Origin of the sequence: Halobacillus litoralis, from assembly GCF_020524085.2 — a bacterium.
Taxonomy (GTDB): domain Bacteria; phylum Bacillota; class Bacilli; order Bacillales; family Halobacillaceae; genus Halobacillus; species Halobacillus litoralis_E.
Map to the genome: position 1 here is coordinate 1,354,518 of NZ_CP129016.1, position 115,343 is coordinate 1,469,860.

At 45.2% G+C, this 115,343-nt stretch carries 117 protein-coding genes and 9 pseudogenes (2 of these 126 cut by a window edge); 102 read left to right on the plus strand and 24 right to left on the minus strand.

Annotated features, from left to right (window positions below; genetic code table 11):
* The 3 genes in view from meaB to icmF are tightly spaced (at most 15 nt apart) and all read left to right on the plus strand, a layout consistent with a single transcriptional unit that may run on beyond the window.
* On the plus strand, positions 1 to 441 hold the 3' portion of the coding sequence (gene meaB / locus LC065_RS06905) for a methylmalonyl Co-A mutase-associated GTPase MeaB (protein ID WP_226592761.1). The gene continues 498 nt to the left of window position 1, outside the view; the window shows 441 of its 939 coding nt (coding positions 499–939); its start codon lies beyond the left edge, outside the window; it ends in the stop codon at positions 439 to 441.
* A gap of 2 nt (positions 442 to 443) precedes the next feature.
* The gene (locus tag LC065_RS06910) at positions 444 to 1,070 is read left to right on the plus strand and encodes a TetR/AcrR family transcriptional regulator (RefSeq protein ID WP_226592760.1); all 627 of its coding nucleotides are present in this window, start codon (positions 444 to 446) and stop codon (positions 1,068 to 1,070) included.
* Positions 1,071 to 1,085: 15 nt separating this feature from the next.
* Complete coding sequence (gene icmF / locus LC065_RS06915) at positions 1,086 to 4,331, plus strand: fused isobutyryl-CoA mutase/GTPase IcmF (RefSeq protein WP_226592758.1); 3,246 nt, start codon at positions 1,086 to 1,088, stop codon at positions 4,329 to 4,331.
* 154 nt (positions 4,332 to 4,485) lie between these two features.
* Here the strand turns inward: icmF and LC065_RS06920 are convergent, their stop codons facing one another.
* Positions 4,486 to 4,800, minus strand: coding sequence for a hypothetical protein (locus LC065_RS06920; protein ID WP_226592756.1), 315 nt, complete (start codon positions 4,798 to 4,800; stop codon positions 4,486 to 4,488).
* A gap of 251 nt (positions 4,801 to 5,051) precedes the next feature.
* On the opposite strand from LC065_RS06920, the gene rpoE reads away from it, so the two are divergent.
* From rpoE to LC065_RS07170, 51 genes and pseudogenes are all read left to right on the plus strand, one after another.
* Complete coding sequence (gene rpoE, locus LC065_RS06925) at positions 5,052 to 5,597, plus strand: DNA-directed RNA polymerase subunit delta (RefSeq protein ID WP_226592754.1); 546 nt, start codon at positions 5,052 to 5,054, stop codon at positions 5,595 to 5,597.
* Between the two features lie 313 nt (positions 5,598 to 5,910).
* Positions 5,911 to 7,515 carry a CTP synthase gene (locus LC065_RS06930; protein ID WP_226592751.1) on the plus strand — a complete coding sequence of 535 codons (1,605 nt, stop codon included), beginning with the start codon at positions 5,911 to 5,913 and terminating at the stop codon, positions 7,513 to 7,515.
* A 636-nt stretch (positions 7,516 to 8,151) separates the two neighbouring features.
* Positions 8,152 to 8,523, plus strand: a complete 372-nt coding sequence (locus LC065_RS06935; protein ID WP_306163845.1) for a response regulator — start codon at positions 8,152 to 8,154, stop codon at positions 8,521 to 8,523.
* 158 nt (positions 8,524 to 8,681) lie between these two features.
* Complete coding sequence (gene fba, locus LC065_RS06940) at positions 8,682 to 9,545, plus strand: class II fructose-1,6-bisphosphate aldolase (RefSeq protein WP_075037173.1); 864 nt, start codon at positions 8,682 to 8,684, stop codon at positions 9,543 to 9,545.
* Between the two features lie 121 nt (positions 9,546 to 9,666).
* Positions 9,667 to 10,308: a fructose-6-phosphate aldolase gene (gene fsa, locus LC065_RS06945; RefSeq protein WP_226592747.1), complete on the plus strand. Its 642-nt coding sequence runs from the start codon at positions 9,667 to 9,669 to the stop codon at positions 10,306 to 10,308.
* A gap of 67 nt (positions 10,309 to 10,375) precedes the next feature.
* Positions 10,376 to 11,663, plus strand: a pseudogene (locus LC065_RS06950) (UDP-N-acetylglucosamine 1-carboxyvinyltransferase).
* 57 nt (positions 11,664 to 11,720) lie between these two features.
* Complete coding sequence (gene glpX, locus LC065_RS06955; RefSeq protein ID WP_306163846.1) at positions 11,721 to 12,689, plus strand: class II fructose-bisphosphatase; 969 nt, start codon at positions 11,721 to 11,723, stop codon at positions 12,687 to 12,689.
* A 462-nt stretch (positions 12,690 to 13,151) separates the two neighbouring features.
* Complete coding sequence (rho, locus tag LC065_RS06960; RefSeq protein WP_226592741.1) at positions 13,152 to 14,438, plus strand: transcription termination factor Rho; 1,287 nt, start codon at positions 13,152 to 13,154, stop codon at positions 14,436 to 14,438.
* Positions 14,439 to 14,599: 161 nt separating this feature from the next.
* On the plus strand, positions 14,600 to 14,845 hold the full coding sequence (locus LC065_RS06965; protein ID WP_008632303.1) for a type B 50S ribosomal protein L31: 246 nt from the start codon (positions 14,600 to 14,602) through the stop codon (positions 14,843 to 14,845).
* 292 nt (positions 14,846 to 15,137) lie between these two features.
* The gene (locus LC065_RS06970; RefSeq protein ID WP_226592740.1) at positions 15,138 to 15,761 is read left to right on the plus strand and encodes a thymidine kinase; all 624 of its coding nucleotides are present in this window, start codon (positions 15,138 to 15,140) and stop codon (positions 15,759 to 15,761) included.
* Between the two features lie 787 nt (positions 15,762 to 16,548).
* On the plus strand, positions 16,549 to 17,235 hold the full coding sequence (locus tag LC065_RS06975; RefSeq protein ID WP_226592738.1) for a Na-translocating system protein MpsC family protein: 687 nt from the start codon (positions 16,549 to 16,551) through the stop codon (positions 17,233 to 17,235).
* 15 nt (positions 17,236 to 17,250) lie between these two features.
* On the plus strand, positions 17,251 to 17,538 hold the full coding sequence (locus LC065_RS06980) for a four-helix bundle copper-binding protein (protein WP_226592736.1): 288 nt from the start codon (positions 17,251 to 17,253) through the stop codon (positions 17,536 to 17,538).
* A gap of 717 nt (positions 17,539 to 18,255) precedes the next feature.
* Positions 18,256 to 18,657 carry an LptM family lipoprotein gene (locus tag LC065_RS06985; RefSeq protein WP_226592734.1) on the plus strand — a complete coding sequence of 134 codons (402 nt, stop codon included), beginning with the start codon at positions 18,256 to 18,258 and terminating at the stop codon, positions 18,655 to 18,657.
* A gap of 200 nt (positions 18,658 to 18,857) precedes the next feature.
* Positions 18,858 to 19,929, plus strand: a pseudogene (gene prfA, locus LC065_RS06990) (peptide chain release factor 1).
* 1 nt (position 19,930) lies between these two features.
* Positions 19,931 to 20,800 carry a peptide chain release factor N(5)-glutamine methyltransferase gene (prmC, locus tag LC065_RS06995; RefSeq protein WP_226592832.1) on the plus strand — a complete coding sequence of 290 codons (870 nt, stop codon included), beginning with the start codon at positions 19,931 to 19,933 and terminating at the stop codon, positions 20,798 to 20,800.
* 80 nt (positions 20,801 to 20,880) lie between these two features.
* Positions 20,881 to 21,477, plus strand: a complete 597-nt coding sequence (spoIIR, locus tag LC065_RS07000) for a stage II sporulation protein R (RefSeq protein ID WP_226592732.1) — start codon at positions 20,881 to 20,883, stop codon at positions 21,475 to 21,477.
* A 54-nt stretch (positions 21,478 to 21,531) separates the two neighbouring features.
* Positions 21,532 to 21,843 (plus strand): hypothetical protein, encoded by a 312-nt coding sequence (locus LC065_RS07005; RefSeq protein ID WP_226592730.1) that lies wholly within the window; start codon positions 21,532 to 21,534, stop codon positions 21,841 to 21,843.
* A 223-nt stretch (positions 21,844 to 22,066) separates the two neighbouring features.
* Positions 22,067 to 23,107: an L-threonylcarbamoyladenylate synthase gene (locus LC065_RS07010; RefSeq protein WP_226592728.1), complete on the plus strand. Its 1,041-nt coding sequence runs from the start codon at positions 22,067 to 22,069 to the stop codon at positions 23,105 to 23,107.
* Between the two features lie 69 nt (positions 23,108 to 23,176).
* Entirely contained in the window at positions 23,177 to 23,704 is a 528-nt protein-coding gene (locus LC065_RS07015) for a manganese efflux pump MntP (RefSeq protein ID WP_226592830.1), read from the plus strand.
* A 71-nt stretch (positions 23,705 to 23,775) separates the two neighbouring features.
* A complete protein-coding gene (locus LC065_RS07020; RefSeq protein ID WP_226592726.1) occupies positions 23,776 to 24,384 on the plus strand; it encodes a low molecular weight protein arginine phosphatase in 609 nt (202 codons plus the stop codon).
* A gap of 382 nt (positions 24,385 to 24,766) precedes the next feature.
* On the plus strand, positions 24,767 to 25,207 hold the full coding sequence (gene rpiB, locus LC065_RS07025; protein WP_226592724.1) for a ribose 5-phosphate isomerase B: 441 nt from the start codon (positions 24,767 to 24,769) through the stop codon (positions 25,205 to 25,207).
* A gap of 155 nt (positions 25,208 to 25,362) precedes the next feature.
* The gene (locus LC065_RS07030) at positions 25,363 to 25,926 is read left to right on the plus strand and encodes a TIGR01440 family protein (protein WP_226592828.1); all 564 of its coding nucleotides are present in this window, start codon (positions 25,363 to 25,365) and stop codon (positions 25,924 to 25,926) included.
* Between the two features lie 23 nt (positions 25,927 to 25,949).
* The gene (gene glyA, locus LC065_RS07035) at positions 25,950 to 27,206 is read left to right on the plus strand and encodes a serine hydroxymethyltransferase (protein ID WP_226592722.1); all 1,257 of its coding nucleotides are present in this window, start codon (positions 25,950 to 25,952) and stop codon (positions 27,204 to 27,206) included.
* Positions 27,207 to 27,555: 349 nt separating this feature from the next.
* A complete protein-coding gene (upp, locus tag LC065_RS07040; RefSeq protein WP_146817609.1) occupies positions 27,556 to 28,188 on the plus strand; it encodes a uracil phosphoribosyltransferase in 633 nt (210 codons plus the stop codon).
* Between the two features lie 30 nt (positions 28,189 to 28,218).
* The gene (gene wecB / locus LC065_RS07045) at positions 28,219 to 29,367 is read left to right on the plus strand and encodes a non-hydrolyzing UDP-N-acetylglucosamine 2-epimerase (RefSeq protein WP_226592720.1); all 1,149 of its coding nucleotides are present in this window, start codon (positions 28,219 to 28,221) and stop codon (positions 29,365 to 29,367) included.
* A gap of 660 nt (positions 29,368 to 30,027) precedes the next feature.
* Positions 30,028 to 30,957 (plus strand): annotated as a pseudogene (locus LC065_RS20435) (S8 family serine peptidase); the annotation flags it as partial.
* A 100-nt stretch (positions 30,958 to 31,057) separates the two neighbouring features.
* Entirely contained in the window at positions 31,058 to 31,177 is a 120-nt protein-coding gene (locus LC065_RS20440) for a S8 family serine peptidase (protein WP_371933416.1), read from the plus strand.
* Positions 31,143 to 31,601: a hypothetical protein gene (locus LC065_RS07055; RefSeq protein ID WP_306163848.1), complete on the plus strand. Its 459-nt coding sequence runs from the start codon at positions 31,143 to 31,145 to the stop codon at positions 31,599 to 31,601. The genes LC065_RS20440 and LC065_RS07055 overlap by 35 nt, the downstream gene beginning before the upstream one ends.
* 54 nt (positions 31,602 to 31,655) lie before the next feature.
* Positions 31,656 to 31,862 (plus strand): hypothetical protein, encoded by a 207-nt coding sequence (locus LC065_RS07060; RefSeq protein WP_306163849.1) that lies wholly within the window; start codon positions 31,656 to 31,658, stop codon positions 31,860 to 31,862.
* A 332-nt stretch (positions 31,863 to 32,194) separates the two neighbouring features.
* The gene (locus LC065_RS07065; RefSeq protein ID WP_226592717.1) at positions 32,195 to 32,413 is read left to right on the plus strand and encodes an AtpZ/AtpI family protein; all 219 of its coding nucleotides are present in this window, start codon (positions 32,195 to 32,197) and stop codon (positions 32,411 to 32,413) included.
* Position 32,414: 1 nt separating this feature from the next.
* The gene (locus LC065_RS07070) at positions 32,415 to 32,795 is read left to right on the plus strand and encodes an ATP synthase subunit I (protein WP_226592715.1); all 381 of its coding nucleotides are present in this window, start codon (positions 32,415 to 32,417) and stop codon (positions 32,793 to 32,795) included.
* A 24-nt stretch (positions 32,796 to 32,819) separates the two neighbouring features.
* On the plus strand, positions 32,820 to 33,542 hold the full coding sequence (gene atpB, locus LC065_RS07075; RefSeq protein ID WP_226592713.1) for a F0F1 ATP synthase subunit A: 723 nt from the start codon (positions 32,820 to 32,822) through the stop codon (positions 33,540 to 33,542).
* A 39-nt stretch (positions 33,543 to 33,581) separates the two neighbouring features.
* On the plus strand, positions 33,582 to 33,794 hold the full coding sequence (gene atpE, locus LC065_RS07080) for a F0F1 ATP synthase subunit C (RefSeq protein ID WP_226592711.1): 213 nt from the start codon (positions 33,582 to 33,584) through the stop codon (positions 33,792 to 33,794).
* Positions 33,795 to 33,960: 166 nt separating this feature from the next.
* Positions 33,961 to 34,485, plus strand: coding sequence for a F0F1 ATP synthase subunit B (locus tag LC065_RS07085; protein ID WP_226592709.1), 525 nt, complete (start codon positions 33,961 to 33,963; stop codon positions 34,483 to 34,485).
* Positions 34,482 to 35,027: a F0F1 ATP synthase subunit delta gene (locus tag LC065_RS07090; RefSeq protein WP_226592707.1), complete on the plus strand. Its 546-nt coding sequence runs from the start codon at positions 34,482 to 34,484 to the stop codon at positions 35,025 to 35,027. The genes LC065_RS07085 and LC065_RS07090 overlap by 4 nt, the downstream gene beginning before the upstream one ends.
* A gap of 15 nt (positions 35,028 to 35,042) precedes the next feature.
* On the plus strand, positions 35,043 to 36,551 hold the full coding sequence (atpA, locus tag LC065_RS07095) for a F0F1 ATP synthase subunit alpha (RefSeq protein WP_226581409.1): 1,509 nt from the start codon (positions 35,043 to 35,045) through the stop codon (positions 36,549 to 36,551).
* Positions 36,552 to 36,584: 33 nt separating this feature from the next.
* Complete coding sequence (locus LC065_RS07100) at positions 36,585 to 37,448, plus strand: F0F1 ATP synthase subunit gamma (RefSeq protein ID WP_226592705.1); 864 nt, start codon at positions 36,585 to 36,587, stop codon at positions 37,446 to 37,448.
* A gap of 40 nt (positions 37,449 to 37,488) precedes the next feature.
* Positions 37,489 to 38,901 carry a F0F1 ATP synthase subunit beta gene (gene atpD / locus LC065_RS07105; RefSeq protein WP_226592703.1) on the plus strand — a complete coding sequence of 471 codons (1,413 nt, stop codon included), beginning with the start codon at positions 37,489 to 37,491 and terminating at the stop codon, positions 38,899 to 38,901.
* Between the two features lie 72 nt (positions 38,902 to 38,973).
* Positions 38,974 to 39,378, plus strand: coding sequence for a F0F1 ATP synthase subunit epsilon (locus LC065_RS07110; protein ID WP_226592701.1), 405 nt, complete (start codon positions 38,974 to 38,976; stop codon positions 39,376 to 39,378).
* A gap of 204 nt (positions 39,379 to 39,582) precedes the next feature.
* Positions 39,583 to 39,816, plus strand: a complete 234-nt coding sequence (locus LC065_RS07115) for a DUF1146 family protein (protein ID WP_146817589.1) — start codon at positions 39,583 to 39,585, stop codon at positions 39,814 to 39,816.
* 102 nt (positions 39,817 to 39,918) lie between these two features.
* A complete protein-coding gene (locus LC065_RS07120; RefSeq protein WP_226592699.1) occupies positions 39,919 to 40,626 on the plus strand; it encodes a YwmB family TATA-box binding protein in 708 nt (235 codons plus the stop codon).
* Between the two features lie 34 nt (positions 40,627 to 40,660).
* A pseudogene (gene murA, locus LC065_RS07125) lies at positions 40,661 to 41,972 on the plus strand (UDP-N-acetylglucosamine 1-carboxyvinyltransferase).
* A 133-nt stretch (positions 41,973 to 42,105) separates the two neighbouring features.
* On the plus strand, positions 42,106 to 43,131 hold the full coding sequence (gene spoIID, locus LC065_RS07130; RefSeq protein WP_306163945.1) for a stage II sporulation protein D: 1,026 nt from the start codon (positions 42,106 to 42,108) through the stop codon (positions 43,129 to 43,131).
* A gap of 375 nt (positions 43,132 to 43,506) precedes the next feature.
* Positions 43,507 to 44,427, plus strand: coding sequence for a stage II sporulation protein SpoIIQ (locus LC065_RS07135; protein ID WP_264187850.1), 921 nt, complete (start codon positions 43,507 to 43,509; stop codon positions 44,425 to 44,427).
* Between the two features lie 343 nt (positions 44,428 to 44,770).
* Complete coding sequence (spoIIID, locus tag LC065_RS07140) at positions 44,771 to 45,052, plus strand: sporulation transcriptional regulator SpoIIID (protein WP_306163850.1); 282 nt, start codon at positions 44,771 to 44,773, stop codon at positions 45,050 to 45,052.
* A gap of 255 nt (positions 45,053 to 45,307) precedes the next feature.
* Entirely contained in the window at positions 45,308 to 46,306 is a 999-nt protein-coding gene (locus tag LC065_RS07145; protein WP_226592693.1) for a rod shape-determining protein, read from the plus strand.
* Between the two features lie 31 nt (positions 46,307 to 46,337).
* Positions 46,338 to 47,162, plus strand: a complete 825-nt coding sequence (locus LC065_RS07150; RefSeq protein WP_226592691.1) for a flagellar hook-basal body protein — start codon at positions 46,338 to 46,340, stop codon at positions 47,160 to 47,162.
* Between the two features lie 17 nt (positions 47,163 to 47,179).
* The gene (locus LC065_RS07155; RefSeq protein ID WP_226592689.1) at positions 47,180 to 48,001 is read left to right on the plus strand and encodes a flagellar hook-basal body protein; all 822 of its coding nucleotides are present in this window, start codon (positions 47,180 to 47,182) and stop codon (positions 47,999 to 48,001) included.
* A 21-nt stretch (positions 48,002 to 48,022) separates the two neighbouring features.
* Positions 48,023 to 48,358 carry a DNA-directed RNA polymerase subunit beta gene (locus tag LC065_RS07160; RefSeq protein WP_226592688.1) on the plus strand — a complete coding sequence of 112 codons (336 nt, stop codon included), beginning with the start codon at positions 48,023 to 48,025 and terminating at the stop codon, positions 48,356 to 48,358.
* 320 nt (positions 48,359 to 48,678) lie between these two features.
* On the plus strand, positions 48,679 to 50,010 hold the full coding sequence (locus LC065_RS07165; RefSeq protein WP_226592686.1) for an FAD-dependent oxidoreductase: 1,332 nt from the start codon (positions 48,679 to 48,681) through the stop codon (positions 50,008 to 50,010).
* Positions 50,007 to 51,101, plus strand: coding sequence for a class I SAM-dependent methyltransferase (locus LC065_RS07170; protein WP_226592684.1), 1,095 nt, complete (start codon positions 50,007 to 50,009; stop codon positions 51,099 to 51,101). The genes LC065_RS07165 and LC065_RS07170 overlap by 4 nt, the downstream gene beginning before the upstream one ends.
* Positions 51,102 to 51,145: 44 nt before the next feature.
* Here LC065_RS07170 and LC065_RS07175 read toward each other — a convergent pair whose 3' ends face one another.
* The gene (locus tag LC065_RS07175) at positions 51,146 to 51,292 is read right to left on the minus strand and encodes a lmo0937 family membrane protein (RefSeq protein ID WP_226592682.1); all 147 of its coding nucleotides are present in this window, start codon (positions 51,290 to 51,292) and stop codon (positions 51,146 to 51,148) included.
* A 145-nt stretch (positions 51,293 to 51,437) separates the two neighbouring features.
* Between LC065_RS07175 and fabZ the strand changes: the two genes are divergently transcribed.
* The gene (gene fabZ / locus LC065_RS07180; RefSeq protein WP_306163851.1) at positions 51,438 to 51,860 is read left to right on the plus strand and encodes a 3-hydroxyacyl-ACP dehydratase FabZ; all 423 of its coding nucleotides are present in this window, start codon (positions 51,438 to 51,440) and stop codon (positions 51,858 to 51,860) included.
* Between the two features lie 695 nt (positions 51,861 to 52,555).
* Positions 52,556 to 52,852 (plus strand): hypothetical protein, encoded by a 297-nt coding sequence (locus tag LC065_RS07185; RefSeq protein ID WP_226592679.1) that lies wholly within the window; start codon positions 52,556 to 52,558, stop codon positions 52,850 to 52,852.
* Positions 52,853 to 53,089: 237 nt separating this feature from the next.
* Here the strand turns inward: LC065_RS07185 and LC065_RS07190 are convergent, their stop codons facing one another.
* Positions 53,090 to 53,269: a YjfB family protein gene (locus LC065_RS07190; RefSeq protein ID WP_226592677.1), complete on the minus strand. Its 180-nt coding sequence runs from the start codon at positions 53,267 to 53,269 to the stop codon at positions 53,090 to 53,092.
* 210 nt (positions 53,270 to 53,479) lie between these two features.
* On the opposite strand from LC065_RS07190, the gene LC065_RS07195 reads away from it, so the two are divergent.
* The 3 genes and pseudogenes from LC065_RS07195 (at position 53,480) to LC065_RS07205 (ending at position 58,880) form a co-directional block, all read left to right on the plus strand.
* Complete coding sequence (locus LC065_RS07195; protein ID WP_226592674.1) at positions 53,480 to 54,100, plus strand: hypothetical protein; 621 nt, start codon at positions 53,480 to 53,482, stop codon at positions 54,098 to 54,100.
* Positions 54,101 to 54,464: 364 nt separating this feature from the next.
* Entirely contained in the window at positions 54,465 to 55,799 is a 1,335-nt protein-coding gene (locus LC065_RS07200) for an efflux RND transporter periplasmic adaptor subunit (RefSeq protein WP_226592673.1), read from the plus strand.
* Positions 55,799 to 58,880, plus strand: a pseudogene (locus LC065_RS07205) (efflux RND transporter permease subunit). The gene LC065_RS07200 and the pseudogene LC065_RS07205 overlap by 1 nt, the downstream one beginning before the upstream one ends.
* A gap of 171 nt (positions 58,881 to 59,051) precedes the next feature.
* Here LC065_RS07205 and LC065_RS07210 read toward each other — a convergent pair.
* Together LC065_RS07210 and LC065_RS07215 are read right to left on the minus strand one after the other, a co-directional pair.
* Positions 59,052 to 59,399, minus strand: a complete 348-nt coding sequence (locus LC065_RS07210) for a PilZ domain-containing protein (RefSeq protein WP_306163852.1) — start codon at positions 59,397 to 59,399, stop codon at positions 59,052 to 59,054.
* A gap of 90 nt (positions 59,400 to 59,489) precedes the next feature.
* A complete protein-coding gene (locus LC065_RS07215; protein WP_226592667.1) occupies positions 59,490 to 60,212 on the minus strand; it encodes a CBS domain-containing protein in 723 nt (240 codons plus the stop codon).
* An 882-nt stretch (positions 60,213 to 61,094) separates the two neighbouring features.
* Between LC065_RS07215 and LC065_RS07220 the strand changes: the two genes are divergently transcribed.
* Positions 61,095 to 61,424, plus strand: coding sequence for a helix-turn-helix domain-containing protein (locus tag LC065_RS07220; RefSeq protein ID WP_089652036.1), 330 nt, complete (start codon positions 61,095 to 61,097; stop codon positions 61,422 to 61,424).
* A 17-nt stretch (positions 61,425 to 61,441) separates the two neighbouring features.
* Here the strand turns inward: LC065_RS07220 and LC065_RS07225 are convergent, their stop codons facing one another.
* Positions 61,442 to 61,975, minus strand: a complete 534-nt coding sequence (locus LC065_RS07225; RefSeq protein WP_226592665.1) for a phosphatase PAP2 family protein — start codon at positions 61,973 to 61,975, stop codon at positions 61,442 to 61,444.
* Positions 61,976 to 62,026: 51 nt separating this feature from the next.
* Complete coding sequence (locus LC065_RS07230) at positions 62,027 to 62,791, minus strand: sugar phosphate isomerase/epimerase family protein (RefSeq protein WP_226592663.1); 765 nt, start codon at positions 62,789 to 62,791, stop codon at positions 62,027 to 62,029.
* 212 nt (positions 62,792 to 63,003) lie between these two features.
* Between LC065_RS07230 and LC065_RS07235 the strand changes: the two genes are divergently transcribed.
* The 3 genes from LC065_RS07235 to LC065_RS07245 are packed head-to-tail and all read left to right on the plus strand — an operon-like array spanning position 63,004 to position 63,751.
* The gene (locus tag LC065_RS07235; RefSeq protein ID WP_226592661.1) at positions 63,004 to 63,201 is read left to right on the plus strand and encodes a hypothetical protein; all 198 of its coding nucleotides are present in this window, start codon (positions 63,004 to 63,006) and stop codon (positions 63,199 to 63,201) included.
* 36 nt (positions 63,202 to 63,237) lie between these two features.
* Entirely contained in the window at positions 63,238 to 63,483 is a 246-nt protein-coding gene (locus LC065_RS07240) for a hypothetical protein (RefSeq protein WP_226592660.1), read from the plus strand.
* Positions 63,484 to 63,493: 10 nt separating this feature from the next.
* Positions 63,494 to 63,751 (plus strand): hypothetical protein, encoded by a 258-nt coding sequence (locus LC065_RS07245; RefSeq protein ID WP_226592658.1) that lies wholly within the window; start codon positions 63,494 to 63,496, stop codon positions 63,749 to 63,751.
* Here LC065_RS07245 and LC065_RS07250 read toward each other — a convergent pair.
* From LC065_RS07250 to LC065_RS07260, 3 genes are read right to left on the minus strand one after another with little or no spacing between them, the layout of a single operon-like run.
* The gene (locus LC065_RS07250; protein ID WP_226592657.1) at positions 63,736 to 64,026 is read right to left on the minus strand and encodes a hypothetical protein; all 291 of its coding nucleotides are present in this window, start codon (positions 64,024 to 64,026) and stop codon (positions 63,736 to 63,738) included. The genes LC065_RS07245 and LC065_RS07250 overlap by 16 nt on opposite strands.
* A gap of 1 nt (position 64,027) precedes the next feature.
* The gene (locus LC065_RS07255) at positions 64,028 to 64,351 is read right to left on the minus strand and encodes a hypothetical protein (protein ID WP_226592655.1); all 324 of its coding nucleotides are present in this window, start codon (positions 64,349 to 64,351) and stop codon (positions 64,028 to 64,030) included.
* Between the two features lie 5 nt (positions 64,352 to 64,356).
* A complete protein-coding gene (locus LC065_RS07260) occupies positions 64,357 to 64,554 on the minus strand; it encodes a hypothetical protein (RefSeq protein WP_226592654.1) in 198 nt (65 codons plus the stop codon).
* 43 nt (positions 64,555 to 64,597) lie between these two features.
* Here LC065_RS07260 and LC065_RS07265 point away from each other — a divergent pair, with 43 nt between their 5' ends.
* Positions 64,598 to 65,014, plus strand: coding sequence for a hypothetical protein (locus LC065_RS07265; protein ID WP_226592652.1), 417 nt, complete (start codon positions 64,598 to 64,600; stop codon positions 65,012 to 65,014).
* Here the strand turns inward: LC065_RS07265 and LC065_RS07270 are convergent.
* Positions 65,008 to 65,445, minus strand: coding sequence for an Hsp20/alpha crystallin family protein (locus tag LC065_RS07270; RefSeq protein WP_226592651.1), 438 nt, complete (start codon positions 65,443 to 65,445; stop codon positions 65,008 to 65,010). The genes LC065_RS07265 and LC065_RS07270 overlap by 7 nt on opposite strands.
* Positions 65,446 to 65,808: 363 nt before the next feature.
* On the opposite strand from LC065_RS07270, the gene LC065_RS07275 reads away from it, so the two are divergent.
* From LC065_RS07275 to LC065_RS07345, 15 genes and pseudogenes are all read left to right on the plus strand, one after another.
* On the plus strand, positions 65,809 to 67,116 hold the full coding sequence (locus LC065_RS07275) for an ABC transporter substrate-binding protein (RefSeq protein ID WP_226592649.1): 1,308 nt from the start codon (positions 65,809 to 65,811) through the stop codon (positions 67,114 to 67,116).
* 177 nt (positions 67,117 to 67,293) lie between these two features.
* Positions 67,294 to 68,154: a carbohydrate ABC transporter permease gene (locus tag LC065_RS07280; RefSeq protein WP_226592648.1), complete on the plus strand. Its 861-nt coding sequence runs from the start codon at positions 67,294 to 67,296 to the stop codon at positions 68,152 to 68,154.
* Complete coding sequence (locus tag LC065_RS07285) at positions 68,154 to 68,978, plus strand: carbohydrate ABC transporter permease (protein WP_160910985.1); 825 nt, start codon at positions 68,154 to 68,156, stop codon at positions 68,976 to 68,978. Before LC065_RS07280 ends, LC065_RS07285 begins: the two co-directional genes overlap by 1 nt.
* A 58-nt stretch (positions 68,979 to 69,036) precedes the next feature.
* A complete protein-coding gene (locus LC065_RS07290) occupies positions 69,037 to 70,083 on the plus strand; it encodes a LacI family DNA-binding transcriptional regulator (protein ID WP_264187874.1) in 1,047 nt (348 codons plus the stop codon).
* A 50-nt stretch (positions 70,084 to 70,133) separates the two neighbouring features.
* Positions 70,134 to 70,856 (plus strand): ThuA domain-containing protein, encoded by a 723-nt coding sequence (locus LC065_RS07295; protein WP_160910989.1) that lies wholly within the window; start codon positions 70,134 to 70,136, stop codon positions 70,854 to 70,856.
* A gap of 13 nt (positions 70,857 to 70,869) precedes the next feature.
* Positions 70,870 to 71,910, plus strand: a complete 1,041-nt coding sequence (locus tag LC065_RS07300) for a Gfo/Idh/MocA family protein (RefSeq protein WP_226592644.1) — start codon at positions 70,870 to 70,872, stop codon at positions 71,908 to 71,910.
* Positions 71,907 to 72,944: a Gfo/Idh/MocA family protein gene (locus tag LC065_RS07305; RefSeq protein WP_306163853.1), complete on the plus strand. Its 1,038-nt coding sequence runs from the start codon at positions 71,907 to 71,909 to the stop codon at positions 72,942 to 72,944. Before LC065_RS07300 ends, LC065_RS07305 begins: the two co-directional genes overlap by 4 nt.
* 22 nt (positions 72,945 to 72,966) lie before the next feature.
* Positions 72,967 to 73,935 (plus strand): sugar phosphate isomerase/epimerase family protein, encoded by a 969-nt coding sequence (locus LC065_RS07310; protein ID WP_160910995.1) that lies wholly within the window; start codon positions 72,967 to 72,969, stop codon positions 73,933 to 73,935.
* Between the two features lie 62 nt (positions 73,936 to 73,997).
* The gene (locus LC065_RS07315) at positions 73,998 to 74,675 is read left to right on the plus strand and encodes a YesL family protein (protein WP_306163854.1); all 678 of its coding nucleotides are present in this window, start codon (positions 73,998 to 74,000) and stop codon (positions 74,673 to 74,675) included.
* A gap of 119 nt (positions 74,676 to 74,794) precedes the next feature.
* Positions 74,795 to 75,233 (plus strand): annotated as a pseudogene (gene hutP / locus LC065_RS07320) (hut operon transcriptional regulator HutP).
* A gap of 119 nt (positions 75,234 to 75,352) precedes the next feature.
* Positions 75,353 to 76,894, plus strand: coding sequence for a histidine ammonia-lyase (gene hutH / locus LC065_RS07325; RefSeq protein WP_226592824.1), 1,542 nt, complete (start codon positions 75,353 to 75,355; stop codon positions 76,892 to 76,894).
* Positions 76,878 to 78,542: a urocanate hydratase gene (gene hutU, locus LC065_RS07330; protein ID WP_306163855.1), complete on the plus strand. Its 1,665-nt coding sequence runs from the start codon at positions 76,878 to 76,880 to the stop codon at positions 78,540 to 78,542. Before hutH ends, hutU begins: the two co-directional genes overlap by 17 nt.
* Positions 78,542 to 79,823 (plus strand): annotated as a pseudogene (gene hutI, locus LC065_RS07335) (imidazolonepropionase). The gene hutU and the pseudogene hutI overlap by 1 nt, the downstream one beginning before the upstream one ends.
* Positions 79,786 to 80,724, plus strand: coding sequence for a formimidoylglutamase (gene hutG, locus LC065_RS07340; protein ID WP_226592634.1), 939 nt, complete (start codon positions 79,786 to 79,788; stop codon positions 80,722 to 80,724). Before hutI ends, hutG begins: the two are co-directional and overlap by 38 nt.
* 156 nt (positions 80,725 to 80,880) lie before the next feature.
* Positions 80,881 to 81,294: a hypothetical protein gene (locus tag LC065_RS07345; RefSeq protein WP_226592632.1), complete on the plus strand. Its 414-nt coding sequence runs from the start codon at positions 80,881 to 80,883 to the stop codon at positions 81,292 to 81,294.
* Between the two features lie 60 nt (positions 81,295 to 81,354).
* On the opposite strand, the gene LC065_RS07350 is transcribed toward LC065_RS07345, so the two are convergent.
* Positions 81,355 to 82,290 carry an LCP family glycopolymer transferase gene (locus tag LC065_RS07350; RefSeq protein WP_226592631.1) on the minus strand — a complete coding sequence of 312 codons (936 nt, stop codon included), beginning with the start codon at positions 82,288 to 82,290 and terminating at the stop codon, positions 81,355 to 81,357.
* A gap of 225 nt (positions 82,291 to 82,515) precedes the next feature.
* Here LC065_RS07350 and LC065_RS07355 point away from each other — a divergent pair, with 225 nt between their 5' ends.
* Positions 82,516 to 82,887 carry a hypothetical protein gene (locus LC065_RS07355; RefSeq protein WP_226592629.1) on the plus strand — a complete coding sequence of 124 codons (372 nt, stop codon included), beginning with the start codon at positions 82,516 to 82,518 and terminating at the stop codon, positions 82,885 to 82,887.
* A 45-nt stretch (positions 82,888 to 82,932) separates the two neighbouring features.
* On the opposite strand, the gene LC065_RS07360 is transcribed toward LC065_RS07355, so the two are convergent.
* Positions 82,933 to 84,144, minus strand: a complete 1,212-nt coding sequence (locus LC065_RS07360; protein ID WP_226592628.1) for an ROK family transcriptional regulator — start codon at positions 84,142 to 84,144, stop codon at positions 82,933 to 82,935.
* 249 nt (positions 84,145 to 84,393) lie between these two features.
* On the opposite strand from LC065_RS07360, the gene LC065_RS07365 reads away from it, so the two are divergent.
* The 9 genes from LC065_RS07365 to LC065_RS07405 all read left to right on the plus strand — a co-directional run bounded on the left by LC065_RS07365 (position 84,394) and on the right by LC065_RS07405 (position 97,114).
* Positions 84,394 to 85,707 (plus strand): ABC transporter substrate-binding protein, encoded by a 1,314-nt coding sequence (locus tag LC065_RS07365; RefSeq protein WP_226592626.1) that lies wholly within the window; start codon positions 84,394 to 84,396, stop codon positions 85,705 to 85,707.
* A 767-nt stretch (positions 85,708 to 86,474) separates the two neighbouring features.
* Complete coding sequence (locus LC065_RS07370) at positions 86,475 to 87,440, plus strand: carbohydrate ABC transporter permease (RefSeq protein ID WP_306163856.1); 966 nt, start codon at positions 86,475 to 86,477, stop codon at positions 87,438 to 87,440.
* A complete protein-coding gene (locus LC065_RS07375) occupies positions 87,437 to 88,267 on the plus strand; it encodes a carbohydrate ABC transporter permease (protein WP_226592622.1) in 831 nt (276 codons plus the stop codon). The genes LC065_RS07370 and LC065_RS07375 overlap by 4 nt, the downstream gene beginning before the upstream one ends.
* A 15-nt stretch (positions 88,268 to 88,282) precedes the next feature.
* Positions 88,283 to 90,499 carry an alpha-galactosidase gene (locus LC065_RS07380; RefSeq protein ID WP_306163857.1) on the plus strand — a complete coding sequence of 739 codons (2,217 nt, stop codon included), beginning with the start codon at positions 88,283 to 88,285 and terminating at the stop codon, positions 90,497 to 90,499.
* Between the two features lie 17 nt (positions 90,500 to 90,516).
* Positions 90,517 to 91,689 (plus strand): galactokinase, encoded by a 1,173-nt coding sequence (locus LC065_RS07385; RefSeq protein ID WP_226592618.1) that lies wholly within the window; start codon positions 90,517 to 90,519, stop codon positions 91,687 to 91,689.
* On the plus strand, positions 91,686 to 92,675 hold the full coding sequence (gene galE, locus LC065_RS07390; protein ID WP_226592617.1) for a UDP-glucose 4-epimerase GalE: 990 nt from the start codon (positions 91,686 to 91,688) through the stop codon (positions 92,673 to 92,675). The genes LC065_RS07385 and galE overlap by 4 nt, the downstream gene beginning before the upstream one ends.
* A 15-nt stretch (positions 92,676 to 92,690) precedes the next feature.
* The gene (gene galT, locus LC065_RS07395) at positions 92,691 to 94,196 is read left to right on the plus strand and encodes a UDP-glucose--hexose-1-phosphate uridylyltransferase (protein ID WP_226592615.1); all 1,506 of its coding nucleotides are present in this window, start codon (positions 92,691 to 92,693) and stop codon (positions 94,194 to 94,196) included.
* A gap of 14 nt (positions 94,197 to 94,210) precedes the next feature.
* Complete coding sequence (locus LC065_RS07400) at positions 94,211 to 95,161, plus strand: aldose epimerase family protein (RefSeq protein WP_306163858.1); 951 nt, start codon at positions 94,211 to 94,213, stop codon at positions 95,159 to 95,161.
* On the plus strand, positions 95,162 to 97,114 hold the full coding sequence (locus LC065_RS07405; RefSeq protein WP_226592611.1) for a beta-galactosidase: 1,953 nt from the start codon (positions 95,162 to 95,164) through the stop codon (positions 97,112 to 97,114).
* Positions 97,115 to 97,351: 237 nt separating this feature from the next.
* Here the strand turns inward: LC065_RS07405 and LC065_RS07410 are convergent, their stop codons facing one another.
* The 4 genes and pseudogenes from LC065_RS07410 to LC065_RS07420 form a co-directional block, all read right to left on the minus strand.
* A complete protein-coding gene (locus LC065_RS07410) occupies positions 97,352 to 98,329 on the minus strand; it encodes an LVIVD repeat-containing protein (protein ID WP_371933418.1) in 978 nt (325 codons plus the stop codon).
* A gap of 41 nt (positions 98,330 to 98,370) precedes the next feature.
* Positions 98,371 to 98,724: a hypothetical protein gene (locus LC065_RS20445; RefSeq protein WP_371933419.1), complete on the minus strand. Its 354-nt coding sequence runs from the start codon at positions 98,722 to 98,724 to the stop codon at positions 98,371 to 98,373.
* Positions 98,725 to 98,972: 248 nt separating this feature from the next.
* A pseudogene (locus LC065_RS07415) lies at positions 98,973 to 100,395 on the minus strand (hypothetical protein).
* Between the two features lie 140 nt (positions 100,396 to 100,535).
* Positions 100,536 to 101,258 (minus strand): DsbA family oxidoreductase, encoded by a 723-nt coding sequence (locus LC065_RS07420; protein ID WP_226592605.1) that lies wholly within the window; start codon positions 101,256 to 101,258, stop codon positions 100,536 to 100,538.
* A 115-nt stretch (positions 101,259 to 101,373) separates the two neighbouring features.
* Between LC065_RS07420 and LC065_RS07425 the strand changes: the two genes are divergently transcribed.
* From LC065_RS07425 to LC065_RS07445, 5 genes and pseudogenes are all read left to right on the plus strand, one after another.
* On the plus strand, positions 101,374 to 101,745 hold the full coding sequence (locus LC065_RS07425) for a cbb3-type cytochrome c oxidase subunit I (protein WP_226592603.1): 372 nt from the start codon (positions 101,374 to 101,376) through the stop codon (positions 101,743 to 101,745).
* 47 nt (positions 101,746 to 101,792) lie between these two features.
* Positions 101,793 to 102,614: a peptidoglycan-binding protein gene (locus LC065_RS07430; protein WP_226592601.1), complete on the plus strand. Its 822-nt coding sequence runs from the start codon at positions 101,793 to 101,795 to the stop codon at positions 102,612 to 102,614.
* Between the two features lie 235 nt (positions 102,615 to 102,849).
* Entirely contained in the window at positions 102,850 to 103,035 is a 186-nt protein-coding gene (locus LC065_RS07435) for a hypothetical protein (protein WP_089651995.1), read from the plus strand.
* Positions 103,036 to 103,056: 21 nt separating this feature from the next.
* Positions 103,057 to 103,353 (plus strand): DUF4212 domain-containing protein, encoded by a 297-nt coding sequence (locus LC065_RS07440; protein ID WP_226592599.1) that lies wholly within the window; start codon positions 103,057 to 103,059, stop codon positions 103,351 to 103,353.
* 15 nt (positions 103,354 to 103,368) lie between these two features.
* A pseudogene (locus tag LC065_RS07445) lies at positions 103,369 to 105,032 on the plus strand (sodium:solute symporter family protein).
* Between the two features lie 69 nt (positions 105,033 to 105,101).
* Here LC065_RS07445 and LC065_RS07450 read toward each other — a convergent pair.
* Together LC065_RS07450 and LC065_RS07455 are read right to left on the minus strand one after the other, a co-directional pair.
* Entirely contained in the window at positions 105,102 to 106,583 is a 1,482-nt protein-coding gene (locus LC065_RS07450) for a gluconokinase (RefSeq protein WP_226592596.1), read from the minus strand.
* A 14-nt stretch (positions 106,584 to 106,597) separates the two neighbouring features.
* A complete protein-coding gene (locus LC065_RS07455; protein WP_226592593.1) occupies positions 106,598 to 107,455 on the minus strand; it encodes a MurR/RpiR family transcriptional regulator in 858 nt (285 codons plus the stop codon).
* A 350-nt stretch (positions 107,456 to 107,805) separates the two neighbouring features.
* Between LC065_RS07455 and LC065_RS07460 the strand changes: the two genes are divergently transcribed.
* The 6 genes from LC065_RS07460 to LC065_RS20450 all read left to right on the plus strand — a co-directional run bounded on the left by LC065_RS07460 (position 107,806) and on the right by LC065_RS20450 (position 112,187).
* Positions 107,806 to 108,855 (plus strand): TRAP transporter substrate-binding protein, encoded by a 1,050-nt coding sequence (locus LC065_RS07460; RefSeq protein WP_226592591.1) that lies wholly within the window; start codon positions 107,806 to 107,808, stop codon positions 108,853 to 108,855.
* 75 nt (positions 108,856 to 108,930) lie between these two features.
* Positions 108,931 to 109,470 (plus strand): TRAP transporter small permease, encoded by a 540-nt coding sequence (locus tag LC065_RS07465; protein WP_160911046.1) that lies wholly within the window; start codon positions 108,931 to 108,933, stop codon positions 109,468 to 109,470.
* A complete protein-coding gene (locus tag LC065_RS07470) occupies positions 109,467 to 110,747 on the plus strand; it encodes a TRAP transporter large permease (RefSeq protein WP_226592589.1) in 1,281 nt (426 codons plus the stop codon). The genes LC065_RS07465 and LC065_RS07470 overlap by 4 nt, the downstream gene beginning before the upstream one ends.
* 264 nt (positions 110,748 to 111,011) lie before the next feature.
* A complete protein-coding gene (locus LC065_RS07475) occupies positions 111,012 to 111,908 on the plus strand; it encodes an AEC family transporter (RefSeq protein ID WP_226592587.1) in 897 nt (298 codons plus the stop codon).
* A gap of 14 nt (positions 111,909 to 111,922) precedes the next feature.
* Positions 111,923 to 112,063 (plus strand): hypothetical protein, encoded by a 141-nt coding sequence (locus LC065_RS07480; RefSeq protein ID WP_306163859.1) that lies wholly within the window; start codon positions 111,923 to 111,925, stop codon positions 112,061 to 112,063.
* A gap of 19 nt (positions 112,064 to 112,082) precedes the next feature.
* Entirely contained in the window at positions 112,083 to 112,187 is a 105-nt protein-coding gene (locus tag LC065_RS20450; protein ID WP_371933420.1) for an HPr family phosphocarrier protein, read from the plus strand.
* Between the two features lie 23 nt (positions 112,188 to 112,210).
* Here LC065_RS20450 and LC065_RS07485 read toward each other — a convergent pair whose 3' ends face one another.
* The 4 genes from LC065_RS07485 to LC065_RS07500 form a co-directional block, all read right to left on the minus strand.
* The gene (locus tag LC065_RS07485) at positions 112,211 to 112,795 is read right to left on the minus strand and encodes a transposase (RefSeq protein ID WP_226592584.1); all 585 of its coding nucleotides are present in this window, start codon (positions 112,793 to 112,795) and stop codon (positions 112,211 to 112,213) included.
* Positions 112,796 to 112,976: 181 nt separating this feature from the next.
* Positions 112,977 to 113,174, minus strand: a complete 198-nt coding sequence (locus LC065_RS07490) for a hypothetical protein (RefSeq protein WP_226592581.1) — start codon at positions 113,172 to 113,174, stop codon at positions 112,977 to 112,979.
* A gap of 35 nt (positions 113,175 to 113,209) precedes the next feature.
* Complete coding sequence (locus LC065_RS07495; RefSeq protein WP_226592579.1) at positions 113,210 to 113,494, minus strand: hypothetical protein; 285 nt, start codon at positions 113,492 to 113,494, stop codon at positions 113,210 to 113,212.
* A 45-nt stretch (positions 113,495 to 113,539) separates the two neighbouring features.
* Positions 113,540 to 114,016 (minus strand): sigma-70 family RNA polymerase sigma factor, encoded by a 477-nt coding sequence (locus LC065_RS07500; RefSeq protein WP_226592577.1) that lies wholly within the window; start codon positions 114,014 to 114,016, stop codon positions 113,540 to 113,542.
* 163 nt (positions 114,017 to 114,179) lie between these two features.
* Here LC065_RS07500 and LC065_RS07505 point away from each other — a divergent pair, with 163 nt between their 5' ends.
* Entirely contained in the window at positions 114,180 to 114,674 is a 495-nt protein-coding gene (locus tag LC065_RS07505) for a sigma-70 family RNA polymerase sigma factor (RefSeq protein ID WP_226592574.1), read from the plus strand.
* Between the two features lie 32 nt (positions 114,675 to 114,706).
* On the opposite strand, the gene LC065_RS07510 is transcribed toward LC065_RS07505, so the two are convergent.
* Positions 114,707 to 115,087 carry a hypothetical protein gene (locus LC065_RS07510; protein ID WP_226592573.1) on the minus strand — a complete coding sequence of 127 codons (381 nt, stop codon included), beginning with the start codon at positions 115,085 to 115,087 and terminating at the stop codon, positions 114,707 to 114,709.
* 159 nt (positions 115,088 to 115,246) lie between these two features.
* On the opposite strand from LC065_RS07510, the gene LC065_RS07515 reads away from it, so the two are divergent.
* A protein-coding gene (locus LC065_RS07515) for a VanZ family protein (RefSeq protein WP_226592571.1) crosses the window boundary here: on the plus strand, positions 115,247 to 115,343 show its 5' portion. Its footprint extends 398 nt past the window's final position; 97 of the gene's 495 nt are visible here — the first part of the coding sequence; its start codon is at positions 115,247 to 115,249; its stop codon lies beyond the right edge, outside the window.

Genomic DNA, 115,343 nt, shown 5'->3' on the forward strand with positions numbered 1-115,343 from the left:
CCGAATAGTGGAGACGTCCTGCAAATTTTCAAAGCAGGGATTATGGAAATTGCTGATCTGTTCATCATCAACAAAGCAGACTTACCGGGAGTAAGAAAACTAAAATCCACACTAGAAGAATACATGATGATCGTGCAGCCGGAAGGATGGGAACCGCCGATAGTTCAAACGATCTCCACCGAAGCGAAAGGGATGGCGGAACTCTACGAAAGTATGAAAAGCCACCGTGAGTTTTTGTATGACACGAACAAAGGGGCGGAGCGTCGAAAACAGCAGCTCCAGCTGGAAGTGTACGATTTGATCCGGGAAGAAATTTGGCGGGAAGTCAAAGGTGAGATTGAAAAAGATACACAGAAGCTTGAAGCTTTTCAAAACCCGGATGCGGATCCTTATGAACTAGCCAGATCCTGGTTTCGTGAATGGGTAAGGAAGGGGGAGTGAATTTGGCTGAAAAACAAGTACCTTCAACCATTAAAGATGAAGCGCTTGTATCCAAGCGTAGGAATCAGATGATCAAGGGCGCGGTCACTTTATTCATAGAAAAAGGGTTCCATAAGACGACGACCCGTGAAATCGCCAAGGCTTCCGGGTTCAGTATCGGAACCCTTTATGAATACATTCGAAAGAAAGAGGATGTTCTGTTTCTCGTCTGTGACTCCATTTACCAGCGAGTCAAAGAGCGGATGGAAGAAGCAATCGATCCTCATCAGACGAGTGTACAAAGTTTGACCCATGCGATTCGCTCCTACTTTCAATTGATGGATGATATGCAGGATGAAGTCCTCGTCATGTATCAGGAAGTCAAGTCCCTGCCGCGCGATGCTCAGGATTACGTGTTGCAAAAGGAGCGCGATATGGTGGCGATGCTCGAACAAGTCATCGTTAACAGTCTTCCTGGAGAGCACCCGGAGGAAGAAATCAAGCTGATCGCCAACAATATTTTTGTTCAGGGGCAGATGTGGGGATTCCGCCGCTGGATTCTTCAGCGAACGTTCACGATCGAAAGCTACACAGATACGCAAATTCAGTTGTTGTTGAAAGGTCTCGATAAAGAAGAAACACTTCAATAGAAAGGATGATCGGATATGGAACAACCGACAGTCTATAAGCCGAAAAACCCTGTCCGTTTCGTGACGGCCTCGAGTCTCTTTGACGGCCATGATGCATCGATTAATATTATGAGACGAATTCTACAGGCGACAGGGGCAGAGGTGATTCACCTCGGCCATAACCGCTCCGTAGAGGAAGTGGTCAATGCGGCAATCCAGGAAGATGCTCAAGGGATCGCGATTTCATCGTACCAGGGAGGACATGTAGAATACTTTAAGTACATGGTCGATCTGCTGGAACAGAAGGGCGCCGGCCACATCCGTGTTTACGGTGGAGGGGGAGGAGTCATCATCCCTCGTGAAATTAAAGAGCTTCATGAGTACGGGGTAGCCCGCGTATTTTCACCGGAAGATGGCCGTACATTAGGGCTTCAGGGCATGATCAACTTAATGATCGAAGAGTGTGATTTTCTACCACCTCTTGATGTGGAAAAAGGAGTCGAAGGCCTCTCATCCGGAGACCATCAATCCATTGCTCGTTTCATTACTTATGTTGAGAATACGCCGAAGAAAGAAAGGGAAGCCGTTGCCGCATTTGAGAGTGCTGTTGAAAAAATACAGGAAAAAACGATTCCCGTTCTTGGAATTACAGGTACAGGGGGAGCGGGAAAGAGCTCACTTACAGATGAGTTGATCCGCCGCTTCGTCAATGAAATTCCTGATAAAAAAATCGCCATCCTATCTGTTGATCCTACGAAAAAGAAAACAGGAGGGGCCTTACTTGGCGACCGGATCCGTATGAACGCCATTTTCAACCCGCGTGTATACATGCGTTCTTTGGCAACCAGAGAAGCCCGTTCCGAACTTTCAACAGCCGTTGAAGAAGCGATCCAAGTCGTTAAGGCGTCTGGTGTCGATTTTATCATCGTTGAAACGAGTGGGATCGGACAGGGAGATGCGGCGATCACCGATGTGACCGATTTATCGATGTATGTCATGACAGCGGAATTCGGTGCACCATCACAGCTTGAGAAGATCGATATGATCGACTTTGCTGATTTTATTGTCATCAATAAATTTGAACAAAAAGGATCAGAAGACGCTTTTAATCAAGTGAAAAAGCAGTACCAGCGCAGCCATATGCTTTTCCATGAAGATGACAGCAAGTTCCCGGTTTATGGGACGATTGCAAGTCAGTTCAATGACCCGGGAACCAATACGCTGTTTGCGGCAATTGTCGATCAGCTGAACGAAAGATTTTCATGGGAGGATGAAACCTCTTTTTCCGGCCTGGAAAAGGTAGAAAAGCAGAACGTCATCATTCCGAATGAGCGTAAGCAGTATTTGCGTGATATTGCACTGGCGGTCCGCAATTACCATAATGAAACAGAAGACCAGGCAGAGAAAGCGCGTAAACTCTATCAGCTGAAAGGTACGGTTGAGCTCGTAGAGGATGAAGCAACAAAAGAAAGCCTTCAGCGCTTGATCGAAGATTATGAACGTCATCTTTCTCCTGATGCAAAAGAGAAGCTGGAGGACTGGGATGCGCTTCATGAACGATATAGCGGAGATACGTACACATTTAAAGTGCGCGACAAGGAAATCACGATGGATATTACGACGGAGAGTCTGAGCGGGACGAAGGTTCCGAAAGTTGCGCTTCCGAAATACACCGACTGGGGCGACCGTCTGTCATGGCTTCTACGTGAAAATGTTCCGGGTGCTTTTCCTTTTACCGCAGGAGTATTTCCGTTCAAGCGGAAAGGGGAAGATCCAAAGCGTCAGTTTGCAGGAGAAGGAACGCCTGAACGGACCAACCGCCGCTTCCACTATTTATCAGAAGGTGACGAAGCGAAACGCCTAAGTACAGCTTTCGACTCTGTTACTTTATATGGAGAAGACCCGGATGAACGCCCGGATATTTACGGGAAAGTCGGAGAAAGCGGCGTTAACATTTGTACATTGGAAGATATGAAAAAACTGTACGACGGCTTTGACCTCGTCGACCCGTCTACATCCGTTTCAATGACGATCAATGGTCCAGCGCCCATCATTCTTGCCATGTTCTTTAATACCGCAATCGACCAGCAGCTTGAAAAGTTTAAGGAAGAAAACGGTCGTGAGCCGAATGCCGACGAAGCGGCGTCCATTAAATCCCAGACGATCAATGTAGTCCGAGGCACGGTCCAGGCAGATATTCTAAAAGAAGATCAAGGACAGAACACATGCATCTTCTCTACGGAATTCGCGCTACGTATGATGGGAGATATTCAGCAGTATTTCATCGAAAACGAAGTGCGCAATTATTATTCCGTGTCCATTTCCGGGTATCATATCGCAGAAGCAGGAGCGAACCCGATTACACAGCTTGCCTTCACACTGGCCAATGGATTCACCTATGTGGAGTACTACTTGAGCAGAGGAATGGACATCAACAAGTTCGCACCAAACTTGTCGTTCTTCTTCTCCAACGGTCTGGATCCGGAATATACCGTCCTCGGACGAGTGGCCCGCAGGATTTGGGCGGTCGTCATGCGTGATAAATACGGAGCGAATGAACGAAGCCAGAAGTTGAAGTATCACATTCAAACGTCCGGCCGCTCCCTGCACGCACAAGAGATTGACTTCAACGATATCCGTACAACATTGCAGGCGCTGATTGCCATCCAGGATAACTGTAATTCCCTGCATACGAATTCCTATGATGAAGCGATCACAACACCGACAGAGGAATCGGTTCGAAGAGCGATGGCCATTCAAATGATCATCAGCAAAGAGTTCGGCCTGACGAAAAACGAAAACTCCCTGCAAGGATCCTATATCATTAGAGAACTGACCGACCTTGTTGAAGAAGCCGTGCTGCAAGAGTTTGAACGTATCAATGACCGCGGCGGAGTTCTCGGTGCGATGGAACGCCAGTATCAACGAGGAAAAATCCAGGAAGAGTCCCTTTATTATGAAGGGAAAAAGCACTCTGGTGAACTTCCGATCATTGGTGTGAACACGTACTTGAACCCGAATCCACCTTCCGAAGAGGAAATCGACTCCATGGAACTTGCACGTGCGTCTAAAGAAGAAAAAGAGCACCAGATTACAGAATTACGCAACTTCCAAACGTCCCATGAGAGTGAAGCCGGGGAAGCATTGAATCGTTTGAAACAAGCGGCCTCAGGTGGAGGAAACATTTTTGAAGAATTAATGGAAACCGTCAAAGTCGCGAGCCTCGGTCAAATTACGAACGCGCTTTATGAAGTTGGCGGTCAGTACAGAAGGAATATGTAGCGGTTGCTAATATATTGGGCGAATCGCTAATATATGGAGGGAAGTCGCTAAAATAATGATGAAACCTGCTAATATATAGTAGAAAGTCGCTAATATATTGTCTACACCTGCTAATAAAAAAACAGCCCTCGCTAACTTAGCGAGGGCCATTCTATTAGTGACCGCCGACCTGGTCATCGTCATGGGCCTGGTTCACTTCGGTTACATAAGGTTTTTTCATTCCATACCATTCATAAGTAAGGTTATACGTTTCGCCTTCTTTTAACAGCATCCATGTACTCGTATCTTTGACGTGGATTTTCTTGTCATCCACTTCTACAAAATAACCTTCATCATTATGAGTTTTCGATGTGATTTCTGCTTCTTCTTTATGTTCCTCATGGATCATACCGAAGTTTGTAAATAACCATATGCCTATGACTAAGGCGGCGATCATGGAGGCCACCCAGTTAAAAGGATGATTTTGCACAGTTCGTCTCTCCTTCTTTCGATCAATTCTATCTTTATTTTAAAATAAAACAGCTGGAACACCAACCTATATGTCTAACCTCTATTTTATATCGAAAGTTTAAATTCATGTAGGTTTGTCTAGAAAAGGTAAGGAAGACTCTATTTGATTTTTGTAAGGCCAACTCATATAATGGATGGTATGATTAAATGTGATTCGTATGCCCATGAGGTCACTTATTCTATTTTGTTTATATAAAGGAGTGCTGGACCGTGAGCTTAAAAGAAATGAGCCGAGAGCAAATTGAAGAAATTTCCATGATTGTACTGGCTACTAAAATCCTAGAAGAAGAACGAGAAGCGATTGACTTTAATGAAATCTTCAAGCGCATCGCAGACATGAAAGGTTTTACTGATGCACAGAGAGAACAATACATCGCCCAGTTCTATACGGACATGAATATCGACGGTCAATTCATGACAATCGGAACAAACCGTTGGGGCTTGAAGAAGTGGTACCCGGTAGAGCAAATGGAAGAGGAGATTGCCAATCTTCCACAAAAACGTAAAAAGAAAAAGAAGAAGAAGAAGAAGCCTTCCAAACTGCTTGAAGATGAGTTGGGTGTATCCGAATTCGATGATGCAGAAGAGGACGAGCTTGAAGATGATCTTGAGCTGACAGATGAAGATTTAGATCTTGATGATGACGATGACTTCGAAGGTGATTATGAAGATGATGACCTGGATGAAGAAGAGGAAGAAATCGTAGAAGATGACATCAGCTTCATTGGAGATGACGACGAAGAAGAAGATAAATAAGGTGGTTGACTTTTAAAAGTCAAATCAGTAGAATCTTATTTGGGCTCTTTAATTTCCTTAAACGAAATTTCCAAACGCTCCCCGAGAGAGGGGAGCGTTTTTTGTTTTTTATATACGATCACGAGAGGCGCCTTGGTTATGGCTAAGGCGCCTGTGCTTTTGTATCATTCAGAGCGTCCAAGCTCTCTTACGGGCATGAAGTTTCGCCATGGAGGTCTTCTTGGACGCTTGTGCATTTATGTAATTGCCCCTTATCAAATCGCAAGGATTAGTGAATAACTAAATAAGACAAATAGAGAAAGAGGGATTCAACGTGGCAACAAAATACATTTTCGTAACTGGCGGTGTCGTATCATCTTTAGGAAAAGGAATTACGGCAGCATCTTTAGGTCGTTTGTTAAAAAATCGAGGCATGAAAGTAACGATCCAAAAATTCGATCCTTACATTAACGTAGACCCGGGGACAATGAGTCCTTATCAACATGGTGAAGTTTTCGTAACCGATGATGGGGCAGAGACAGACCTTGACCTTGGTCACTATGAGCGTTTCATTGATATCAACCTGAATAAATTCAGCAACGTGACGACAGGAAAAGTTTATTCCAACGTCATCAAAAAAGAGCGTCGTGGAGATTATTTGGGAGGAACGGTCCAAGTGATCCCTCATATTACGAATGAAATCAAAGAACGTGTCTTCCGTGCTGGTCACGAAACAAACGCAGATGTCGTCATCACGGAAATCGGTGGTACAGTCGGGGACATCGAATCCCTTCCATTCCTTGAAGCAATTCGTCAAATCAAGAGTGACATCGGTCGTGAGCATGTGATGTACCTGCACTGTACGCTTGTTCCTTATTTGAATGCAGCAGGTGAAATGAAGACAAAGCCGACACAGCACAGTGTTAAGGAACTTCGCTCACTAGGTATCCAGCCTGATGTCATCGTGCTTCGTACAGAAATGGCGATTTCTGAAGATATGAAAGAGAAAATTGCTCTGTTCTGTGACATTAATAAAGATGCGGTTATTGAAGCACGTGATGCCGACACCCTATACAATGTACCGATCACTTTGCAGGAACAAAAGTTGGATGAGCTGACTTGTCAGCACTTCGGTTTAGATTTGCCACCGGCTGATATGACAGAGTGGAACAAATTGATTGACCAAGTGAAAAACCTTCAGCACAAAACAACCATTGCACTTGTCGGTAAGTATGTAGAGCTTCCGGATGCTTACATTTCCGTAGTAGAAGCATTGAAGCACGCCGGCTACAGCTACGATTCCGATGTAGATGTAAAATGGGTGAACTCTGAAAACCTGAATGCCCAGAATGTTGCAGATGAACTGCAGGGTGTAGACGGGATTCTTGTTCCTGGAGGTTTTGGTGACCGAGGAATCGAAGGTAAAATCGATGCGATTCGTTATGCACGTGAAAACCATGTGCCTTTCCTTGGAATCTGCCTTGGTATGCAGCTGGCAACCGTCGAATTTGCCCGTAACGTCCTTGGTCTAAAAGGAGCGCACTCAGCAGAAATCGATCCTTCCACGGAGCACCCGATCATCGACCTTCTTCCAGAACAAAAAGAAGTGTCTGACCTTGGAGGCACCCTTCGTCTTGGTATCTATCCATCCCGCCTGCAACCAGGCACCAAAGCGATAGAAGCTTACGGCGAAGAAGTTGTATACGAGCGTCACCGTCACCGCTTCGAATTTAACAACCATTATCGTGAACAAATGGAAGCGGCTGGATTCAAATTCTCCGGTACAAGCCCGGACGGCCGCCTTGTTGAAATCGTCGAGGTGGAAGATCACCCATGGTTCGTAGCCAGCCAGTTCCACCCAGAATTCAAATCACGCCCGACCCGCCCGCAGGAACTATTCCACGGCTTTGTCGGTGCAGCAATGAAAACCAATCAATAATCAATAAAAGAGAGCCAATGTCCCTGAAAGGGATATTGGCTCTTTTTAGAGTTCTTTAAGTATATGGAAGAGTTGTGGGAAATCCAGTTCCTAGATGTTTCCGGGGTTCGTTGCCTCGGGGGAGCGCCAAGGGTGGCTGGGAAGCTACTCGCTTTCCTGTGGGGGAGTGGCGAGCTTCCTCGGGCTAACGCCCTGCGGGATCTCGCCTATCTCCTTTCTCCCACGGGAGTCTCGCAGCTTCCCAACCACCCCATTCGATTTAGGGGAAAAACGAACCTCTTCAATGTGGGAGGGTGCTTTCCGCTAGCGTGTTATAAGTATAAAGCTCTTATTATCTGGATTTTCGCATGCAGAATAGCGTCCTTGGGAGTTGATTCTCCTCCAATATCTATGTGCATAACAGTAGATTATTCCGTAAGTGGTTTCGAGATACTTATATTCCCCGCAGCCCTATCCACTCAACAAAAGTCTCGAAACGGAGTCTTCCCCATAGTGGAAAGAGAAATTTTTACAGAAATTTTGACAAACAGAACGTACGTGCGCAGGAATACGTCATTCCTATATAGAAAATACATGGATAGAGAGATAGTAAGAGGAATTTATACTAAAAAGAGGATAGAAGGGAAGGTAGAAAGCATGGCAAATCGAATCCTTATCGTGGACGACCAGCTAGGAATACGACTCCTGTTAGAGGAAATCCTCAAAACAGAGGGATACGAAACCGTTAGCGCTAAAACTGGCCGTGAAGCATGTGACCTTGTGGAAGAACAGGACATGGATCTTATTATTATGGATTATAATCTTCCTGTCATGCACGGCAAAGATGTGTTGCTCTACTTAGAAGAAATGCACTTTGGTTCACCCGTCATCATCATTACAGGGGCTTCCAAGGAGTCAATTGAGAAGGAAGCGGATTTTCCTTTTGTAACAGATATCATAACTAAGCCATTCGACATCCATAAATTGAAAGAAATGGTTAATGGAACCCTTGTTCACAGCCGTTCATGACTTTTTTCTTGATGTAAGCGCTATATAATCCTCCTGCTGTTGCACCATAGAAAGGGTATTGGTATTCTATTACTGTAACCAAACTTACATGGTGTGTTTTCGTATGGAAACAGACTTGTAAATACAATGCAGTACGCTAACTAAAGGAGGATTCTTTCATGCCACTAGTATCAATGAAAGAAATGCTAGAAAAAGCTAAGGAAGAACGCTACGGCGTAGGTCAGTTCAACCTTAATAACTTAGAATATGCTCAAGCGATTCTTCAGGCTGCTGAAGAAGAGCAGTCTCCAGTAATCCTGGGTGTATCTGAAGGTGCAGGACGTTACATGGGCGGCTTCAACGTTGTTGTCGACATGGTTAAAGCACTTATGAAGTCTTATGGTACAACAGTACCTGTTGCGATTCACTTGGACCATGGTTCAAGCTTTGAAAAATGTGCAGAAGCGATCCACGCTGGATTCACTTCTGTAATGATTGATGCTTCCCACGATCCACTTGAAGAGAACATTGCAGTTACTCGTAAGGTTGTTGAGCTTGCACACATCCACGGTGTATCTGTTGAAGCAGAGCTTGGCCGTGTAGGTGGACAAGAAGATGACATCATCGTTGACGATGCTGAAGCTGCATACGCCATCCCTTCTGAGTGTAAGCAACTGGTTGACGAAACAAACGTTGACGTATTTGCACCAGCACTTGGTTCTGTACACGGACCTTACAAAGGTGAGCCGAACCTTGGCTTTGACCGCATGGAAGAAATCATGGGACTTGTTGACAAGCCACTTGTTCTTCACGGTGGTACAGGCATCCCGACAGCTGATATCAAGAAAGCTATTTCTTTCGGTACAGCTAAGATTAACGTAAACACTGAGAACCAAATGGCACAAGGTAAAGCGGTTCGTCAGGTTCTTGCTGAACAGCCTGAACAGTACGATCCACGTAAATATCTTGGACCTGGTCGTGATGCGATCAAGGAAACAGTTATTGGCAAGATGCGTGAATTCGGATCTTCTCAAAAAGCGTAAAAATAGTTTGGAGGAAGCCGCTACATTGTAGCGGTTTCCTTTTCATAATGTATGAAAACGCCATCATTCGACCTTTTTCATCAACTTGGAGCAAAAAAATGAAGCGAAGAGGAGTGGGGATATGAAATTTTTCATTGATACGGCAAACATAGAAGATATTCGGGAAGCAAATGCATTGGGGCTCTTAGCGGGTGTAACGACAAATCCGAGCCTTGTCGCGAAAGAAGGAGTTTCTTTTCACGACCGTCTGAAAGAAATCACAGATGAAGTGGATGGTTCTGTCAGTGCAGAGGTGATCTCTGAAGATTCGGAAGGGATGATTCAAGAAGGTAAGGAGCTTGCTGCCATTGCACCGAACATTACAGTGAAAGTGCCGATGACGCTGGAGGGGCTGAAAGCGGTGAAGGCTTTCAGTGATTTGAACATCAAAACAAATGTAACCTTGATTTTCTCAGCCAACCAGGCGTTGATGGCAGCTCGTGCCGGTGCTTCCTACGTATCACCATTCCTTGGGAGGCTTGATGATATTGGGCATAACGGGATGGAACTCGTGGCACAGATTTCAGAAATCTTTGACCGTCATGCCATTGATACAGAAATCATTGCAGCATCTGTCCGCCACCCTGTTCACGTAACAGAAGCTGCTATACACGGGGCACACATTGCTACGATTCCTTTCAAAGTTCTGAGCCAGATTGTTAAACATCCATTGACGGATCAGGGGATTGAAAAATTCTTGAATGACTGGAATAATCAAAAATAGTCGTGTGCTTTGGAAAATATTGCACATACTAAAATCATAATCTTCACCTTAAAGCGAGGAGTTTCACATGCATAAACTATTAGTGGAAGGCGGAAGACCATTACGTGGCCAGGTCCGGGTGAGCGGTGCAAAAAACAGTGCTGTAGCCTTGCTGCCAGCAGCAATTTTGGCAGAAACCCCTGTGACCATTGAAGGTCTTCCGGACATTTCTGATGTCGGGATCTTGTCGGACTTGTTGGAAGAGATCGGTGGCTCGGTGCGTAAAGATGGAAGAACCGTACATATCGATCCCTCTGAAATGGTCGACATGCCCTTGCCGAATGGGAAAGTTAAAAAACTGAGAGCTTCCTATTATTTTATGGGAGCGATGCTTGGCCGTTTTAATAAGGCTGTTATCGGCCTGCCTGGTGGCTGTCATTTAGGGCCAAGACCGATTGACCAGCACATTAAAGGGTTTGAAGCTCCTTGGTGCTAAAGTGACAAATGAACAAGGAGCGATTTACCTTCGTGCCAGAGAACTTAAAGGTGCCCGTATTTATTTAGACGTCGTCAGTGTAGGAGCTACGATCAATATCATGCTGGCTGCCGTCCGTGCAAAAGGGAAGACGGTCATCGAAAATGCAGCGAAGGAACCTGAAATCATTGATGTGGCCACCCTGTTGACAAGTATGGGGGCAAAGATCAAAGGTGCAGGAACAGACGTCATCCGTATTGAAGGTGTAGATACACTAAAAGGATGTCTTCATACGATTATCCCGGACCGGATTGAAGCAGGCACGTACACGATTATGGCTGCTGCACAAGGTGAGGAGATGATCATTGATAACGTCATTCCGCAACACTTAGAGTCGCTTTTGGCGAAGTTGAGAGAGATGGGAGTCACCATCGAAGAGAATGATGAGCAGCTGTACATCAAACCAGGGAAAGACTTGCGGAGCGTTGACATAAAAACACTCGTTTATCCAGGTTTTCCAACAGATTTACAGCAGCCGTTTACTTCCTTGCTCACACAGACCCAAGGCACAGGTGTCGTTACAGATACCATCTATCAGGCCCGTTTCAAGCATGTCGATGAATTGAGGCGTATGAATGCTTCCATCAAAGTAGAAGGTGGTTCTGCTATTGTGACAGGTCCTTCTAAGTTGCAGGGGGCGAAAGTGAAAGCGACAGACCTCCGTGCAGGTGCAGCTCTGGTCATAGCTGGATTGATGGCTGAAGGTGTCACCGAGATTACAGGTGTCGATCACATTGAACGAGGGTATGAAAACATTACGAACAAGCTGATCGACTTAGGTGCAAAAGTCTGGTATGAGGAAATGTCAGACGAAGAAATCGAGCAATTCCAAAATTCATAGGTTCATGATTTCCATGGGGAGATGAGGAAAAATCTTTGATTGATTGGGGAGATCACCATGGAAAGAAGTCTATCGATGGAATTAGTAAGAGTCACAGAAGCAGCAGCATTGTCATCGGCGCGTTGGATGGGAAGAGGTAAGAAAGAGGAAGCTGATGATGCGGCAACCTCAGCCATGCGCGATGTTTTTGATACGATCCCGATGAAAGGGACAGTCGTGATCGGAGAAGGGGAAATGGATGAAGCGCCAATGCTTTATATTGGTGAAAAACTTGGCAATGGATACGGAGCGAGAGTGGATGTGGCTGTCGATCCACTCGAAGGGACGAATATCGTGGCTCAAGGTACATGGAATGCCTTGGCTGTCATTGCTATCGCTGATCATAAGCAGCTTTTACATGCCCCTGACATGTATATGAATAAAATAGCCGTAGGTCCGGAGGCTGTAGGAAAAGTGGATATCAACGCTTCCGTTGCTGAAAACCTGCAAGCCGTCGCTGAGGCTAAAAAGAAAGATGTGGAAGATGTCGTTGCCGTCGTCTTGAATCGCGAACGCCACCAGGGGATCATTGAGGAGATCCGTGAGGCTGGCGCAAGAATCAAGCTGATCCCTGACGGTGATGTCGCCGCAGCCATCAATACAGCCTTTGATCATACAGGGGTAGATATTCTATTTGGAATAGGCGGCGCGCCTGAGGGAGTGCTCGCAGCTGTCGGTCTGAAATGTCTTGGAGGCGAAATCCGGGGCAAACTCCTTCCTGCCAATGACGAGGAACGTTTACGTTGTGAACAGATGGGGATTGAAGATGTCGATAAAACCCTTTACATGGAAGACTTCTGTGGAGGGGATGACGCGATTTTCGCAGCTACCGGTGTTACCGATGGGGAACTCCTCAAAGGCGTGCAATTTAAAGGACAGAAAGCCACGACTCAAACGTTAGTGATGAGAGCTAAATCAGGTACGGTCCGCTTCATTGACGGCGACCACAGCCTGAAGAAAAAGCCAAACTTAGTCATGAAACCATAATGGAAACATCCTTCAACAAAGAGAGAGGAAGCTGTAGCAAAACCAGCTTCCTCTTCATCTACAATAGCCCACCTTCATAAACATTTCATAAATTAACATTGAAACTCTAGAAAGACAGGAGTACAATAAAGATTGTTTGATTAGGATAGAAGATAATGACACACGTCCCCTTATGCTTCTATTTATTGACTTCACTTAAACTTCTTCTCATTCTTCTAACAAAAAAGTTCTGCTGAAGGAATGTTTTCCTTTGTAAGGGAGCGGATCTTCTATTAATGCAGGACCATTCAATAAATCCTTTAGAGAAGTTTTTAATTCTATATGTAAAAAGGATGTCATGCCTGAGGGGTTTTTAGCCTTTCCTTCTTTGGGGATGTGAAAAACATCATGTCTTACAAAGGTTTGTATTCGTTCGTCTGCATGACTTCAAAATAAAGAAAACTAATAAAAAGTGGTGATTACGTGGCGGATTTAACAATCTCCAATTTAGAAACAATGACATTGAAAGGGCTCTATGCCAAAGCTAGACAATATAAAGTCTCTTACTATGCAAAACTAACAAAGCGCGAATTGATTTTTGCGATTTTAAAAGCACAGGCTGAAAAAGATGGTTTTCTCTTCATGGACGGTATCCTTGAGATTATACCTTCAGAAGGATTCGGGTTTTTACGACCGATCAATTATTCTCCTAGTGCAGAGGATATCTACATTTCTGCATCACAAATCCGTCGTTTTGATTTAAGAAACGGGGACAAGGTATCCGGTAAGGTGCGTCCACCGAAAGAGAACGAACGTTACTATGGTCTTTTACATGTAGACGCGGTAAACGGTGAGGATCCAGACTCTGCAAAGGAAAGGGTACACTTTCCTGCATTGACTCCATTGTATCCGGATCGTCAAATGAAGCTTGAAACGGACACGAAAAAGCTTTCCACACGAATCATGGATTTAATGTCGCCTGTTGGATACGGCCAGCGTGGTCTGATTGTCGCTCCACCAAAAGCGGGGAAGACGATGCTTTTAAAGCAAATGGCCAACAGCATCTCTACGAATCACCCCGACGCGAAGCTCATCATCTTGCTTGTTGATGAACGTCCGGAAGAGGTAACTGATATTGAGCGCTCGGTTGCGCCGGATGTGGATGTTGTCAGCTCAACGTTCGATGAAGTACCTGAAAACCACATCAAGGTTTCTGAACTAGTGTTGGAAAGAGCCATGCGCCTGGTTGAGCATAAACGTGACGTCATTGTTCTTATGGACAGCATCACTCGTTTAGCTCGTGCGTATAACTTGGTTATCCCTCCAAGTGGTCGTACATTGTCAGGAGGAATCGATCCGGCTGCCTTCCACCGTCCGAAACGATTCTTCGGTGCTGCGCGTAACATTGAAGAGGGCGGGAGCTTGACGATTCTTGCCACGGCTCTTGTTGATACAGGCTCGCGCATGGATGATGTCATTTATGAGGAATTCAAGGGAACAGGGAACATGGAGCTGCATCTTGACCGCAGCCTTGCCGAGCGCCGGATCTTCCCTGCCATTGATATTCTTCGTTCAGGAACAAGAAAAGAAGAGTTGCTTCTGCCGCAAACCCACCTTGATAAAATCTGGGCCATTCGTAAATCCATGTCTGATTCGCAGGACTTCACAGACAGGTTCCTGCGCCGCTTGAGAGCATCGAAAAATAATGAAGAGTTTTTCGATCTTATGGATAAAGATATGAAAGGAAAAGCAACAACCGCCCGTCGTTAAAAAGGTTTCACGGTTTCTTGAAACTGGATGTTGCATCAGGGGGGAGCCCCTGTTATAATCATTCTATGTGAGTTTCAGTACAAGGTGTTATCACGAACCTTCGACGGCTCTTACAATAACTCTGTTTCCAAAGGATTCAGGGCAAAAAGGAGTGGAAGAACATGAAAGCAGGAATTCATCCAGAATACCGTAAAGTTGTATTCCTAGACACAAGTTCTAATTTTAAGTTTCTAACAGGGTCTACTAAGACTTCTGAAGAAACAATCGAGTGGGAAGATGGAAACACGTATCCATTGATCCGCGTAGAGATTAGTTCTGCGTCTCACCCGTTCTACACAGGTAAGCAGAAAGCTGACAAAGCTGGCGGCCGTGTGGATCGCTTCAAGAAGAAATATAACCTTTCATAATTATGATACCCCCTCTCCTGAGGGGGGCTTCATCATTTTGAACAAAAACAGGCAAATTGTCTCAGATGTTTGCCTGTTTTTTTGTCAAAAAATAGGGGTATAAAAGTCTTTGAGAGAAAGACGCTATACTCTGCAAAGGACTTATCAATAAGGGGAGCTGTCCTTGGTGATCAAAGCCGCCGGTAAATCGGCGTCATCAAGGGAGCTCTTTTTTGTTGAAATAAAGGGGAGGATACCGGATGATCCCCCCATATTTGAAGCTTGATTGAGTGAGAAGGGAGCGACCGTAGACGTGTATGTAATGAAACAAAGTGGATGGGTCGAACTCATCTGCGGAAGTATGTTCAGCGGAAAATCAGAGGAGTTGATCCGTCGTGTCAGACGCGCGACTTTCGGTAATTTGACAGTCCGTGTCTATAAACCTGCGATTGATGACCGGTACAAAGAAGATGCAGTTGTATCTCATAATGGCACTTCTGTGATGGCTCGTCCTGTAAAAAGCTCGTTGGACATCCTTCAACATGTGACGGATGAAGTGGATGTCGTAGGAATTGATGAATTGCAGTTTTTTGACGAGAATATCGTAGAGGTCGTAGAGTGTTTGGCAGACAAAGGCATACGCGTCATCGTCGCTGGACTGGATACTGACTTCAGGGGTGAACCTTTTGGCAAAATGCCGGAAATGATGGCACTGAGTGAAAGTGTCACCAAATTAAACGCCATCTGCCCTGTTTGTGGTTCACCGGCCAGCCGTACTCAACGCTTGATCGATGGAGCGCCCGCTTCCTATGATGACCCAATCATCCTGGTTGGTGCATCGGAATCATACGAACCGCGTTGCCGCCATCATCACGCAGTACCTAACAAGCCCAGGCAACAGGAAGTAAAAAAGGTTTACGCTGAAAAAACAACATAAACCACTACTCAGACAGCTGATCCCCAGCTGTCTTTTTCTTTTTCACTATTCTAAATAGAAGCTCCCGTTTGTTGAAGGCTCAGTTGCGAGATGCTTTCGGGTTTCGTTTGCCATAATGGGATTTAGGGGTGGCTGGGAAGCTACTCGCTTTCCTGTGGGGCGCGCCGAGCTTCCTCGGACTGCGTCCTGCGGGATCTCGCCTATCTCCTTCTCCCACGGGAGTCTCGCAGCTTCCCAACCACCCCAATCAATGTATGTGAGAAACGAAGCCCTTTACCAAGTTGGGTTGTCTTCCGTTATTCCGATTGTTAAAGACATAAAACGCTCTGTATCAAGATTTCAGAATTCTAATACCTGAGCATAGGATTTTTATCCTTATACTCCCATCAAACTAAATAGCTGTTTTTTTAGGGAAGTGGTTTCGAGACGGCGATATAGAGAAGGGGCGGAGGGGAATGGCGAGACTCCTGCGGGAAAAACGTGCTTGGTGAGACCCCACAGGACGCAGTCCGAGGAGGCTCAAAAGAATAGAGGAAGTTCGATTAAGTTCGGCACGTCCTGTGCCAACATCGAACGACCCCACCTCGTGTGGGGCCCCGCGGAAAGCGAGCTATTCCCCGCAGCCCCCATCCACTCAACAAAAGTCTCGAAACTGAGTCTTCCACAATCCTGCCAGTTAGTGGAATGAATGTGCTGTCTTATTTACTCGATGTGCTCGGTTCCGTTTAAAAAACGGTGTTATGTGATACTTTAAGTGTAGATAAACGTTTGGTCTGGGGGGATAGGAATGGAGAAACGATCCATTCAATCAGAAATGTCGAGCTATATTGGGAAGTTGTTGCGTGACCACTTCGGAAAAGGACCCTCCTCTGTATTCGTCTCTATTGAAGGGAAATTCCTTACCATTTATTTGAAAGATTTTCTTGCGCCAATGGAACGGGTTTTAGTTGGGCAGAAAAATGATAAAAAAGTGGAAGAAACACGAGACCTCATGATGAGAGAATTGATTCCTGATATAAAAGCAACGTTTCGCGCCAGTGCGGGAATATATGTCGACAATCTATATTATGACTGGTCTTTAACTAGACAAACCGGTGTACTCATCGGAGTGATTACTACAGATAACCCTGAAGACGATGAAGGATTAAAGTCTTATGAACACAAAGACGCTGTACATGAAGAAGTGGAAGAACTGAGCAGGAAAGCAGAAAAAACACCTGCTTCTATTCGATCATTTTTGCTGAATGAACGGACATTACTGATAGAGCGGAATGGAATATTGGTAGCTATTGAAAAGGAAATGATCCAAGCAGGATACGAGCAGCCTTTAAAAATTTCCAAACGGAGGCTGGAAAAACGTCTTTTGAATCATGCCTCTTTTGAAACGATTCTTGGGGCAAGCGTAGAAGATGCCTTTGTAGACTGGGATTTCAATAAAGACCGTAGTTATATGGTCCTGATATTGAAACCATAGAGAGGGGGATATAGAATGGTCGGCGAAAAGAACAGCAAGCTGCTGGAGAAGACATTATTGCTTGAAGAATGCATGAATGCCTATAAGTACGCTGTAGAAACTGTACAGAAAAACAGCCCGCTTATGGATGAAATGGCTGCTTCATGTGCGGAGGTTTGCAAAAAGGCGGCAAAAGAATGCTTAACGCTTGGGGTAATGGAAAACGATAAAATATACCTCATGTGTTTAGAGTATGTCTATTTGTGTGAGGAGCTTGAAGGGAATCAAAGGATTAGACAAGAAGACATGAAGAAATCAGTTTAATCCCGACTGTTTTCATATCGTCCATTCTGTACTATAATAGTGATTGGGATGAAACGAAAACGTTTGATCCTTACTGGTGCTTAACTATTGAACGAAGATAACATTTTTATATATTATTCGGTAACATTGATCTGGACAATAGAGCTAGACAAAAGCCGAAAAGTATCTTTCTTTCTACAAGTGGATACTTTTCGGCTTTTTTGTGTTTTTCGAGCTGATTATGCTCAACGAAAGGAGTATGCGCTCTGTATCGTATAGTTGGATTAGATAGCCACCGTATCGTTATTGAGTTTAGAAAAGATAACAAGGATTTGGTTTTTGAAAATTATTCAGATGCTGAAGAGTACCTGAAAATAATCAAAGAAGAAAACATTATTCCTAAAAAATATCATTTACTCATCCAAGAGTAAGCCATCAAACCAAGCGGCCCCTCCCGCTTGGTTTTTTTACGCTTCATTCACTAACGCTCCCTTTACTTAAAGACTTATTTTCGAGACTTTTGTGTGAGTTTAGGGGCTCCGGGAAAAGGTTCGCTTTCCATGGGAGTCTCACCGCGCTTCCGCGGAAAGCGAGTTATTCCCCGCAGCCCCAATATCCACTCAACAAAAGCCTAGAAATCAAGTCCTACACAATCCTGGCACTATGTTGAATAACTAATGGGGCATAAGTGGAGTGGTTTCGGAGACAATAACAGTAAAAAGAGAAGAGGTGCTAGAGATGAAACGATTTTTACTTGTGGCTGGAATGGCCGTTGTTTTATTAAGTGCGTGCGGGTTGCAGGGGGACAAATATCAAGGTATGACAAGCCGTGATGATATAGAGAACATGGGCTACAATAATGAAGTGACTCGCGGACAGGAGAGTCCACGTTCCATGAACAAAGTCGGACATACATGGGGGCTGAAACAGGATAGGGAGAATATGAAAGCAGCAGCCCAGCAACTTTCCGGAGTCGAAGTGAAAAGGATTGCGCTTGAAGCTAACCAAGCGTGGGTAACGGTACACATCAAAGGGGATGAGGATCTTTCCAAAGAGGAAAGATCCGACTGGGAAGCTCAAATCCAAGAAGCTGTTTACCAGGCCGTTCCCCGGTATGACATTCATGTAAAGATTAAATAACCTCCTTATATACGGGGAAATGACTAGAGGTCTGCGGGAGATCCGTAGGAGAAAGTTGTTTCCCTTTTCCTACTTTAAGAATAACCTGTGGAGTGGAAGCGAATTCGTGAGGTCATCTTCTTGAGGAATGGGTTGAGCGGTTGTATCCATGACTTCTCTATAATATAATTAGAATGTTATGGAGAAAGAGGTGCATACCATTGATCGAACGTTTACAAACATTAGAAGATCGTTATGAAAAGTTAAACGAATTACTTAGTGATCCTGAAATTATTTCTGATACGAATAAACTGCGTGAGTATTCCAAAGAACAATCCGGGCTGCAGGAAACAGTGACTGCTTATCGTGAGTATAAAGAAGTGGCAGAGCAATTGGATGATGCGAAGGCGATGCTCGACGACAAAATGGATGCGGATATGGTGGAAATGGTCAAAGAAGAAATTCATGAACTGTCCACCCGCAAACAAGACCTTGAAGAACGCTTGAAAGTTCTTATGCTGCCGAAAGACCCGAATGATGATAAGAACGTCATCATGGAAGTGCGTGGCGCAGCAGGTGGAGATGAAGCCGCTCTATTTGCGGGAGATTTGTACCGTATGTACGCACGCTATGCAGAGGCCCAAGGGTGGAAAACGGAAGTCATTGAAGCGAATGCAAGTGACGTGGGTGGTTACAAGGAAATCATCTTTATGGTGTCGGGAAACATGGCTTATTCCAAGCTGAAGTTCGAAAACGGCGCTCACCGCGTCCAGCGTGTACCTGAAACGGAATCAGGTGGGCGTATTCATACTTCTACCGCGACTGTCGTTGTCATGCCTGAAGCGGAAGAGGTCGAAGTGGAGCTGCATGATAAGGATATTCGTGTTGATACCTTCGCTTCAAGTGGACCGGGAGGACAGAGTGTGAACACCACCATGTCTGCTGTACGTCTGACTCACGAACCGACGGGAACCGTTGTATCCTGCCAGGATGAAAAATCTCAAATCAAAAACAAGGAGAAGGCGATGAAAGTTCTTCGCGCCCGTGTTTATGATAAGTTTCAGCAGGAAGCTCAGGCAGAATACGATGAAAACCGTAAGTCAGCTGTAGGTACAGGGGACCGTTCCGAGCGTATCCGTACGTACAACTTCCCACAGACACGTGTGACGGATCACCGTATTGGTCTAACGTTACAAAAGCTTGATCAGATTCTCCAGGGGAAATATGGATGAAATCATTGATGCTCTCTTGATTGAAGAGCAGACGAAAAAAATGGAGCAGATTGGTGAATAGTATGCAGCCTACTTTTACGTCGATTCGGGAAGCCCGCCGCTGGGCTTCTCTTTTTTTACAACAACATCAACGGGAACCGAGGATAGCTGATTTATTACTGGAACATTTTTTGAATTGGACACCGTCCCAACTTCTTGCTTTTGACGATGAACCGTTACCTGTGGAAGTGGAAAACCGGTTCGTTCAAGCAGTCCAGCAACATGCGGACACAGGAGTGCCTCTCCAGCATCTTACAGGCGTCGGTCATTTTTATGGACGGGAATTTCAAGTCAATGAAGACGTCCTGATTCCAAGGCCTGAAACCGAAGAGCTGGTTCTTGGCGTTATGGATTATGTCCGTCAGAAAAACTTAAAAGCTCCCAGGATTGTTGACCTTGGTACAGGGAGCGGTGTTATTGCGATCACGCTTGCGATTGAACTTCCGAGTAGTGATGTAAGCGGTGTGGATTTATCTGAAGAAGCTCTTGGAATAGCAGAAACCAATGCCTCGCAGCATGGCGCAGATGTTCAATTTTACCAAGGGAACTTTCTAGAATCGCTGCTTGATCAGCCATTCGACATTATTGTTTCCAACCCTCCGTATATTGCTTTTTCCGAAAAAGAAAAAATGGAGGATACGGTGGTGGATTTCGATCCAGAGATGGCTTTATTTGCTGAAGAAGAAGGGCTGGCTGCTTATAAAACCATCCTTACCCAAACTTCTAATATGAAACAAAGGCCGAAATGCCTCGCTTTTGAAATTGGTCATGAGCAAGGGGTATCGGTATCAGCGCTTATCCACGAGATGATGCCGGAATTCCATACAGAGGTGCGGAAGGATATAAATGGGAAAGATCGCATGGTCTTTGCCTTTTCCAATGAACCAAAATAGAAGATTGATAGATTTATGGTTTAAAGTCTATGCTCCCTGTCCATACTAGCGACTAGTAGAGGGACAGGGAGGAAAAGAAAATGAAAAACAGTTGGCTCTTATTCTTATCTTTATCTATTATTATTGCGGTCCTCCCGTGGGGACAACAAACGAAAGCACAGCCTGAATTTCAGGTAATCCCGGATGAAGCCATCCGTCTTCGTATATTAGCGGATAGTAATGACCAGGCGGATCAAAAAGTCAAACGTATGGTTAGAGACGAGGTCAATGCTGAAATTACGGAATGGGTAGCTGAATTGACTTCGATCGAAGCAGCGCGGGAATTGATTCAAAGTCGTCTGCCTGAGCTTCAGGAAATTGTAGGGCAAACCCTTGATAAGGAAGGGATCCAACAGAATTATACGGTCGATTACGATTCTAGTGTTCAATTTCCGACAAAACTATATGGTTCCTTTGTCTATCCGGCTGGAGAATATGAAGCGATTCTCATTACATTGGGAGAAGGAAAAGGGGATAACTGGTGGTGTGTCTTATTCCCGCCTTTATGTTTCCTTGATTTCTCTAATGGTACGAGTGTAGCAGAAGCAGAAGAAGTGACGGAAGAAGAAGTAGAAAAAGAAGAGGAAGAAGAAGTGCAGTTCTTTGTCGTGAAAATATGGGAAAGCATCTTTTCCTAGCATAGAATCCACACCCCTTTTCATAGAGTAGAACAAAGGGGTGTGGATTCTATTATGTATATCGAACAAGTAGAGGATGAGCTGTATCAATTGAAGAAAGCCGACCAGCCGATCGGATCGTTCCGGCTGATCCAACTATCCAAGGGAGCTGGCAAGCTTGAACAGCTTCAAGTAAAAGATCATATTTCTCCCGGTAGAATTTTAGAGGTGTTTGAAGTGATCCAAACCTATGTGGGAAAAGTAGGGTTAAAAGAGCTGCATGTGGAAAGCCATTCCGATACACTTGACTTTCTTTTGCAACACCAACAGTTCAAGAAAAAGGATGTCGAAAAAAGACTGTGGATTTATGAAGTTAATCACAGTTAATTGTGCATAAGTTGCTTAGTTATTCACAAAAGGGGTATTGTTTGTTAATAACTTGTGAATAAAAAAATTCCATACTCAAATTTACTAACGGATTCTTTGGATATGTGGGTAAAATTGTGGATAACTTGAGGACATCTTGTGAATAATGTCTAAATTTGCGATATTTTGTAGAATTAATCATAATAGACAGTGACAGCAGATACGGAATAAAGGGGTACGTACGATGAGTATGGAAACGAAATGGTGGAAACAAAGGAAGAACTCAAAAGATATGGATGCTCATGTCCAAGAAGCTTCGGCTCTACTTAGGGAAAAACAGGTGGTCGCTTTTCCGACGGAAACAGTCTACGGTTTAGGTGCGGATGCAACGGAAAAAGAGGCGGTCCAGCGGATTTTTGAGGCCAAAGGCCGACCAGCAGATAATCCTTTAATTGTTCATGTGGCAGATGAGGATCAAGTGAGTCAGTTAGTATCTGAGATTTCCCCTGTGGCACGGAAACTGATGGATGAATTCTGGCCCGGACCGTTGACTCTTGTTCTCAAGAGTAATGGGACAGCCGCTGAAAATGTGACGGCGGGATTATCCACAATTGGAATTCGAATGCCGGATCACCCCCTTGCTCTTTCCTTACTCCGTAAAACCGGAAAACCATTAGCCGCGCCAAGCGCAAATCGATCTGGAAGACCAAGTCCTACAACGGCCGATCACGTCTATCAGGATTTGGATGGAAAAATTGCCGGCATCTTGGACGGGGGTCCGACAGGTGTCGGAGTGGAATCAACCGTTGTGGACTGCACGACTGAAATCCCTATCATTTTAAGGCCGGGCGGGGTAACAAAGGAAGATTTAGAAAAAATTCTCCCGCAAGTAATGATGGATCCCGCTCTGGCGGATGAAGAACAGAAACCTAAATCTCCGGGAATGAAATACACGCACTACGCGCCGGAAGCACCGCTCTGGCTGGTGGATGGCAATGATGCTTTCTTTTCCGATCAACTTCATCAATTGAAGAAAGATGGAAACCGCGTCGGAGTGATTGCAAGTGATGAACTAGCTGAAAAACTCAGCCACAATTCTCTTATACGTTGTGGTTCAAGATCCCAGCTTAATCAAGTAGCAGAAAAACTTTATGGAGCCTTAAGAGAATTCAAAAAGTCTGATGTAGACCTGATTCTATGTGAAACTTTTCCTGAAGAAGGTGTAGGAGCGGCTATTATGAACCGATTGAATAAAGCCGCTGTCAAAAGAATACAAACCTACTGACATACGCCCCTTCTCTCATGCATACGATGATATAGCATGTCCGGGGAGGGGAAGTTTCAGTTGGAGCATATGACATCACTCATCTTGTTATCGATCGCTTTAGGTCTGGACGCATTCTCTGTTTCATTAGGAATGGGGTTGCAAGCGGTAAGGTTAAGGCACGCTTTTTTTACTGGGATTGTCATCGGAGTTTTTCATATGGTCATGCCTGGATTAGGAATCTTACTTGGAAAATGGCTGTCAGATAGTGCAGCGGAATGGGCCGAATTATCAGGAGGAGTTATGTTGTTTGGCTTAGGCGCTTATGCGGTCTTTGCTTCGTTCACTGAAAAACACTCGGTTTCATACCGAATGACTGGTATCGGGGTGTGGTTATTCGCATTAAGCGTAAGCATTGACAGCTTTCCGGTTGGATTTAGTTTAGGCTTAAGGGAAGCGGAAGTGTTTATCTCTGTCCTTTCCTTCGGTTTATTCAGTATGGTGCTGACATGGACAGGCTTCATTATCGGCCGTCGAGCAGGAGGATTACTTGGAACATACAGTGAACTTCTTGGAGGAAGTATATTGTGTGCTTTAGGGTTGAATGCCATTTTTTGACAGATTTTTCGTCTGATCTGTACCTATGGTACTATAGAGAAAATGGACTATCGATGAGGGGAAGATTGGCTATGAATATATTATTTGTCTGTACAGGAAATACATGCCGAAGCCCAATGGCTGAAGCATTGCTTAAATCGAAGCTTGAAGAAGGAAATGTTCAATCCGCAGGAATTTTCGCGGGCAAAGGAGAACCTCTGGCAAAGAATTCGGATCTCGTTCTTCGGGAAATCGATTTGGAATTAAACCATAAAACAAGGCCTATCGATCCGGATCTTCTGGAATGGTCAGACCTTGTGCTCACCATGACCGACCGTCATAAACAAACCCTCGCACTCCAATACCCAGACTATCAAGAAAAATACTATACGCTTAAAGAGTATGTCCTCATTGATGAAAATCAATGGCAACACTTAAAGAACCTTTATGCAGCCTTCGAAGAGAAACGTCTGTCCATCATCAATGAATATAAAGGCAAGATGGATGATCAGGAACTGGAACAAAAATTGTTCGATGAACTTGAGAACGAAATAAAAGAAATCGACCAGCGAGAGAAAGAGCTTCCAGATTTGAATATCATAGACCCTTTCGGTGGGAATATCACCATTTATCGGAATACCCGTGATGAATTAAATCACTACATTGAACGTCTCGTAGAGAAACTTCGCGACGAGGAATAACACGGATCTTTCACACTTGCCATCCTCGTCGTCTCACTGTTTTTATGACATCATCTATACATATCCCAAAAATCCCAGAGACTCCTCTGGGGTTTTTTATATTCTCCTATTCCAGAAAAGCTCCCTATTCTTGAAGACTCAGTTTCGAGACTTTTGTTGAGTGGGTGGGGCTGCGGCTCATCACTCGCCCACGGAAAGCGAACCTTTTCCCGGAGCCCCTAAACTCCAATGAAAGTCTCGAAATCAAGTCTTACACAATCCTGCCAAATACTTTAATAAAATAGAAGGGTGGGTAGATGGAAAGAGTGGGGTGGAGAGCATTGACAGGGGAGAGGGAAACTGTCACGATAAGATTGATATTAGAAGACGGGAGTGTCTATAGATGAAAGTGATCCTTGCCTCCGACCATGGCGGAGTAAACTTACGAAAAGAAGTAGCAGACGTTTTGAATGAACTTGAAGTAGAATTCGAAGACATCGGGTGTGATTGTGAAGATTCCGTCGATTATCCAGACTACGCAATCCCTGCAGCAGAACGTGTAGCAAACGGAGAATTTGATAAAGCGATCCTCATCTGTGGAACCGGAATCGGTATGTCGATCTCCGCTAATAAAGTGAAGGGAATTCGTGCCGCGTTGGTGCATGACCTTTTCACTGCTAAAGTCACTCGTGAACATAACGACTCGAACGTATTATGCATGGGCGAACGCGTCATCGGACCAGGTTTAGCGCGTGAAATTGCGAGAACATGGGTGTCTACAGACTTCGAAGCAGGTCGTCACGAAAGACGTGTGAGTAAGATTGCCGAATACGAAAATAAGTAATACAATGGGATATAGAAAAGCTGAAGCTTTTTAATAGCTGATGCTGACAATTGAAGGAGGAGCCTGATGCTTCTCCTTTTTTTGTAAAATAAGCCGCTTATAGGGTGTTTACCCTATATATGCTCACACATAGAGGGGGTAGAGAAGTGAAGGATGTGAAGAAGATTCAAAGGGATGTTCGTTCTGTTGTTGATCAGCTTATGGAAACGGGCAGCCTTCAACCGGGTGTTTTTGTTATTGGTTGTTCAACAAGTGAGATTGCAGGGGAAAAAATCGGTACTTCAGGAAGTGAAGCTATTGCTGAAGTGGTTTTCAGTGAGCTGCAACATCTTGCGGAGCGCGCCGGCGTTCATCTCGCTTTCCAGTGCTGTGAACATTTGAATCGTTCGTTAGTTGTCGACCGTTCAGTGATGGAACAGGAGCGTTTGACAGAAGTTTCTGCCGTTCCTGTTCCCACTGCGGGTGGATCAATGGCCTCCTTTGCTTATAAGCATATGAAAGATCCCGTACTTGTGGAGAGGATAGAAGCCAAGGGTGGACTGGATATTGGTGACACACTCATCGGGATGCATTTGAAGCGTATAGCCGTTCCGCTTCGTGTGGCTCAAAAAAATATCGGCCACGCACACATTACGGCAGCGAAAACTCGACCTCCTCTCATTGGTGGGGCACGTGCGGTTTATGTAAGTCAAGAAGAAGCAGGTTCTTGTGATCATTAGGAATGGAAAGGGGAAGCTAGACCATGAATCATGTAAAATCAGCAGATGCAGAAATTTTTGCAGCCGTCCAGGATGAAAGACAACGCCAACAGGATAATATTGAATTAATTGCTTCAGAAAACTTCGTTTCAGAAGCGGTTATGGAAGCGATGGGTTCTGTGCTTACGAATAAATATGCGGAAGGCTATCCAGGTCGTCGTTACTATGGTGGTTGTGAACACGTAGACGTTGTTGAAAACTTAGCGCGCGACCGCGCGAAACAACTCTTTGGAGCCGATCATGCTAATGTTCAGCCGCACTCTGGTGCACAAGCGAACATGGCCGTTTATTTCACCGTGCTTGACCATGGGGATACAGTCCTTGGGATGAATTTGAATCACGGCGGTCATTTGACCCATGGCAGCCCCGTCAACTTCAGCGGTAAATTGTACAATTTTGAAGAGTACGGTGTGGACGAGAAAGATGAAACGATTGATTATGAAGCGGTACTTCAGAAAGCTAAAGAAGTGCAACCTAAAATGATCGTAGCTGGTGCCAGTGCCTACCCAAGAGAAATCGATTTTGCTAAATTCCGTGAAATCGCTGATGAGGTCGGAGCTTATCTCATGGTCGATATGGCACATATCGCAGGGCTGGTTGCTACAGGTCTACACCCGAATCCTGTACCTCACGCTCATTTTGTTACGACAACGACCCATAAAACATTGCGTGGACCTCGTGGTGGAATGATCCTTTGTGAAGAATCTTTCGCTAAGAAGATCGACAAGACTGTGTTCCCAGGAATGCAAGGCGGTCCTTTAATGCATATCATTGCAGCTAAAGCTGTGTCCTTTAAGGAAGCTTTGCAACCAGAATTTAAAGCATATTCCCGACAAATCATCGCCAATGCGAAGCAGCTAGGCGAATCCCTTGTTGAAAAAGGGGTAGACCTTGTTTCTGGTGGAACAGACAACCACTTACTCTTACTTGACTTACGCAGCAAAGGCTTGACCGGCAAAGTTATCGAAAAAGCTTTAGATGAAATCGGTATTACGACAAACAAAAATGCCATCCCGTTCGACCCTGAAAGCCCATTTGTCACAAGCGGAATCCGTATTGGTACAGCGGCTGTTACAAGCCGTGGCTTCAAGGAAGCGGAAATGGAAGAAATTGCAGATCTGATTGCCTTCACTCTAGACCATCATGAGGATGAAGCAAAAATGAAAGAAGCGGAAAAGCGTGTACGCGAATTAACGTCCCGCTTCCCGTTATATCAGACACTCAACTTTTCTTCCATTTAATAAATGGAATTCACCAAGAGCCACTAGATGAATCTAGTGGCTCTTATTAAAGAATCTGGCAGGGTTGCAAAAAGCTTGATTTTGAGACTTTTGTGGCGGTTAAGGAGCTCCGGGAAAAGGTTCGCTTTCCTTGGGCGATTGATGAGCCTCCTCGAGGTAACGCTCTGCGGGGTCTCATCCTACTACGCACTTCCCCGCAGCTCCCATCCACTTAACAAAAGTCTCGAAACTGAGTCTTCAACAAAAGGGAACATTTTTGTAATAATTCGTAATACGATCATAGGTTGCGGAGAGGTTTCTTTTTCTGTACAATTTAAAGGATGTAAATTTTCAGAAGGAGTGAATGGCAATGGCAAACGTTTATGTACTGGATCACCCATTGATTCAACATAAGTTGACGTACATACGTAAAAAAGAGACAGGGACAAAAGACTTCCGTGAATTAGTAGATGAAGTAGCAGCACTTATGGCCTTTGAGATCACCCGAGATCTTCCACTAGAAGAAGTGTCTATCGATACACCAGTCGTACAGGATGCGAAGGCAAAAGTACTGACAGGTAAGAAGATCGGACTTGTTCCTATTCTAAGAGCCGGGCTTGGTATGGTGGATGGGATTATCCAATTGATTCCAGCTGCGAAAATCGGACATGTCGGACTTTACCGAGATCCAGAAACATTGCAGCCCGTCGAATATTATGTGAAACTTCCAAGTGATATCGAAGAACGTGAACTGATTGTCATCGATCCGATGCTTGCGACAGGCGGATCAGCCAATGAAGCAATCCACTCCTTGAAGAAACGTGGAGCACGACAAATTCGTTTGATGTGCCTGGTAGCTGCCCCTGAAGGTGTGGAAGCTGTTCAGAAAGAACACCCTGATGTGGACATCTATCTTGCGGCTCTTGATGAGAAACTGAACGAAAAAGGATATATCGTACCAGGTTTAGGAGATGCCGGAGACCGTTTGTACGGAACCAAATAAAACCACTTCCTCATTAAAGGAGGAGCATTCATGACAGAACGCATAAAAGTAATGACGATATTTGGGACAAGACCGGAAGCTATAAAAATGGCCCCGCTCGTCCTTGAATTAAAAAAACGTGCGGCACAGTTTGAACCAATCGTTGCAGTAACCGCTCAGCACAGAGAGATGCTGGACCAGGTGTTGAATATTTTTGATATCGAACCAGATTTTGATCTTGATATCATGAAAGCCCGCCAGTCACTTGCTCAGGTAACCACTCGTGCTTTAGAAGGTTTGGATGAAGTGATGAAAGAAACAAAACCGGATGTGGTCCTTGTCCATGGAGATACGACGACAACATTCGCCGCTTCTCTGGCTGCCTACTACAACCAGATTCCTGTGGGGCATGTGGAAGCAGGATTGCGTACATGGAACAAGTACTCTCCGTTCCCTGAAGAAATGAATCGTCAGCTGACAGGTGTCATGGCAGACCTTCATTTTGCACCGACGAATAAATCAAGAGACAATCTTCTTGCTGAAAATAAGTCGGAGGACAATATCTTTGTTACCGGGAATACAGCTATTGATGCTTTACAGACGACGGTAGCAGAAGACTATGCGTCTGAAGTGCTTGATGAAGTAGGGGATAAACGCCTTGTTCTGATGACAGCACACCGTCGTGAAAACCTAGGAAACAACATGAAGCAAATGTTCCGCGCGATCAAGCGTCTTGTTCAGGAGCATGACGATATTCAAGTTGTCTATCCGGTTCACTTAAATCCGGTGGTCAAAGAGACAGCCGATGAAATTTTAGGAAATGACGATCGAATCAAGCTGATCGAGCCTCTTGATGTCATCGATTTCCACAATTTCGCTTCAAGAGCACATCTCATTTTGACAGATTCAGGCGGCGTCCAAGAAGAAGCTCCTTCTTTGGGGGTTCCTGTCCTTGTCCTTCGTGACACGACAGAACGCCCGGAGGGAATTGAGGCTGGTACATTGAAACTTGCAGGAACAGAAGAGGATCATATTTTCCACCTCGCTCATGAGTTATTATCTGATGACAATAAACATGAAGCGATGGCTAAAGCCTCCAATCCATATGGAGATGGACAAGCTTCTGCCCGCATTGCAGAGGCGATCCGTTACTTCTTCAAACATCGCGACGACAAACCAGCACCATTCGAAATCGAATAAGTATCATTCAAAAGGACGAGGGTCATTAAGACTCTCGTCCTTTTGTTATACAAGATTTTCTTCCCATGAAATAAAGCTCCCATTACTTGAGGGCTTAGTTTGGAGACTCCCGTGGGAGAGAGGGATAGTCGGGATCCCGCAGGGTTTAATTCTGAGGAAACTCGCGAGGTCACCACAGGAAAGCGAATAGCATCCCAATTCAATTCAGAAACGAACCCTGATGGTATCGAGATCAAGTCTTACATGATCCTGCCAGTATATTAAAGATAATTGTTGGGTTCCGCATAAACGTCTAGCTATGACAAATGCTATGGAAAAAAGGAGCACACACTTATGCGTTATGGAATGATCTTTTTTTCATGTTTGTTTTTATTGACCGGATTCAGTGCTCCTGAACCGAACGAGGAAGTAACGATCATTGTGGAATTGGAGGAGTCACCCGAGAGTTTCTTAAAGGAAATAGAAAGAAGGCTTCCAAGGGTTGAAGTAGTGACGAGTTACGATACTATTTTTTATGGTGTCGCCATAAAAGGAACAGCAAAAGAATTGGATAAAGTGGCGAGAATGGAAGCAGTCAAAAACCAGTATCCCGTGCATACTTACGAAGCATTGGAAGTGGGAGAGGGCGTGTCTTTTTCCACTGAAATGATCAGAAAACAAATGCACCATCCGCAAACAGGGGAGGGTGTGAAGGTCGGAATTATTGATACAGGAATCGATTATAACCATCCTGATCTGAAAGAGAATTATAAGGGAGGTTATGACACGGTTGACTTTGACGATGACCCTATGGAAACCGAAGAAGAGGGCGCGACTATCCATGGGACGCATGTAGCAGGTGTAGTCGGAGCAGATGGAGAAATGAAGGGGATTGCACCAGATGCTGACCTTTATGCGTACCGGGCGTTAGGGCCTGGAGGGGTAGGGTCGTCTGTGCAAGTGATTGCAGCTATAGAAGAGGCTGTGAAAGATGAAATGGATGTCATTAACCTTTCTTTAGGAAATGACGTGAATGGTCCCGATTGGCCAACGACTCATGCCGTGAATAAAGCGATAGAGTTAGGCGTTGTGGTGGTTGTAGCTGCAGGGAATTCTGGTCCCGCTGAATGGACCATAGGGTCTCCAGCTACATCTTCAGACGCCATCACGGTAGGAGCTTCTGCTTTATCTATGAAAGCTCCCGTCCTGAAAGTCCCGGGTGAAAGGGAGAAGGTTTTGATCCAAACGATGTCTGGATCTGTTCCGTGGGAGTTATCAAAAAAATATCCGGTCACCTATGCAGGGACAGGGGAAGAAGACTTTGGGAATGTACGTGGGAATATCGTTTTATTTGAAAGAGGAGGCCTCCCCTTTAGTCATAAAGCTTTAAAAGCTTATCAAAAAGGTGCGGTAGCTGTCTTGATCTACAACAATGAGGAAGGCAATTTCCAAGGTGGATTAGATGGGGTGAAACTGCCAATTCCTGTAGCTTCTCTTTCAAACAAAGCGGGACGTTGGTTAAAAGAAAAAGTGATTCAACCAAATCAATGGGTGGAAACATTGGATCTCTCCTTAGGTGACCAAGTAGCACCTTTCAGTTCAAGGGGACCAGTCACGACGAATTGGGAGATCAAACCTGATATTCTTGCTCCTGGGAGTCGATATATACAGTACAGTACCAGGTGGGTACCAATCTTTACAAGGAACGAGTATGGCTGCCCCTCATGTAGCCGGTATGGCAGCCTTGATCAAGGAAGCTCATCCGGATTGGGAGTCCTGCAGAAGTCAAACAGGCGTTGACAAGTACAGCGGATTTGATACTGACTGGTGAGGAACCTTTTCCACCCACAGAGCAAGGGGCTGGTTATGTAGATATTGATGAAGCATTGAATCCAGCACTACTTATCGAGCAGAGCTCTTTATCATTCGGAAAAATTGAGGAGCGGCTTTATCGAAAACGATTGCCTTTAACAGTTAGGAATTTAAAGGACGAACCTGTTACGATTTCCATTGAAACACCTGCAATGAAAAGTGGAGTTACTTGGACGGTGCCAATGTCTGTAGAAATTGCACCCGGACACTCGAAAGAACTTCCTGTTGAACTCCGGGTTTCTGCTGCTTTTGTAGATGATGGTGTGCATGAAGGTTTTCTGAAACTGCAAGAGGGAAACAAAGTTTATGCCATTCCTTACGTGTATGTGAAAGAAACGTCCAGTTATGAAGTTGTATCAGGGTTTGAGATGGAAACGTCCTAGCAAAACGATCAGAAAGCTACTTATCGTTTTCACTTAGCTGAAGAAGTGGATGAAATGAGAATTGATCTATACAGGGCAGGTACGATGTTGACGGCTGGTACTCTATTAGATGTGAAAGATTTGCAACCTGGACTTGTGGAAGGTGAAGTGGAGATTGACGAAATGAATTTAGATGGGAGTTATCTTGCAATCGTAACCGTTGGAATAGATAAAAAAGAATCCATCTACCCGTTCCCTATATATATAGAAGGAAATGGGTGAAACGCTGCGCTTGAAAGGCGCAGCGTTATTAAATGAGCAGACTCTAAAAGAAGGAGGGGAGGTCATATATAGGAAATGGATGTCTTATCGACCTATTAGAAAGTAGAGATAAATTTTGTATTGTGTTCCATATATTTGGAGATGGTGAGAACGTTAAGGAAATGTGACGAAAATGTGATCGAAATTTGTCTTTCATTTGTACTTTTGCTCACAAACTCATTGACATCAAACCACCCCTATTGTATTCTTACATAGGATAGAATGATAAGGTTTTCATAGAAGGTTATTTACAGGATTTCTACATCTCCTACCCTAAAAGTGAGAGTGTAAAAATGAAACGTTCTAAGTTGCCATTTCATGCTATGGCGCTCACCAGCGCGATCATTTCTCAATTAGCCGGCGGCCCTTTAGCTGGTGTTTTTATTGGGAAATGGATCGATGGCCTACTATCTACCACACCTACATTCCTGATTATTGGACTTTTCCTCGGTTTAGGGGCAGGTACATATGGGACTATTCATTTAGTACGCACGTACTCGGGAGACGATTAACATGGAAGACTATCAACAGATGATATCCCGTCAAAGAAAATGGATGTTCTACCTTTTAGCATTTCTCGTTCTAGGATGGGGGCTTACACCTTGGAAAACGGTTTTTTTAGGCCTTTTATTAGGAACCACGTTAAGCTTTTACAATCTATGGACGATGCAAAGAAAAATATCCAAATTGGGCGAACATTCCACGGTCACATCAAAATCTAAGCAACGAAAACCAAATATTGGTACGTTTACACGATTAGCCACAGGCGCATTAGCAGCCGTTATAGCACTTCAATTCGAAGAACATTTCCACATTATTTCAGTAGTATTGGGCTTAATGACAGCCTACTTTGTCATTTTAATAGACTACCTGTTTAAACATGAAACAGAATAGCACGATGGAAGAGAGGTGAACAGAATGAATCACAAAGCACCAATGTTGGAGGATGCGTTTGGTCTTGAATGGCTAGACTTCAACCTGTCCAACGTTTTAATGATGCTGATTGCTTCAGTCATCGTTTTTATTGTTGCTGTAGCTGCAACGCGAAGTTTAGAACGGCGTCCAAAGGGTTTTCAAAACTTTATGGAATGGCTTATTGACTTTGTAAAAGGTATTATTGGTTCAAACATGGACTGGAATGTAGGGAGGCTTTTTCTACCATTAGGATTAACTCTCTTCACGTATATCTTTGTCTCTAACATGCTGGGGGTAGTCACGATTTTCGCGCCACATCACGTTCTTTGGTGGAAATCACCGACATCCGATCCAGGCATCACCTTAACCCTTGCTGTTATGGTTGTCGTTCTCACCAATTATTACGGTGTGAAGATGAGAGGTGCCAATGAAGTTGGAAAAGACTTCATGCGACCACTTCCATTCTTGCTCCCATTCAAAATTATTGAGGAGTTTTCTAACACGTTAACCCTAGGACTTCGACTATACGGGAATATTTACGCAGGGGAAATTCTGCTGGGATTACTAGCAGGAATTGCTTCAGCTGGTTTCCTAGGTTTCTTGGGGGGAGTAATTCCTATGTTAGCGTGGCAGGCATTCAGTACATTCGTAGGCTTTATCCAAGCGTTCATTTTTACTATGTTGACAATGGTTTATATGTCTCACAAAGTGAGTTCTGACCATTAATAAATAACAAATTTAAATACATTCGAGGAGGAATTTAACATGGGTCTGATTGCAGCAGCAATTGCAGTAGGTCTTGCAGCAGTAGGTGCAGGTATTGGTAACGGTTTAATCGTAGGTAGAACAGTAGAAGGTATTGCACGTCAACCGGAATTACGAGGTACGCTTCAAACAACAATGTTCATTGGTGTAGCCCTAGTAGAGGCACTTCCAATCATTGGTGTCGTAATTGCATTTATCGTAATGGGTCAATAAACACATGTGAGAGTGATGGCGAAGCGATGAATTTCTTCGCCATCTTCTATACATCAGCCAAATACTATTTACCCATTTCTTGAGAATTAAAACTTCGACTTAAACTTTTAAGCCGGGTTTTTGTTATGTAGAGCCCCTCTAGGGGGTGTTGAAAGGAGTGAGCAAGGTGCAAACTTTTACTAATATGTTCATTCTTGGTGCTGAAGGCGGACTTAATATCGGTGATATGCTAGTTCAGCTGTTTCTTTTCATCGTTCTCTTAGCGTTGCTTAAGAAATTCGCCTGGGGACCTTTCATGAATATGATGAAAGAACGTGAAGATTATATCTCAAATGAGATAGACACAGCTGAAAAGAGCCGTGAAGAAGCTCAAAGAATGCAACGTGAAGCTTCAGAAGAGTTGAAAAAGACAAGACAAGATGCGCAAAAGATTATAGAGGATGCACGTAAAACAGCTTCTCAACAGGAGCAATCCATCATTGAATCTGCTCGTACGGAAGCAGAACGAATGAAAGATAATGCAAAACAAGAAATTGTTCAAGAGAAAGAAAAAGCAATCCAGTCACTTAAAGATCAGGTTGCTTCCATGTCTGTGATGATTGCGTCCAAAGTAATTGAGAAAGAGCTATCTAAAGAGGATCAAGACCACCTCATCCAACAATACATTAGCGAAGCGGGAGAAGAACGATGAGTGAAACAGTCGTTGCGAAGCGCTATGCACAAGCCCTTTTTCAACTTGCTCAGGAACGAAAGAAAGTCGAACAAATCGGTGAAGAATTAAGAACAGTAAGAGAAGTCCTTCGTGGAAATCCTTCTGTGTACACATTTTTAAAGCATCCGAAGATTACAACAGAAGATAAAAAACGTGTATTTTCCAATTCGTTTCAGGGTATGACAACTGAGGTGTTGAACACGTTGAATCTCATTGTAGATCGTCATAGAGAAGACTTGATTATAGATATGATCAGTGAATTTTTGACTAAAATCGATAATCAAAAAGGCATTGCTGAAGCAACCGTTTACTCTGTGCGTGAGCTTTCGGATGACGAAAAGCAGCAAATTTCCAAAACATTTGCTCCAAAGGTAGAAAAGCAGTCCTTGAACATTACAAACATAATTGATTCATCATTGCTTGGCGGAATTCGCGTCAAGATTGGGAATCGAATTTTCGATGGTTCAGTAAGCGGTAAATTACACCGCATGGAACGTGAACTAGTATCGAATAAAAGATGATAGGGGTGAAATAGCATGAGCATCAAAGCTGAAGAAATCAGTGCGCTGATTAAACAGCAAATTGAAAACTATGAGACTGAAATAGAAGTCAAAGATGTTGGTACAGTTATCGAAGTAGGTGACGGTATCGCACGTGCTCATGGTCTTGACAATGTCATGGCTGGAGAGCTTGTTGAATTTTCAAATGGTGTTATGGGCCTTGCACAAAACCTAGAGGAAAATAACGTAGGTCTTGTTATCCTTGGACCATATACAGATATTAAAGAAGGCGACGAAGTTCGTCGTACAGGACGCATCATGCAAGTTCCTGTAGGGGAAGAAATGTTGGGGAGAGTCGTTAACCCACTTGGACAACCGGTCGATGGCCGTGGGCCAATTGAAACGACAAGAACACGCCCGATTGAATCACCTGCCCCAGGTGTTATGGATCGTAAATCCGTAGATGAACCACTACAAACAGGTATCAAAGCGATTGATGCGCTTGTACCAATTGGCCGTGGACAACGTGAATTAATCATCGGTGACCGTCAAACGGGTAAAACATCTGTGGCCATCGATGCTATTTTGAACCAGCACGACCAGGATATGATTTGTATCTACGTCGCCATTGGTCAAAAAGAATCTACCGTTCGTGGAACAGTAGAAACTTTACGCCGTCATGGTGCACTAGACTACACAATCGTAGTTACTGCCAGTGCTTCTCAGCCAGCACCACTTCTTTACCTTGCTCCATACGCGGGCGTATCCCTAGGTGAAGACTTCATGTACAACGGAAAGCATGTACTCGTAGTTTACGATGACCTTTCTAAGCAGGCGGCTGCCTATCGTGAGCTTTCCTTGCTGTTACGTCGTCCTCCAGGTCGTGAGGCCTTCCCAGGGGATGTATTCTACTTGCACTCCCGTTTACTAGAACGTGCGGCTAAATTAAGTGATGCTAAAGGTGGAGGCTCATTGACTGCCCTTCCTTTCGTAGAAACTCAAGCAGGAGACATCTCTGCTTATATCCCTACCAACGTAATTTCCATCACAGATGGTCAAATATTCTTGCAATCCGACTTGTTCTTCTCGGGTGTACGTCCAGCGATTAACGCCGGACTATCCGTATCTCGTGTAGGTGGTTCTGCACAGATCAAAGCGATGAAGAAAGTTGCCGGTACTTTGCGTCTTGACTTAGCATCTTATCGTGAACTTGAAGCTTTCGCTCAGTTTGGTTCCGATCTAGACAAATCAACACAAGCTAAGCTGAACCGTGGTGCACGTACGGTTGAGGTACTTAAACAGGGACTTCACCAACCATTAGCGGTCGAAAAACAAGTCATGATCATTTATGCACTGACAAAAGGTTTCTTAGATGATGTTCCAGTAGAAGATGTCACTCGTTTCGAGTCAGAGTTCCATAATTGGTTGGATAACAACCGTAAAGAACTTCTTTCTCAAATTCGTGAAACAGGAAAACTTGCTGATGACGAAGACATGAGTGGTGCTGTGAAAGAATTCAAGAAAACATTTGTTGTTTCTGAATAAATGAATCATAGCTAGAAAGGGTGGTGAAACAGCGTGGCATCCCTTAGAGACATTAAAGGTCGGATTACGTCTACGAAAAAGACGAAACAAATTACAAAAGCTATGGAAATGGTTTCAGCTTCCAAGTTGAACCGTGCGGAACAAAACGCCAAAAGGTTTGTTCCCTATAGTGAAAAAATCCAGGAAGTTGTAGGAAGCATTGCACAAGGTGGCGGTGATGCGAGGCACCCAATGCTTGAAGCGCGTGATGTCAAGAAGACGGGTTATTTAGTCATTACTTCAGATCGTGGACTTGCCGGAGCGTTTAACAGCAGTGTTCTTCGTAAGGTGTATCAACAAATCCGAAGCAAGCATACCTCAGCGGATGAATACACCCTGATTACAATCGGACGTATCGGGCGTGACTTTTTCCGTAAACGAAACATGCCCGTCGATATGGATATTACAGGAATATCTGATCAACCAGACTTCTCTGACATTAAAGATATCGCTTCAGATACCGTACAACTGTACACAGATGAAAGAATTGATCAGCTTTATATCTTTTACAATCATTACGTCAGTGCAATCACTCAAGAAGTGACAGAGAAGAAGATTCTTCCACTGACGGACTTGAATAAAGAGGGGAAAGCGAGTCGGAGTTCATACGAGTATGAACCGAGCCAAGAAGAGATTCTGGAAGTCTTGCTTCCTCAATATGCTGAGAGCTTGATCTATGGGGCTTTGCTCGATAGTAAAGCCAGTGAGCATGCAGCACGTATGACCGCGATGAAGAGTGCGACCGATAATGCTGATGATTTAATCGGAGATTTGACACTCTCATATAACCGTGCCCGTCAAGCTGCTATTACCCAAGAGATTACCGAAATTGTCGGCGGTGCAGCTGCCCTAGAATAGGAACTCTCGGATTTTGAACAGTAAGTTAGGAGGGAAATCGATGAGTAATGGACGCGTGACTCAAATCATGGGACCCGTTGTGGACGTAACGTTCGACGATGGACAACTCCCTGATCTTAATAACGCATTGCACGTAAGTTACGAAGCGAAAAACGAAAACGAGAAAAGCGTCGATCTTACGCTGGAAGTTGCCCTGCACTTGGGTGACAATACCGTTCGTACCGTTGCCATGTCATCTACCGATGGTGTGATGCGTGGTACTGGAGTTACCGATACAGGTAAACCTATTTCTGTACCTGTAGGGGAAGTGACTCTTGGACGTGTATTCAACGTAGAAGGTGAAACCATCGACCTTGATGAACCACTTGGTGAAGACGTACGTCGTGACCCGATTCACCGTGCGGCGCCAGTATTTGAAAACTTGGCTACAGAGACAGAAATTCTTGAAACAGGAATTAAAGTCGTAGACCTTCTTGCCCCGTATGTAAAAGGTGGTAAGATCGGGTTATTCGGTGGTGCGGGTGTAGGTAAAACCGTACTGATCCAGGAATTGATTAACAACATCGCACAAGAGCACGGCGGTATTTCTGTATTCGCTGGTGTTGGTGAACGTACACGTGAAGGTAACGACCTTTACTATGAAATGACTGACTCCGGAGTTATCAAGAAGACAGCCATGGTATTCGGACAGATGAACGAGCCACCTGGAGCACGTATGCGTGTGGCCCTATCTGGACTAACGATGGCCGAATACTTCCGTGATGAAGAAGGACAGGACGTTCTATTCTTCATCGATAACATTTTCCGTTTCACCCAAGGTGGTCTTGAAGTTTCTGCCCTACTTGGACGTATGCCATCAGCCGTTGGTTATCAGCCGACGCTTGCTACAGAGATGGGTCAGCTTCAGGAGCGAATCACATCGACAGACAAAGGATCCGTTACTTCCATCCAGGCGATTTATGTCCCTGCCGATGACTATACGGACCCAGCGCCTGCGACAACCTTCGCCCACTTGGATGCAACAACAAACCTTGAGCGTAAGCTATCTGAACAAGGGATCTATCCTGCCGTGGACCCACTTGCTTCCACATCTCGTGCTCTAGACCCTGAAATCGTCGGCGATGAGCACTATGAAGTTGCCCGTGAAGTTCAGCGTACGCTTCAGCGTTATAAAGAACTTCAGGATATCATTGCAATCCTGGGTATGGATGAGCTTTCTGATGAGGATAAATTGACAGTTTCCCGTGCGCGACGTGTACAATTCTTCCTTTCTCAGAACTTCCACGTTGCTGAACAGTTCACAGGCCAGCCTGGTTCTTATGTGCCTGTTTCAGAAACAGTTAAAGGCTTCAAGGAAATCCTTGACGGCAAATACGACGATATTCCGGAAGATGCGTTCCGTCTAGTTGGACGAATCGAAGAAGTCGTTGAAAAATCAAAACAAATGCAATAAACAGGTCTGGTGGATAGAGGGGCTTGAATAAAGTTCCTCTTCCTCTTCATGATCAGCCAAGGAGGAATACGAATGAGCACACTGACGGTGAGTGTAGTCACTCCTGATGGCCCGGTGTTGGAAGATGCATTTGAAATGGTCAGCTGTAAGGCGGAAAGCGGTGAACTTGGAATTCTTCCGGGTCACATTCCGATGGTCGCGCCTTTGACAATCAGCGCTGTTCGTCTAAAAGGGGAAGGCAGATCAGATCGTATCGCGGTAAGTGGCGGTTTCTTGGAAGTTCGTCCTGATAAAGTGACGATTCTTGCTCAATCTGCCGAAAAACCTGTCGATATCGATATCGATCGTGCCCGTATGGCCAAAGAACGTGCCGAGCGTCGTCTTCAGGACAAACAAGCCGACATTGATTTCCAACGGGCTGAAATGGCACTCAAGCGTGCCATGAATCGCTTGAATGTTTATGAGAACAACTTTTAAACTGCTTTCTTTATGAGAGCAGTTTTTTTGTGAAAAATACATCTTTTTTCGCCGGCGAATTTTAGGTAGTCCCGTCAAAAAGATGTGAAATGTCTATTATTGCCCGGGAAATGGAGTGGAATATTCCCTCTTTTGTCAGTTTATATTGAACAATTGATGGAGAGGCGAGAGATATCGACATTCCTCAGGGAAGGAGCAGGACCTATGGAACAATACTTTGCAGAAGAAGCGATCCTTAGCATGACCTCGCATTTGATTTTCATCATCATTACGTGGAGGGTATTGCAGTCGATTAATTTTGATGCATTCTTCAGGAAAAACAAAGTCTTTGAGGCAAGAGCTTTACTCATTATCGTCACCATCGCTCTAGGTACAACGGTAAGCAACTTCTTTCTTGATTTTATTAAGTGGTCAAACAGCCTTATATATCTATTTTAATGACGATAGACAAATGTCTAAAGTTGTTAGGAAATGTATCGTATGAATGTGCTCTTCTCAGGTCAAACTTATAGTAAGAAAATGCTTGGGGAGGCATTCAAAATGAAAAGTGTTTTGGCTGGAATAATTGCTCTATTTATTATAGGAACAGGTGCTTATCCACAGGAAATGACAGGCGCTCAAAGAACCCTCTTAGAGTTTTCGTCATTTGCTGCGGATAAGCAGCTTGAAGTAAGTGGCTGGACGATAACGATGAAGGAAAAGGTGTCTAGAAAAAAGGCAGACGAATTGAAAAAGGAGATGACAGAGTTCTGGTCTGATCCTGTCGTAACGGAAGAGGTTACGATGAATGCCGAGAAGTACACCGTCAAAAACAGTCATAAAAACGAACAAATCATCGAAAGTTTTAGTATGATTGTTCCAAAAAATGCTTGGAGCGATGTGGAAGTGGTTTATACCACAGAAGGACAGGGAACACCTTCATTAACAAACATCAATCAAACGAACATGAATGAAGTATCTCGTCGATTTTTCACAAAAAATGTCACTAATTTCTCTTGTATTAAGACCAAATTTAGTGGTATTATTGATGATGTTTTAGTGTATAAAAAATTCAAACAAGCTTTCGACATAACAACAATAGATGAAATCGACGAAAACGGTTGGACGAGCAGGACCGGATACACCCAAAAGTGGGATCAGGCCATTGATGCTGGGGATCGAATGATGAACGTTCAATTCGCAACCCGAACTTTGGGCGGGGAGACAAACATCACGATTGGCACACCCATAATAACTGCTGAATATTAATAATAGTGAATATGGACGCGGAGGAGAATGAACCTTGGAAAAAATCATCGTCCGTGGTGGGAGGCAGCTGAATGGTACCGTTAAAGCAGAAGGTGCCAAGAATGCCGTACTGCCTGTCATCGCAGCAAGTATTATTGCAAGTGAAGGAAAAAGCGTACTGCACGAAGTACCCGCTTTAGCTGATGTATATACGATCAATGAAGTGATCAGACATATGAATGCAGATGTAAATATGGTGGGGAATACAGTCACGGTAGATGCTTCTAATGAATTGGAAACAGAAGCACCAATAGAATATGTAAGAAAAATGCGCGCCTCTGTTCTTGTATTGGGACCACTTTTGGCCCGGTATGGCCATGCTAAGGTTGCTATGCCAGGAGGATGTGCTATTGGTTCACGTCCAATTGATCAACACTTGAAAGGCTTCGAGGCAATGGGAGCTGAAGTAACCGTTGGAAACGGTTATGTGGAAGCTGAAGTAAACGGCCGCTTAAAAGGTGCGAAAATTTACTTTGATGTCCCTAGTGTTGGTGCGACAGAAAACGTCATGATGGCTGCAGCTCTTGCAGAGGGAAGGACAATTCTTGAAAATTGTGCGAAAGAACCGGAAATTGTCGACCTGGCGAACTATTTGAATAAAATGGGCGCAAACATCGTTGGTGCAGGAACAGAAACGATCCGCATCGAGGGTGTAGAAAAACTTGTTGGTACGACTCATACTATTATCCCAGACCGTATTGAAGCAGGTACATTCATGGTAGCTGCAGCGATTACTGGTGGGAATGTTCTTGTACAAGGTGCGATGCACGAACATTTACGCCCCCCTTGTATCCAAAATGGAAGAGATGGGCGTGATCATTCAAGAAGAAGATAGTGGATTGCGTGTGATCGGGCCTGATATTCTACAAGCAACAGATATTAAAACGATGCCACACCCTGGCTTCCCGACAGACATGCAATCTCAAATGATGGCTCTGATGTTGAATGCAGCAGGCACGAGCGTCATTACGGAAACCGTTTTTGAAAATCGCTTCATGCATGTCGAAGAATTCCGTCGTATGAACGCGAATTTGAAAATCGAGGGTCGCAGTGTCATCGTAGAAGGACCATCCTCTTTACAAGGCGCAGAAGTCGCTGCAACCGATCTAAGAGCCGGAGCAGCGTTGATCCTAGCCGGTTTAGTTGCCGATGGATACACAAGGGTAACGGAACTTAAGCATTTGGATCGCGGATATGTGGATTTTGCTGAGAAATTAGCTACACTCGGCGCTGATATTGAGCGTGTCAGAGAAGAAGAAGTTTATTCAGAAGATCACGAACCAAGCGAATCAGTATCGACATTATAATATATACATCTTCTTAGCTTGCCTGTTTCAATATTTTTGAAATAGGTAAGCTTTTTTAGTTCTATCATCTTCTATTTCTGGATACATTTTTAGTAGAGGGATTTACTATGTAACCAGGAGGATGCGGATGAAAATGAAAAAAAACAATGGAGTCGGAATACTTGCTGTATGTGGTTTATTCACAATAATACTTATCCTACCAACGATGATCGTCGTCCCATTTACGAATTCCGGGGGTACAGAAGAAGTGAAGGAAACTCCACAAACAGAAGAAGTAGCGAGCGTGGAGGACTCTCCATTTGCGGTCAAAGTATTACGCAGCACGACAAAAGAAATCGAAGAAGTTCCTTTGGAAAGTTATGTTGCTCGAGTCGTAGCTTCTGAAATGCCCGTAAACTTCGAAATGGAGGCACTGAAAGCTCAGGCCCTTGCTGCAAGGACTTATATTACCCGTCACTTGGTCCGGGGTGAGAAAGTTTCTCCAGAAGCAGACGTTACTGATACGGTCAGCCACCAAGTTTATAAAGATGAAGATCAACTGCGAAGCCAATGGAAAGACAATTATGAAGAGAACATGAAAAAAATCACAGAAGCTGTCAACGCGACCAAAGGTGAAATCATTACGTACGATCAACAGCCTATCACGGCAGCTTTCTTTTCAACGAGCAACGGCTACACTGAAAATGCAGGAGATTATTGGGAGCATGACATTCCCTACCTTCAAAGTGTGGAAAGTCCATGGGATCAGGAATCACCTAAATTTGCTGATCAAAAAATCATCACAGTTGCAGAGCTTGAACAGACCTTAGGAGTAAGCATAGGGACAGGAATAGAGCAGACAACGATGACGAAGACAGAAGGAAACCGAGTAGACGAAGTCCATTTTGGCGACCATACGTTTTCAGGTAGAGAAATCCGTGAAAAAATCGGGCTCCCATCCAGTGACTTCAGCATCAAGCAAAAAGGGGAACATGTCATCTTCACAACGAAAGGCTATGGCCACGGTGTAGGAATGAGTCAGTACGGTGCCAACGGTATGGCGAAATCAGGCAAGGATTACAAGGAAATCATCCATCACTATTATCAAGACACAGAAATCGCTCCACTAAGCACACAAACGGCATCGTTAACCATTGAAAAAGAAGACCCAGTAAACTAAAGAGCTGCCCAAAGCAGCTCTTTTTTTCTTTGTTCAAACTTATTGTCTTCAACAATATGGCAGGATTGTGGAAGACATGATTTCGAGACTTTCCGGGGGTCGTTGCCCGGGTTGAGCGCCAGGGGTGGCTGGGAAGCTACTCGCTTTCCTGTGGGGGAGTGCCGAGCTTCCTCGGACTTCGTCCTGCGGGATCTCGCCTATCTCCTTTCTTCCACGGGAGTCTCGCAGCCCCCATCCACTCAACAAAAGTCTCGAAAATGAGTAATCAACAAGCGGGAGCGATTCTTGTATAAGCACTCTATAATTTATAAATTTTTTCCTGCTAATGTATATAATCCCAAAGAAGTGTTCAGAATGGTTTTTGAGGTGATGAACATGAAAGAAGAAGGTAAGAAAAGCGTGACTAAATTAAAGTTCAAACGCTTGATGCGCAAGAAGTGGTTGTACCCAGCATTGTATTTGTCAGTGGCTGCATTAGTGCTTGTCGGAGTGTTCTGGTATCAGCAGGGAGCCAGTGATTTGGAAGACCAAATCGCAGAGCAACCAGATTCCAAAGTCCAAGATGAGTTTTTGACGGCAGATAATGAGAAAGATACTGTACCGGTCATGGAACATCAGGAAAACTTGGAAATGCCTGTAGCTGATGAAAAGGCAGCATCCATTGTCACTAAATTCTATGATTACGACGCTTCCGAGCAAGATCAAGAAAGTGCACTGGTCCTATACAACAATAAGTATTACCAAAGTGAAGGCGTAGACATTACTAGAGAAGATGGAGAAGCTTTCGAAGTGACAGCAGCTCTGTCAGGAACAGTTACAGAAGTTAAAGAAGATCCGCTATACGGCAATGTTATTGAAATCACACACGATGAGAACATTTCAACTGTGTATGCTAGTTTAGAAGATGTCGATGTATTAGCAGGATCTGATGTAGCACAAGGTGAAGTTCTTGGTTCTGCAGGTCGTAACTCCTTCGGTCAAGCGAGTGGTGTTCACGTACACTTTGAAGTACGAAGTGACGGCCAGCCTGTAAACCCTGAAGAGTTTTTCGGTCAGCCGATGAGTAAGATCATTGAAAATGCCGGAGAAGAAGTTCAGAAAGAAGAAGAAGCTCCAGCTGAAGAGCCACAAGAAGACAGCGAAGAGCCTTCTGAAGGTACAGAGCAATCTTCTGACGATGCAGAGCAGTCTACGGATGAAGAATTGAATACGGATGAAGATCCAGCTGGTTCTGAAGATGAAGAGCAATCACCAGATGAAGATAGTGCCTCTTCCATCTCTACCACACAGACTTAAAAAATGAGGGTTCTGCCCTCATTTTTTTTATTTATAGCGCGGGTAACTGTTTGTTCGAGCAATGCGTTTAAGCATGTATGAAGCCCTTTATGATACATAAGATGAAGAAATGGTTTTTAATCATATGTACAAAGCATAAATTTACAAGAAATCACATCAGCCCATGCATCATCTGGCATATCTTAGAACTTTTATTAATACAATGAGGATAACCGAGCACTCGGTAACATCCAGGGTGATACAGCATGATTTAACTTCCAGAGTAACCACCCACACAACATAATTGAACCGCTTTCCTAAGAATCCCACCCCCTTGGATAGTCAATCACAGGAGGCGAGTGGAGTGCATGATTACATCAAAGAGAGGACCATCAAGATCGGAGAGCACATTATCGAAACGAAAAAAACGGTGAGAGTCATTGCCAAAGAGTTTGGAGTTTCTAAAAGTACAGTTCACAAAGACTTGACCGAAAGACTTCCGGAAGTGAATCCCGAACTTGCCAAGGAAGTGAAAAAGATACTCGATCACCATAAAGAAATACGCCACCTCAGGGGTGGAGAAGCGACCCGTAGAAAGTACAAATCCCAAATTGTGGACGATCAACCTGTTCAACCTCTCGCATGAACACTGTTTTCCTCCCTTTGTCACATTTCCTCGATATTTGGTAACTTTTTTCATATCTCAAGAGACGGATGTCGTAATTTTGTGATAGAATAAAGAACTAGATGTGCATGATTTAAATAGAAAATAGAACTTGAAACAATAGGGAAATATAAGTTGAAGGAGATTGATCTCCATTGCCGGTGTAACGTAACGGATTACGAGGGTCCTGCACGTTACTTGGATTATGTTTTTTACAATAGGGAGGATCTACAGAACATGTTTGCGAGAGATATAGGAATTGACCTGGGTACTGCGAACGTACTCATCCACGTAAAAGGCAAAGGAATTGTATTGAACGAACCGTCGGTGGTTGCCATGGACCGTAATACTGGGAAAGTGCTTGAGGTAGGTGAAGAGGCCCGCCGGATGGTCGGACGTACGCCAGGCAATATTGAAGCCATCCGACCGCTGAAGGACGGTGTCATTGCAGATTTTGACGTAACTGAGGCGATGCTGAAGCACTTTATCCAAAAAACGAACGTGAGAGGATTCTTATCAAAACCGCGCATGCTGATCTGTTGCCCAACGAACATTACGAAAGTGGAGCAAAAAGCGATCAAAGAAGCGGCTGAGAAATCCGGTGGTAAAAAAGTATATTTAGAAGAAGAGCCTAAGGTAGCAGCGATTGGTGCCGGTATGGATATCTTCCAACCAAGCGGGAACATGGTTGTCGATATCGGAGGCGGCACAACGGATGTCGCTGTTTTGTCCATGGGTGATATTGTCACGGCTTCTTCCATTAAGATGGCTGGTGATAAGTTTGACCATGAGATTCTACAATACATTAAGAAAGAGTATAAACTGTTGATCGGGGAGCGGACAGCTGAAAACATTAAGATCAGTGTGGCCACGGTTTTCCCTGGTTCAAGAAACGAGGAAATTGAAATTCGCGGTCGAGACATGGTGTCTGGATTACCACGAACGATCTCCGTCAATTCTGAAGAAATTGAAAGATCCTTACGTGAATCTGTACAGGTGATTATTCAAGCAGCGAAACAAGTGCTGGAACGTACACCACCTGAATTGTCTGCGGATATCATAGACCGTGGAGTCATTATGACGGGCGGCGGGGCTCTTTTGCATGGCATTGACCAACTGCTCGCTGAAGAGCTGAAGGTTCCTGTGCTCGTAGCTGAATCTCCGATGGATTGTGTGGCTACAGGTACAGGCATCATGCTCGAAAATATCGATAAGCGTATCTCAACCAAACTATAGTTTAGATGGGAACGGAAGGAGTGAAGACACCTTGTTAAGGGGATTTTACACAGCAGCAGCAGGTATGATGGCCAACCAGAGGATGCAGGAAACGTTGTCGAATAATATGGCGAACGCGTACACACCCGGGTACAAAGCAGACCAGGGTACGATGCGTGCTTTTCCAGAGCTATTGATTGAGCGGATGGGAAGCAAGACGATCCCGACGAAGAATGGATTCAAAGTACCTGATGCCGGACATGTAGGATCCCTTAACACAGGTGTGTATATGCAGGAAGCCGTTCCTTCTTTTATACAAGGAGACTTGAAAGAAACAGGGGTGGGGACAGACCTTGCCCTTGTACAAAATGAGGTGCCAGACGAATCCGGTTCCCTTTTCTTTCGTGTCCAAAATGAGGATGGGGAAGAACGATACACACGTAATGGGAACTTCACCGTGGATGGCGAAGGTTTCTTGACGACAAACCACGGGTATTATGTTTTGGATAGAAACGGTGATCCGATCGATACGGGTGGCATGGAATTTAAAGTTTCAAAAAATGGTGAGCTTACAGTAGGTGGACAGGCCTTCACCCTTGGAGTGTCTTATACATCGGATGCTTCTCAAATGGTTAAAGAAGGAAACGATCTATTTCGTCTTTCTGAAGAGGGGAGCATCATTGTGAACCCTGGAGAAGAAGAGGGCGTGGGTTACTCCATCCATCAGTCTCATCTGGAACGTTCAAATGTCGATCCGAACAGGACGATGACAGAAATGATGAATACATACCGTTCATTCGAAATGAACCAGCGTGTCTTAAAAGCTTATGATCAAAGCATGCAAAAGGCTGTGACGGAAATCGGAAGAATTAGTTAAGGAGTGTGGCAACCTACATGAATCGTTCAATGATCCAATCGGCTGTGACGATGGGGCAGCTGCAGAAGAAGCTGGATCTTGTCGGAAACAACTTGTCCAACAGTGAAACGACGGGATACAAAAGCCACAACGCCGATTTTTCTTCATTATTGTATCAACAAATCAATAACCAGTCTCATTCTGATGCAGAGATCGGCCGGGTCACACCAGAAGGCATCCGTATTGGTTCAGGAGCCAAGCTTGGGCACACAAACTTTGACCTGACTCAGGGAAGCTTGAAAAACACTGGCCGGGAACTCGATGTGGCTTTAGTGGAAGATCGTCATATGTTCGGCCTCCGAGTCACGACAGAACAAGGGGAGGAAGTTCACTACACCCGTGCTGGAAACTTTTATTTGAACCCGGTTGAAGATGGTCAATTGCTGTTGACAGATGCGAATGGCTATCCTGTCATCGGAGCGGACGGTGAGAATATTATTCTTGAAGACAACTTTCAAGCGATCACTATTGATTCAAATGGAAGAATTCTTATCACAAGAGATCAAAACCAATTGGTTGAAGGCACGTTGAATGTTAGTGAAGCTGTCCGACCACGTATGTTAGAATCGGTAGGGGCGAATCGTTTCCGTATTCCTGCTAATGTAGAAGAGGATGGAATTATGGGAGATGTGCTTTCTGGAGATGTGAAAATGCAGTCCCAGACGCTCGAAACATCGAATGTGGATGTAGCGAAGCAGATGACAGAAATGCTGATGGCTCAGCGTGCCTATCAATTCAACGCCAAATCCATATCCACAGGCGATCAAATGATGGGGCTTGTGAGTCAACTGAGATCATAAACGTAAGGAGTTTGACGGACCATGGCAACAGATCCTAAATCAACAGGCAAAAAGCTAAATAAAGATCAGGAAAGAGCAAAAAAGCGTCAAGCTTTAGATGAAGCCACGAAGCAGAAGCCAGCAAAAGCATCGTCCAAAAAGCAGAATTCGGAAGCAAAAGATAAAGCTCCGAAAAAAGGACGGCGGCGAGTCCTGCCGATTTGGCTGCGTATCATCCTTGTCCTTCTTTTCAGTGCGGCTGCCTTACTGATTGGACTGATGGTCGGATATGGAGTCATTGGTGATGGCAACCCGACAGACGCGCTTGAAATGGATACATGGCGCCATATTTGGGATATCGTTACGAAAACAGAATAATCTCTAGCTTGTACTTCATTCTATGATATAAGCCAATTCAATATGCAGAACACGAGTCGTTATGGCTCGTGTTCTTTTTGGTTGCATTTGTACTTTTCTGATCACATATCCTGGCACCTCTAATTCTTTTTCGTTATGAGGTACAGAAGAGGAGGGGCCGTTACCTTCTTACGAATCTGGAACCATTCCCGTGTTTCCCTTACCTGGAACCGACTTTTGTTCGGCCCGCACACGTCAAGCGGCGCATTGAATGTTTTCAAGCTATGGATTAGGGAATTACATCCGTACAGAGGACAAAGCAGCGGGGAGGGATCTTAATCATGAAGACGGAGGTATTCATTGCAGGCGGTGGAGTAGGAGGCCTTGCTCTTGCTGCGAAGCTGGCCAGCCGTGGTGTCCACGTGGTCATAGCAGAGCAGCTCAAAAGAGAATCTCCTGTTTATAAAGGTGAACTTCTGCAACCGAAGACATTGGCTATTCTTGAAAGTTTGGGTGTATTGGATGAAGTGGAAGAGCACGGGCATGTCATCGACCAGCTGCGATTTCAGGAAGTTCATCGCAACCGTGGCAGTACCCCTGAAGAGATCAACCTCACTGAGCTGAGCTACAGCCGCGTGGCAAGCATCTACGATCACGCTTTGATGGTGCCGCATGAAAAAACAAAAGAGATCCTCAGGAATAAGGGGAAGGAGTTCGATGAATTCTTTCATTACCTCCCCGGTGCAAGGTTCATGGGCTTTGAAAAAGGGATGGCAAAAGTGAAGCGGAAGAAGGAGACATTCTACGTCCAGGCTCAAGTGTACATAGGGGCAGAGGGACGAAGCTCACCTACACGTGATGCGATGGATGTCCACGTTAAAAGAAAAGACTACAATCACCATTTTCTGACTGTGACCATTCCCCGACCGGAATCATTTACAAAAGGGAAAATCATTACGACATCCAGCTGTTTTCTAGGGTTATTCCCTCTGCCTGACAACGAAGTGCGTACCGTGTTTTTAATCAAAGCGGGAGAATATAAAAGAATTCAGGAAAAAGGGTTGGAATCCCTCTACCAAGCCTACAGTGAACTTGAACCTGAGCTTGCAGAAGGAGTGCGGACCATTGAAGAATGGAAAACGGTCCAACTGATGATTCCGTTTACGTATCATGTCGATCGCTATTATTCAGGAAACTTAGCCATCATAGGGGACGCTGCGCATACCGTTCATCCTATGGCCGGAGAAGGGATGAATCTTGCCATACAAGATGCTGATGTTTTAGGTGAACTTCTGGCTTGGTGTAAGGAAGAGGGAAAAAGATACACGGACTACCTTCATTATTACGAAGATGTTCGCAGACCCCGTGTAGAATTTTTACTCAACTTGAGTCATTTATCCGCTCTTGTGTATTCGTTTCAATACGAATGGTGGAGGAAGTTCCGAATGAAAGCTGTCCAGAGAATCTATGATGATGACCAACTTCACGTCAAACAAATGCTGAACATCTCAGGACTTGGAAAATGGGATTTCAATTTGGTGGACAGAGCCGTCCAAGGCAGTATGCTTCCACCAAGACAAAAAAGGGTATCAGATCAAAAACAGCGTCACTATCTCTTTTCTGAATCAGAAGATTATCCTTGGAAAAGAAACGAGAAAGGAAGGATATCATGAATGAATGGGTAACGGCGATGCAGGCAAGGAAATGGATGAAAAAGAATGAATCGTTCCTGCCAAGCTGGCACGCTTACGTGGGCTCAGAACTTGGTCTTTTTGATGAATTCAGGACAGCAAGAACGGTTGAAGCAATCAGTGAGAAAACAGGCTATCCGTATGACCTGCTTGCCTCGTGGGTTAAGGTGGGAGTGGCGGTCAAGCATTTGAAGAAACGCCCGAACAACCGCTATCGAACATCCAAGAGAAAATGCGCAAGCTTGATGGGAGATGACCAGTCACCGGGCGTCAAAGCCTTATTGAAAGAAATGATGGAATTACACCTGCCGACATTGTTGAAGTATCCAGACATCATGAAATCCCATGAACGTGCGGAATTCAATCATGAACGCCATGGAGAAGTGGTAGCAGAAACATCTGCCCTGCTTGAGCATTTTGCCATTAAGAAAATCAAGCGGATGATCAAAGATAAAAAAGTGACTTCTGTTGTAGACCTAGGTTGTGGGCATGGGGGTTACTTAAGGAAGCTCGCTATGGAATATCCACACCTCGAAATGATCGGGGTGGATATCAATCAGAAGGTCATTGAAAAAGCGCGTACCTTATCTGAAGGTTATCCGAACATCAGCTTTGAAGTAGGGGACATTAACGAGTGGAAACCTCGGGATGGCGAAAAGGTGGATGTTGTTCTCCTGCATAACATCTTCCACTATATCCATCCGGAAGACCGCAGGGGTCTATTGAACCATCTCCACACCTATGTGAGGAAACAAGGACTGATATCAGTCATTACACCAATCAATGAAACGGAACACGGAGAAGCGTTCTCTTCAGCATTTAACAGCTTTTTTGTCGCTCACTCCAATCTTTTTGCATTGCCAAACAAAGGAGAGTTGAAAGAGCTCTCTCAAAACTGCAAATATGAACTTTTCGATCTTGACCCGATCATTAAAGAAGGATCGTGGTACACGTTCTGGTTGAGCCCGACGAGTCCAGTAAGGGAAATGAAGCATACTCAAATAGCAGGAAGTAGTGAACAAACCCTTTCTACCAGTACTACCTCTACAAATGAACTGACGCGCAGCTCATAAATAAAACCGCTATGGAATTGTCCATAGCGGTTTCGTTTGTTTGGCTATAATCGTCCACGGCCTCGCACTAGTCTGACGATGAGAACGACGAGGGCTACCACAAGCAAAATGTGAATCAAGTTTCCGGCGATACCCCCAAGTAAGCCTAGCAGCCATAGAACGAGGATAATAATTAATATCGTCCAAAGCATCTTAGTGGCCTCCTCTTTGTAATAGGTGAACTTACTTGTATATTTTCCCTAAAGAGCTTATTTAAAACGAGCGATCAGAAAAAACTTTGTCCCTGGCTTGTGCTTCTTTTATAATGAAATCATGGAATAGGAAAGGAGCCTGATCATGCTAGATATACAACAAATTAAAGAAATCATCCCACACCGTTATCCATTTCTACTGATTGACCAAGTAGAAGAGATTGTAGAAGGTGAGCGTGCAGTCGGATACAAGAATGTAACAATGAACGAACCCTTCTTCCGGGGACACTTCCCTGACTATCCTGTAATGCCGGGTGTGCTCATCACAGAAGCGATGGCCCAAATGGGTGCGGTAGCGATGCTGAAAAAAGAAGAAAACCAGGGCAAGCTCGCCTTTTTCACAGGAATCGACAAATGCCGTTTCAAGCGTCAGGTCAAGCCTGGTGATCGTTTGAAATTGGAAGTTGAAATTGTCCGTTTGAAAGGTCCTGTAGGAAAAGGAAAAGCAACAGCATCCGTCGATGGAGAAGTCGCATGTGAAGCTGAAATCATGTTTGCTCTGAAATAACCATAAAAAAGAACGCAGCCGCCGCTGCGTTCTTTTTTTATGGTTTGGCAGGATTGTGTAAGACTCAGTTTCGAGACTGTTGTTGAGTGGATGGGGGCTGCGGGGAATAGCTCGCTTTCCGCGGGAGCGCGATGAGCCTCCTCAGGCTGACGCCTTGCGGGGTCTCACCTAGCACTCTTTTCCCGCAGGAGTCTCGCCATTCCCCTCCGCCCCTTTGCTATATCAGTGTCTCGAAACCACTTCCCGAAAAATCAGCTATTTAGTTTGATGGGAGTATAAGGAAAAAACTCATATGCTCAGGTATTAGAATCCTGAAAACTTGATACAGAGCGTTTTATGCTTTTAACAATCGGTAGTGGAAGAAAATCCAACTTGGTAAAGGGGGGCGTTTCTCACATCTATCGAATGGGGTGGTTGGGAAGCTGCGAGACTCCCGTGGGAGAAGGAGTTAGGCGAGATCCCGCAGGACGCAGTCCGAGGAAGCTCGGCGCTCCCCCACAGGAAAGCGAGTAGCTTCCCAGCCACCCCTAAATCTCATTATGACAAACGAAACCCCGAAAGCATCTCGAAACTGAGTCTTCCGCAATCGGGAGATTTACTGGAATAAAGAGATAGAAAAAATTTAGTATATATGGATGAACTTACAGGATATGGACATAATAGTTTGGGAATTCATTAAAAAGGAGGAAACAACGATGAAAGCATTACTAATGAAACTTTTGGTCGCGTTTTTTGCCGTATCCCTACTAGGTGCTTGTGCTTCTGAAGAGGAGCCACAAGAAGAAGAAAACAACATGGAAGAAGAAGAAAATATGGATGAAGAAAATAACAACGAAGAGGACAACATGGAAGAAGATGGTATGGATGAAGAAGGCGATATGGATGAAGAAGAAAAAGAAAAAGAACAAGATGATATGACAGACGGTGAAAACGGTGAAGATGGCATGACTGATGACGGTGCAACAACAGACGAAGAAAATAATAACGAATAAATAAAAGCCGCATTCTCAGCGGCTTTTTTTCATGGAAAGAAAAGTGGAAATAGCTATCATACATACTCCTCCAATAGTGAACACAGGAGTGAAAAAACTCAATACATTTATGGGCTGGAGAAGGTAGATCCCTATTCCAATCATAAATAAGGAGAAACCGCTCAGAGCTAGGCGTTGTCCGATGTAAACCACTCCTTGAAGAGGAGGCAGTAAGAAACCTCTACTGTCTCTCCCTTTTTATCCTCTCAAATCTATCCGGTTGCCGAGATCAGGGTGAGGAACGGATTGTTGAAGCATTTCGACCATTTGGTTCCCCTTTTCTTCTGCATCCCCTTTTACTTTATCCATCAAGGCTAGACTGGATTGTTGTTTCAGGCTTGTCGTACTCATAGCCATGGATAGTGCTGCGATGTCCACCTTATCCCTCCTTTTCTTATACCATCGGTTGGTTCCTAATAAACGATAAGCGAAATTCCGCACAAACGATATCTTAGTCCGGATCTTTGAAAACCTTTGGAAATCGTTAGAATCTTATGTAGAATGGAAGTAGAAATATTCATAAAAACTTTACAATCAGGAGTTTTCAGGTTTCTCATGTGTGGAATAAGCGAATAGAGGTGATTATTGATGAAATACAGAACGGCAAGTGACCTGAAAGATTTAATTTTGGAGGACTATGAAAAAGTGGTGAACCGAATTCCACTGGAAAAACTGGATGTGTATCTCTATCTTCATACTGTCTTTCAAGATACTTATGTGCCTGACGATACGCTCTATCAATTCATCTTTAGGCATTTCTTCCGCCTGGACAATCCAAGTCTGACGAAGGAGTTTGAGACGTACTATTTCAAACTCATGGAAGAACAGCGTGGATATGAACGCCCTAACATCGTCCACATTACGAAAAGTCTTTACGAGGTGAAAAATCACAAAGGAAACCCGACGATGCAATTCCCATTAGCTGCTTCTATGCTGCATACCATTAATCCGAGTTTCCCAACCTACGATAGTGATATTGTCAAAGCCTTCGATTACTCATCCACGTATCATTTATCGGGTTTTGATAAAAAGATGAAGCGCTATATCGGACAGTACCAACATACATTCCTAACGTATGAGGAACTCCTGGAAGATGAAGCACTGGAACCTGTTTTTGCGCACTTTGATGAACGTTTTCCGGGCTATGAGCTCCCGAAAGTCAAAAAGTTGGACTTGATCGTCGCCCAACTCGGTAACAACCTTCAATAGTAAAGAAAAAGCTGAACCTGATCCAAGAGGTTCAGCTTTTTTTTGTGCCCATTATTTATTTGGTAGCTTATTTGAACCAGATTCAGAGTAGGAAGAGTTTTGATACCTGGTACCGGAAAATGGCAATTGAGGGTTCAAGTATCAGAATGAATCACTTCCAAAATAAGTCACAATTTTGTCATTTTCGTAGGAATACTACAAGTTGCATTACAAATCGCTATTTAGTAACATTAATCGTAATTATGACTACATGGTCAGTGCGTTTGAAAGGGTATCCTCTTGAAGATGAAGGGGAAAAATAATGAAGGTTATAGATAAAAGTCCGGGAGATTTACGAGAGTCTGATATGGAGAGGAAGTCTTAGATGAAACGGTTGATTTTCATGTTCATGGTGCTCTTCTTTGTAACCGCTTGTAATCAGGAAGAAGCCAATGAAGAAATAGAGGAGCGGATCACTCCGGTCAAAGTGGAGGCCGTGAAAAAAGAGGATTTTGTTGTGGAGCGCAAACTGGTGGCCCGTGCGACCGCTGCTGATACTTCACCTGTCCTGCCTGAAACCCCTGGTGAATTGGCGACCTTGAACGTTGCTAAAGGGGACAGAGTAGAAAAAGGAGAAACCGTAGCCGTCGTTCGTCCAGGAGGCAATGTGGATAATCAGGTGGAATTACAGCAAATCGCCCTCCGCCAAGCACAAACGCAGCTTGAAAATGCACAAGTATCAAAAGAGCAGGCGGCCGAAGGTGTAGGAAATGCGAAGGAGCAGGTTGACCTTGCCAAGCAAGCCTCGCAATCGGAAGCAAGTCAAACGGCTCAGGCAGCGGAAGCAGCGAAGCAACAATACGAACAGGCCAAGCAACTGGCTGATGAAACGAAAAAATTGGCCGATGAAGGCACGATTCCCGATGCGCTTTACCAACAAGCGAAGAACCGCGCGGATCAAGCGTATGCTCAATACCAGCAGTTAAAAGGGCAAAAGCCCCAGTCTTCGTCTGCAGTAGCACAAGCAGAGGCACAAGTCGATCAAGCGGAACAACAATTGGAGCAGGCTCAAGTAGCCGTTGAGCAGGCGGAGCTTCAGGTAGAACAAGCCAATGTGCAGTTGAACCAAGCTCAGGAGCAAGCAGAGAATGAAGCCATTACTGCTCCTACTTCCGGCGAAGTGTCGACATTGAATGCAAGGGAAGGGGATATGGTAAGCAATCAACAGCCACTTGCCACCATCGTCAGCCTGGATCCCATGACGATAACGGCTTCGGTCACTGCCGATCAACTTTCCCTTTTTGAAAAAGGAGCGGAACTGACCGTCGACCTTCCTTCCCTGGAAGAACAGGTCACCTCAACCGTCAATTATGTCTCTTCTGTTCCAGATGATACAGGACTCTATCCAGTCGAAGCTGCTGTGAATAATGGCGACGAAAAGATTAAACCAGGGATGATGGCAACTTTCTTACTTCCTGAAAACGTTGTAGAAGATACGCTCATTGTCCCAACTGATAGTCTTGTTGAACAGAATGATGAATCATTCGTCTATCAAGTGGTGGATGAAAAAGCCGTCCAGGTTCTCGTTTCAGTTTTAGAATCTCAGTCCGACTTCACAGCGGTGTCCGGAAACCTTCCTGAAGATGCGACGGTCATTACGACAGGACAGCTGACCCTGTCAGACGGGGATCAAGTCACCATCATGGAGGAGGATTCCTGATGAAGCTTGTGAACCTTTCCGTCAAAAGACCTGTCGGAGTTATTATGATTGTTGCTGCAATACTTGGCCTCGGGTTTGTATCATTGAGAAGTTTGACCATTGATTTGTATCCGGAGATTGATTTGCCAATCGCAGTTGTATCGACATCCTATGAAGGAGCAGCACCTCAAGAGGTCGAAAAACTCGTCAGCAGACCAGTGGAATCTTCCGTCAGTAGTATTGAAGGACTCGAGGTGCTCCAGTCACAATCTCAGGCTGGGGCTTCGCTCGTTCTTATGCAGTTCAATACAGGGGTTAATTTGGATAGTACCCTCCTACAAGTGAGGGAAAACGTCGATCAGGTGACAGGACTTTTACCAGAAGGTGCTTCAGACCCAAATGTCCTCCGTTTCGATCCGCAACAACTGCCGATCATGACGGTCGGCTTGTCCGGAGACACGCCAGATGAGCTTCAAAAAATAGCAGAAAACAGACTGGTTCCTTTTCTTGAACGACAGGAAGGGGTCGCCTCGGTCAGCATTGAAGGCGGACAGACAAAAGAAGTACAAGTCCTCGTCGATCGCGCTCAGATGGCTACATACGGCTTGGATTCTCAAACGTTGATTCAGGCGCTTAATGCAGCTAACCAGTCAGCGTCAGCAGGAACCATTGGGAAAGGACAGAAGGATCTGCAAATCCGGATTGATGGGGAATTCAGTTCTGTGGAAGATGTGAGAGAAACAAGGATTCAATCTCCTACTGGGGCCCTAGGTGACGCTTGGTCAAATTGCTGAGGTGAACGAAACGCTTACCCATTCAAACACCATCAGCAAGGTGAACGGTTCGTCTTCCGTCGTACTTTCCATCTTGAAGAAGACGGATGCGAACACTGTTGAAACCGCTGATAATGTCAGGGAGGCGATGGGTGAGCTGGAAGCCGACCTCCCCGAAGGTGTTGGCACAAGCATTGTTTTAGATACATCAGAGTTTATTAAAATATCAATCAACAGCGTCGTATTGAACATCATCCTCGGCGGTATATTTTCCGTCTTGATCCTGCTTCTGTTTTTGAAAAGTATACGAGCGACGCTCGTCATCGGGTTGTCGATACCGATTGCCATCATATCGACATTTACTTTAATGTATTTCACCGGTGAAACATTGAACGTCCTTACGATGGGGGGACTTGCTCTCGGAATAGGGATGATGGTCGACAGCTCCATCGTCATTCTCGAAAACATCGTCAGCTACCGCCAACAGGGATATTCGATGGTCGAAGCGGCTAAACAGGGGGCTTCAGAGCTTGCCCCTGCTGTTGTAGCCTCTGCGACAACGACACTCGTCGTTTTTCTACCGATCATATTTGTAGAAGGCATCGCATCTGAATTGTTCACACCGCTTGCGTTGACGATCATGTTTGCGCTCATTGCGTCCTTAGCGGTTTCTGTCACATTAATTCCGATGCTGTCTTCGAAGTTGTTAACAAAATCTTTGAAAGAAGAAGGACGCCGGTACTGGTTTAACCGCTTTTTAGAAAAAGTGAATGATGGCTACCGCTCGATGTTAAGGTGGGTATTGAAATTCAGGAAAACAACCATTGCCATTACCTTCGCTCTCATTGCGGGGAGTGTAGCTCTCATTCCTTTGATTGGAACAGAGTTCATCCCCCCTTCCGATCAAGGACAGGTGGAAGTTCGAGTGAACATGCCTGAAGGGACATCGTTGGAGGAAACGGAATCCCTCACAGAAGAAATTGACGCCGAAATTGAAAACTATAGCGAAATCATAGATGTCAGCTACCTTTCCATTGGTGGAGGTTCAATGGGAAGCATAGGAAACGGATCGTCTGACTTTGCTTCCTATACTATTCAGCTTGTCGAACCTTCGCAACGGGGAAAAAACGACTCAAACCGTCATGGAAGAATTGAGTGATTCCCTCGCGGGCATCCCAGGTGCTGAAATAGAAGTGAGTGAGTTGGATGCAGGTCTCGGAACGGGCGCACCATTGCAAGTACAAATTAACGGTGGAGAATATGAAGTTTTGGACGAGCTTGCTGGTCAAGTCGCTTACTTGATGAATGAGATCGATGGGGTGCAAAATGCTACGTCATCGACGGATGAAGGACGTCCTGAAATGCAGATTGAAGTGGATCAGGATAAAGCCTCCCAGTATGGCCTGACCGAACAACAAGTCATCAGCCAGGTACAGCTCGGCTTTAATGGTCAAATCGCGACACGTTACCGGAACGGAACGGATGAAATTGATGTCCGCTTTATCCTTCCGGAAGACGAGCGTCAGACGATTGCAGATTTAGAAGGCATGTCGGTGCAGGCACCGAATGGTACCCTTATTCCACTCGCTACCATAGCGGAGTTGAACCAAGTTCAGGGACCAGTGTCTCTTCTTCGTCAAAATCAACAGCCGCAAGTGAATGTGGAAGCGGAGATATCCGATATTGATTTGGGGACGGCAACAGAAGAAGTGCGGGCGGAGCTTGAGCGTCTGAATTTTCCTGACGGCTACTCGTACACCATAGGTGGACAGGCGGAGGATATGCAGGAGGCTTTTGGCGATTTGTCTCTTGCCTTGATTTTCTCCATTTTCCTTGTCTATGCCGTCATGGCGATTCAATTTGAGAACTTCTTGTTCCCATTTATCATCATGTTCTCGTTACCGGCAACCATTATCGGAATTTCAGGTGGTTTATTTGTAACTGGTCTGCCATTCAGCTTGCCGGCCTTTGTTGGGATCATTATGTTGGCAGGGATTGTGGTCAACAACGCCATCGTATTGGTCGACTACATCAACATTCTTAGACGAAAATCGTACGATCGTTATGAAGCCATCTTAGAGGCAGGACCAAACCGTCTTCGTCCCATCCTGATGACCACCCTGACGACAGTGCTCGGCATGGTCCCATTAGCGATTGGAATTGGACGAGGCGCTGAAGCGCAGCAACCTCTGGCGGTCACCATCATCTTCGGCCTGACCGTATCGAGCTTTTTCACGCTTGTACTTATCCCTGTCGTCTACACATACTTTGACGACCTATCCAACACAAAATCACCGGCTTCTTCCAAAAAAGAGCCCAAAAAGAATAACTTACATTTTTTGGTGTACCAGGTCATCCAAATATTGGATGACCTGGTACACCATTTTTTTACAAATACACGTGATACCAGGCACTCGAACCATGGCACCATAACAAAGGGAACCGAATTAGTGCGGACAACTAAAAAAGCCTCCATTACGGAGACTTCGTTTCCATTGGATCACTTTGAACGGACTCCCAGGGAATCCCCGAGACTTTCAATGATCTCTTTTAATTGATCTGGAAATTCAAAAACGTGTACACCACACGTCATTTGCTGCTCTTCCGTTTTCATCCAAATGAGTCGCCCTTCAGCTGTAAAAGTCTTATTTTCATAAATGAAGGTGAGAAACAACTCATCTTTCATAGACAATCCAGGTTGTGAATTACAGGAAAAGCGTAATCCGTTCATACTGATGTCTTTCACTTCCATAGGACCTGACACATGGCTGCTGAACTTCTTGTTGAAAAAACCTGGGAGAGGTGTTTGGAATGGGTACCGGAAGGGTTCATGTCTGCGTTCATTCATGCTTACATCCCTCTTCCTTAACTAGGATGGTTTAATCATATCTTCTCAAGGGTGAACGTTCAATCATTAAGCCTTTGAACTTCGAAAGAATTAATCTTCCTCACTTTCACGTCTGTCCACTTTAATCAAATCCCACGTAGTCACAATTCCCATCGGCAAGTCATCGGGACTTCCCGTTTCAGTCAAAATGACGGCTTTCAGTTTCCGATTTTCATTTAAACTTCTCTCAAATCGCTCTTCTAAGTCAAATACAGTAGCACCCGCTTTTAAAAATTCTACACTACGATCCTTTTCAACAGGGAGGACGTCGACAGCGCAAATATTCTCGAGGACGATTCGTTCATCTGTATGATTTTGAGATAACCAGCGGACAATGCCGTCATTGGTAAGTAACCCCGAGAAAGCACGGTCTTTTGTATAGATAGGGAATTGAGAGATCCCGTGTTGGTCGAATGCCTCCATAATGTGACTGAGCGATGTATCTTCTTTGAAAAAGAGGACAGGACGAGTGGCGAACTCCAGGGCTTCTGGCGGTTGATCAAGCGTTCGTTTAATCCGTTTCAATGCCATTACGACATCTTCATGAGGGGTGGCGATAAAATAATCTCCGCTGATCCGTTCATGGACGATGGCATTTCTGAGTTTTGCATACTGCTTCAACTGATCAAAATGGATACGGATGACGCTATGCTTCAGTTTGGATCGCTGAAGGAGCTCCACGAAATTATCATTTTTCGGGAAGCCATTCAGTTCTTTTAAATGTTGATGGATCTGGTTGAATGTAATTTCAAACTGCTCCACAATGTCATTCATTTTGTTCACCTTTTCCTATGAAATCTCACTCGTTTTTACAGTTAGTGTGTGAATCCTGCACAAAAGTGATTCATTTTAACCTAAATTTGACCTGCGAATTACCAAAAGGTTTATTGAACTATACCTCCCGATTATGGGACGATCAGTTTCGAGACTTTAGTTGAGTAGGTGGGGCTGCGGGGAATAGCTCGCTTTCCGCGGGAGCGCGGTGAGCCTCCTCGGACTTCGTCCTGTGGGGTCTCACCATGCACTTTTTTCCCGCAGGAGTCTCGCCATTCCCCTCCGCCCTTTGTCATATAAGTATCTCGAAACCACTTACGGAATAAGCTGTTGTTATGCACATGGATATTGGAGGAGAATCAACTCCCAAGGACGCTATTCTGCATGCGAAAAGCCTGGTAAAAAGCGCTTTATACTTAAAACACGATAGTGGAAAGCACCATCCCACATTGAAGAGGTTCGTTTTTCCCCTACATCAAATGGGGTGGTTGGGAAGCTGCGAGACTCCCGTGGGAGAAAGGAGATAGGCGATATCCCACAGGGCGTTAGCCCGAGGAAGCTCGCCACTCCCCCACAGGAAAGCGAGTAGCTTCCCAGCCACCCTTGGCGCTCACGCCGGGCAACGAACCCCCAGACATCACGAAGCTAAGTCTTCCACATTCCTCCCCTGCACTTGAACAAAAGCTAAAAAAACGTTCGTTAAAGTAAAACTTTCACTAAATAATTTGTATGATCGTACGATAATAAAAGATAGGGAATACGAAGTATACATATGGTAGAAAAGATAGCATACATAGGACTCCGTATTGATTTTTCGTGCTTTAAATAGAACGGTTGTTCAATCTGTGCTATACTCATATCAACAGGAAAGAAGGTGAGATCATGATCGGTGAGCGCATTCAAAAAATTCGTAAAGACCGACATATGTCGCTATCTGAATTGGCCGAAAGGGCGGGCGTCGCGAAATCTTACTTGAGTTCGATTGAGCGAAATATCCAGACCAACCCATCCATTCAGTTCTTGACTAAAATATCTCAGGAACTAGACGTTTCGATCAACTTTTTACTCCACGGAGAAAATGAACCTCAGGATGAAACGCTGGATAAGGATTGGATGAATTTGGTTCAAGAAGCGATGAATTCAGGGATCTCTAAAGAACAATTCCGTGAATATCTGGAGTTTAATAAATGGAGAATCCACCAGAATAAATAAAAAGCCTGACTCTTTTTTTAAGAGGTCAGGCTTTTCTCTTTTTCCAATGGTGAACTCTGACGGGTGTTGGATAATTTGTAGATGATCACGAAAAGAAACCCACCTAAACCAGCCCCGATCAGCACATCTGAAACATAATGATGACCAAGATATACTCTTGAAACAAGGATAGTCAATCCAAGAAGAACCGCGATCCATCTAAATCTACTTCCGATCATCCACACCAAGGCGATAAAAATGCCGACAAATAATGCTTGTTCACTGGGGAAAGAAGCACTTGGTTCTTTTTCAATTAGTGGCGTGACCTCTTCAAGGGCTACGAAAGGTCTTTCTCTCGGCGCAATCCAGCGAATGGATCTGCTAATGAATAATCCCATCGCAGATGCCGCTATGGCGGTGATTCCGAGCTTCCGCGTCTTTTTAGAGAGAACCAACATTAAGAATAAGGCAATCATTGCTTTGTATCCCCATGCTGAAAAGAAGGCCATGAGTGCATCCACCCATTCGGCTTCAGAAAAATCATACATCCATAATACAAGTGCGTTGTCCATGTGTGTCTCCCTACATAAAGAAGGAGCGTGAAAAAAATCACGCCCTTCCGTTTATTTATTCAGTTGAGGAAACTTCTCTTTTAAGTAATTCATACTGATCTCCAAGCTTTCTAAAGGGGTGCGTCTGCTTTCATCTTGCTCGACGATCCAATACTTTACTCCGGCTTTCTCGCCAAGAACAAACACCGTATCCAAATCCACACCGCCTGTCCCGAGCTCCGCGAAGTATTGTTCTTCATCAAGAGTCATGTCCTTCAAATGAATCAATGGAGTACGTCCCTGGTAGCGATCAATCCATGCAGAAGGTTGGTCGCCTGCCTTTTGAAGCCAGTAGATATCAAACTCCGCCTGGATTTGGTTTTCATCCGTTTCCTCAAGGATTGCTTCCAGAGGTTTTCTTCCATCCGGCAGCGGATCCAATTCGAAGTCATGATTATGATAGCACAAAGTAAGCCCATGTTGGCGGCATTCATCACCGATTTTTTTCAAATCCTCAATTAAATTCATATAATCCGATTCGCTTCGATCCTCGATGTAAGGACAAACCACATATTCGCTTCCAATCGTCTTTTGATCCTCAATGACCTGTGGTAGATTGTTCTTCAGTTCTTCCAAAGGGACATGGCTGGAAGCGGCTTTCAAACCAAGTTCATCTAATAAGCGTTTGACTTCAGAAGCGTTCATGTCACCAAAACCAGCAAACTCGACGGCATCAAAGCCTAAATCGGCGACTTTTCTTAACGTGCCGGCGAAGTCTTGCGCTGTTTCATTTCGTAAAGTATAAAGCTGTACTGCGATAGGTATAGGTGTGTTCATATCGATCCCTTTCCTTTCATCTTCATTTTCTACTCCTCTTATCAAAATTAGATTTCCATTGTCGAATTCCCTTCCGAAAATGAAAAATAACCCACAGAAAGTAGAAATATGTCAATCAAAGGTAGAGGAGAAGCGCCATTTTGCTGATTTTGAAAGTGTTTAGATACCGCGTAAGATAGCGCTATAACCAAACAATCAAAGGTGGGGTACGAATGAATTGGAAAGAGACGATGCAAGAAATGAATGACGTTCACAGCGTTTGCTGTATGTGTAAAAAAGAGCTTCGTGACTATGACGTGTGTACGGTTACTGATGGATCGACCCTTGAAATTGATTTGTGCTTTGAGTGTTACGGGAAGAATGGGGGAGAAGTAGGTTTGTCCGAAAAAGACACATTCCAAATGTTCTAGAATAGGATATCAGAAGAAAAGGTGAGGTGAATAGGAATGCCCGTATCCGTCGTCTTCAATCAAATTGCTGTCAACTCGATTACTGAGAATGGAATCATATCTACAGGGCAGAACAATCAGCCTGATTGGTCCTGGCAAGGGAAGAACAACAATGCTGCAGGAATTCCCGTTGGCTTTTTCATTGCGACCAACAATGTGAATACCATTATTGATAATGATGTCACTGATACACCGATCGTTAACCCGACCATCAGCAACCCTCAACCAAACGTCCAATACTAGGGGAGGGCTTTTGATCGATATCAAATTTGACTCCATCTATGTCAACCATATGACGAATAACTCTGGCATATTTGTTGGTCCGAATACCCAGACCCATTGGGAAACGCAGGAAAAACAGAATGCTGCCCTTGGTACAGTCGTAGGGGATGGGAACATCATTTCTTATAATGTCAATGTGATTCATGATGATGATGAAATCGATATGCCGATTACACAAATGGCAAGTCCTTCAAAAAAGGAGAATGGAGCCGATCATTCTACAGGATGATCCTCCATTTTCTTTTCCATTAGTTTTTGGACCCATTCTGGAATTTCCTGGTCGTTTTCCTGTGACATCAGGTCAAGGATGGCAGAGTCACTTAAAATAGAACGTAATCCTTCAAGAGTATTGCCATCGCCAAATACGTTCCCGAATCCTTGGTTATGCTTTTGGTGACTCTCAAACCCTGTCGGGATATTGTTTCCCATGTTTAGACACGAGGCATTTTCAATGGTTCCAATCCTTATGTTTCCTATGAAAAAGTAAGGAGATAAACCGGCCATATCAGGAATCCTCCTTTGATTTGAAGCTGAATTTTAAACCGTTGTCTGTGCGGCTCAATTCTGGACGGGAAGAATTTTTCGGTTTGACATTCACGCCGAAATTGTTCCCCATGTTCAGGGCTCCGCTTAATTCATCGATATCTAAATGATCCAACTGGAACGTCAGCTGCTCAAGGTTGGGGTCATGGATATCCACTTGGTCAAAATGAATATGGTATTCCACATGCTTTCCCTGCATCCCTTGGATCACTTGTTTCAATTCATGTATTTCTTTTACAAGATCATCAATATCCGTTCGCTTTTGACGACGTTTTTTAAAGAACATGACGTCTACACTCTTTTAGAAGGCCGTTTGATGACTAAATGTTTATTATGTTGGAGGGTGTTTTTATGACCGATGATTCTTCCATTTCCTTCCGAATTTTGCTGAACGGCTTTAAAACCCGATTGGAGGTTTGTTCCTGAAAAAATCCCCGATGTGGCACTGATTTGGTCAACGGACAAATTCTTAAATTGAATATGACTCATATCATCACCTCCTATGACTAATGTATGAAAGGAAAAGATAAGCATGAAAGACATTATGAATTGGTTCAATCCTTTGGGGAAAGACAGCTCTTTTCTTCCTGATGATCTAATGGATATGGGGAAAATGAATGATTTCGTACAAAAGTCGATCCAGGAAGCTCTAGCCCCAAAAGACCAACAGAAACCAAAACAATCGCACAGTGATTATAAAGTGATGGAGCTGATGAAGGAAGTTGTCGTCATCATTCCCGTTCCTTACGAAGTGGATGTAGAAGGGATAAGATTGAGTGTTGGAAGCGGGAAGCTTTTTGTAAGCGGGATATGGGCTGAAAGGATGGAAATTGCGCTTCCAGCTCAGACGAGCAGAAGAAATGGGTATGCACAGTACCAGGACGGGGCAATTGAAGTTCGTCTACAAAAAAAGAGCTCCGATGAAAAAGAGATCTTTTTGCATTATTGATGGTCCTCTAATTCAATGGGAATATCCCTGTTTTTCTGACGTTTCAAAATGGTGACCGTCAATAGACCATCTTTGTAGGCAGTCACGATATCTTCCGCAGTAAAATGGAAGGGGATAGGAATCACCCGTTTAAAGCTTCCTTTCAATCGTTCGTTATGGATTAGATCTTCTTCTGCTACGGGGTAATGGGGAGTAATCTCTCCTCTGATAATCATAGAAGTGCCCTCCTGGGTCAGATAGACCGGATCGCTCTTTGTTAAGCCTGGCAGTTCAATGACAAGGACAGCCTGATCTTCCGTTTCAAAAAAGTCGTAAGCAGGACCGCGCTTTGGAATCACATGGTGCATGTCGTTCCAGAAGTCCTCTCCTAACACCTTCTCTACATTTTCTGAAAAAGCCTCCCAATTGATCGGGCCATTCTTTTTCTTCATTTCTTTCACCTCACTCTTACAAAGTATGTAGATACCCGGATGTTCATGACATCACACATAAAGGAGGGAATAATCGAATTTATGTAAACGCTGTCTATTTGGCGAATTATTTGAAAAATGCTGTTGTATTTGTATGACCCCCGTGTTATGATTTACTCAACTTCATTAATCAATGAATTTTGTGCAAACGTATTCACATCTTAATCAATAGCACTTTTTATACTCATTGTGGACAAGCTGATGAGTTTTTTAACTGCCATTTGCGCAAACGTATGCGCTCGGGTTTCACAAGTTGAAAAACTCTTTTCTTAGATGTGGTTTGTAAGCGGATTCAAAGATTAATAATAAATAGGGGTGGATGAAATGAAAAGAAACAAATTTTATTCTGGGATTGCGACAGCATTGTTGGCGTCCACTGTAGCTCTTTCTGGTTGTTCATTTGGTTCAGACGACAGCAGCAGTTCAGATGACAATGCTTCAGGCGATGCCGTTACTGTCGATGTCTTTCAGTTCAAAGTAGAGTTCAAGGACCAGTTTGAAGAGCTTGTCTCCATGTACGAAGAAGAAAACCCGGACGTGAACATCAACGTTAAAACCGTTGGTGGAGGAAACGACTACGGGGCTTCCTTGAAGACATCTTTCTCTTCTGGAGAAGAGCCTGACATCTTCAACGTCGGTGGACCGACAGATGTCGATGAATATGAGAAATACTTAGCGGACCTTTCGGATACAGATGCAGCAAATGCAGCTCTTGAAGGCACACTTTCCGGCGTATCTCGTAATGATCAAGTGTTAGGTCTTCCTTTCAACCAGGAAGGATACGGACTTCTTTACAACAAGAAAGTTTTTGAAGAAGCAGGAATCAATGCTGAAGAAATCACAACATTTGAAGCTCTAGAAGAAGCTGTTCAAACGTTGGAAGATCAAAAAGGTGAGCTTGGAATCGATGCACCATTTGCCTTCCCGGCTAAAGAGAAGTGGGTCATCGGTAACCACTTAGCCAATGCGTATATCGCAGATGAATTCAACAATGACATTATGGAAGCTTATGAAGCGGACACGATTGAGTTCCAAATGGGTGACCAAATGAAGCGTTTCGTCGACCTTCAAAATGAGTATTCTGTTCAACCGACACTCAGCCTTGACTACTCTCAACAAGTTGAAGAAAACTTCTCTCTTGGGAAAGTTGCGATGATTCAGCAAGGGAACTGGGTTTACAACACAGTTGAATCCATGGATCCTGAATTTGCTGAGAACAACGTCGGAATTCTTCCAATCCCTGTAGAGGGTTACGAAGGAAGCATCCCAGTCGGTGTACCAAACTACTGGGTTGTGAACAAAGAGTCTGAAGAAGAAGTGGTACAAGCAAGTAAGGACTTCTTAGATTGGATGTACACTTCTGAAAAAGGAAAGCAATTCGTAACGGAAGAATTCAAGTTCATCCCTGCATACGAAGGGTATGAAGATCAGGAAATTGCAGATCCGATTTCTCAGGAAATCTATGAGTATGCAAACGAAGGCAACACACTTGGATGGGTCTTCCTTGGCGCGCCGACTGGCTGGACTGAAGACGCGTTCGGAGTAGCTGTACAAGAATACCTTGCTGGAGACATCAGCTGGGAAGAAGTAGAACAAAGAGCAACAAAAGCTTGGGAAGATGCTCGTCAATAAGCAGTAGAATTGGAACCAGTAAGGGCTTGCTGCCCTTACTGGTACTATAAAAGATCCCCTCTATTAGGATATTTAAATAGGTAAGTATGTTAATAGATGGGATGTTTTATCCAATCATATGAAATCGATATCATAACGTGCGGTTCGCACCGCTTAAAGTATTGGAGGAGTAATTACATGCAGAATCGAAGTTTATCTTTCTGGTTGTTCCTGACGCCGGTAATCATGGGTCTTGGTATAGTCGTCGTCATTCCATTCTTATATGGTCTCTTCTATTCCTTCACGGATTGGAACGGGATTACAGCAAATGCATTCATAGGTTTTGAGAATTACATTAAACTTTTCCAAGAAAGTGAATTCATGGATTCGATTTGGTTTACGGTGAAATTTGCCGTTGTAACCGTCATCCTTTTGAACATCATGGGCCTTGGGCTGGCTCTTCTTGTTACTCGTAATATCAAGTCAGGCAACCTTTTGCGGACTGTATTCTTTATGCCGAACTTGATCGGTGGTCTGATTTTAGGGTTTATCTGGCAGTTTATCTTCATCAGCGTATTTGGGGATATTGCCGGTCTTACTGGAATCGAAGGATTGAACGGTTGGCTTTCTACGACGAACACAGGTTTCTGGGGCCTTGTCATCCTGACTGCATGGCAGATGGCTGGGTATATCATGATCATTTACATTGCTTACCTTGAAAACATTCCAAAAGAATTGATTGAAGCAGCGAAAATTGATGGAGCAAGCAGCTTCCAACGCTTCAAAAACATCACGTTCCCGCTCGTTGCACCGGCATTCACGGTCAGTATGTTCTTGACGCTTTCCATGGCCTTCAAGATCTATGATCAGAACTTGTCCCTGACAAATGGCGGACCATTTAACTCGACGCAAATGGTAGCGATGGAAATTGTACGTACGGCGTTCTCTGATAATCAAATGGCTTACGCTCAGGCCAAAGCTGTGATCTTCTTCTTGATCGTTGCTGTCATAGCATTGACGCAAGTGTATTACAACAAGAAACGGGAGGTTGAGATGTAATGAAAAAGAATAAAGAAAAACGGAATTTAATTTCCATTGAAATTCTCGGCCTTCTGCTTGGTCTCATCTGGATTGCGCCTTTCTATTTGATGATTGTCAATGCATTCAAAACAAAGCGGGACATCTTTTCTGGCGTTCTCGGATTCCCTGAAGAAGCCGTATTCTCAAACTTTGTAGAAGCATTCATCGATTTGGCCTTCTTGAAGTCGCTGTTTAACTCTGTTTTGATTACAGGTTTGAGTATCGCTATCATCATCCTGTTCTCTTCTATGGCTGGGTATGCATTAGCAAGGAACAAAAGTAAACTCAGCGGCATCATCTTTTTCATCTTCGTTGCTGCGATGTTGATCCCATTCCAGTCAGTCATGATTCCACTCGTCTCTATTTTCGGGCAAGCGGACATGTTGAACGCTGGTGGATTGATCTTCATGTACCTTGGTTTCGGTTGTAGTTTGTCGATCTTCCTATATCACGGAGCGATGACAGGGATATCGAAATCCATGGATGAAGCGGCCATCATCGATGGAGCGAACCGTTTTCAAACGTTCTGGTACATCATTTTCCCATTGTTAAAGCCGATTTCCGTGACCGTAGCGATCTTGAACGTCATTTGGATCTGGAACGATTACCTACTACCTTCCCTTGTATTGAGTGAATCCAATGCGACGATTCCATTGAAGATGTTCTACTTCTTCGGTCAATATACGAAACAATGGCACTTGGCACTTGCAGGTCTGACGATCGCCATCCTGCCGGTCATCATCGGCTACTTCTTCGCACAAAAACAAATCATCAACGGCGTATCCGAAGGTGCTGTCAAATAAGCATTCCATACAATGGGTTTGAATTAGAAAATGAAAGATGAATAGAGGAAAGGAGGCGATGGGCGTGTCTGTCACGATTAAAGATGTGGCGAGAGTTGCGAATGTCGCTCCTTCTACGGTATCCAGAGTCATCTCCGATAGTCCGCGGATCAGTGAACGGACAAAGCGGAAAGTGAGAAAAGTGATGGAGGAACTGGGGTATCACATCAATTACAACGGCCGTGTCCTCGTCAGTCAATCGACGCAGACAATCGGCATTGTAACCAAAGTTTCTACCGTCCACTCTTTCGATAACCCCTTTTTCTCAGAATTGTTGAGGGGAATCAGTGATGCATGTCATGAAGAGGATTACAGCATTTATTTGACGACAGGCAACACGGAAGAAGCGATTTTTAAAGAAGTTGTCAAAATGGTGCAAGGCAAGCGGGTCGATGGTGTCATCGTCTTGTACTCCCGTGAAGATGATCAAGTCGTCCCATACTTGCGGGATTGCAACTTTCCTTTCGTGATGGTCGGTAAACCTGTGAATCGAGCAGGTGAAACGATGTTTGTAGATAATGACAACATCCTCGCAAGTAAAGAAGTGACCGACCATTTAATTCAACTGGGTCATGAGAGGATCGGCTTTATCGGAGGCGACTACCATTTTGAAGTAGCGCGGGACCGTTTAGAAGGATTTCGACAAGCTTTGGCGAATGGTCATTTAGAAGAGGACAAGAACTTACAAAAAAATATCCAATCCGGACTGGCGGATGCCGATCAAGTGGTGGAGGAATTGTTGCAGGTGAAGGATCCACCGACGGGCCTTGTCATCACAGATGACTATAATGCATTGACTGTCATGAGAGCTTTAACCTCCAAAGGTTTGAAGCTGCCGGAGGATATGAGCATCGTCGGTTTCAACAACACGATGATTGCCCGTTTATCTAATCCTGCACTCACAACAGTAGATACGCAGTCGTTTCAATTGGGCCATGAATCAGCCAGAAGCTTGATCGATTTATTGAACCGGCCGGACATGATCAAAAAAAGTGTGATCATCCCGACGGTCATCGTCGAACGGGATTCCTGTCACCCAAGGAAAGCGATCAAACAAACGGATTAATTTTTCTCATAGAAAGAAAGCGCTTATTTTTATTGAAAAGGGGAATGAACATGAACGTACTAGTATGGAATGAAAACCGTCATGAAAAAGAGAACCAGGTCGTTGCTGATATTTATCCGGAGGGCATTCATAGTGCGATCGCGGATTTCCTTGGGGAAGACCATGAAAATGTAAAAACAGCGACACTGGACGAGGAAGAACATGGATTGACAGATGAAGTCCTTGCAGAAACAGATGTACTCGTTTGGTGGGGACACAAAGCCCATGATGAAGTCCAGGATGAAATCGCGGAAAAAGTTAAGCAGCGCGTACTCGAAGGCATGGGACTTGTCGTTCTTCACTCCGCGCACTTTTCCAAGCCGTTCAAAAAATTGATGGGCACGTCCTGTGACTTGAAATGGCGTGAAGCGGATGAGAAAGAACGAATCTGGGTCGTTGATCCAAGTCACCCGATCACCGAAGGCATCGGCGAATTCATCGAAATTGAAAAAGAAGAAATGTACGGTGAACATTTTGATATCCCGACACCTGAAGAATTGATTTTCGTCAGCTGGTTCGAAGGTGGAGAGGTGTTCCGTAGTGGTGCCACTTTCCGTCGTGGCAGAGGGAAAGTCTTTTACTTCCGTCCGGGACATGAAACGTATCCGACGTATTACAACAAAGAAGTACAAACCGTCATCCGTAATGGTGTGAAATGGGTAAACAACACGGAAACACCGACACCTGTGTACGGAAATGCACAACCTTTAGAAGAAATTTCAACTAAATCATAAAGGAGCTTTTACTATGTCACCATTGAAAATTGCTGTAATTGGATGCGGAAGTATTGCTCAAAATCGTCACCTTCCGGAATACGTAGCGAATGAAAATGTAGAAATCAAAGCGGTCTGTGACATTGCCGAAGAACGGGCGAGAGAAGTAGCCCAGTTGCACGGTGCGACACTTTACACCGATTATGAAGAGCTATTAAAGAAAGAAGAAGTGGACGCCGTTAGCGTCTGCCTGCCGAACTACTTGCATGCACCGGTTTCCATTGCTGCGCTGAATGCGGGCGCCCATGTCCTTTGTGAGAAGCCGATGGCAACATCTAAAGAAGAAGCGGAAGAAATGATTCAAGCCGCTGAAAAGAACGGGAAGAAATTGATGATCGCCCACAACCAACGTTTCGTCCCTTCTCACGTAAAAGCGAAGGAACTGATCGAATCAGGTGACATCGGAAAAGTCTACAGCTTCCGTACGACCTTCGGCCATGGTGGACCAGAAGGATGGAGTGCAGAAGGAGAAGACAGCTGGTTCTTCAAGAAGGATCAGGCGTTCATCGGTGCCATGGGTGACTTAGGAGTACATAAAGCAGACTTGCTCCGTTACATCCTTGGCGAAGAATTCGTCGATGTGGCAGGTTTTGTCGAGAACAATGCGAAGAAAGACATTACTGTCGATGATAATGCAGTCTGTATTCTACGTTCTCAATCCGGCGTCGTCGGAACGATGGCAGCAAGCTGGGCATACAATCCGAATGAAGACAACTCGACAGTGATCTACGGGGAAAAAGGAACGCTTCGCCTTGAAGACGATCCAGAATACTCCTTGGTCGCTCAATACACCAATGGCGATATCGTCAAATATCAACTTGGAAAAATCCAATCCAACGAAGAAGGCGGACAAAGCAATTCTCACGTTATTGACCACTTCGTTGACAGCATTGTGAATGATACCGAGCCTCTCATCACTGGAGAAGAAGGTATGAAATCACTGGAAGTCATCCTCGGTGCCCTCCGCTCAGGCGAAACGAGACAAATCAGCAGCCTGGAGAAAGTCACCAAATGACACGTTTAAAAATGGGAATCATCGGAGTAGGGGGAATTGCCCAAGGACGGCATATTCCCTCTTTCCTTGATTTAAAAGACAAAGTGGAGCTGACGGCTGTCCGGGATGTGAATGTAGAACGAGCGGAAGAAGTAGCCGAAGCCCACGAGATTCCCTACGTTTTCAAAGAATATAAGGATCTATTTTCAAAAGTCGATGCGGTCACGATTTGTACGCCGAACAAGTTTCATGCGGAGATTTCCATTGCCGCCCTTGAAGCTGGCGTACACGTGTTATGTGAAAAGCCGATGGCGATTACGACAGAGGAATGCGAAGCGATGATGGAAGCGGCAGAAAAGAATGACCGTCTTTTATCGATTGCCTATCATTACCGGTACACACCGGAAGCGCAGCTGGCTAAAAAAGCAACCCTCAATAATGAAATTGGAGATCCTCTCGTAACGAGAGTCCAGGCGATGCGACGCCGGAAAGTCCCAGGTTGGGGCGTGTTCACGAACAAAGATTTGCAAGGTGGCGGCAGTCTGATCGATTTCGGCTGTCATTTGCTCGACCTTGCGCTTTGGCTTCTCGATGATCCCAAACCTGTCGAGGTGATGGGACGTACGTATGACCGTCTAAGCAAGACTCCAGGACAGGTGAACGACTGGGGAGCATTCGATCATGAATCGTTCAACGTTGATGATCATGTGACCAGTTACATTACCTTTGAAAATGGAGAGTCCATGCAGTTTGAATGCTCCTGGGCGGCCAACATTAAGGAAGACCACACATCGCTTTCGATTTCTGGTGTCGACGGTGGACTCAGTGTCTATCCCTTTGAACTCTACCAAGCTAAATACGGCGCTTTACTCGATAGTACGGCGAAAATCCGGGAAGGTGAGCCGACCCCTGGTCTTGCTCAGGCGGAAAATTTTATCGACAGCTGTTTAGGAAATGACGAATTAGTCGTGAAACCAGAACAAGCGTTGAAGGTAACGAAATTGATGGAAGCGATCTATCAAAGCAGTGAAACAGGTACAAGTGTGAAACTATAAACCTAGCAGGAGGAGATTGTTCATGAAATTAGGCGTTTTTGCTGTATTATTTTCCGATAAATCATTTGAAGAAATGTTGGACCACGCGAAAGAAGCAGGCTTGAAAGCGGTCGAAATCGGGACAGGCGGCTACCCTGGTAATGCTCACTGTAACGTAGATGAGCTCCTTGAAAGTGAAGAGAAACGAAATGAGTACTTAAAGAAGGTCCATGACCGCGGGCTTACAATCAGTGCCTTCAGCTGTCACGGCAACCCGGTTTCACCGGATAAAGCCTTCGCAGAAGAGTCCCATGAAGCGTTTGTAAAATCAGTAAGACTGGCAAGCTTGATGGATGTCCCTGTTGTAAACACCTTCTCAGGTACACCGGGCGGACACGAAAACGATACAGCTCCGAACTGGCCGGTCACTCCATGGCCTCCGGAGTATTCAGATGTGTTAGAATGGCAGTGGAATGAAAAACTGATCCCTTACTGGAAAGAACAAGGGAAGTTTGCTGAAGAACATAACGTAAAAGTCGGTCTTGAACTGCATGCGGGATTCCTTGTCCATACGCCTTACACGATGTTGAAGCTTCGTGAAGCAACCAGTGACGCCATCGGGGCAAACCTTGATCCAAGTCACTTGTGGTGGCAGGGCATCGATCCAGTAGCAGCTATCAAGATTTTGGGTAAAGAAAATGCCATCCACCACTTCCATGCGAAAGACACGTACATCGATCAGGATAACGTCAACATGTACGGTTTGACAGACATGCAGAATTACGGAAACGTGCAGACACGCGCCTGGAGTTTCCGCTCCGTTGGTTACGGACACGGAATTGAAGAATGGTCTAACATCATCAGTGCTCTTCGTACGTACGGCTACGATCATGTCGTAAGTATCGAGCACGAAGATCCGATCATGTCAATCAACGAAGGATTCAATCAAGCCGTGAAAAATTTGAAATCCGTGCTGATTGAAGAACCGGCAACGGAGATGTGGTGGGCGTAACTAGGAAATGACAAAACCCCTCAGACTTTTGAGGGGGTTTTTTATTGAGGAAGGGGAAGATTATGAAACAGTCATCAGGAATCAGAGGCGGATTATACGCCGTCAGCGAATGGATCAGTAAGTTCGCATTGACCAACTTGCAGTGGACCGTGTTCAATCTGCCTGTCGCACTATTATTATTGAGCTTATTGAACGTGGGAGACATACAGGAATTGTGGTATTTGCTGCCGCCGCTTGTCCTTTTGCTGCCTTTCATCTTTTTCCCCGCCACGACCGCCATGTTTGCAAAGGCGCGCGACTGGGTGAGGAAAGATCATAAAGAAACCGCTGATCGCTCTTACCTCAGCTATTACAAAGAGAATTACAAAAACAGCATGAAGGCTGGAATCGTTCTTACCATTCTGTGGAGTGTGCTCGCCGCCGATCTTTATTATTTTTCTACGACGAGTTCCTTGCTCATGAATCTGTTTCTTATCTTGGTAATCCTGCTTTTTGTTTACACGATTAACACATTCAGTACGCTCGTCCATTTTAATTTGAAAGTAGGAGCGGCGCTGAAAAAAAGCGTTTATGCTTACGTTTGTCAGTCCGGTGTTGTTTTTGACGGTTGCCATCAGTTCGGGATTCATTCTGGCTGTCAGTCTGTACATCTTCCCGCTAATCATCCCGATCTTCACCGGATCCATCATCGCCTTTCTCGCTTTCTCCGCCTACTACAGGCTATATTTAAAACTGAATAATATGGAAAATAATGTATGACCTGGTCCATTTGGATGAGGTCATCTTTTTTGTATTGCAGACAATTAAGAAAGCGGTTACAATTTAAGTAGTTATTAGTGATGAGTAGGGTGGAGATGGTATGACCCAGACGGTGAAAATAGGAAAGCTTGCGATGCTGCTTGCTTCCCTGGATGAGAACGAGATGGAGCTTTTTGCGCCCGCGTTCGAGAAAGTGGAATACTGCCCAGGGGAAAGCGGGTTCGATGGAAGTGCAAAAAGTTATTGCGGCAGTCGAAACCGCTGCCAAACGGAATGGCATAATCGCAGAAAATGTCTACAGGGAGACGCATGCCCTTTATCATGCGATCTTAGAATCCTTGCAGGGCGTGACGCGGGGACAAATTGGAGTCGGTAACATGATGAGGACCGTTGGACTTCGCTTTGCCGTCGTTCGTGGAAAGCCTTATGACAGATCTGAAGAAGGCGAGTGGATCGCTGTCGCTTTTTACGGAACGATCGGGGCTCCGGTAAAAGGTTTGGAACATGAGACATTTGGACTCGGTATCAATCATATATAAAGAATAGGTGGCCTATAGTCATGAGCGATGAGGGGGCGACAATGGTATTTCCTATGCCATTGTCGCCTCTTTTTGTAGAAAATCCACCAGAATCTTTTCGTGTGAAAGGGGGATTGTGGATGATCGAACTGAATGGAAGAGACTTATCTATCGAGCAGATGAAGGAAATATGCTTAGAAAATGCCAAGATCGGCTTATCAAAAACGAGCCTCATCGATGTTAGGGCAAGCAGAGAAACCGTCGAAGAAATCGTGACGAGAGGACACTCGGTGTACGGCATCAATACTGGTTTTGGGAAATTAAGTGATGTCCGAATTGCTGCGGAAGATGTCGACAGCCTGCAGCACCATCTGGTCCGTTCGCATGCGTGCGGAGTGGGCGAACCTTTTTCTGAAAAAGTGAGCCGTGCCATGATGGTACTCCGGTTAAATGCCCTCATGAAAGGCTATTCGGGCGTCCGGGATGTCCTTGTCCAGCGGTTATGCGATCTCGTTAACCTTAACGTCCATCCGGTCATTCCTTCGCAAGGATCACTCGGGGCTTCCGGGGACTTAGCTCCGCTTGCCCATTTGGCGCTCGTCCTGATGGGAGAAGGAGAAGTTTTTTACGAAGGTGATCGGCATCCAACAGAAGATATATTGCAGAGGCTGTCATTGAAGCCTTTATCGTTGAAGGCAAAAGAAGGGCTTGCGCTCATTAACGGAACGCAGGCGATGACGGCAGTTGGAGTCATTAGTTACATCGAAGCGGAGCGGCTGGCTTTGCAGTGTGACTGGGTGGCAAGCCTTACGTTGCAGGCGCTGGAAGGCATCCGTGATGCTTTTCATCCAAGCATCCATGAAGCGCGCGGTTACCCGGAACAAATGGCGGTGGCTGAGCGGATGCGTCACCTAATTAACGGTAGCCACCTCGTCACTTTTCAAGGGGAAAAAAGGGTACAGGACGCTTATTCCTTACGCTGTATTCCACAAGTGCACGGCGCCACGTGGCAGACGCTTGATTACGTAAGGGAAAAATTGACGATTGAGATGAATGCGGCAACAGACAATCCGCTGCTTTTAGAAGGTGGAAAAGTAGTCGTATCCGGTGGGAACTTCCACGGCCAGCCGATTGCGTTTGCCATGGACTTTTTAAAAATCGCGATCAGTGAACTAGCCAACATTTCGGAACGCAGGATTGAACGACTCGTCAATCCGCAGTTGAATGATTTTCCACCGTTTCTCAGTGCCAATCCGGGCTTGGAGTCAGGATTGATGATTGTTCAGTATGTCGCTGCATCGTTAGTTTCTGAAAATAAAACACTCGCCCATCCCGCTAGTGTCGATTCGATTCCATCGTCTGCGAATCAGGAAGATCATGTGAGCATGGGTACAACAGCAGCCCGGCACGCGGCCATGGTCATCGACAACGCGACAAAAGTGGTAGCGATTGAATTGATTTGCAGTCTTCAGGCGCTGGAACTCAGGGGGATCGAGCGGGCATCGCTACTTGCCCAGGATCTTTGGAAATCTGCAAGGAGTGTCGTGCCGAAAGTGACGCAGGACCGGGTGTTTTCTAAGGATATTGAAAACGCAGAGAAATGGTTGAAGGAGAGTGCTTTTGATTGGAGAAAATGGCGATCCGTTCATGAAGGAGGAGAAACATATGTCGACAACTCGTAAGGTGAAAGCAAAAACTGGCGTACAGTTGGAATGTAAAGGATGGGAACAGGAGGCGGTCTTAAGGATGCTATGCAACAACCTTGATCCGGAAGTCGCAGAAATCCCTGAAGAACTCGTCGTCTACGGGGGCATCGGTAAAGCGGCACGGAACTGGGAAGCGTTTGATGCGATCGTTGCCACGTTGAAGCGTCTGGAAAAAGATGAAACAATGCTCGTCCAGTCCGGGAAGCCAGTGGGTGTTTTTAAAACGCATGAAAAAGCGCCGAGGGTTCTGCTTTCGAATTCCGTGCTGGTCCCGAAGTGGGCGAATTGGCAGCATTTTCATGAGCTCGATCAAAAAGGGCTGATGATGTACGGCCAAATGACCGCAGGGAGCTGGATCTACATTGGATCACAGGGCATTTTGCAAGGAACGTATGAAACCTTCGCATCCCTTGCTGAAAAACATTTCGGTGGCTCTTTGAAAGGAACGATTACATTGACGGCAGGCCTTGGCGGTATGGGAGGGGCCCAACCGCTCGCGGTTACGATGAACGGTGGAGTCGTCATCGCGGTCGAAGTGGATCCTGACCGGATTTCGAAGCGCCTTCAGTCCGGCTACTGCGATGTGAGCACAGAGTCTATGGAAGAGGCTGTTTTATGGGCAAAAGAAGCGAAGGCGAATGGAGAGGCTCTTTCGATTGCTCTGTTAGGAAACGCGGCAGAAATGCATGAACGACTTTTACAAAACGTGCTGGATATCGATATTGTTACAGACCAAACATCTGCCCATGACCCGCTGAATGGCTATGTACCTGTTGGGTATTCGCTGCAAGAAGCGGAATCCTTGAGGAATAAGAATCCGGATGAATACGTCCGCCTTTCATCAAAATCCATGGCTAAACATGTAGAACTCATGCTTCAGTTTCAAAGAAAAGGCAGTATTGTTTTCGATTACGGCAACAATATCCGCCAGGTCGCACTAGAGGAAGGCGTAAAGGACGCGTTCGATTTTCATGGCTTCGTGCCCGCCTACATCCGTCCTCTTTTTTGTGAAGGGAAAGGACCGTTTCGATGGGCGGCTTTGTCAGGCGATCCCAAAGATATTTATCGTACCGACCAGCTGATCAGAGAGCTTTTTCCTGAAAATGAGAAGCTCTTGAGATGGATTGATATGGCACAGGAAAAAGTCCAATTTCAAGGACTTCCATCAAGGATATGCTGGCTTGGATACGGTGAGCGGAAGAAGATGGGGATGGCAATCAATGAGCTTGTGAGAAAAGGAGAATTGAGTGCGCCCGTGGTGATCGGAAGGGATCATTTGGATTGTGGATCGGTCGCCTCACCAAACAGAGAAACGGAATCGATGCTGGATGGCAGTGATGCGGTTGGTGACTGGGCGGTGTTGAACGCACTCATTAATACAGCGGCCGGCGGATCATGGATTTCGTTCCACCATGGCGGTGGTGTCGGTATGGGATACTCACTTCATGCAGGAATGGTTGTTGTGGCTGATGGTACCGACCTTGCTGAAGAAAGGTTGGAACGTGTCCTGACGACTGATCCTGGTATGGGCATTCTTCGTCACGCCGATGCGGGTTACGATAAAGCGGTGGAAGAAGCAGATAAGCATGAGATTGATATTCCGATGAAGAGGAGGGGCCGGTGATGTACGATACACTCATTGAAAATATTGGGCAATTGATTTTACCTGCCGAGGGTCCGTTAAAAGGGGGGTGCGATGAAGCAACTGGACGTAAAAGAAAACATGGCCATCGCTTTTCAAGATGGCAAAGTCGCCTGGATCGGTACAAACGAAGAAGGGCGGAAACTAAAAGCCAGCGAGCGGGTTGATGCTATGGAAAAAATTGTAACACCTGGTCTCGTCGATCCGCACACCCATCTCGTCTTCGGAGGTTCACGGGAAAATGAGATGGCATTGAAGCAGGCCGGTGTCCCTTATTTGGAGATTTTGCAGCAAGGGGGCGGGATTTTATCAACGGTGGAAGCGACGCGGGCAGAGAGTGAGACGGAGCTTTATGAAAAAGCAAAACAGACGTTAGAGCAGATGGCAGCTCATGGGGTGACAACACTTGAAGCGAAGAGCGGCTACGGTCTTGAACGGGAAGCAGAGTTGAAACAGCTCCGTGTAGTCAAGCGGTTGAATGAAGAAAGCCTACTCGATTTAGCTTCGACATTTCTAGGTCCTCATGCGATCCCGCCGGAGTACAAGGGGAAGGAAGAAGCATTTCTTGATGAAATGATCCGCCTGCTTCCTGAAATCAGTGAGGATGGGCTGGCGGAGTTTACGGATATTTTTTGTGAAACAGGTGTCTTTACCATTGAGCAGTCCTGTCGTTTTATGAAAGCTTCCCAGGAACTCGGATTCCAAACGAAGATTCATGCCGATGAAATCGATCCGCTCGGAGGAACAGAACTTGCCGTTTCTATGGGCGCGGCATCGGCAGATCATCTAGTTGCAGCTTCTGATGAGGGAATCGACAGCCTTGCTAAGGGAGACACGGTCGCTGTGCTGCTTCCGGGAACCACCTTTTACTTAGGAAAAGAACATTACGCGAATGCTAGAAAAATGATCGACCGTGGAGCTGCCGTTGCTCTGGCCACCGACTTCAACCCTGGCAGTTGTGTGACCTACAACCTGCAGATGATCATGTCGATTGCCGCATTGAAAATGAAGATGACCCCGGAGGAGATATGGAATAGTGTGACGGTGAATGCCGCGCATGCGATTGGAAGAGGGGATGTGGCCGGGTGTTTGAGTGTTGGGAGAAAAGCGGATGTTGTCCTGTGGGACGTTCCGAATTATAAGTACATCCCGTATCACTATGCGGCGAACCATGCCAAGGCTGTATGGAAGAGTGGAAGAAAGGTGTGGGAGAGGAGGGGCGCTCGTGTCTTTTCAGTACCTCAACCCGGGCAGGGATGCTAGATTCAAAGATCGTCATACGACGAAAGTTGATGAAACGGTTTCTTATTATGAGCTTGGGAAAACTGGAGATATAGGGCTCATCGGCCTGCCTTTATCTAAAACTTCTATCTCATTGTCAGGCGCATCGGAAGCACCTGGGTCGATTAGAAAGGCGCTGGGGGCTTACAGTACGTATTCAGGGGAGAGAGATAAAAGTTATGAAGATGTGAAGTTGTTAGACTTTGGTGACGTCCCGGTGCATCCGACGGATAACGAGGAAACACGCAAGAGGCTGAGGACAAGTGTCAGAGAAATGATTGACACAGAAGCTTGTTCCAAATACATCATGCTTGGCGGGGACCATGGAGTGAGTTTCCCTGGTATTTCAGCCTTTCAAGAGAAATACGGGAGAATCGGAATCATCCAATGGGATGCTCACCATGACCTGCGAAATGTCGAGGATGGCGGACGGACAAACGGCACCCCCTTTCGTAGTTTAATTGAAGAAGGAGTCATCCGCGGCGAAGATCTCGTCCAAATTGGCATCCGCGACTTCTCCAACGCCCAAGCCTACGCCGACTATGCCAGAGAACAAAACATCCACACCTACACCATGGCCGACGTGGAAGAGAAAGGCATCCATAATCTAACAGACCAGGTCATACAGATATTGGAAAATAAATGCAGCTGCATTTATTTGTCTGTTGATATGGATGTGGTCGATCAGGCGTATGCACCTGGTTGTCCGGCTATTGGGCCGGGTGGATTGACGGCGAGAGAGCTGCTAAACAGTGTATCTATTGCTTCTCGTCATCCTTTGGTCAAAGGGATGGACATCGTGGAAGTCGACCCTACCAAAGACTTCAGAGATATGACGAGCAGGCTTGCTGCTCACGTAATGATGAGGTATATGTATGTGTGATATGGAAATAACTGTTAGACCTGGTCATCCATTTCATGGATGACCAGGTCTAACAGTATTTGTAAGAAAACATATACAAGCGTTTCTCCTTATGGTATTTTTAGTTTAAATTGTGATTTGTTTTAGCTTTTGAGATGGGAGAATGAGAGACTAGCAATGAGAGAAGTTATTTTATTGTTGGCTGATGTAGTCAATGTTTGGCATGATGTGATTTTGAAATTCACGCAATTGATGGGATGGAATCTTACAGATAAGGACCTTCACTTCTGGGTCATTGGTATCCTGGGAATTATCGGCCTTATTTTCGTGGATATCCTTTTCCATGCCATAGCAAAATGGAGCATTACGGCCATTTCGTTTTTATTTACGTTTGCGATGGTACTTGTCTTTGTTTTTGCGGTTGAGATTCAGCAGAAAATCACAGGCAGTGGAAACATGGAGTTTGCAGATGCCTTTGTCAGCGTGATGGGTTTCTTCCTGTTTTGCGGCATTTATTTTGTTTTCATTGGGATCATACGCGCCATAAAAAAATATACAGCAAATAAAAAGGAAGATCAGGATGCAGCCTAAGCAGGACTTCCTGTCTTCAAATGAAAATCCCCCTACTCATAACGAGAAGGGGGATTTGTGTTATTTAGAACCGAAATTGACAATCATGTCATGCGTTTTTTGAATTTCTTCTTCAGGCATGTTGATCAAATACATGCCGTTAGCCCGGAAGTTTTCTCCCTCCATCTGATAGGTGGTCGAATTTTTGCGAGCACTGCTGTATTTGGTTGCGAGTCTGCGCATATCCGCGAATTGCATGTTTGTGCTTACATTGTCACCGAGCACATCCATGACGTCACCGACTTTGTTCACAGCGTCAAGACGCGCTCCTTTATCAATGATTCCTTGGATGACCTGACGTTGTCTTTCATTACGGCCCAAGTCTCCGTTAGGATCATTTTTGCGCATACGGACGAAAGCGAGCGCTTCACGACCGTCCAATTTAATTTCGCCTTTTTTGAAATCAAATGGACCTGAGCTGAAAGCACGGTCGTTATTGACAGTGATTCCATTCACAGCATCGACAACTTGAGATAATCCTTCCATATTGACTCTGATGTAGTAATCCAACTCAATATCAAGGAAGTTTTCGACTGTATTTACGGCCATGTCACTACCCCCGTAGGCGTAGGCATGGTTGATTCGTGTCTTTCGTCCGTCCCCGGCAATCTCTGCATACGTATCCCGCGGGATACTGACCATCTGCATTTGGTCATTACTCGGATCAAGAGTCATGACAATCATTGTATCGGAACGACCAACGTCATTCTCCCGTTCATCGACACCGAGAAGGAGGATGTTCAACGGTTCCTTATTATCTACTTTTTCTTTGGTTTGATCTGTATCGATGGACGTTACATCTTCGTGTAAATCCTGGTTCACCGTCGTACGAACTTCATTATAGATGGTATATAAATAAACGCCTCCGATTAAGAATATAAGTGCAACTACAAATAGGAGGACTTTCCAACGTCTACGTTTACGCCTTTTCTTCTTCTTCAGTTCCCTGCGTTCCATTCACCCACCTCTTTCTATAAACTACTATCCTATTATACGATTTTTGTAGATACATGTAAAAACTCTCCCAGAATAAGAGAGAAGTACAAGATGGTAGTGGTAAATATTGGTGTACCAGGTCATCCAGAATATGGATGACCTGGTACGTTATTTTCTGGAAAGGTGTGGTACGAGGGAGGGGTACGGCATATAGTGGTATAAGTTATTCTTTTGGAGGAATGTAAATTGAGAAAGTGGTTGGGGCTGTTGCTCGTTTTGGGACTTTTAGTGGGATGTGCACAGAATGCGACAGAGAGATCGATCCAACAGTTTACATCTTCTATGGAGAATGAACTGCATTTTGTTTATTTTTATGATGAAGAGCCACCGGACAAGAAAATCCGTTCGCAATTGAATGGAATGAAGGTGTATCTTGCTCGGAAAAACGTCATCGCCACAATCAGTTATCAAAAAATCGTGGCCGAAAAAAATTATGAAGAACTCCTCAATGTGAAAGATAGCCAGATTCTTGTTTTTGATTACAAAGGGATCCGGTACAACGCAAGGAACATCCATGTGTTAGAAGGAATGGTCCTGCAAATGCAAGCGAACCCATAAAAAAGAGCCTGCCGGCAGCTTCACACTACCGGCAGGCTCTTTTTCTTATCTCGAGAAAAATTCTTCTAATATCAATACGCAAGCCCCGATGGCTGATGCGTGCTCTTCTAATTTGGATAGGACGATATGCGTTTCCTTCGCTTTACTTGTCAGCCCCCGGGAGTGGATGGTTTCTTTAATTCCATCCATCAGAAAATCTCCGGCCTTCGAAACGCCTCCGCCGATAATAATCCGTTTAGGGTTCAATGTATGGATTAAGTTGGTCAAGCCGATGCCGAGAAACCTTCCTGTCTGATTCAACAGTTCAATGCTGAACTCGTCCCCATCGCAGGCAGCCTCATATACAAGCTTTCCGTCCACTTTTTCAAAATCGTGATCCACAAGGTCCCGGATCATTGATGGCTTCCCTGTTTTCAATTCCTTGCGGGCCCTCTCTGCAATAGCTGGACCTGCAGCAAGCGTCTGCAGACACCCGTAATTGCCACACGTACATTTTGGTCCGGAAAGGTCAATGGTGATGTGACCGATCTCTCCTGCGATATTGTTTTCTCCATGGAAAAGTTGTCCTTTGATCATCATCCCAGCGCCGATCCCGTTCCCGACGTTGACCCCGACCATGTTATCCGCATCGTTTCCGTTGCCGAACCAATATTCACCAAGCGTCATGGCCTTTGCATCATTCTCTACTTTGACGATCATATCAAACTCATTTTCCAGCTCCGCTTTTATTGGGATATCGTAGAGCTGAAAGGATGGAGCGAAACGAGAGACTCCTTCAATCGGATCAACAATTCCGTGCATCCCGATGCCAATACCCAGGAACTTCTTCGGATCACATTTCCCTGATGTGAAAAATTCGCGAATGCCGCTTTTCATCGTTTCAAGAATGTCTTCTTTTGAGGGGTAAGAAGGGATCTCTTTTTTCGCAACATCCTTCAGTTCTCCATATAAGTTCGTCACGACGAAGTTCATATGGAAGGTCCCAACATCGACTCCGATAATGTAAAAATGATCAGCGTTAATTTCAAGTAGTGTTGGTTTACGCCCACCTTTGGACTGCCCCTGGGTCGTTTCAATAACAAATTGGGTTTGGATAAGTTCTTTGACGATATTACTGACTGTGGGGGGAGTCAATCTCGATTGCTTCGCGATATCCGCCCGGGAGATCGGCCCATGCTCGCGAATCATATTCAATATAATCGAGCGGTTCATCGATTTCATCAACTGAAAACTGCCTCTAGTATAGTGCGTGCTCATACGATTCCTCCAACTATGTTGTACTACTTCCATTTTACCACAAAAAGTAACTTATTAAATTTATTTTACTAAGTTATTGGCTTGAGCACTGTGTTTAATGCATCTATTATAGAACAGTTCTCTTTATAAAAGAGTTAATTTTGAAAAAACTCTTTTCATTTGTATGGTTCTGTGCTACCTTATAACTAGTTAGTTAATTTATTTTATTAAGTTTTGAAAACGCTATCAAATAAGGGGGAGGAAGACAGAATGAAAAATTGGTTGAAGAGTTTTCTTTTGGTAGGCCTTGTAGCAGGTGGATTGGCTGCTTGTTCCGGTGAAACAGGTGGAGAATCCTCTAGTGAGAGTGGAGAAGGTGGAGAACCGTCCGGCGAAATTACCGTTTGGGGCTGGAACGTAGCTGCCGAATCAATGGAGCTTGCGGTGGACGGGTTCAAGGAACAATACCCAGATGTTGAAGTGAATGTGGAAGATATCGGACGTTTGGATGTTTATGAAAAATTAACCGTAGGACTAGCTTCCGGCGGAAATGGACTTCCAGATGTAGTGATGGTCGAGTCCGATCGCCTAGCCAACTATCATGATCAATTCCCGGATGCGATCGCTAACCTTTCTGAACTCGGTTATGATGAGCACGCAGATAAATTTGGCGAATATAAAAAGTCAGTTACACAAAATGAAGACGGAGAATTTTTTGCAGCTCCTTGGGATGTAGGACCTGCAGGTGTCTTCTATCGTACAGATATTTTTGAAGAAGCGGGCGTAAACCCAGATGATATCAAAACGTGGGATGACTACATTGAAGCAGGTAAAACCATTCAAGAAGCAACAGGAACAAAAATGGTTCCAATTGATGTTGCAGCGGACGATGCGCTTTACCGTATGATGATGAACCAACAAGGTGCGTTTTACTTCGATGAGGAAGGGAACATTGATGTCGCTTCCGAAGAGTCACAAAAAGCTTTTGACGTGATCCAGCGTCTGCATGATGAAGATCTTGTTCTCAACAACAACGGTTGGGATGGCGTCGTTTCTGCAACAGTTAACGGCGAAGTGGCGACCGTTCCATTCGGCGTATGGTATTCCGGTACGATCATGGACCAGGCTCCTGATCAAAGCGGCAACTGGGATGTTTTCTACTTGCCAGCATTTGAGGAAGGCGGCAACCGCGCAGCCAACCTTGGAGGGTCTGATCTAGTAATCCCGTCTTCTACGGACAATGAGAGCACAGCATATGCATTCGTCGAGTACTTCACAACAGAAGTAGAGCCACAGATGACGGCACTTAAAGAAAAAGGAATCTTCCCATCTTTGGAGACAACGTATGAAGAAGATTACTTCAGCCAAGAATCCGAATTCTTTAACAACCAACCTGTTTTCCAACTGTTTGCGGATGAAGTATCTGATATTCCTGTAGCGAATTACACAGCTGATTATGCACGTGCGTTCGATACGATGTCTGATACCCAAGCATCCATTCTGCTTGATGGCACGCCGATTGAAGAAGCGCTTCAAAACGCAGCTGACAAGCTTGAAAGTGAAACAGGGCGCAGCGCCAATTAATTTACTCCCTATAAAAAAAATAGAAATAAAAAAGGTCGATTTCCCAAAGTGGGGATCGACCTTTTTTTATGCCTTTATTAAAGTATATGGCAGGATTGCAGAAGACTTGATATCGAGATGTTTTTCGGTTTCGTTTCTTTGTTGGGCGTCAGGGGTGGTCGGGAAGCTACTCGCTTTCCTGTGGGGTCTCGCCAGCCAATCCATTCCATTCCCACGGGAGTCTCGCAGCTTCCAGCCCCCCTTTCGATGTATGCGTAAAACGAACCTCTTGGCTCAAAGGGACTGCCTTCCACTTTTTTTGCTTTTATAAGCATAAAGCCTTCTCTAACAAGCTTTCAAAATCCAAATACATATAGAGTAAAAGTTTAACGCCCACACTTCCATCAAGCTTGAAAGCTTCTTATTCCAGAAGTGGTTTCGAGACGCTTATTAATAAAGGGGCGGAGGGAAACGGTGAGACTCCTATGGGACGAGTGGGACTGGTGAGACCCCGGAAGGCGTAGCCTGAGGAGGCTCACCGCCCGCCCCGTGGAAAGCGAACCTTTTCCTGGAGTCCCTATTCACTCATCGAACATCTCGAAACGGAGTCTTCAAGTATTGGGAGCATTTATTGAAGTGAAAATGAATGCAATTTTTCTGAAAATGGAGCAGACAAACGAAGGATGCTATGTTACTATTAAGTAAATTAAATTAATTAACAAAGTCTAAACGCAATATTTTGAAAGCGCTTTTAGAACCAACCAATATCATTGAGGGGGTAGAACATTGTGAGTCAACCGAATGCCGAACAGATGGCAAACGCCAACCACGAAAAGAACAAGCAGCCATCTAAGAAACCGGGTCCTTTCAGTCAAAAACCAAAATCTCGTAAGAAATGGATTACACCGAAGACGGTGCCGTACTTATTTATTCTTCCAGCCGTTACTTTCTTCTTGATCTTTACCGTTTATCCAGTCATTTCGTCATTATTATTGAGTTTTCAAACGCGTGCAGGATCAGGGTATGAATTTGTCGGGCTGGATAACTACATTCGATTGTTCCGGGACACGTTATTTTACAAAGCGCTCGGAAATACGTTCCTCATTTTACTCATTCAAGTTCCGATCCAGTTGTTCTTAGCTGTCGTCATTGCGGTGGCCCTTAATTCTCAACTGGTAAAAATGAAGAGCTTTTTCAGGGTAGCCTTCTTCATGCCGGCCATTACAGCATTGGTCGCATCTTCCATCATCTTCATGATCATTCTTGATGAAAACTACGGCCTTGCGAACTATGTGCTTTCTCTTTTTGGTATCGAGGCGATTGCCTGGTTGTCCGATCCATTCTGGGCTAAAGTCGCTTTGATGGCAGCAATCACTTGGCGCTGGACCGGGTACAACATGGTCATTTTCCTTGCCGGTCTCCAAAACATTCCCGGATCGCTTTATGAAGCGGCTGAGATGGACGGGGCAGGAAAAGTTCGTCAGTTCTTTTACATTACCGTACCTCAGTTGAAACCGATCTTCTTGTTCACATTCGTATTGTCAACGATCGGAACGTTGCAGTTGTTCGATGAGCCTTACATTTTAACGCAGGGTGGTCCGAACAATGCCACACTGACGATCACTCTCTACTTGTATCAAAATGGTTTCCGTTACTTTGATTTCGGTTACGCATCCGCGATTGCATACGTTCTTGTATTAATCATCGGGGTCCTTTCCTGGGCACAAATGAAATGGGCAGGTGAAGATAAATGAATCAACAGGTCAGTCCACTTAAAAAAACACTCTTATACGCTTTCTTATTCATAGGAGTCATCATCTCCGTCTTCCCGTTTTATTGGATGTTTGTCGGGGCGACGAACCCGTCCGGGGAAATCTTTAAGGTTCCACCGAACTTTCTGCCAGGTGATTATGGCTGGGAGAACTTTAAGAATCTAAATGAAAACGTAGGTATCATCCGCGTCATGGGGAACTCCTTGTTCATAACGCTGACGTTTACTGCGATTTCAGCCATCATTTGTACGGCAGCGGGCTATGCGTTTGCGAAGTTTAAATTCAAAGGACGTAACGCCATTTTCTTCATGTTGCTTGTCGCGATCATGATTCCTTATCACGTGACGTTGATTCCTTTGTTTGAAATCTTCGGAAATGTCGGTTGGTTGAACACGTTTCAGGCGGTCATCCTTCCACAAGTCGCTTATCCATTTGCAATTTTCCTTATGAGACAGAACATGCAGTCGATTCCAGATTCCCTGCTTGAAGCCGCACGTGTCGATGGGGCGGGAGAGTTTCATATCTTTTTCCGCATCGTACTTCCAGTCATGCGCCCGGCGCTTGCTGCAGTCGCGATTTTCTTGTTCATGTTCCAGTGGAACAACTTCATTTGGCCACTTGTCGTATTGCAATCCCAGGAGATGTACACCTTGCCGGTGGCTCTCTCCAGTCTTGTCGGGATGTCCCGAATTGACTACGGACAGGTCATGATGGGAACGACGTTGTCTACCTTGCCGATCATGATTTTCTTCTTGTTGCTGCAAAAGCAGTTCATCTCCGGAATTCTCGGCGGATCAGTCAAAGAGTAGAAGGAGGAGCAGCCGTTGATCTTTATTAATGAAGAAACACATCAATTTCATCTAACCAACGGACAAATCAGTTACATTTTCCACGTCATGAAAAACGGACAGCTCGGTCATCTCTACTATGGTAAAGCCCTCCGCGACCGGGACTTCCGTCATTTTCAAGACTATGAAAATACCAACCCTTCGACGACTCATGCGTTTGAGGGGGATCCTGATTTTTCCTTAGAAATGGTCAGGCAGGAAGCGCCGGTTTATGGAAAAGGGGACTTCCGTACGCCGGCACTCATTTTGGAAGAACAAAAGGGCGCGTCTGTCGCTGATTTTCGTTATAAAAATCACCAGATCATAAAAGGAAAGCCAAAGTTAGAAGGCCTTCCGGCAACTTTTGCGGGAAATTCAGAAGCTGAAACGCTTGTAGTTACGCTCATAGATGACCAAGCGCAGGTAGAGTGGGAGCTCATGTACACGATCTTCCGTGACCTGCCTGTTATCACAAGAAGTAACCGTATCACTAATAAAGGCGAAAGTTCTGTTACGTTGAAGCATTCCATGTCTTCATCCATCGACCTCCCTGACGCTGATTATGAAATGGTTCATCTTTCAGGCGCATGGGCTAGAGAGCGTCATATCGAAACGAGAAAACTTACTCCCGGCATTTCGTCGATCGGAAGTGTGCGCGGGGCGAGCTCGCATCAGCACAATCCTTTTCTCGCTTTGAAAAGGGAGGAGACGACCGAAGACAGCGGGGAAGCGATTGCGATGCAGTTCGTCTACAGTGGGAATTTCCTCGCTCAGATTGAAGTCGACCATTATGATACAACACGCTTGTCGATGGGTATTCACCCTCAAGCTTTTCAATGGAAATTAGCACAGAATGAAAGCTTTCAAAACCCGGAAGTGATCTTGACTTACACGGAAAATGGCTTGAACGAAATGAGTCAGACGTTCCATGACTTACACCGCAAGCATTTGATTGCCCCAAGGTGGATGGAAAAAGACCGTCCAATTCTGATCAACAACTGGGAAGCGACGTATTTTGATTTTAATGAAGAAAAATTGGATCGTTTTACAGATGAAGCAAGAGATTTAGGTGTCGAACTGTTCGTCCTGGATGACGGATGGTTTGGAAAACGCAATGATGATACCACTTCGCTTGGTGACTGGTTTGTCGATCCCAAGAAACTTCCAAACGGAATCGGGACGTTGGCGAAAAAGGTGAAAGACAAAGGACTTCAATTCGGGCTCTGGTTTGAACCGGAAATGATCAGTCCTGAAAGTGAACTGATGCAGCAGCACCCGGAATGGATCGTCGGTCCACCGCACAGACATCAGACGCTGGAACGGAATCAAAAGGTGCTCGATTTCGCCAACCCTCAGGTAGTCGATTATCTGTTCGAACGGATGAGTTCACTTATAGAAGAAACTGGACTCGACTACATCAAATGGGATATGAATCGCAACATCACAGAACCCTATTCCCAATATTTGTATGACCAGGTCAACTTTTTTCACCAGTACATCCTGGGAGTCTATGAGTTGTATGAGCGTTTGACGACGAAATATCCGGATGTCTTGTTCGAATCTTGTGCGGGTGGAGGCGGACGGTTTGATGCCGGGCTCCTCTACTATGCTCCACAGGCTTGGACGAGTGATGATACGGATGCGGTTGAACGGTTGAAGATTCAATACGGAACTTCAATGGCCTACCCATTATGCAGCATGGGATCACACGTATCCGCGGTACCGAACCACCAGACCTATCGGAACACGCCTTTGAAGTTTCGTGCCGATGTCGCTTACTTTGGAACATTCGGCTATGAATTCGATCCCAGCCAATTGTCAGAGGAAGAAAAGGCGATCGTAAAAGAACAAATCACCGAATTTCAATTGCTTCGTCGTTTGATTCACTCGGGCACGTTTTATCGCCTCTCGAATCCATTCGAAAATCAAGACACGGCCTGGATGGTTGTGTCAGAAAAGAAAACAGAAGCCGTCGTCGGCTGGTATCGTGCTCATTATTTTCCGAATCCGAAGAACGACCAGGTTTTAAAACTAAGCGGTCTGGATCCTGAGAAACGGTATGAGATGGAAGGATCAGCACGGACGTTTTATGGTGATGAACTGATGTATCACGGACTCCCACTTGGTGTAGAGTTCAATGGAGCGAACCATGAAAAAGCAGAACGCAGCGGGGACCACCAATCTCAGCTTTACGTTATAAAAGAGAAAAAATGAAGAAGGAGGGAATAGAAATGGAAGATTTACTTTCCGTTTTTTATGAGAAATTCAACGGAGAACCGACAGCCCAGATGTTCTTTGCACCAGGTCGTGTGAATTTGATCGGGGAGCACACCGACTACAACGGAGGCCATGTGTTTCCTTGTGCACTGAGTGTAGGAACGTACGTCGCTGCAAGAAAAAGAGACGATCAAAAGCTCCGTTTTTACTCTATGAATTTTCCAGACAAAGGAATTGTCGAATCTCATCTAGAAGGATTGGTATATGAGGAAGAGCATGACTGGGCCAATTACCCTAAAGGCGTCCTTGATGTTTTTCGAAAAGCAGGCTACGACGTGGATACAGGACTTGATCTTGCTTTTTACGGCAACATCCCGAATGGTGCCGGCCTCTCGTCTTCCGCATCCATTGAACTAGTCACAGGTGTCGTACTGGAAGAGCTGTTTGATTTATCGATGGACCGCGTCAAAATGATCCAGCTTGCTCAACAAGCAGAAAACGAATTCGTCGGCGTCAACTGCGGCATTATGGATCAGTTTGCTATCGGGTTGGGGAAAAGGGATCACGCCCTGCTTTTGAACTGCGACACCTTGGACTATCAGTACACGCCTCTCCAACTCAATAACCATGCTTTAATTATCGCGAATACGAATAAGCGTCGTGGTCTTGCGGATTCCAAATATAACGAGCGGAGACAGGAATGCGAACAGGCGCTGAAGCAGCTGAAACAAGTCCTATCGATTAATAGTTTAGGAGATTTGAGTGTCGAAGAGTTTGAAACACATCAATCAGTGATTAAAGATGCGACCGTCTTAAAGCGCGCGAAACATGCAGTCTATGAAAACGAGCGCACCATTGAAGCCGTCCATCAGTTGAATGCCGGCGATATTGAAGGGTTCGGGAAGCTGATGAACGCCTCGCACATATCACTGAGAGATGATTATGAGGTCACAGGAAAAGAGTTGGATGCCCTCGTCGAAGCGGCCTGGAACGAAGGGGCTGTCGGATCACGCATGACAGGTGCCGGGTTCGGTGGATGTACAATAAGCATCGTCAAACGAACGCACGTGGACGGGTTCATCGAAGCTGTCGGACGACGGTATAAAGAACAAACAGGCTTAGAGGCCGATTTTTATGTTGTTGAAATCGGAGATGGAGCGAAACGTTTGGAGGAGGAGAAAATATGACCGTACTTGTGTGTGGAGGAGCAGGGTACATTGGAAGTCACGCCGTAGCTCAGCTCCTGGACCAGGGCGAAAATGTCATCATCGTGGATAACCTCCAGACGGGGCATCATCCCGCGGTATTGAATGGAGCGAAACTCTACGATGGAGACTTGCGTGATGAGACGTTCTTGAACTCTGTATTTAAAGAAAATCCCATCGACTCCGTGCTCCATTTTGCTGCCGATTCTCTGGTCGGAGAAAGTGTGGAGAAACCTCTACAATATTACGATAACAATGTCGGGGGAGCGATCTCCCTTTTGAAAGCGATGGCTGCCCATGATGTGAAGCGGATCGTCTTTTCTTCCACGGCCGCCGTTTATGGAGAACCGGAACAGGTTCCAATTCAGGAAAAAGATCCAACAAACCCGACGAATCCTTACGGAGAGACGAAGCTTGCGATTGAAAAAATGTTGAAGTGGGCCGAAGAGGCCCACGGGATCCAGTACACAGTCCTTCGTTATTTCAATGTGGCGGGAGCGGATGTGAAAGGGCGGATTGGGGAAGATCACCGTCCGGAAACGCACCTCATTCCAATCGTTTTACAAGTAGCCCTTGGTAAAAGGGAGAAGATCATGATTTTCGGTGACGATTATCCGACTGCGGATGGCACTTGTATCCGGGATTACATTCACGTCGCAGATTTGGTAGCTGCTCATCTGCAGGCGATTGACCGCTTGAAAAAAGGAGGCGCAAGCGCGACCTACAACCTCGGTAACGGGCAGGGTTTCAGTGTGAAAGAAATCATCGAAGCGGTCCGTGAAGTGACTGGGCACCCGGTCCCGGCAGAAGTTGCACCGAAACGTCCCGGCGACCCGGCGCAGCTCGTCGCCTCCTCTGAAAAGGCGAGGAAAGAGCTCGGATGGGAGCCATACTATCAAGAGGTCGAAAAGATGATAGAATCCGCATGGAAGTGGTTTCAAGAACATCCACATGGGTACGAAGATTAAAAGGGTGGTGAGGAAATGACGATTTATCAAGACATAGAACATCTCATTCACTATGGGCTGCACAAACGTATGATTTCGGTATGGGATGTCGATTACATCCGCAACCGATTATTTCATTTGTTCGAACTTGAAGGCGCTTCCGTGGAAGTATCACCTGAAGAAGACTACTCCACTCCTGTCGCCATCCTGAACCGCATGCTTTCCTATGCGGTCGAAAAAAAGATCATCGAAGAAGACACCGTCACTGACCGGGACCTTTTTGATGCAAAAATCATGGATATCCTCGTCCCGCGCCCGTCGGAGGTGAACAGGGACTTCTACTTCAAATTTGAAAAAGAAGGACCGGTAGCGGCAACGGACTATTTTTATCAACTATCCAAGGACTCCCATTACATCCGCACAGACCGCATCGCTAAAAACAAGCACTGGTACAGCCCGACGGAATATGGAGATTTAGAAATCACCATCAATCTATCAAAACCAGAAAAAGACCCTAAAGCCATCGCAGCGGCGAAAGAGAAAAAACAAGCGTCTTATCCGGAGTGTCTGCTTTGTAAAGAGAACGTCGGGTACGCCGGCAGGCTCGACCACCCGGCAAGAGACAACCACCGCATCATTCCGGTCGATCTCGAAGGCGAGCACTGGTTCCTGCAGTATTCCCCGTATGTTTACTACAACGAGCATGCGATCGTTTTATCAAGGGAACACCGTCCGATGAACATTTCGAAGGAAGGATTTGATCGTCTCCTCGATTTCACAGATCAGCTGCCTCACTATTTTGTCGGATCGAATGCCGACTTACCCATCGTTGGCGGCTCCATCTTGAGTCATGATCATTTTCAGGGCGGCCACCATGAATTCCCGATGGCGAAAGCACCCGTGGAAGAAACGTTCGATATTCCAAGATTCAAAGATGTCGAGGCAGGAATTGTCCGCTGGCCGTTGTCCGTCATTCGTTTGAGAGGCGGCGACCGTCACCGGGTATCTGAACTCGGAGATATCATTTTACAGTCTTGGCGCAGCTATTCCGATGAAAAAGTGGAAGTTTTCGCAGAAACAGAGGGCGAACCTCATAATACGGTGACCCCGATTGCCCGTTACAGAGATAGACAGTATGAGCTCGACCTCGTCCTCAGAAACAACCGGACGAACGAAGACCATCCGATGGGAATTTTCCATCCACATGAAGAAGTCCATCATATAAAAAAAGAAAATATCGGTTTGATCGAAGTCATGGGTCTTGCCGTGCTACCAGGACGATTGGTCGATGAAATGGAGCAGTTGAGCCGTTACATCAAAGAAGAAAAATTAGACGCTGCGGCGAATGATGAGGCTGTCGCCAAACACGTGCCGTGGGCGAAGCAGATCCATTGGAACACAACATCAGAACAAGCCGTCTGGGAACAGATGCAAGAAGAAATCGGCAAACGATTTTCCGAAGTTTTGGAACATGCAGGGGTGTTCAAACGTACAGAAAAAGGGAAGGAAGCATTCCAGCGTTTCATGAAACAATTAGGTTAAGGAGGCGGTGACCAATGGTCGATGTTTGTACGTACCAGAAGACGAAATTCAAGAGTCTGGATGCCGTGGTATTGGAAAATGAAAGTGTAAGAGCGGTAATTCTGCCGGGATATGGAGGGAAAATGGTCAGCTTTTTTGATAAAGAAGCAGATATTGAATGGCTGTATCAGACCGATCGTCCCAAACTAGAAATCCCACCGTACGGAGCGGATTTTTCCAAATACGATTCCAGTGGTTTTGACGAAATGTTTCATGGGATCGACAAGGGCCCTCACCCGACAGACTGGAAGGAGATTCCCGATCACGGAGAAGTATGGACGCTGCCGTGGGAATATAAAGCGGCCTATGATGGGGTTTCGCTCGAGGTTCACAGTCCTGAATTTCCTTACGCATTGAAAAAGAAAATCTGCCTGCACGGCGATGGTGTGACGATTAAATATGAAGCGATCAACAAAAGTGATGAGCCGTTTCCATTCATTTGGACGCCACATGCCCTGCTCAATCTTAATGAACACACAGCGATCGAAGTACCTGAAGAATTGAATCAAGTAATGAATGTGGAAAAAGGATCCAAGCACCTCGGTGACTGGGGAACGACACACGCTTATCCGGAAACGAAGTCTGCGAAAACAGGAAACACGCTGGACCTGAGTCAGCTCGAGCCGATGGAAGAAGGAACGGCAGAGAAATTTTATTTCACAGAACCGCTTTCCAAAGGATGGTGCTCGCTCGTCCAACCGGACTTGAACAGGAAATTGACGTATCGTTTTCCTGAAAACAAAGTACCGTATCTTGGAGTTTGGAAAACTCGCGGAGGCTACCGGGGAGAGCATAACATCGCATTGGAACCTTGCACAGGCGTATATGATGATGTGTATCTTGCTGAAAAAATCGGCAAAGTTTCCTATATCCCAGCACACGGCTCGTACACGTGGACATTGAATATCGAGACTGGAGGCTTATAAATGACGTATTTAGGTGTCGATTACTATCCGGAACACTGGCCGGAAGAAATGATAGAGGAAGACATTCAAGGCATCAAAGATATGGGGGCAAACATCGTCCGCATCGGAGAGTTTGCGTGGCATCTCATGGAGAAAGAGGAAGGAGCGTTCGACTTTTCCTACTTTGACCGTGTGATTGAAAAAGTGAAACAGCAGGGACTGAGTGTCATGTTCGGAACTCCGACTGCGACATTCCCAGCCTGGCTCGCCCAGAAACACCCATCCATTTTGTCCGAAGATGAAAACGGTAACACGAGGGTGTTCGGCGGCCGCCGCCAATACTGCTTCAACTCGGACAAGTACCGTCAGTACGCAGCAGGGATCACGGAAAAACTCGTCCAGCACTATAAAGACGAAGAAGCCATCATCTCCTGGCAGATTGACAACGAATTCGGCCATGAAGGAAGTGACATGTGTTTCTGTCACCAGTGTCATTCCGCGTTTCATCAGTATTTGGAAAACAAATACGACAGTGTCGAGCAGTTAAATGACGAGTGGGGAACAATTTTCTGGGGGCAGACGTACAATGATTTTTCTGAGATCCCGATCCCGAAGCCGACGGTAACGACTCACAATCCGACATTGAAACTGGAGTGGGCGCGCTTCCGTTCCGCTTCCGTCAACGGGTTCACCCACGAAATGACGGCGATTGTAAAAGAGCACAAAGGGAGCCATCAGACGGTTACGACAAACGTGTCCGGCGGATTTTTCGATAAATGGTTCGACCATGAAGAAAATGTGAAGCCGATGGATTTCGTTTCCTATGATAACTATCCGGTGTGGGGCGGACTCGAAAAGCCGATTCCACCAGAGGCGATCGCCATGACGCATGATTTCAACCGTGGTTTGCTTGATCAAAACTATTGGATTGTAGAAGAACTGATGGGAGCCCAGGGCCATGACGTCATCGGCTACCTGCCACGGCCGAATCAGGCGAAAATGTGGTCCTATCAAGCGTTCGCACACGGCTGTTCCAACATGCTTTATTTCCGCTGGCGCGGCATGACGAAAGGCGCCGAACAGTTCTGTTACGGTGTCGTCGATCATGACAACGTATATGGACGTAAATATAAAGAGGTTCAATCTTTGTTCAGCGAGATTAAAGAACATGAAGAGCTGTTGAATGCGGAAATCAAGTCTGATGTTGCGGTTCTCTATGACTATGACAACATCTGGTCCTGGCGTTCACAAATCCAGAGCAAAGACTTCGACTTCAACGAAGAATTGCTGCGTTTGTACCGCCCGTTTTACCGTAAGAACACGAACATTGACGTCATTCCGGCAAGCCGTGACCTCAGTACATACAAAGTCGTACTGGTCCCTGTTATGCAGCTGATGGACGATGCGCTCGCGAACCGTCTCCGTAGCTTTGCAGAACAAGGCGGAACGGTCATCTTTTCCTACCGTGCCGGATTGAAAGGCAAGGACAACAACATCCGACTCGGGGAAGTCCTTCCGGGTTCTGTCCGGGATCTAATTGGTGCGCGTGTAGAGGAAATCGAATCTTTAACAGCCGCTCATCAGCTTGATCTGCAAGGAGAAGGAGCGTTTGCTGATGTTCCGGCATCGATTTCCGTATGGCGCGACCTCCTCGTTCCTGAGCAAGCACAGACACTTTATTCTTATCAAGATCAATTTTACAAAGAATATGCAGCCGTGACGAAGAACACGTTTGGAAAAGGAAACGTCTATTACGTCGGCGGAGGTTTGAGTGAAGAGGCTCTGGAGAAAATCGCTCAGGATGTGACCCGTGACTGCGGTATCGAAACGATCGAATCTGAGCGCGATGTAGAAGTCTATCGTCGTAAAGTCGGAGGATCTTCTTATTTGTTCCTGATGAATCATAGTGCCTCGGAAAAATCGTTCGGTCAGGAGAAACTCGGACCATATGAAAGCAGAATCTTGAAGGAATAAGCAAAGTGCAGGAGGCAGCTCCTGCACTTTTTTAGTTTGAACGATAGTTGGAGAAGTTTGATTGATAAGTTGAGGGCTTTGATTGATATGTAGGGAAGTTTGATTGATAAGTTCAGGACGTTGATTGATATATGGGGGAGTTTGATTGATAAGTTTAAGACTTTGAGTGATATAGCTGCAAAATTGATAGATAACTAAAGGAAAACCTCCCGTACATACGGGAGGTTCCACCAGAATTTATTCATTACTATTATTCTTCTGCAAGACTTTTAAGCCTTGATTCATGTCTGAGCCTAGCACGTAGTTGCGATCAACGAACGTTCCCCAGAAATAACCGCCTGCAGGATTATAAACCCCCACCTGCTCCGGGTTGCTAGGGTCGGTGATATCCACCGCACGAATACCTCCCGCATAGTGGGAAAGATACAAAGTATTGCCTTGTACTTTTGGATCATGAACCGTATTGGCGAAGGTAACGCCATCTTCCACGTCATCCACGAGCTCTGTCTTGAACGTGCTCAACAGCTTCGGATTCTGCTTGTCTTTAATATCAAAAATTCTTGTGTATCCGTAAGATTCTTCATAACCTTCTCTCGTAGGGTTGTACACTTCACGTGTTTCAATCAGCACATTGCCGCCTTTGGCAAGGGCAGCGGAGTGTGCAGAACCCTGTACATCCGGAGCATAGTCTGTCCGGCCTTCAAACTTCACATTGTAAGGATCAGAGATATCGAGAATGATTGTACCGAGATCCCAGAAGGAAAGAAGGGCGGTATCACCGTTGTTATCCGTCATCGTACTATGGTTGAAAACAGGACGCGTTTTTCCATCAGGTGAATTCCAATGGTAACCATTGAAGTTCTCGTCTACTTCTGGAAGAGTACGCGGATCGAATTCGTAAATCGTTTTTGGATCGGAAGGATTGCTGACATCCACTAAAGCGAAGTCCTTCTCTTCTCCGTGCGTGTAGTAATCTGCATATGGATTAGCCGCTAATACGAAAGGCTTTCCTTCTTTCACCGTAAGGTAAAGTTCATGGGTACCCGGAACGCGCTTGTCCATTTCCCAGAAGCCGAGTTTTTCAGGTGATTCAGGATTGGATACATCATACAAAAGAAAACCGCCCTTAGAATCAGGATTGCTGCGGCTCAGCTGTTGGACACTTACGACTGCAAGATCGCCTTTGAATTCTTTCGTATTCACTTTTTTTAACAATGACTTTCTCCTGCCATGTACCAGGAATGTCATCAGCAAACTTAGCGATCTCTACCCGGATTGGATGGATCGTTCAAATCAAAGATACGGACGCCGCCTTCCCCACCATTGCGTGTATGCGTACCTACATACGCATAGCCGTCATAGGCGTAAACGTCAGCCGTGTTATTCTGAACCCCATCGTATTGTTTTAACTGCGCGGAACCGACTTCCTTCCAGTTTCCTACGTTTTTCGTTCCTTCTAAAACAGGTACCTCATTAAGCGCTTGAGATCCTTCCTGTCCCTTTTCTACTAATGCATCATCAAGCATGTCATGGGCAAATGTCGTGGGTGTAGCAGAAAAGACAAGTAACCCAGCCATAGCCGAGCTAAGAACGATGTGTTTTTTATTCATCAATTTTCCCCCTCTAATGAAAAGATTTACCAAAATATAGCATGAAAGGAAATTAATTTCATTAATATTCAGAAAAATGAATCGAATGAACAGGTGACCCTATAGGATATCTATCCTGAATTCAGATCCTTCGTGTGTCTAAAGAAATACAAACCCACAAACGAATTAAGGAGGAAAGAGTGATTGACAAAAAATGGTGTACCAGGTCATCCAGATTCTGGATGACCTGGTACACCAAAAAAAGGAAACTAAAACAGAAGTAAGGCGACGGTGGTGGAGGCGATCAGTCCCAGGGTGACGGGAATGAAGTTTTTCCGGACGAGTTCCATGACGGGGACGCCGCAGAACCCTGCGATTGCGATCAAGGACGACCAGGCGATGATGGTACCGCCTCCTGTCCAGATGGATCCCATCTGTCCGATCGCTGCGAGGGTGGAAGCGTCGATGCTGCCGTTTGCGAGCGAGGCTGATAACGCCCCGGTAAGCGGAAGTCCTGAAAAACCGGAACCGTCTAATCCTGTAATGATTCCTATGATCAAAATACTAAAAGCGGTCAAAAAAGCGCTCTGAGGCAAATAATCCTGACTCGATTGAACGAGATCAAACAGGAAGGAAGGGGTCGCTTCAGCAGGCAGGACAAGAATATCTTTGGCAAACTCCCCACTGCCGAGAAAAAAGAAACCGGCAATCGGAATCACGGGCCCCATCGCTTTGAAGGCAAAGACGAACCCCTCGGTAATGTGCTCGCTCACATCATCGAGCGCTTTATGCTTTCCGAAGGCTAAACTGGAGAGTAGCAGTAAAACGACAGCGACACCTCCAATAAAAGCCGCTCCGCTTCCTCCTTCAAATCCACCCATACGTCCCGAACCGAGCTTGGTGGAAACCATATAAATCATTACGGCAAGCATGGATAGTGGGACGAGGACGGCGAATACTTTGCTCCAGATATGGACGCGTGCGTTTGTCGTTTCTTCTTTTGCTTTGAGTCCCTGCATCTGAACAATTTCCTGTTGGTTCCGAGGATCATCTTTAGAACGGAAACTTTTCCTGTTGAAAAAATAAGCAAGACCGATGGCCACAACACCTGTCACTACTGATAGAAGCAGCGCCTGATCCATGACGCTTCCAGTATCGATTCCTGCCGATTTCGCCGAGAGCTCAGGTGCTACCTGGATGATATAATCCGAAGATAACGCCATCCCTTGTCCGGCAAGCGCCACAGCCATCGCTGCCACCATCGCAGGCAGTCCTGTACGGATAGCCGCAGGTACAAGGAGTGCACAAATGAGCGGAACAGCAGGAGTCGGCCAGAAGAAAAGGGAGACGACATAGGTGACGCCGACAAGAATGAAAAACGAGACATGACTGTTGATCATCACTTTTTGAATCGGCTGGATCATGCGGGTGTCAGCCCCGAGATCTTTTAAGGAACGCAACAAGGCGACCATAAAAGTAATGATCAAAAAGATATTGAACAACTCTTTAGCGGCCACAAGGTTGGCATTGAAGACACCGACAAAACCACTGATCAAACTCCCATTAAACATCCATGCGACTAAAAAAAGTACCGAGTAAAGTGGGGAGAACGACCCCTTTACGGAAAATCATCGTCAGGATGATGAGTAGGGTGAACAGCCCATAAATCCAATGAGACATTGTCAATTCCATCAAAATGCCTCCTTTTTTATATAGGCTATTCACCAGGGGAGGGAGAGGTGAGGAAGAGGAATTTTGTTGAGGGAAAGTAAAGCGCCCTAACACTATTCAACCCCATCAAAAAAGCCGCGGGATCTCCCACGGCTTTCATCCTATTTATTTTCTTGTCCTGGAACTTCACAGCCATCTTCCGTACAAGCCGCTCCGCTCTCACTAGATAAATCTTCAAAAGCAGGCGTCTGTTCTTCTTCAGCAAAAGCTTTTTCAAGCCCCTGTACGAAAACTTCCGTCGGCTGGGCGCCGGAGACGGCATATTTCCGGTTGATGACGAAAAATGGCACGCCCTGCACACCGATTTGCTGTGCTTCTGCTTCTTCACGGCGAACCGCTTCCGTATAATCCGATCCTTCAAGAACAGAAACCACTGCATCGCGATCTAGTCCCACTTCAACGGCTAGCGCTGTAATCGTTTCATGATCCCCGACATCTTTGCCATCCGTCAGAACTGCCTTGAAAAAGCGTTCAGCAAAAGCTTTGCCTAACCCTTTTTCATTGGCCAATTGAGATACGCGATGGGCATCAAACGTATTCGTAGGCACGACCGAATCAAAGCGGAAATCGAGACCGACCATCTTCGCCTGCTCGGTCATGTTCTGCGTCATCTCGCACGCCTCTTCCAGAGACCGGCCGTATTTGGCGGCAAGTTTCTCATGCATGTTTCTTCCTGTGTTGCGCTCTGCATTCGGGTCGAGCTCGAAGCTTTTATAGACAACGTCCACCTGTTTTCCAGGAAAATGTTCCAGCGCTTCTTCTAGTCTGCGTTTTCCGATATAACAAAAAGGACAGACGAAATCTGACCAAATTTCTATTTTCATTGCGTTCACCTCTTCATTAGATTCCCTTCCATTTTACGATGCTTATCGACGGAATTCCATGATTCTGTTTTAGAGCGGTCCCACGTATATATGGGAAAAAAGGAGGTTGGCCTTTATGGGGATTACGTTGATTAAAATTTCATCTGTTTATTTTGCCATTGGAGTTGCGATCGGTTACTACATGTCGAGTGCACATGACTATGCGCTCACACCGGTTCACGTCCACATCAATTTGCTTGGATGGACCGCACTCACGCTTGCGGGTATTTTATATCATCTTTTTCCATCACTTGCGAAATCGTTATCAGGTAAAATTCACTTCTGGCTCCACAACATCGGTCTTCCGTTAATGATGATCGGCTTATTTTTCGTCGTTCTTATTGAAAATGAAGCGTTGCTTCCCCTTCTAGCCACAGGCGCAACGGTGACATCCCTCGGTATTTTCTCTTTTGTTTTCAACGTGTTGAAAAACTTGAAAGCTTCCTGACACCCAATCCCTCTCCGCTTCGATTATAGAAGCAGGGAGGGATTTTTATGATGACTTTGGAAACGTTGAAACAACGCAGCTTGAACAAAATGGGGAACGTCCAAAAGATTGTGAAAGAAAAGGTGTGGGAAATGATCGAGCAAGCATATTCCGATGGGATATTGGTGCAAATCTCCTCCGGGCATCGCACGTATGAGGAGCAGGCCCACTTGTATGGACAAGGCCGCCCGGACTATTATTGGCAAGGAAAAAGATACGGACACAGCGGGAACATCGTCACTTATGCCAAACCTGGGAAAAGCAATCATCACAGCGGCCGGGCCGTGGATTTTTTTCTGGTCAGTTCAGATGGGAAAAAAGCGCTATGGACGGTAGATCAGGATTGGCGTCACGTCGCGGATATCGCTAAGTCTCTCGGTTTTCAGTGGGGAGGAGACTGGTCCAGCTTCAATGATTATGCCCATCTCGAATGGCCGGAAAAGTCCAATGATGTCCGTGACCTTCAAACAAAGCTTCAGAAGTTAGGCTATGAACCTGGACCAATGGATGGCATTTATGGACCGCGAACAAAAAAAGCGGTTGTCGCTTTTCAACATCAGGAAGGATTAGAAGTGGACGGAAGCGCAGGTCCAATAACAACAAACAGGCTCAACGCCCGCACCTATCCCGGCTATCCCATTCACTTCGGCGCTGAAGGATCCGTGGTCAAACGAATCCAAAGAGCGGTCGGAACCACAGACGACGGCCACTTCGGCCCCTTAACAGAAGCTGCCGTGTGTGATTTCCAGCAACAGCATCGTCTTGAAATTGATGGTGTCGTAGGACCAATTACTTGGCGGAAGATATTTGGTAACCAGCATCCTTCGTAGGATGCTGGTTTTTTTTAATAAAACCGATCAGGGTAATAGCTCAAAGTAGCTTGGAAATCAATCAAACCAATGGAAGCATCACACAAATCCTCGAAACTTGTCTAGTCATATCGTACCTATTGACAAATTATGAGAATTTTATAATAATACAAGTTGTAATATTCAGTTAAATCTAAATATTCTCAAAAATTTTCACACATCTATGTTAACGCTTACACTAAGGAGGGTAGATTCGTTGCTGATTCCGATTATTCTTTCTGTCATCACCGTACTTTCTGTTGTTTTCGCACTGAAAAAGAAGCGGCCGTTCTTGCTGGCGGTCCCGTTCATTGCGCTCTTTGGTGTCGCTCTTGCAAAAATCATTATGGTTCCGATGCCGTTCTGGGAAACCGTGCAGTTCATTTTTAACTTAAGGGGATAATGCGAAGGGAGTTGAATCGTTGTGAAAAAAATGGATCCACAGAAGGCGAAAGAGTATTTTCGTTTACGAACGACTTTGATTATCATCTATCTCGCCATTGGGGCACTCGTATCTTTCGGAGTTGTTCTATTTGCCGAAAGTCTTCAGTCCTTTACAGTGATGGGCATCCCCCTTCCTTATTACATGGGAGCGCAGGGCGCTATTATTACGTTTATCGTACTTCTTTTCTTCAATGCCCTCATCAGTGATGTCGTTGATAAGAAGTTCGGTTTGATTCCAAAAGAAGATTCCGGTCAAAATCAAGCGGTTAACCAATAAGATAGGGGGAGAAATATGGACGCACAGTTTATAGTCTCCCTTGCTTTATTTGTCGCTACTTTTGCATTGTACATAGGTATCGCTGTCTACAATAAAGCAAGGGCTACATCAGATTTCTACGTTGCCGGCCGCGGAGTACCGCCCGTTTACAATGGCATGGCTATTGGAGCGGATTGGATGAGTGCAGCTTCATTCATTGGTCTTGCTGGTACGGTCATGATTCTTGGATATGATGGACTCGCATACATTATGGGATGGACAGGCGGGTATTTGCTGCTTACGTTCCTTTTAGCTCCACAGTTAAGAAAATATGGACGCTACACCGTGCCGGAATTCATCGGAGACCGATACCGCAGCAACACGGCTCGATTAATTGCGGCTGTAGCAACCATCATCATCAGCTTCACCTATTCCGTCGGACAGTTGTCTGGATCAGGGGTGGTCATCGGGCGTTTGTTCGAAGTCGACACCGTAATCGGAACATTGATTGGTGTCGTGCTGATCGCCTTTTACTCAGCGATGGGCGGGATGAAAGGGATCACCTGGACACAGGTCGCGCAATACTTGGTATTGATCATCGCGTATTTGATTCCGGTCATCTTCATGTCGCTGCAGCTGACGCAGAACCCTGTCCCTTGGATTTCTTACGGGGATGTTATTTCGGAAATGCGTACGATCGATCAGGAATTGGGCATTTCTGAATATATCATTCCATTCACAGAAGGATCGAAATGGCAGTTCATCGCCCTCATGTTCACACTGACGGCGGGAACAGCTGGTTTGCCACACGTCATTGTCCGTTTCTATACGGTAGCGACGATGAAAGCCGCTCGCTGGAGTGGGGCATGGGCATTGCTATTCATAGGGTTACTCTATTTGTCTGCACCTGCTTACGCTGCCTTTTCCCGTTTCATCTTGATGACGGAAGTGGCTGGTTCACAATTGAATAATCTTCCCGCATGGACACAGGCCTGGGTGGATACCGGCCGCCTTTCCCTTGCCGACAATAATAGTGACGGCGTGCTTCAGTGGTCGGAACTTGTCATCAGTAATGATATCGTCGTTATGGCGACACCAGAGATCGCAAACCTTGGTATCTTCGTCATTGGTTTGATGGCTGCCGGTGCAATGGCGGCTGCTTTATCGACGGCCGGTGGTTTGATGATCGCGATTTCCGCAGCCTTGTCGCACGACATTTATTTCCGCTCCATCAATCCGAATGCGAGCGAGAAAAAACGTCTGGCTGTTGGACGCTGGTCGATTGTCCTTGCGACCGTAGCGGCAGGTTTAATTGCTTTGAACCCGCCAGGTGCGATCACGCAAATTGTTGCCTGGGCCTTCGCTTTAGCATCCGGATCGTTCTTCCCGGCCCTGCTTCTCGGTGTATGGTGGAAGCGGGCAAATGGACCTGGAGTGATTGCCGGTTTGGTTGTCGGACTTTCCGTGACGCTCGGGTACATTTTCGCAGCGAAATACGGCGGATTCACGATTCTTGGAATCATTGATACAGGTGCTGGAGTCTTCGGAGCGAGCGCTGCAATATTATAGCGAACGTCGCTGTTTCTCTCATGACTGCACCACCATCCAAACAAACCCAAGACGAAGTCACAGACCTCCGCTACCCAGAACAAATCGAATACAAAGACGGAGAATACTGGCTGAAAGAAAACGTCAAATAAAAATGGAAAAAACAGGTGTACCAGGTCATCCAATATTTGGATGACCTGGTTACACCATTTATTTACATATTACATTCGATGAAGTTTTTCGAAGTCGGTTTGCAGTTTGCCTGACACGGACTCGTACACTTCAAAGAGGGCTTTGTATTTCTCATGATTCTCAGCATTCGGTTCATAATGTTCCTTCATGGGAATGGAGGATTTAATGGATGCTAAGCTGTCCACGTGACGGAGGCTGTACAATGCAACCCAGGCAGCTCCCCAGGCGGAACTTTGGTGGCTTACCGGGATATCGATACGCTTGTTGAAAATATCTGCGAGCATTTGCACCCATGTCTCTGACCGTGCAAATCCACCGCTCGCATAAATTTTCTCATGTTTGTTGCCAAGACGCTCCAGGGCACTTCCAATATGTAAAATGGAAAACAGCACGCCTTCCATCGCGGCTCTCGTCATATGTCCTTTGCCGTGAGCGGGAGTCAGTCCGATGAACGACCCTTTCGCTTCCGCGTTCCAGAACGGCGCACGCTCCCCGTTTAAATAGGGAAGGAAAAGTAAATTCCCTGCACCCGCTTCCACTTCACTCGCAAGCTTCGTCAACTCTTCAACCGGAATTTCATCTTCATGTGAAAATAGCTCCTGGATCCATTTCAGCACAAGACCGCCGTTATTAGACGGGCCGCCGGTAATCCACAAATCATCAGTAAAGCTGTAGGAGAACACTTCCTTATGGTCATCGAGAAGCGGTTCACTGGAAAATTGTCGGATCGCTCCACTCGTACCAATGGTAATGGCTGTCTCACCCGGCTGAATCGCACCAATTCCAAGGTTCGCAAGCGGACCATCACTTCCACCGATGACAAAGGTCGTTCCGGCATCGAGACCAGACTTTTCAGCGGCCACTCCGCTCATGCCTTTCATTGCATACGTAGGCTCAACCGGTTGGAAAAGCTGTTCACGACTTATGCCTGCAATAGCGAGCGTTTCTTCATCCCAAGTGTGTTCGTGAATGTTGAAAAGACCGGTGGCGGCAGCAATCGAATAGTCGACCACTTTTTCCCCGAACCAGCGATATAATAAAAATTCTTTCACAGATACAAAATAGTCGGCCTTTTTCCAAGGTTCATAGTGGTTGTTTTTCATCCATAATAGTTTTGATAGCGGGGACATCGGATGAAGCGGTGTCCCTGTGCGCCTATATACATCGGGGTGGCTTTCCTTCAACGAGGACGCTTCACCAGCACTGCGAGCATCCGCCCAAATCATCGAAGGAGAAAGAGGTTCTCCTTTTTGGTCCATGCAAATAAGAGAATGCATGGCAGCGGAGATTCCGACGCCCACAATCTCCCCCCGTTCAATAGATTGTGTACTTGAATGTAATGCTTCAAGTGCGGCCTGCTCCATTTGAAGCGGGTCCTGTTCGGCATGGCCGACGGCAGGGTGAGAGAGGGGATAAGCCACTTCATATTCAGCAGCGACCTCTCCATTTTTATGAAAAACGACGGATTTCGCACTCGTCGTTCCAAGATCTAATCCAATCACATAACTCATGTAAAACTTCCTTTCTACACACGCTTCCTTGAAATGGCATCACGCATACGCTGCGTAGCGGTTTGCGCTTGTTCTTTCTTTTTCACACTATAATTGACAAAAAGGGAATCGATCAATGAAAGACCAGCGATCCTTGAAGCCAGCGCTTCTGAACGGAATTCCGTTTCCTCTGCGACTGTATACAAAGACAAATCGACCACTTTTGTCAGTGGAGATTTAGCGAAGTTCGTAATGGCGATAATCTTCACAGTGTTTTCTTTCGCGACATCCACGATATCAAGAATATCCTGATTCGATCCAGTATGGGAAATGACAACCGCTACATCCGTTTCTCTCATTTGAGAGGCAGACATCAGCTGCAAGTGCGTATCCGGATATGCATACGCTTCCATTCCTGTCCGCATAAACTTGTGCTGTGCATCCATCGCAAGGATGTTCGATCCGCCACTTCCGAAAAAGAAGACCCGATCGGCTTCAACCAGATACTCCATCGCTTTTTTTAATGAAAGCGGGTTTTGGACATCCCGCGATGTTTCGAGTGCCCGGATATTGGCTTGAAAAACCTTTTCTGTAATTTCAAAGTCGGTGTCGTCTTCCGTAATCTTTTCATGAATATCCTGAATCGGATTGACGATTTCTGAGGCTAAAGCAATTTTCATTGCCTGATAGCCTTTAAAACCTAAGCGCTTACAAAATCTGAAAACGGTTGCATCAGCGACCATAAGATCATCCGCAACCTGGTTAATGGTAGAGTGAACGATTTCTTCTGTATTTTCTAAAATGTAATCAGCGATCAGTTTTTCTTTTTCACTGAATTGTGTGTAAGAAGAACGGATTCTACTGATGACGTGTTTCGTGGGAGCTTCAATCATAGGGATTCCTCCTTCGAATTTCCACTTTCTCTTATTGTATATGAAATTTATTTCAAAAGAAAGATTCGGGTCGGTGAAATTTTTTTCTAAAAAACTATTGAACTAAAAAAGATTTATTGTATAATCGAAATTACAGAAAATAATTTTCACATTTTCGAAATCGCTTTTTTTTAGTAGTTCTTTGAAAGCGCTTCTAAAACAGAAGGGTGGCGAAGAGGGTAGACATACGAAAACTATTTTCTATGGAATCGATTCCTGTTTTAATGACTCTTCATTGAAAGCGGTTACCGATTCAGGAACAGTCCGTAAGCTTTGTGAAAAAATTTTACATACAAGGAGAGAGGTTGAACATGAAAAAATTATTTGGTTTATTGTCCATGGTTCTTTTGATTACGGTTCTAGCCGCTTGTGGTAACGGCGGTTCAGAGTCTAGCAGTGGCGAAGGTGAAAGCGCTTCAGGTGATAGTGGCGAAACAAAAACGATTAAAGCCGGTATCGGTCTGAACAGTGATCACCCTCAGTACAAAGGTCTATTGAAGTTTAAGGAAATTGTTGAAGAGAAAACAGACGGCGCGATCAAAGTGGATACATATCACAGTGGTCAGCTTGGTGACGACCGTTCCATGACGGAAGCGCTTCAGCTTGGTACACAGGAAGTGGTTGTTCCTTCTACCGCACCATTAGCGAACTTCGTACCAGAATTCAGCGTCTTCGACATTCCGTTCCTTTTCCCTAACGAACAAGTAGCGGATAAAGTACTAGACGGTGAAGTTGGACAAGAATTGCTTGGGAAACTAGAAGAACAGAACCTTGTTGGCCTTTCTTATTGGGAAAATGGTTTCCGTGACCTTACAAACAGTGAGCGTGCGGTAGCATCTGTTGATGACTTCGATGGTTTGAAAATCCGTACAATGGAAAACGACCTTCACTTGGATGCCTTCAAGGCACTAGGAGCAAACCCTACACCAATGGCATTCACAGAATTGTTCACAGCGATGCAGCAAGGTACAGTTGACGGTCAGGAAAACCCTTATGCAACGATCTATCTTCAAAAGTTCTATGAAGTTCAGGATCACGTTTCTAACACGCACCACATCTACAGCCCATTCGTATTCTTGATGAGCAAATCTTTCTATGATGGTCTGACAGAAGATCAGCAGAAGATCGTTAAAGATGCAGCCGTTGAAGCAGGTAAGCACGAGCGTAAGTTGAACCGTGAAGCGAACGAGAAGTACTTGAAACAGCTTCAAGAAGAAGGCATGGAGTACACAGAAATCTCAGATGAAGCTCGCCAGGAAATGGTCGATGCAGTAGCTCCTGTCATTGAAGATTACAAGAGCAAGATCGGTGAGGAAACCGTAGACAAAGTTTACAAAGCGATTGAAGACGCGCAAAAATAATAGAATGACTGAGAGTACGCTGTAGCGAGACTGCAGCGTATTCTTCGCCATTCAGGGTCAGTTGAGGTGAAGAAAATGAACATCATTCGAGCGATCGACCGCAGATTTGAAGAAGTATTGCTCGTCATTTTCTCGACCATCATGGTCAGTGTCATTTTCCTGCAAGTCGCGATGCGAGTGTCGGGAAATTCATTGTCCTGGTCAGAGGAACTCGGACGGTACTGCTTCATTTGGTTAGTGTATATCGGAATCAGTTACGGAGTGAAGAAGCAGCGTCACATCAAAGTAGACGTCATGCTGCTTTTACTTAAAGGTAAAGCAAAATTGATGCTCGCCATCATTGCGAATCTACTATTCTTAGTTTTCAGTTTGTATGTTGTCGTCAATGGATACAGCATCGCTTCCCAGTTGCTATCGTTCGGCCAGCAGTCACCGGCCTTACATATACCGATGGGACTCGTTTACATGGCGACGCCAGTCGGGTTTGCATTAACAGCCATCCGTCTCGTACAAAACTTGATCGTTCAGATCAAAATGTTGATTGGTAAAAAAGAACTCGATGTCGACGATGAACGTGATCGTATGCAGCAGCAGGAAGGAGAGGATGAATCATGACAACAATCGTATTATTCGGGACATTCGCCCTCTTCCTATTGCTTAGTGTACCGATTGGAATCGCTCTCGGATTATCGACACTTGCGACAATCTTCTATACTGGCGCCATTCCGGTCCAGTTTTTAATGAAGGAACTCGTCACATCTGTCGACTCATTCCCATTGATGGCCGTTCCCTTTTTCATCCTAGCCGGTGAAATCATGGGGAAAGGCGGCATATCCGAGAGACTGTTCAACTTCGCAAACGCTCTTGTTGGTAACAAAACGGGCGGATTTGCAATGGCGACCATCGTTACATGTATGTTCTTTGCTGCGATTTCAGGTTCTGGACCAGCAACCGTTGCAGCGATCGGTGGCATTATGATTCCTGCCATGGTGAGACAAGGGTATGACAAAAAGTTCGCAACAGCGACAGTAGCTGCAGCGGGTTCTATTGGTGTCATCATCCCTCCAAGTATTCCGATGGTCATCTACGGAGTCGTTGGTGGAGCATCCATCGGTGACATGTTCATCGCAGGGATTATCCCAGGATTCATCGTAGGTGCAGCACTTCTTGCTTGGGCGTACATTTATTCAAGACAACAAGGGTATAAAGGTCTGGCAGAAAAAACGTCCCTCGCAAACATCGGAAAAACATTCTGGGAAGCCAAATGGGCGCTTGTCATTCCAGTCATCATCCTGGGTGGAATTTACGGCGGAATTTTCACACCAACAGAAGCGGCCGTCATCGCCGTCGTTTACGGTATGGTCGCCGGCTTGTTCCTGTATGGTGAACTAAGCATCAAAGACATGCCGAAAATTTTCGCAGATTCTGCTCTGACGACTGCGACGGTCCTGATCATCGTAGGTTCCGCAACAGCCTTCGGTCGTTTGCTTACGATTGAGCAGATCCCGACACAAGTGGCCAACTTCATGTTGTCCATTTCAGAAAATGAGATCATTCTGATTCTATTGATCACATTGCTTCTGCTTATCGTCGGATGTTTCATGGATACATTGGCAGCGATCATCATTTTGACGCCGATCCTGCTTCCGATTGCCGTAAACCTTGGTTACGATCCGATCCACTTCGGAATCATCATGGTCGTGAACCTGGCCATTGGTTTCATTACACCACCACTCGGCGTAAACTTGTTCGTCGGCTCTGGAATATCCGGGCTCTCGATCGAACAGCTGTCCCGAGCGATCATCCCATACTTTTTCGCGATGATCTTCTCGTTACTGATGATTACGTTTATTCCAGAATTATCACTTTGGTTGATTAGCTTCGCTGAATGATGAAAAGAGGACTGACCCTCCTTGTACGTCACCCGAGATCCCTTGCTTTTAGGCAAGGGGTTTTTCGGTTTTAGAGTAGTTGTTATGAAGGATCGATTTCGGTGAGTGGAGGAGGAAGAAAATAAAACTCCTTCTCCTTTTCACGCGGAAGGCTCAAAGCTGAGATGTAAAGGTTATAGAAAATAAAACCCCTTAGTTAAATAGGAAAGGCGGTGCGGGCGCTGTCTATTGGATGGCGGCACGCAGCCGAACGGTAATTTTGTTATGAGTGTATTCATCCAAGTCGTATTGCCGGTCATTCTCATTTTCGGAGCTGGCTTTACGATCCAAAAAATCGCTAAATTAGATGTGAAATCGGTATCGACGATCGCTCTGTATGTGATGCTGCCTTGTTTAGTTTTCCAAACATTTTACGAAGCGGATTTGAACGGGGAATATTTGATGATGCTCGTCTTCTCCGGGTTGTTGCTTTTCAGCATTCTTGGAATAAACAAGATTGTCAGTAAAGTGAAAAACTATGATCAGAGCATGGAGAGCGGGTTGATTTTATCGACGGCGTTCATGAATTCCGGGAACTATGGTGTACCGATCATTCTTTTCGCCTTCGGGGAAGAAGGGTTTGTGTACTCTGTTTCCTTCATGGTTCTGCAAGCAATCATTATGAACTTTTTCGGCGTGTACTACGCGGCTAAAGGAACCTCAGGCCTGAAAATGGCGTTGCTTTCTGTTTTGAAAATGCCGCCGACCTATGCGGTACTTGTGGCGCTTCCAATGAACCACGGGGGCGTGCCGGTTCCTGAGAATCTTATGAACAGCATCGACTTGCTAGCAGCTGCAACGGTTCCGATGGTGATGGTCGTACTCGGCATGCAGCTCGCAGGAATCCCGTTGAGAAATCTGGAGTGGCCGAAAGTTTCCTATGCAACGACCCTTCGTCTGGTTGGTTCACCACTGATCGCCTTCGTACTGACATTAGTTCTGCCGATGAGTGACATGATGGCTGCCGTGTTGATTGTTTCCGCGGCCATGCCTTCAGCCGCAACGACGACGATCTATGCGGTCCAGTTCAATTCGAAGCCGGATCTTGTTTCAAGCATCACCTTAGTGACGACGCTATTTAGTATTGTCACAATCCCTATTTTATTGAACCTATTCATATAAAGGAGGAATAATAAATGAGTGAAAAAGTATCCAAAGATGTAACGGTACACATGAAAGAAACGCAGACGATTATGGAGCTGTCCCAAATCATCCAGCGTTATGATTCAGAAATCATACTGAAGAAAGTGGTCCAGGGGAAGCGTCCACGAAGCTAACCTGAAAAGCTTCCTCGGATTGATCAACTTAAGACTACAAGAAGGCGACGAAATCGAAGTCACCTGCATTGGCCCGGACGCCGCCCAAGCCCTAGAGGAAGTTGAAACCTTCCTGAAGCCTTGATTGGGATTTTATGTAAGACCTGGTCACCCATTACTTGGGTGACCGGGTCTTACTTTATTTGCCAGTTGAACGAAGAACTCATACTGATTCACGTCTTTGAAGTAAGAGAGAATAGTAGAGGTGGTAACGAACTCGGAGTAATAAGGGGTGGGGGATAAGTAATGAGCGTAACTGCTCCACTTGTAATCTTCAGGTTGGAAGGTGTTGAGAGCCCGGCAAGGGTTCAAGTGAATGTAGCGACTGACTTGAAGTACAGCATTCACATCATCCTCAAGCTTCGCTTTATAGGGTCCTTCAAAAAGATGACCGACATATCCATATTTCTTGTTGAAGTACATCGCGTATTGGGAGTGAAGATCTTTCATGAAGGTACCTGGTGGAAGTTCAATCGTTTCAATAAGGAGGTGAACGTGGTTTGACATGAGGCAAAAAGAGTGGAGGTGGAACGGGTGGGAAAGCATAGCTTCCTGCAAGAGAGTGAGATACTTATACCTGTCTTGGTCATTATAAAAAATATCTGTTTTTCGATTTCCTCTAGCCGTTATATGGTACCAGGCCTTCGGAAACCATCGACGTTTCCGCATTACATCAATCCTTCCTTCCTTCATCAATTATCACACCTACCCTTTATTCGACATAAACGCACAAACTCCTGCACCATTTCCAAATATTGTTGTACCATGTCTTACAATTTTTGGTGTACCAGGTCATACAAATAATTCCAATCCCACGCCTGAATTCTAATATCTCGCCACATAAAAAAGATCCGCCTTTTTAGGCGGATCTTTTTTATGTGGAGCTTTGTTTTTTCTTTTCTTTCCAGAACATATAGAGGTTCAGGCATAAAAACGCGACACTGAAGATAGCGCTGAATGTCGACATTTCGACGACATTCGTGAACCACCCCAGAATTAAATAAATGAGAAAAAATCCGGCAAAAGCGAGATAGAGCATCGTCTCTTCCTTTCCATAAAACGTCACATCCATTATAACATTCTAAGGAACGTGGAGGAAAATGACGATTACTCCGGCGGATACATGTGAAACCGATAGACGTTGAATTCATTGCCGGCTTCTATGCTGTAGGACTGAATGGGGAGGTGGGCAAATAGTGTGCCATCGGTTTGTTCGATGGAGATGTCGAGTACAAGTTCTCGATCTTCTAACAGTGGCAGAGGGAAAGGGTTGACGATCTCAACCATCCATTCGTAAGCCAGACGCTCGAGGAATGCATGGGTGAATGTTGTTGGTGCGTCATCGAGCCAAATATTCGCAAGAGGGAACAAGGATCGGGACGTTTGCTCCAAAGAGGATTCCTCCGTTTTTTATAGGGATAATAGTATTTTCCCTATTTATTCCTTTGATAAACAGCCGGCTACTTTCCTCTTAATCTGTTTTCGGGCTCTTTTAATAGTGGAAGGACTTTTCCCAGTTAATACAGCGATTTGATTCACGGTGTAACCGGTATAGCTTTGTTCAAAAATGATTTGTTCCATAGGGGTAAGAGAAGAGTAATGGTGGATGTCAAAAAGGAGAAGGTCTTCTTGTGGAGGATCTTTTTCAAGTGGTTTTTGGTGTAGGGAGAAAAAATGAACAGCTTCCTTGCCTCGGTGATTTTTCCGGTGCATCGTTTGAAGGTGTCTGTACAAGGATTGAATGAAAAAGGTGGAGAACTTGCTACGTTCGGGTTCGTACCTTTCTACACAGCGTAAGTATATGAGGTAGCTTTCCTGCAGGCAGTCTTCATAAGGTTCGGGGAGGTTCCAATGACGGAGGGAGGAATGGATAAGGCGTTGATAAGCGTGGAATTCGAGAATAGGATCTTTCATAGCACACTCCTTTCTATATAACTATTATCCTTTATTCGCCAACAAATGGGAATCAAAATTCAATTTTTCTCTAGAGAAAAATTGAAAAATATGCTAAATCATGACACCAAAATCCCTTTTTCTATCGATTATAGTATGAAGGAACATTTAGGGAGGGTGTCTTATGAACACGGATGAAATGTTTGAAAGACTAGTAGCAGAAAGTGAAGCGTTGATTCATTATCATATTCATAAACTGAACATCAAAGATAGAAACGGAGACTTCTATGCCGAAGGTCTTTTCGCCCTCTGGAACGCCTACCGTACATATGACCCTGAGGCAGGAACCTTGAAGTCGTACATGCACTGGAAAGTACGCAATGCCTTGATTGATAAAATCCGTAAAGATTCAAGAACCTATCAACAGGAGGAAGGAATCGCCGAGCGGATGGTGCAGGAAGGGCGTGACCAATGGGAAGACGAAATTACAGATGAACTCCTATGGAAACAGGTGAAGGAGATTCTCACACCGAATCAATGGAAATGGGTCTATCATTACATCATAAGGGACCGGTCCATTTCGCAGATTGCTCGTTTGGAAAAAGTAACTCAGGATGCTGTGAAAAACTGGGGCAGACATGCGAGGAAAAAACTGAAGGAACTAGGTACGACCATGTAAAAAGCCTCGGAGAAGCCCCCGAGACTGTGCGCTTACTTATTAATGGTTATGTTTATTTTGCTCAATCCGAGGGCGCGTGCCGCCTTAATCATTTTAGCAGCTTCTTGCTCTGCATCCTGGATTTGAACGTCATTTCTGGAAATGCTCAACGTCGTCCCGCCAGACAACATCGTCGCTTCCTCAGCTGTATGTTGATCCTCTTTAATCGATAAAAACGATTGTGGTTGTTCTTCCATCATATCTTCCTGACGCATACGATTGACGCGTCCGCGAATCTTACGACCGTGATACACGACGCTCGCATACGGGCACCCTGTCTCAGCAGCAATTTCTCGGTAGTTTTTATCTGTCTCGCCGATCAGACGCTTCACTTCGCTGAGGTCATAGTCGTATTGTTTACTCTTCTTCGCCATTTCGAATCCCCCTTTTCATTTTCTAATAATATTGTATACAAATTTTCTCCATAATAATAGTAGGAGTTAGTAATTCTTTAAATCTTTTAAATCCCCTGACAGTTGTTGTAAACTATTAGATATGTCAAATGAAAAGATAATAGGAAAGTGTGACTTGTTTTGTATAAAAGAATTATTTATAGTTTATTACCCCTGGGTGTAATGGGATTAATATTCTTCTTTTCTTCCCAACCCTATGATCAACAGGACCTTCGTC

What these genes read in the sequence shown, in the direction of transcription:
- LC065_RS07175 (WP_226592682.1), bottom strand. Translation starts at nt 51,292, where the DNA reads ATGCTTTGGACGATATTAATTATTATCCTCGTTCTATGGCTGCTAGGC.
- LC065_RS07375 (WP_226592622.1), top strand. Translation starts at nt 87,437, where the DNA reads ATGAATCAACAGGTCAGTCCACTTAAAAAAACACTCTTATACGCTTTC.
- LC065_RS06935 (WP_306163845.1), top strand. Translation starts at nt 8,152, where the DNA reads ATGGCAAATCGAATCCTTATCGTGGACGACCAGCTAGGAATACGACTC.
- LC065_RS07490 (WP_226592581.1), bottom strand. Translation starts at nt 113,174, where the DNA reads ATGGATGTGACGTTTTATGGAAAGGAAGAGACGATGCTCTATCTCGCT.
- prmC (WP_226592832.1), top strand. Translation starts at nt 19,931, where the DNA reads ATGCAGCCTACTTTTACGTCGATTCGGGAAGCCCGCCGCTGGGCTTCT.
- spoIIR (WP_226592732.1), top strand. Translation starts at nt 20,881, where the DNA reads ATGAAAAACAGTTGGCTCTTATTCTTATCTTTATCTATTATTATTGCG.
- LC065_RS07470 (WP_226592589.1), top strand. Translation starts at nt 109,467, where the DNA reads ATGACAACAATCGTATTATTCGGGACATTCGCCCTCTTCCTATTGCTT.
- LC065_RS07510 (WP_226592573.1), bottom strand. Translation starts at nt 115,087, where the DNA reads ATGGCGAAGAAGAGTAAACAATACGACTATGACCTCAGCGAAGTGAAG.
- atpA (WP_226581409.1), top strand. Translation starts at nt 35,043, where the DNA reads ATGAGCATCAAAGCTGAAGAAATCAGTGCGCTGATTAAACAGCAAATT.
- LC065_RS07260 (WP_226592654.1), bottom strand. Translation starts at nt 64,554, where the DNA reads ATGAGTCATATTCAATTTAAGAATTTGTCCGTTGACCAAATCAGTGCC.
- LC065_RS07360 (WP_226592628.1), bottom strand. Translation starts at nt 84,144, where the DNA reads ATGAGCACGCACTATACTAGAGGCAGTTTTCAGTTGATGAAATCGATG.
- LC065_RS07475 (WP_226592587.1), top strand. Translation starts at nt 111,012, where the DNA reads ATGAGTGTATTCATCCAAGTCGTATTGCCGGTCATTCTCATTTTCGGA.
- LC065_RS07485 (WP_226592584.1), bottom strand. Translation starts at nt 112,795, where the DNA reads ATGAAGGAAGGAAGGATTGATGTAATGCGGAAACGTCGATGGTTTCCG.
- LC065_RS07385 (WP_226592618.1), top strand. Translation starts at nt 90,517, where the DNA reads ATGGAAGATTTACTTTCCGTTTTTTATGAGAAATTCAACGGAGAACCG.
- LC065_RS07065 (WP_226592717.1), top strand. Translation starts at nt 32,195, where the DNA reads ATGAAACGTTCTAAGTTGCCATTTCATGCTATGGCGCTCACCAGCGCG.
- LC065_RS07195 (WP_226592674.1), top strand. Translation starts at nt 53,480, where the DNA reads ATGAAATACAGAACGGCAAGTGACCTGAAAGATTTAATTTTGGAGGAC.
- LC065_RS07365 (WP_226592626.1), top strand. Translation starts at nt 84,394, where the DNA reads ATGAAAAATTGGTTGAAGAGTTTTCTTTTGGTAGGCCTTGTAGCAGGT.
- LC065_RS07165 (WP_226592686.1), top strand. Translation starts at nt 48,679, where the DNA reads ATGAAGACGGAGGTATTCATTGCAGGCGGTGGAGTAGGAGGCCTTGCT.
- LC065_RS07425 (WP_226592603.1), top strand. Translation starts at nt 101,374, where the DNA reads ATGGGGATTACGTTGATTAAAATTTCATCTGTTTATTTTGCCATTGGA.
- LC065_RS07400 (WP_306163858.1), top strand. Translation starts at nt 94,211, where the DNA reads ATGGTCGATGTTTGTACGTACCAGAAGACGAAATTCAAGAGTCTGGAT.
- LC065_RS07210 (WP_306163852.1), bottom strand. Translation starts at nt 59,399, where the DNA reads ATGAATGAACGCAGACATGAACCCTTCCGGTACCCATTCCAAACACCT.
- LC065_RS07220 (WP_089652036.1), top strand. Translation starts at nt 61,095, where the DNA reads ATGATCGGTGAGCGCATTCAAAAAATTCGTAAAGACCGACATATGTCG.
- hutH (WP_226592824.1), top strand. Translation starts at nt 75,353, where the DNA reads ATGATCGAACTGAATGGAAGAGACTTATCTATCGAGCAGATGAAGGAA.
- LC065_RS07305 (WP_306163853.1), top strand. Translation starts at nt 71,907, where the DNA reads ATGACACGTTTAAAAATGGGAATCATCGGAGTAGGGGGAATTGCCCAA.
- LC065_RS07240 (WP_226592660.1), top strand. Translation starts at nt 63,238, where the DNA reads ATGCCCGTATCCGTCGTCTTCAATCAAATTGCTGTCAACTCGATTACT.
- LC065_RS20445 (WP_371933419.1), bottom strand. Translation starts at nt 98,724, where the DNA reads ATGAATAAAAAACACATCGTTCTTAGCTCGGCTATGGCTGGGTTACTT.
- glpX (WP_306163846.1), top strand. Translation starts at nt 11,721, where the DNA reads ATGGAAAGAAGTCTATCGATGGAATTAGTAAGAGTCACAGAAGCAGCA.
- LC065_RS07455 (WP_226592593.1), bottom strand. Translation starts at nt 107,455, where the DNA reads ATGATTGAAGCTCCCACGAAACACGTCATCAGTAGAATCCGTTCTTCT.
- LC065_RS07450 (WP_226592596.1), bottom strand. Translation starts at nt 106,583, where the DNA reads ATGAGTTATGTGATTGGATTAGATCTTGGAACGACGAGTGCGAAATCC.
- LC065_RS07300 (WP_226592644.1), top strand. Translation starts at nt 70,870, where the DNA reads ATGTCACCATTGAAAATTGCTGTAATTGGATGCGGAAGTATTGCTCAA.
- LC065_RS07255 (WP_226592655.1), bottom strand. Translation starts at nt 64,351, where the DNA reads ATGTTCTTTAAAAAACGTCGTCAAAAGCGAACGGATATTGATGATCTT.
- galE (WP_226592617.1), top strand. Translation starts at nt 91,686, where the DNA reads ATGACCGTACTTGTGTGTGGAGGAGCAGGGTACATTGGAAGTCACGCC.
- LC065_RS07280 (WP_226592648.1), top strand. Translation starts at nt 67,294, where the DNA reads ATGCAGAATCGAAGTTTATCTTTCTGGTTGTTCCTGACGCCGGTAATC.
- LC065_RS07505 (WP_226592574.1), top strand. Translation starts at nt 114,180, where the DNA reads ATGAACACGGATGAAATGTTTGAAAGACTAGTAGCAGAAAGTGAAGCG.
- LC065_RS07460 (WP_226592591.1), top strand. Translation starts at nt 107,806, where the DNA reads ATGAAAAAATTATTTGGTTTATTGTCCATGGTTCTTTTGATTACGGTT.
- LC065_RS07500 (WP_226592577.1), bottom strand. Translation starts at nt 114,016, where the DNA reads ATGAAAGATCCTATTCTCGAATTCCACGCTTATCAACGCCTTATCCAT.
- LC065_RS07185 (WP_226592679.1), top strand. Translation starts at nt 52,556, where the DNA reads ATGAAAGCATTACTAATGAAACTTTTGGTCGCGTTTTTTGCCGTATCC.
- LC065_RS06975 (WP_226592738.1), top strand. Translation starts at nt 16,549, where the DNA reads ATGGAGAAACGATCCATTCAATCAGAAATGTCGAGCTATATTGGGAAG.
- icmF (WP_226592758.1), top strand. Translation starts at nt 1,086, where the DNA reads ATGGAACAACCGACAGTCTATAAGCCGAAAAACCCTGTCCGTTTCGTG.
- LC065_RS06965 (WP_008632303.1), top strand. Translation starts at nt 14,600, where the DNA reads ATGAAAGCAGGAATTCATCCAGAATACCGTAAAGTTGTATTCCTAGAC.
- LC065_RS07060 (WP_306163849.1), top strand. Translation starts at nt 31,656, where the DNA reads ATGAGAATTGATCTATACAGGGCAGGTACGATGTTGACGGCTGGTACT.
- LC065_RS07215 (WP_226592667.1), bottom strand. Translation starts at nt 60,212, where the DNA reads ATGAATGACATTGTGGAGCAGTTTGAAATTACATTCAACCAGATCCAT.
- LC065_RS07250 (WP_226592657.1), bottom strand. Translation starts at nt 64,026, where the DNA reads ATGGCCGGTTTATCTCCTTACTTTTTCATAGGAAACATAAGGATTGGA.
- LC065_RS07275 (WP_226592649.1), top strand. Translation starts at nt 65,809, where the DNA reads ATGAAAAGAAACAAATTTTATTCTGGGATTGCGACAGCATTGTTGGCG.
- spoIID (WP_306163945.1), top strand. Translation starts at nt 42,106, where the DNA reads ATGAAAAAAAACAATGGAGTCGGAATACTTGCTGTATGTGGTTTATTC.
- LC065_RS20440 (WP_371933416.1), top strand. Translation starts at nt 31,058, where the DNA reads ATGGCTGCCCCTCATGTAGCCGGTATGGCAGCCTTGATCAAGGAAGCT.
- LC065_RS07170 (WP_226592684.1), top strand. Translation starts at nt 50,007, where the DNA reads ATGAATGAATGGGTAACGGCGATGCAGGCAAGGAAATGGATGAAAAAG.
- LC065_RS07235 (WP_226592661.1), top strand. Translation starts at nt 63,004, where the DNA reads ATGAATTGGAAAGAGACGATGCAAGAAATGAATGACGTTCACAGCGTT.
- LC065_RS07120 (WP_226592699.1), top strand. Translation starts at nt 39,919, where the DNA reads ATGAAAAGTGTTTTGGCTGGAATAATTGCTCTATTTATTATAGGAACA.
- rpiB (WP_226592724.1), top strand. Translation starts at nt 24,767, where the DNA reads ATGAAAGTGATCCTTGCCTCCGACCATGGCGGAGTAAACTTACGAAAA.
- LC065_RS07295 (WP_160910989.1), top strand. Translation starts at nt 70,134, where the DNA reads ATGAACGTACTAGTATGGAATGAAAACCGTCATGAAAAAGAGAACCAG.
- LC065_RS07345 (WP_226592632.1), top strand. Translation starts at nt 80,881, where the DNA reads ATGAGAGAAGTTATTTTATTGTTGGCTGATGTAGTCAATGTTTGGCAT.
- LC065_RS07405 (WP_226592611.1), top strand. Translation starts at nt 95,162, where the DNA reads ATGACGTATTTAGGTGTCGATTACTATCCGGAACACTGGCCGGAAGAA.
- LC065_RS07155 (WP_226592689.1), top strand. Translation starts at nt 47,180, where the DNA reads ATGAATCGTTCAATGATCCAATCGGCTGTGACGATGGGGCAGCTGCAG.
- LC065_RS07145 (WP_226592693.1), top strand. Translation starts at nt 45,308, where the DNA reads ATGTTTGCGAGAGATATAGGAATTGACCTGGGTACTGCGAACGTACTC.
- fabZ (WP_306163851.1), top strand. Translation starts at nt 51,438, where the DNA reads ATGCTAGATATACAACAAATTAAAGAAATCATCCCACACCGTTATCCA.
- fsa (WP_226592747.1), top strand. Translation starts at nt 9,667, where the DNA reads ATGAAATTTTTCATTGATACGGCAAACATAGAAGATATTCGGGAAGCA.
- upp (WP_146817609.1), top strand. Translation starts at nt 27,556, where the DNA reads ATGGCAAACGTTTATGTACTGGATCACCCATTGATTCAACATAAGTTG.
- LC065_RS07270 (WP_226592651.1), bottom strand. Translation starts at nt 65,445, where the DNA reads ATGAAGAAAAAGAATGGCCCGATCAATTGGGAGGCTTTTTCAGAAAAT.
- LC065_RS07315 (WP_306163854.1), top strand. Translation starts at nt 73,998, where the DNA reads ATGAAACAGTCATCAGGAATCAGAGGCGGATTATACGCCGTCAGCGAA.
- LC065_RS07200 (WP_226592673.1), top strand. Translation starts at nt 54,465, where the DNA reads ATGAAACGGTTGATTTTCATGTTCATGGTGCTCTTCTTTGTAACCGCT.
- atpE (WP_226592711.1), top strand. Translation starts at nt 33,582, where the DNA reads ATGGGTCTGATTGCAGCAGCAATTGCAGTAGGTCTTGCAGCAGTAGGT.
- LC065_RS07005 (WP_226592730.1), top strand. Translation starts at nt 21,532, where the DNA reads ATGTATATCGAACAAGTAGAGGATGAGCTGTATCAATTGAAGAAAGCC.
- LC065_RS07010 (WP_226592728.1), top strand. Translation starts at nt 22,067, where the DNA reads ATGAGTATGGAAACGAAATGGTGGAAACAAAGGAAGAACTCAAAAGAT.
- LC065_RS07285 (WP_160910985.1), top strand. Translation starts at nt 68,154, where the DNA reads ATGAAAAAGAATAAAGAAAAACGGAATTTAATTTCCATTGAAATTCTC.
- wecB (WP_226592720.1), top strand. Translation starts at nt 28,219, where the DNA reads ATGACAGAACGCATAAAAGTAATGACGATATTTGGGACAAGACCGGAA.
- atpB (WP_226592713.1), top strand. Translation starts at nt 32,820, where the DNA reads ATGAATCACAAAGCACCAATGTTGGAGGATGCGTTTGGTCTTGAATGG.
- LC065_RS07350 (WP_226592631.1), bottom strand. Translation starts at nt 82,290, where the DNA reads ATGGAACGCAGGGAACTGAAGAAGAAGAAAAGGCGTAAACGTAGACGT.
- fba (WP_075037173.1), top strand. Translation starts at nt 8,682, where the DNA reads ATGCCACTAGTATCAATGAAAGAAATGCTAGAAAAAGCTAAGGAAGAA.
- LC065_RS07480 (WP_306163859.1), top strand. Translation starts at nt 111,923, where the DNA reads ATGAGTGAAAAAGTATCCAAAGATGTAACGGTACACATGAAAGAAACG.
- LC065_RS07135 (WP_264187850.1), top strand. Translation starts at nt 43,507, where the DNA reads ATGAAAGAAGAAGGTAAGAAAAGCGTGACTAAATTAAAGTTCAAACGC.
- LC065_RS07230 (WP_226592663.1), bottom strand. Translation starts at nt 62,791, where the DNA reads ATGAACACACCTATACCTATCGCAGTACAGCTTTATACTTTACGAAAT.
- LC065_RS07090 (WP_226592707.1), top strand. Translation starts at nt 34,482, where the DNA reads ATGAGTGAAACAGTCGTTGCGAAGCGCTATGCACAAGCCCTTTTTCAA.
- LC065_RS07015 (WP_226592830.1), top strand. Translation starts at nt 23,177, where the DNA reads ATGACATCACTCATCTTGTTATCGATCGCTTTAGGTCTGGACGCATTC.
- galT (WP_226592615.1), top strand. Translation starts at nt 92,691, where the DNA reads ATGACGATTTATCAAGACATAGAACATCTCATTCACTATGGGCTGCAC.
- LC065_RS07465 (WP_160911046.1), top strand. Translation starts at nt 108,931, where the DNA reads ATGAACATCATTCGAGCGATCGACCGCAGATTTGAAGAAGTATTGCTC.
- LC065_RS07290 (WP_264187874.1), top strand. Translation starts at nt 69,037, where the DNA reads ATGGGCGTGTCTGTCACGATTAAAGATGTGGCGAGAGTTGCGAATGTC.
- LC065_RS07265 (WP_226592652.1), top strand. Translation starts at nt 64,598, where the DNA reads ATGAAAGACATTATGAATTGGTTCAATCCTTTGGGGAAAGACAGCTCT.
- LC065_RS07225 (WP_226592665.1), bottom strand. Translation starts at nt 61,975, where the DNA reads ATGGACAACGCACTTGTATTATGGATGTATGATTTTTCTGAAGCCGAA.
- LC065_RS07020 (WP_226592726.1), top strand. Translation starts at nt 23,776, where the DNA reads ATGAATATATTATTTGTCTGTACAGGAAATACATGCCGAAGCCCAATG.
- LC065_RS07110 (WP_226592701.1), top strand. Translation starts at nt 38,974, where the DNA reads ATGAGCACACTGACGGTGAGTGTAGTCACTCCTGATGGCCCGGTGTTG.
- LC065_RS06985 (WP_226592734.1), top strand. Translation starts at nt 18,256, where the DNA reads ATGAAACGATTTTTACTTGTGGCTGGAATGGCCGTTGTTTTATTAAGT.
- LC065_RS07310 (WP_160910995.1), top strand. Translation starts at nt 72,967, where the DNA reads ATGAAATTAGGCGTTTTTGCTGTATTATTTTCCGATAAATCATTTGAA.
- LC065_RS07420 (WP_226592605.1), bottom strand. Translation starts at nt 101,258, where the DNA reads ATGAAAATAGAAATTTGGTCAGATTTCGTCTGTCCTTTTTGTTATATC.
- LC065_RS07115 (WP_146817589.1), top strand. Translation starts at nt 39,583, where the DNA reads ATGGAACAATACTTTGCAGAAGAAGCGATCCTTAGCATGACCTCGCAT.
- LC065_RS06980 (WP_226592736.1), top strand. Translation starts at nt 17,251, where the DNA reads ATGGTCGGCGAAAAGAACAGCAAGCTGCTGGAGAAGACATTATTGCTT.
- LC065_RS07160 (WP_226592688.1), top strand. Translation starts at nt 48,023, where the DNA reads ATGGCAACAGATCCTAAATCAACAGGCAAAAAGCTAAATAAAGATCAG.
- hutU (WP_306163855.1), top strand. Translation starts at nt 76,878, where the DNA reads ATGTCGACAACTCGTAAGGTGAAAGCAAAAACTGGCGTACAGTTGGAA.
- LC065_RS07430 (WP_226592601.1), top strand. Translation starts at nt 101,793, where the DNA reads ATGATGACTTTGGAAACGTTGAAACAACGCAGCTTGAACAAAATGGGG.
- atpD (WP_226592703.1), top strand. Translation starts at nt 37,489, where the DNA reads ATGAGTAATGGACGCGTGACTCAAATCATGGGACCCGTTGTGGACGTA.
- LC065_RS07070 (WP_226592715.1), top strand. Translation starts at nt 32,415, where the DNA reads ATGGAAGACTATCAACAGATGATATCCCGTCAAAGAAAATGGATGTTC.
- glyA (WP_226592722.1), top strand. Translation starts at nt 25,950, where the DNA reads ATGAATCATGTAAAATCAGCAGATGCAGAAATTTTTGCAGCCGTCCAG.